Annotated in this window: 96 protein-coding genes, 2 tRNA genes and 11 pseudogenes (2 of these 109 running past the window's edge); 53 read left to right on the top strand and 56 right to left on the bottom strand. The window is 63.7% G+C overall.

Features of this window, described 5'->3' with window-relative positions:
- Positions 1–324 carry the 3' end of an adenylosuccinate synthase gene (locus QIY50_08010; GenBank protein ID WGV22121.1) on the top strand. It extends 969 nt beyond the left edge of the window, so 324 of the gene's 1,293 nt are visible here — the last part of the coding sequence; the start codon falls outside the window, past its left edge; it ends in the stop codon at positions 322–324.
- 293 nt (positions 325–617) lie between these two features.
- The gene (locus tag QIY50_08005; protein ID WGV22120.1) at positions 618–2,552 is read left to right on the top strand and encodes a methyl-accepting chemotaxis protein; all 1,935 of its coding nucleotides are present in this window, start codon (positions 618–620) and stop codon (positions 2,550–2,552) included.
- A 187-nt stretch (positions 2,553–2,739) separates the two neighbouring features.
- Here the strand turns inward: QIY50_08005 and QIY50_08000 are convergent, their stop codons facing one another.
- From QIY50_08000 to QIY50_07985, 4 genes are all read right to left on the bottom strand, one after another.
- On the bottom strand, positions 2,740–4,305 hold the full coding sequence (locus QIY50_08000) for an iron ABC transporter permease (GenBank protein WGV22119.1): 1,566 nt from the start codon (positions 4,303–4,305) through the stop codon (positions 2,740–2,742).
- Positions 4,305–5,318 carry an extracellular solute-binding protein gene (locus QIY50_07995; protein WGV22118.1) on the bottom strand — a complete coding sequence of 338 codons (1,014 nt, stop codon included), beginning with the start codon at positions 5,316–5,318 and terminating at the stop codon, positions 4,305–4,307. Before QIY50_07995 ends, QIY50_08000 begins: the two co-directional genes overlap by 1 nt.
- A 287-nt stretch (positions 5,319–5,605) precedes the next feature.
- Positions 5,606–5,692 (bottom strand) — tRNA-Leu (locus tag QIY50_07990).
- 88 nt (positions 5,693–5,780) lie between these two features.
- Positions 5,781–5,867, bottom strand: a tRNA-Leu gene (locus QIY50_07985).
- A 272-nt stretch (positions 5,868–6,139) separates the two neighbouring features.
- Here QIY50_07985 and rnr point away from each other — a divergent pair.
- From rnr to dnaB, 7 genes are all read left to right on the top strand, one after another.
- Complete coding sequence (rnr, locus tag QIY50_07980; GenBank protein WGV22117.1) at positions 6,140–8,716, top strand: ribonuclease R; 2,577 nt, start codon at positions 6,140–6,142, stop codon at positions 8,714–8,716.
- On the top strand, positions 8,713–9,459 hold the full coding sequence (rlmB, locus tag QIY50_07975) for a 23S rRNA (guanosine(2251)-2'-O)-methyltransferase RlmB (protein WGV22116.1): 747 nt from the start codon (positions 8,713–8,715) through the stop codon (positions 9,457–9,459). The genes rnr and rlmB overlap by 4 nt, the downstream gene beginning before the upstream one ends.
- Positions 9,460–9,765: 306 nt before the next feature.
- The gene (gene rpsF / locus QIY50_07970) at positions 9,766–10,191 is read left to right on the top strand and encodes a 30S ribosomal protein S6 (protein WGV22115.1); all 426 of its coding nucleotides are present in this window, start codon (positions 9,766–9,768) and stop codon (positions 10,189–10,191) included.
- Between the two features lie 28 nt (positions 10,192–10,219).
- The gene (gene rpsR / locus QIY50_07965; protein ID WGV22114.1) at positions 10,220–10,450 is read left to right on the top strand and encodes a 30S ribosomal protein S18; all 231 of its coding nucleotides are present in this window, start codon (positions 10,220–10,222) and stop codon (positions 10,448–10,450) included.
- 33 nt (positions 10,451–10,483) lie between these two features.
- On the top strand, positions 10,484–11,347 hold the full coding sequence (locus tag QIY50_07960) for a hypothetical protein (protein ID WGV22113.1): 864 nt from the start codon (positions 10,484–10,486) through the stop codon (positions 11,345–11,347).
- Positions 11,348–11,367: 20 nt separating this feature from the next.
- A complete protein-coding gene (rplI, locus tag QIY50_07955) occupies positions 11,368–11,814 on the top strand; it encodes a 50S ribosomal protein L9 (GenBank protein WGV22112.1) in 447 nt (148 codons plus the stop codon).
- Between the two features lie 113 nt (positions 11,815–11,927).
- A complete protein-coding gene (gene dnaB / locus QIY50_07950) occupies positions 11,928–13,325 on the top strand; it encodes a replicative DNA helicase (protein WGV22111.1) in 1,398 nt (465 codons plus the stop codon).
- Between the two features lie 162 nt (positions 13,326–13,487).
- Here the strand turns inward: dnaB and QIY50_07945 are convergent, their stop codons facing one another.
- Positions 13,488–14,369, bottom strand: coding sequence for an ATP-binding cassette domain-containing protein (locus QIY50_07945; protein ID WGV22110.1), 882 nt, complete (start codon positions 14,367–14,369; stop codon positions 13,488–13,490).
- A gap of 736 nt (positions 14,370–15,105) precedes the next feature.
- On the opposite strand from QIY50_07945, the gene QIY50_07940 reads away from it, so the two are divergent.
- The gene (locus QIY50_07940; protein ID WGV22109.1) at positions 15,106–17,409 is read left to right on the top strand and encodes a YgiQ family radical SAM protein; all 2,304 of its coding nucleotides are present in this window, start codon (positions 15,106–15,108) and stop codon (positions 17,407–17,409) included.
- Between the two features lie 122 nt (positions 17,410–17,531).
- Here the strand turns inward: QIY50_07940 and QIY50_07935 are convergent.
- A pseudogene (locus QIY50_07935) lies at positions 17,532–18,120 on the bottom strand (TIGR00730 family Rossman fold protein).
- 349 nt (positions 18,121–18,469) lie between these two features.
- On the opposite strand from QIY50_07935, the gene azu reads away from it, so the two are divergent.
- Positions 18,470–18,916 carry an azurin gene (azu, locus tag QIY50_07930; protein ID WGV22108.1) on the top strand — a complete coding sequence of 149 codons (447 nt, stop codon included), beginning with the start codon at positions 18,470–18,472 and terminating at the stop codon, positions 18,914–18,916.
- A 115-nt stretch (positions 18,917–19,031) separates the two neighbouring features.
- On the opposite strand, the gene nadE is transcribed toward azu, so the two are convergent.
- Entirely contained in the window at positions 19,032–19,859 is an 828-nt protein-coding gene (nadE, locus tag QIY50_07925; protein WGV22107.1) for an ammonia-dependent NAD(+) synthetase, read from the bottom strand.
- Between the two features lie 3 nt (positions 19,860–19,862).
- Positions 19,863–21,070, bottom strand: a pseudogene (gene pncB / locus QIY50_07920) (nicotinate phosphoribosyltransferase).
- Between the two features lie 526 nt (positions 21,071–21,596).
- Here pncB and QIY50_07915 point away from each other — a divergent pair.
- The 5 genes and pseudogenes from QIY50_07915 (at position 21,597) to QIY50_07895 (ending at position 26,694) form a co-directional block, all read left to right on the top strand.
- Entirely contained in the window at positions 21,597–22,733 is a 1,137-nt protein-coding gene (locus QIY50_07915; GenBank protein ID WGV22106.1) for a branched-chain amino acid ABC transporter substrate-binding protein, read from the top strand.
- Positions 22,734–22,886: 153 nt separating this feature from the next.
- Complete coding sequence (locus tag QIY50_07910) at positions 22,887–23,801, top strand: branched-chain amino acid ABC transporter permease (GenBank protein WGV22105.1); 915 nt, start codon at positions 22,887–22,889, stop codon at positions 23,799–23,801.
- 2 nt (positions 23,802–23,803) lie between these two features.
- Positions 23,804–25,109: pseudogene (livM, locus tag QIY50_07905) on the top strand (high-affinity branched-chain amino acid ABC transporter permease LivM).
- A complete protein-coding gene (locus tag QIY50_07900; protein WGV22104.1) occupies positions 25,106–25,981 on the top strand; it encodes an ATP-binding cassette domain-containing protein in 876 nt (291 codons plus the stop codon). The pseudogene livM and the gene QIY50_07900 overlap by 4 nt, the downstream one beginning before the upstream one ends.
- Positions 25,978–26,694 (top strand): ABC transporter ATP-binding protein, encoded by a 717-nt coding sequence (locus QIY50_07895; GenBank protein WGV22103.1) that lies wholly within the window; start codon positions 25,978–25,980, stop codon positions 26,692–26,694. The genes QIY50_07900 and QIY50_07895 overlap by 4 nt, the downstream gene beginning before the upstream one ends.
- Before the next feature lie 301 nt (positions 26,695–26,995).
- Here the strand turns inward: QIY50_07895 and QIY50_07890 are convergent, their stop codons facing one another.
- Positions 26,996–27,409 (bottom strand): hypothetical protein, encoded by a 414-nt coding sequence (locus QIY50_07890; protein WGV22102.1) that lies wholly within the window; start codon positions 27,407–27,409, stop codon positions 26,996–26,998.
- Between QIY50_07890 and QIY50_07885 the strand changes: the two genes are divergently transcribed.
- Positions 27,390–28,157 (top strand): SDR family oxidoreductase, encoded by a 768-nt coding sequence (locus QIY50_07885; GenBank protein WGV22101.1) that lies wholly within the window; start codon positions 27,390–27,392, stop codon positions 28,155–28,157. The two genes, QIY50_07890 and QIY50_07885, sit on opposite strands and share 20 nt — an antisense overlap.
- A gap of 98 nt (positions 28,158–28,255) precedes the next feature.
- Here the strand turns inward: QIY50_07885 and QIY50_07880 are convergent, their stop codons facing one another.
- Complete coding sequence (locus QIY50_07880) at positions 28,256–29,353, bottom strand: AGE family epimerase/isomerase (GenBank protein WGV22100.1); 1,098 nt, start codon at positions 29,351–29,353, stop codon at positions 28,256–28,258.
- A gap of 146 nt (positions 29,354–29,499) precedes the next feature.
- Positions 29,500–30,132, bottom strand: coding sequence for a TetR family transcriptional regulator (locus QIY50_07875; protein WGV22099.1), 633 nt, complete (start codon positions 30,130–30,132; stop codon positions 29,500–29,502).
- Positions 30,133–31,138: 1,006 nt separating this feature from the next.
- Between QIY50_07875 and QIY50_07870 the strand changes: the two are divergent.
- Positions 31,139–33,206, top strand: a pseudogene (locus QIY50_07870) (AsmA family protein).
- Between the two features lie 119 nt (positions 33,207–33,325).
- Here QIY50_07870 and QIY50_07865 read toward each other — a convergent pair.
- Together QIY50_07865 and osmE are read right to left on the bottom strand one after the other, a co-directional pair.
- The gene (locus tag QIY50_07865) at positions 33,326–33,856 is read right to left on the bottom strand and encodes a ferritin-like domain-containing protein (protein WGV22098.1); all 531 of its coding nucleotides are present in this window, start codon (positions 33,854–33,856) and stop codon (positions 33,326–33,328) included.
- Positions 33,857–33,904: 48 nt separating this feature from the next.
- Positions 33,905–34,246 carry an osmotically-inducible lipoprotein OsmE gene (osmE, locus tag QIY50_07860; protein WGV22097.1) on the bottom strand — a complete coding sequence of 114 codons (342 nt, stop codon included), beginning with the start codon at positions 34,244–34,246 and terminating at the stop codon, positions 33,905–33,907.
- A gap of 123 nt (positions 34,247–34,369) precedes the next feature.
- On the opposite strand from osmE, the gene QIY50_07855 reads away from it, so the two are divergent.
- Positions 34,370–35,260 carry a triacylglycerol lipase gene (locus tag QIY50_07855; protein WGV22096.1) on the top strand — a complete coding sequence of 297 codons (891 nt, stop codon included), beginning with the start codon at positions 34,370–34,372 and terminating at the stop codon, positions 35,258–35,260.
- Here QIY50_07855 and QIY50_07850 read toward each other — a convergent pair.
- Positions 35,257–36,129 (bottom strand): DMT family transporter, encoded by an 873-nt coding sequence (locus tag QIY50_07850; GenBank protein ID WGV22095.1) that lies wholly within the window; start codon positions 36,127–36,129, stop codon positions 35,257–35,259. The genes QIY50_07855 and QIY50_07850 overlap by 4 nt on opposite strands.
- Positions 36,130–36,355: 226 nt before the next feature.
- Here QIY50_07850 and QIY50_07845 point away from each other — a divergent pair, with 226 nt between their 5' ends.
- The 3 genes from QIY50_07845 to QIY50_07835 all read left to right on the top strand — a co-directional run bounded on the left by QIY50_07845 (position 36,356) and on the right by QIY50_07835 (position 38,574).
- Positions 36,356–37,144, top strand: a complete 789-nt coding sequence (locus QIY50_07845; protein WGV22094.1) for a helix-turn-helix transcriptional regulator — start codon at positions 36,356–36,358, stop codon at positions 37,142–37,144.
- A gap of 63 nt (positions 37,145–37,207) precedes the next feature.
- The gene (locus tag QIY50_07840) at positions 37,208–37,495 is read left to right on the top strand and encodes a PsiF family protein (protein ID WGV22093.1); all 288 of its coding nucleotides are present in this window, start codon (positions 37,208–37,210) and stop codon (positions 37,493–37,495) included.
- 71 nt (positions 37,496–37,566) lie between these two features.
- A complete protein-coding gene (locus QIY50_07835; protein ID WGV22092.1) occupies positions 37,567–38,574 on the top strand; it encodes a hypothetical protein in 1,008 nt (335 codons plus the stop codon).
- 117 nt (positions 38,575–38,691) lie between these two features.
- On the opposite strand, the gene QIY50_07830 is transcribed toward QIY50_07835, so the two are convergent.
- Entirely contained in the window at positions 38,692–39,963 is a 1,272-nt protein-coding gene (locus QIY50_07830) for an Hsp70 family protein (GenBank protein WGV22091.1), read from the bottom strand.
- 164 nt (positions 39,964–40,127) lie between these two features.
- Here QIY50_07830 and cbpA point away from each other — a divergent pair, with 164 nt between their 5' ends.
- Positions 40,128–41,081 (top strand): curved DNA-binding protein, encoded by a 954-nt coding sequence (gene cbpA / locus QIY50_07825; GenBank protein ID WGV22090.1) that lies wholly within the window; start codon positions 40,128–40,130, stop codon positions 41,079–41,081.
- Between the two features lie 2 nt (positions 41,082–41,083).
- Positions 41,084–41,389, top strand: coding sequence for a chaperone modulator CbpM (locus tag QIY50_07820; protein WGV22089.1), 306 nt, complete (start codon positions 41,084–41,086; stop codon positions 41,387–41,389).
- A 117-nt stretch (positions 41,390–41,506) separates the two neighbouring features.
- Here the strand turns inward: QIY50_07820 and QIY50_07815 are convergent, their stop codons facing one another.
- The 17 genes and pseudogenes from QIY50_07815 to cbiE all read right to left on the bottom strand — a co-directional run bounded on the left by QIY50_07815 (position 41,507) and on the right by cbiE (position 59,230).
- Positions 41,507–42,022, bottom strand: coding sequence for an N-acetyltransferase family protein (locus QIY50_07815; GenBank protein WGV22088.1), 516 nt, complete (start codon positions 42,020–42,022; stop codon positions 41,507–41,509).
- A gap of 31 nt (positions 42,023–42,053) precedes the next feature.
- Entirely contained in the window at positions 42,054–42,752 is a 699-nt protein-coding gene (gene urtE, locus QIY50_07810; GenBank protein WGV22087.1) for an urea ABC transporter ATP-binding subunit UrtE, read from the bottom strand.
- A gap of 158 nt (positions 42,753–42,910) precedes the next feature.
- Positions 42,911–43,768: an urea ABC transporter ATP-binding protein UrtD gene (gene urtD / locus QIY50_07805; GenBank protein WGV22086.1), complete on the bottom strand. Its 858-nt coding sequence runs from the start codon at positions 43,766–43,768 to the stop codon at positions 42,911–42,913.
- On the bottom strand, positions 43,765–44,844 hold the full coding sequence (gene urtC / locus QIY50_07800) for an urea ABC transporter permease subunit UrtC (protein ID WGV22085.1): 1,080 nt from the start codon (positions 44,842–44,844) through the stop codon (positions 43,765–43,767). Before urtC ends, urtD begins: the two co-directional genes overlap by 4 nt.
- A complete protein-coding gene (urtB, locus tag QIY50_07795; GenBank protein ID WGV22084.1) occupies positions 44,844–46,331 on the bottom strand; it encodes an urea ABC transporter permease subunit UrtB in 1,488 nt (495 codons plus the stop codon). The genes urtC and urtB overlap by 1 nt, the downstream gene beginning before the upstream one ends.
- Positions 46,332–46,452: 121 nt before the next feature.
- Complete coding sequence (urtA, locus tag QIY50_07790) at positions 46,453–47,718, bottom strand: urea ABC transporter substrate-binding protein (protein WGV22083.1); 1,266 nt, start codon at positions 47,716–47,718, stop codon at positions 46,453–46,455.
- Between the two features lie 186 nt (positions 47,719–47,904).
- The gene (gene cycA, locus QIY50_07785; protein WGV22082.1) at positions 47,905–49,311 is read right to left on the bottom strand and encodes a D-serine/D-alanine/glycine transporter; all 1,407 of its coding nucleotides are present in this window, start codon (positions 49,309–49,311) and stop codon (positions 47,905–47,907) included.
- Positions 49,312–49,543: 232 nt separating this feature from the next.
- Positions 49,544–50,911: a PepSY domain-containing protein gene (locus tag QIY50_07780; protein ID WGV22081.1), complete on the bottom strand. Its 1,368-nt coding sequence runs from the start codon at positions 50,909–50,911 to the stop codon at positions 49,544–49,546.
- 58 nt (positions 50,912–50,969) lie between these two features.
- Positions 50,970–53,021 (bottom strand): TonB-dependent copper receptor, encoded by a 2,052-nt coding sequence (locus QIY50_07775; GenBank protein WGV22080.1) that lies wholly within the window; start codon positions 53,019–53,021, stop codon positions 50,970–50,972.
- A 66-nt stretch (positions 53,022–53,087) separates the two neighbouring features.
- On the bottom strand, positions 53,088–53,519 hold the full coding sequence (locus QIY50_07770) for a DUF2946 domain-containing protein (protein WGV22079.1): 432 nt from the start codon (positions 53,517–53,519) through the stop codon (positions 53,088–53,090).
- Between the two features lie 23 nt (positions 53,520–53,542).
- Positions 53,543–54,028 (bottom strand): copper chaperone PCu(A)C, encoded by a 486-nt coding sequence (locus QIY50_07765; protein ID WGV22078.1) that lies wholly within the window; start codon positions 54,026–54,028, stop codon positions 53,543–53,545.
- 47 nt (positions 54,029–54,075) lie between these two features.
- Positions 54,076–54,465, bottom strand: a complete 390-nt coding sequence (locus QIY50_07760; GenBank protein ID WGV22077.1) for a DUF2946 domain-containing protein — start codon at positions 54,463–54,465, stop codon at positions 54,076–54,078.
- A 207-nt stretch (positions 54,466–54,672) separates the two neighbouring features.
- Positions 54,673–55,527: an SPFH domain-containing protein gene (locus QIY50_07755; protein WGV22076.1), complete on the bottom strand. Its 855-nt coding sequence runs from the start codon at positions 55,525–55,527 to the stop codon at positions 54,673–54,675.
- A 26-nt stretch (positions 55,528–55,553) separates the two neighbouring features.
- Positions 55,554–55,991, bottom strand: coding sequence for an NfeD family protein (locus QIY50_07750; GenBank protein ID WGV22075.1), 438 nt, complete (start codon positions 55,989–55,991; stop codon positions 55,554–55,556).
- 219 nt (positions 55,992–56,210) lie between these two features.
- Positions 56,211–56,933, bottom strand: coding sequence for a cobalt-precorrin-6A reductase (locus QIY50_07745; protein WGV22074.1), 723 nt, complete (start codon positions 56,931–56,933; stop codon positions 56,211–56,213).
- Positions 56,930–58,026, bottom strand: a pseudogene (locus QIY50_07740) (cobalt-precorrin-5B (C(1))-methyltransferase). The gene QIY50_07745 and the pseudogene QIY50_07740 overlap by 4 nt, the downstream one beginning before the upstream one ends.
- Positions 58,019–59,230 carry a precorrin-6y C5,15-methyltransferase (decarboxylating) subunit CbiE gene (gene cbiE / locus QIY50_07735; GenBank protein ID WGV22073.1) on the bottom strand — a complete coding sequence of 404 codons (1,212 nt, stop codon included), beginning with the start codon at positions 59,228–59,230 and terminating at the stop codon, positions 58,019–58,021. The pseudogene QIY50_07740 and the gene cbiE overlap by 8 nt, the downstream one beginning before the upstream one ends.
- A 242-nt stretch (positions 59,231–59,472) precedes the next feature.
- Between cbiE and cobG the strand changes: the two genes are divergently transcribed.
- The 7 genes from cobG (at position 59,473) to QIY50_07700 (ending at position 65,984) form a co-directional block, all read left to right on the top strand.
- Positions 59,473–60,804 carry a precorrin-3B synthase gene (gene cobG, locus QIY50_07730; GenBank protein WGV22072.1) on the top strand — a complete coding sequence of 444 codons (1,332 nt, stop codon included), beginning with the start codon at positions 59,473–59,475 and terminating at the stop codon, positions 60,802–60,804.
- On the top strand, positions 60,797–61,423 hold the full coding sequence (locus tag QIY50_07725; protein WGV22071.1) for a precorrin-8X methylmutase: 627 nt from the start codon (positions 60,797–60,799) through the stop codon (positions 61,421–61,423). Before cobG ends, QIY50_07725 begins: the two co-directional genes overlap by 8 nt.
- Entirely contained in the window at positions 61,420–62,154 is a 735-nt protein-coding gene (locus tag QIY50_07720; GenBank protein ID WGV22070.1) for a precorrin-2 C(20)-methyltransferase, read from the top strand. Before QIY50_07725 ends, QIY50_07720 begins: the two co-directional genes overlap by 4 nt.
- Complete coding sequence (cobJ, locus tag QIY50_07715) at positions 62,142–63,839, top strand: precorrin-3B C(17)-methyltransferase (GenBank protein WGV22069.1); 1,698 nt, start codon at positions 62,142–62,144, stop codon at positions 63,837–63,839. The genes QIY50_07720 and cobJ overlap by 13 nt, the downstream gene beginning before the upstream one ends.
- Positions 63,840–63,932: 93 nt before the next feature.
- On the top strand, positions 63,933–64,616 hold the full coding sequence (locus tag QIY50_07710) for a hypothetical protein (GenBank protein WGV22068.1): 684 nt from the start codon (positions 63,933–63,935) through the stop codon (positions 64,614–64,616).
- A gap of 59 nt (positions 64,617–64,675) precedes the next feature.
- Positions 64,676–65,368: a hypothetical protein gene (locus QIY50_07705; GenBank protein WGV22067.1), complete on the top strand. Its 693-nt coding sequence runs from the start codon at positions 64,676–64,678 to the stop codon at positions 65,366–65,368.
- Complete coding sequence (locus QIY50_07700; protein WGV22066.1) at positions 65,361–65,984, top strand: hypothetical protein; 624 nt, start codon at positions 65,361–65,363, stop codon at positions 65,982–65,984. The genes QIY50_07705 and QIY50_07700 overlap by 8 nt, the downstream gene beginning before the upstream one ends.
- Here QIY50_07700 and QIY50_07695 read toward each other — a convergent pair.
- From QIY50_07695 to QIY50_07655, 9 genes and pseudogenes are all read right to left on the bottom strand, one after another.
- Entirely contained in the window at positions 65,981–66,577 is a 597-nt protein-coding gene (locus tag QIY50_07695; GenBank protein WGV22065.1) for a MarC family protein, read from the bottom strand. The two genes, QIY50_07700 and QIY50_07695, sit on opposite strands and share 4 nt — an antisense overlap.
- A 174-nt stretch (positions 66,578–66,751) precedes the next feature.
- Positions 66,752–69,523, bottom strand: coding sequence for a response regulator (locus tag QIY50_07690; protein WGV22064.1), 2,772 nt, complete (start codon positions 69,521–69,523; stop codon positions 66,752–66,754).
- A 144-nt stretch (positions 69,524–69,667) separates the two neighbouring features.
- Positions 69,668–70,963: a phosphoribosylamine--glycine ligase gene (gene purD, locus QIY50_07685; GenBank protein WGV22063.1), complete on the bottom strand. Its 1,296-nt coding sequence runs from the start codon at positions 70,961–70,963 to the stop codon at positions 69,668–69,670.
- A gap of 182 nt (positions 70,964–71,145) precedes the next feature.
- On the bottom strand, positions 71,146–72,753 hold the full coding sequence (gene purH, locus QIY50_07680) for a bifunctional phosphoribosylaminoimidazolecarboxamide formyltransferase/IMP cyclohydrolase (GenBank protein WGV22062.1): 1,608 nt from the start codon (positions 72,751–72,753) through the stop codon (positions 71,146–71,148).
- 81 nt (positions 72,754–72,834) lie between these two features.
- Positions 72,835–73,155: a DNA-binding transcriptional regulator Fis gene (fis, locus tag QIY50_07675; GenBank protein WGV22061.1), complete on the bottom strand. Its 321-nt coding sequence runs from the start codon at positions 73,153–73,155 to the stop codon at positions 72,835–72,837.
- A pseudogene (gene dusB / locus QIY50_07670) lies at positions 73,152–74,166 on the bottom strand (tRNA dihydrouridine synthase DusB). The gene fis and the pseudogene dusB overlap by 4 nt, the downstream one beginning before the upstream one ends.
- Positions 74,167–74,426: 260 nt before the next feature.
- A pseudogene (locus tag QIY50_07665) lies at positions 74,427–75,795 on the bottom strand (DUF3426 domain-containing protein).
- 42 nt (positions 75,796–75,837) lie between these two features.
- Positions 75,838–76,716, bottom strand: coding sequence for a 50S ribosomal protein L11 methyltransferase (gene prmA / locus QIY50_07660; GenBank protein WGV22060.1), 879 nt, complete (start codon positions 76,714–76,716; stop codon positions 75,838–75,840).
- 182 nt (positions 76,717–76,898) lie between these two features.
- Entirely contained in the window at positions 76,899–77,354 is a 456-nt protein-coding gene (locus tag QIY50_07655; protein ID WGV22059.1) for a MaoC family dehydratase, read from the bottom strand.
- Positions 77,355–77,497: 143 nt separating this feature from the next.
- Between QIY50_07655 and QIY50_07650 the strand changes: the two genes are divergently transcribed.
- Genes QIY50_07650 through QIY50_07640 form a run of 3 tightly spaced genes read left to right on the top strand, consistent with a single transcriptional unit; the run spans position 77,498 to position 79,173 of the window.
- Positions 77,498–77,860 (top strand): CidA/LrgA family protein, encoded by a 363-nt coding sequence (locus QIY50_07650; protein ID WGV22058.1) that lies wholly within the window; start codon positions 77,498–77,500, stop codon positions 77,858–77,860.
- Positions 77,857–78,573: an LrgB family protein gene (locus QIY50_07645; protein ID WGV22057.1), complete on the top strand. Its 717-nt coding sequence runs from the start codon at positions 77,857–77,859 to the stop codon at positions 78,571–78,573. The genes QIY50_07650 and QIY50_07645 overlap by 4 nt, the downstream gene beginning before the upstream one ends.
- Positions 78,574–78,582: 9 nt before the next feature.
- A complete protein-coding gene (locus QIY50_07640) occupies positions 78,583–79,173 on the top strand; it encodes an LON peptidase substrate-binding domain-containing protein (GenBank protein ID WGV22056.1) in 591 nt (196 codons plus the stop codon).
- A 128-nt stretch (positions 79,174–79,301) separates the two neighbouring features.
- On the opposite strand, the gene QIY50_07635 is transcribed toward QIY50_07640, so the two are convergent.
- Together QIY50_07635 and QIY50_07630 are read right to left on the bottom strand one after the other, a co-directional pair.
- Positions 79,302–80,618, bottom strand: a complete 1,317-nt coding sequence (locus tag QIY50_07635) for a bifunctional DedA family/phosphatase PAP2 family protein (protein WGV22055.1) — start codon at positions 80,616–80,618, stop codon at positions 79,302–79,304.
- A 3-nt stretch (positions 80,619–80,621) separates the two neighbouring features.
- Positions 80,622–81,290, bottom strand: coding sequence for a DNA-3-methyladenine glycosylase (locus tag QIY50_07630; protein ID WGV22054.1), 669 nt, complete (start codon positions 81,288–81,290; stop codon positions 80,622–80,624).
- A gap of 330 nt (positions 81,291–81,620) precedes the next feature.
- On the opposite strand from QIY50_07630, the gene QIY50_07625 reads away from it, so the two are divergent.
- The 13 genes from QIY50_07625 (at position 81,621) to QIY50_07565 (ending at position 94,042) form a co-directional block, all read left to right on the top strand.
- Positions 81,621–82,892, top strand: a complete 1,272-nt coding sequence (locus QIY50_07625; protein WGV22053.1) for a glutamate-5-semialdehyde dehydrogenase — start codon at positions 81,621–81,623, stop codon at positions 82,890–82,892.
- Position 82,893: 1 nt separating this feature from the next.
- Entirely contained in the window at positions 82,894–83,553 is a 660-nt protein-coding gene (gene nadD / locus QIY50_07620; GenBank protein WGV22052.1) for a nicotinate-nucleotide adenylyltransferase, read from the top strand.
- A gap of 43 nt (positions 83,554–83,596) precedes the next feature.
- Positions 83,597–84,016 (top strand): ribosome silencing factor, encoded by a 420-nt coding sequence (rsfS, locus tag QIY50_07615; protein ID WGV22051.1) that lies wholly within the window; start codon positions 83,597–83,599, stop codon positions 84,014–84,016.
- A 10-nt stretch (positions 84,017–84,026) separates the two neighbouring features.
- Positions 84,027–84,494 carry a 23S rRNA (pseudouridine(1915)-N(3))-methyltransferase RlmH gene (gene rlmH / locus QIY50_07610; protein ID WGV22050.1) on the top strand — a complete coding sequence of 156 codons (468 nt, stop codon included), beginning with the start codon at positions 84,027–84,029 and terminating at the stop codon, positions 84,492–84,494.
- A gap of 16 nt (positions 84,495–84,510) precedes the next feature.
- Positions 84,511–86,400, top strand: a complete 1,890-nt coding sequence (gene mrdA / locus QIY50_07605; protein WGV22049.1) for a penicillin-binding protein 2 — start codon at positions 84,511–84,513, stop codon at positions 86,398–86,400.
- Positions 86,401–86,438: 38 nt separating this feature from the next.
- The gene (gene rodA, locus QIY50_07600; GenBank protein ID WGV23016.1) at positions 86,439–87,542 is read left to right on the top strand and encodes a rod shape-determining protein RodA; all 1,104 of its coding nucleotides are present in this window, start codon (positions 86,439–86,441) and stop codon (positions 87,540–87,542) included.
- A gap of 17 nt (positions 87,543–87,559) precedes the next feature.
- On the top strand, positions 87,560–88,570 hold the full coding sequence (gene mltB / locus QIY50_07595) for a lytic murein transglycosylase B (GenBank protein ID WGV22048.1): 1,011 nt from the start codon (positions 87,560–87,562) through the stop codon (positions 88,568–88,570).
- On the top strand, positions 88,570–89,571 hold the full coding sequence (locus QIY50_07590) for a septal ring lytic transglycosylase RlpA family protein (protein ID WGV22047.1): 1,002 nt from the start codon (positions 88,570–88,572) through the stop codon (positions 89,569–89,571). Before mltB ends, QIY50_07590 begins: the two co-directional genes overlap by 1 nt.
- A gap of 269 nt (positions 89,572–89,840) precedes the next feature.
- The gene (locus tag QIY50_07585; protein ID WGV22046.1) at positions 89,841–91,001 is read left to right on the top strand and encodes a D-alanyl-D-alanine carboxypeptidase family protein; all 1,161 of its coding nucleotides are present in this window, start codon (positions 89,841–89,843) and stop codon (positions 90,999–91,001) included.
- Between the two features lie 73 nt (positions 91,002–91,074).
- Complete coding sequence (locus QIY50_07580) at positions 91,075–91,350, top strand: DUF493 domain-containing protein (GenBank protein ID WGV22045.1); 276 nt, start codon at positions 91,075–91,077, stop codon at positions 91,348–91,350.
- Positions 91,350–91,997, top strand: coding sequence for a lipoyl(octanoyl) transferase LipB (gene lipB, locus QIY50_07575; GenBank protein WGV22044.1), 648 nt, complete (start codon positions 91,350–91,352; stop codon positions 91,995–91,997). The genes QIY50_07580 and lipB overlap by 1 nt, the downstream gene beginning before the upstream one ends.
- Positions 91,998–91,999: 2 nt before the next feature.
- Entirely contained in the window at positions 92,000–93,016 is a 1,017-nt protein-coding gene (gene lipA / locus QIY50_07570; protein ID WGV22043.1) for a lipoyl synthase, read from the top strand.
- An 87-nt stretch (positions 93,017–93,103) separates the two neighbouring features.
- Complete coding sequence (locus QIY50_07565; GenBank protein WGV22042.1) at positions 93,104–94,042, top strand: LD-carboxypeptidase; 939 nt, start codon at positions 93,104–93,106, stop codon at positions 94,040–94,042.
- Between the two features lie 114 nt (positions 94,043–94,156).
- Here the strand turns inward: QIY50_07565 and QIY50_07560 are convergent, their stop codons facing one another.
- From QIY50_07560 to leuS, 5 genes and pseudogenes are all read right to left on the bottom strand, one after another.
- Complete coding sequence (locus QIY50_07560; GenBank protein WGV22041.1) at positions 94,157–95,473, bottom strand: lytic murein transglycosylase; 1,317 nt, start codon at positions 95,471–95,473, stop codon at positions 94,157–94,159.
- 60 nt (positions 95,474–95,533) lie between these two features.
- Complete coding sequence (gene arfA / locus QIY50_07555; protein ID WGV22040.1) at positions 95,534–95,698, bottom strand: alternative ribosome rescue factor ArfA; 165 nt, start codon at positions 95,696–95,698, stop codon at positions 95,534–95,536.
- 217 nt (positions 95,699–95,915) lie between these two features.
- Positions 95,916–96,953 (bottom strand): DNA polymerase III subunit delta, encoded by a 1,038-nt coding sequence (gene holA / locus QIY50_07550; GenBank protein ID WGV22039.1) that lies wholly within the window; start codon positions 96,951–96,953, stop codon positions 95,916–95,918.
- A 39-nt stretch (positions 96,954–96,992) separates the two neighbouring features.
- On the bottom strand, positions 96,993–97,598 hold the full coding sequence (locus QIY50_07545; protein ID WGV22038.1) for a hypothetical protein: 606 nt from the start codon (positions 97,596–97,598) through the stop codon (positions 96,993–96,995).
- A gap of 61 nt (positions 97,599–97,659) precedes the next feature.
- Positions 97,660–100,267: pseudogene (gene leuS / locus QIY50_07540) on the bottom strand (leucine--tRNA ligase).
- A 227-nt stretch (positions 100,268–100,494) separates the two neighbouring features.
- Here leuS and QIY50_07535 point away from each other — a divergent pair.
- Together QIY50_07535 and QIY50_07530 are read left to right on the top strand one after the other, a co-directional pair.
- A complete protein-coding gene (locus tag QIY50_07535; GenBank protein WGV22037.1) occupies positions 100,495–100,809 on the top strand; it encodes a hypothetical protein in 315 nt (104 codons plus the stop codon).
- A gap of 135 nt (positions 100,810–100,944) precedes the next feature.
- Positions 100,945–101,706 (top strand): YdcF family protein, encoded by a 762-nt coding sequence (locus tag QIY50_07530; GenBank protein ID WGV22036.1) that lies wholly within the window; start codon positions 100,945–100,947, stop codon positions 101,704–101,706.
- A gap of 125 nt (positions 101,707–101,831) precedes the next feature.
- Here QIY50_07530 and lnt read toward each other — a convergent pair.
- From lnt to QIY50_07510, 4 genes and pseudogenes are all read right to left on the bottom strand, one after another.
- A pseudogene (lnt, locus tag QIY50_07525) lies at positions 101,832–103,350 on the bottom strand (apolipoprotein N-acyltransferase).
- Positions 103,351–103,358: 8 nt separating this feature from the next.
- Positions 103,359–104,198 (bottom strand): HlyC/CorC family transporter, encoded by an 840-nt coding sequence (locus QIY50_07520; GenBank protein WGV22035.1) that lies wholly within the window; start codon positions 104,196–104,198, stop codon positions 103,359–103,361.
- A gap of 25 nt (positions 104,199–104,223) precedes the next feature.
- Positions 104,224–104,697, bottom strand: coding sequence for an rRNA maturation RNase YbeY (gene ybeY / locus QIY50_07515; protein ID WGV22034.1), 474 nt, complete (start codon positions 104,695–104,697; stop codon positions 104,224–104,226).
- A pseudogene (locus QIY50_07510) lies at positions 104,690–105,689 on the bottom strand (PhoH family protein). The gene ybeY and the pseudogene QIY50_07510 overlap by 8 nt, the downstream one beginning before the upstream one ends.
- A 250-nt stretch (positions 105,690–105,939) precedes the next feature.
- On the opposite strand from QIY50_07510, the gene QIY50_07505 reads away from it, so the two are divergent.
- Entirely contained in the window at positions 105,940–106,266 is a 327-nt protein-coding gene (locus QIY50_07505) for a DUF1820 family protein (protein WGV22033.1), read from the top strand.
- A gap of 3 nt (positions 106,267–106,269) precedes the next feature.
- On the opposite strand, the gene QIY50_07500 is transcribed toward QIY50_07505, so the two are convergent.
- From QIY50_07500 to QIY50_07485, 4 genes are all read right to left on the bottom strand, one after another.
- Positions 106,270–106,815 carry a tetratricopeptide repeat protein gene (locus QIY50_07500; GenBank protein WGV22032.1) on the bottom strand — a complete coding sequence of 182 codons (546 nt, stop codon included), beginning with the start codon at positions 106,813–106,815 and terminating at the stop codon, positions 106,270–106,272.
- A 257-nt stretch (positions 106,816–107,072) separates the two neighbouring features.
- Complete coding sequence (hemL, locus tag QIY50_07495; GenBank protein WGV22031.1) at positions 107,073–108,356, bottom strand: glutamate-1-semialdehyde 2,1-aminomutase; 1,284 nt, start codon at positions 108,354–108,356, stop codon at positions 107,073–107,075.
- 15 nt (positions 108,357–108,371) lie between these two features.
- Entirely contained in the window at positions 108,372–108,995 is a 624-nt protein-coding gene (gene thiE / locus QIY50_07490; protein WGV22030.1) for a thiamine phosphate synthase, read from the bottom strand.
- Between the two features lie 14 nt (positions 108,996–109,009).
- Positions 109,010–109,807 carry a hydroxymethylpyrimidine/phosphomethylpyrimidine kinase gene (locus QIY50_07485; GenBank protein ID WGV22029.1) on the bottom strand — a complete coding sequence of 266 codons (798 nt, stop codon included), beginning with the start codon at positions 109,805–109,807 and terminating at the stop codon, positions 109,010–109,012.
- Between the two features lie 265 nt (positions 109,808–110,072).
- On the opposite strand from QIY50_07485, the pseudogene QIY50_07480 reads away from it, so the two are divergent.
- The 3 genes and pseudogenes from QIY50_07480 to amn all read left to right on the top strand — a co-directional run.
- A pseudogene (locus QIY50_07480) lies at positions 110,073–112,062 on the top strand (7TM diverse intracellular signaling domain-containing protein).
- Between the two features lie 205 nt (positions 112,063–112,267).
- The gene (locus QIY50_07475) at positions 112,268–113,920 is read left to right on the top strand and encodes an acyl-CoA dehydrogenase family protein (protein WGV22028.1); all 1,653 of its coding nucleotides are present in this window, start codon (positions 112,268–112,270) and stop codon (positions 113,918–113,920) included.
- A gap of 215 nt (positions 113,921–114,135) precedes the next feature.
- Positions 114,136–115,343, top strand: the 5' portion of a protein-coding gene (gene amn, locus QIY50_07470; protein WGV22027.1) for an AMP nucleosidase. Its footprint extends 256 nt past the window's final position; only the first 1,208 of its 1,464 coding nucleotides appear in the window; the start codon lies at positions 114,136–114,138; the stop codon falls past the right edge of the window.

The following is a 115,343-nucleotide window of genomic DNA, read 5'->3' as shown; positions in this document are numbered from 1 at the left end:
AGCATCTCCGGCATCTGCCTGACCAAGCTGGACGTACTGGACGGTCTGGAAACCATCAACATCTGCGTTGGCTACAAGAACGAGAATGGTGCCGTCATCGACGCGCCTTCCGACGCCGACAGCTACATCGGCCTGGAGCCGGTGTACGAAGAGATGCCAGGCTGGAGCGAGTCGACCCTGGGCGTGAAAACCCTGGAAGAACTGCCAGCCAACGCTCGTGCCTACATCAAGCGCATCGAAGCGCTGATCGGCGCGCCGATCGACATCATCTCTACCGGCCCGGACCGCAACGAAACCATCGTGCTGCGCCATCCGTTCGCCTGATCTGCCTTCCAGGCTGGTCTGACGCCGTGGCCCTGAAAGGGGCTGCGGCGTTTTCATTTGTGCTCTCCTGCACCGGCCTCTTCGCGGGCTTGCCCGCTCCCACAGAGTCTCCACACATTTCAGAATGGGCGCGGTCCCTGTGGGAGCGGGCAAGCCCGCGAAGAGGCCAGTACAGGAAAACCCATTGCTGAACCTTGGCGTTTATACCTGCTGCTCCCGGCACAACCCTTGCTGTAAGAAGTTTCTGACGATGCCATCAAAGTAGTGGCGCCAGAAAACACGAGGGCTACACCGTGTCTGCCATCCTTTCACTGTTACGAAGCCGCCTTTTGCGGCCTGTGTTTGTTGCCCTTGGTATCGCGCTTTTGGTGCAGGTAGTGGTTGCCGTTGCGCTCACCCGCAGCACGGTTACCGCCCTGGAAGCCGACCTGGGCGAGCGTCTGGGCAATGACAGCCGTCAACTTGCCGGCGAACTGGAGCAGGCTGGGCAGGATGTACGCTCGGGCCTCGACAGCCTCTCCAGCAGCACCCGCCAGCGCCTGAGCGCAGGGCTGTCGGCACGCCTGCAAAGCGAGCAGCAGCAATTGCGCAGTACGCTGGAAAAGAACCTCAAGGACTCCGCCAACGACATGGCCGAGCTGTTGGCTTCGGTCGCCCCTCGGGCGATCTGGGACAACGACGTGCCGGTGCTCTCCGACTTCGCCCGGCGTGCCCAGCGTAACCCCAACGTGCTGTTCGTGGTTTACGACGACGCCCAGGGGCAGCACCTGACGCGCTACCTGAACCGGCAGAACCCGATCAACCAGGCGCTGATGGACAAGGGCCAGGGCGAACGTGCGCTGGACAAGGTGATCGATGCCGCCCGGCGTGACTCGGCGGTGTACTTCGTCGAAGCCTCGATCAACCCCAATGGGGCAGAAATCGGCAAGGTGGTGATGGGGGTTTCCACGGCCGGCATCGACCAGGAACTCAAGGCCCTCGACCAGCGCTTCGCTGCCCTGATCGCCAGCGGCGAACAATTGGTTGGCGACAGCCTGGTGGCTGCCGCTGCCGACAGTGGCAAGACCTTGCGCGAACGCCTGGAGAAGGCGCAAGGCAGTGCTGCCGCGATGCAAGCCAATACCGCGCAGACCGTGCGCGATGCGGCTGGCGAGCTGCGCTGGCGCATCGGCCTGGGTCTGGTGCTGGTCGGCCTCGGCGTGCTGCTGGTGGTGGCGGTGGTGCTGGGTCGCCGGGTATTGAGCAAGCTGCGCCTGCTGATTGCCGCCCTGGATGACCTGGCGGCCGGCGAGGGCGACCTGACCAAGCGCGTGCCGCTGGACAGCCGCGACGAAATTGGCGATATGGCGTCGGCGGTGAACCGCTTCGTCGACAAGCTGCAACCCATTGTGCGCGAGGCGGGCGAGGTGGCGCAGCGTACCGGGGTGGAGATTGGTGCGATGGCCCAGCGCAACGCCGGCGCCGATGCCGCCGCTGCGCTGCAACGCGATGAAGTGGCGGCCAGCTTGCGTGACCTGTCGAGCATGGCCGATGAGGCGCAGGCCGAAAGCCACGCGATGCAGGCGGCGTTGCAGCAAGTAGTGGATATCCGCCAGGCCACCGATGAAAACAGCCGCACCTCGACCCAGTTGGCCGGTTTGATCGAGAACCTGGCTGGGCAGGTAGACGCTGGCTCTCAGGTGATTGAGCGCCTGGCCAAGCAGAGCGAGCAGATCGAAGTGGTGCTGACAGTGATTCACGGTATTGCCGAGCAGACCAACCTGTTGGCCTTGAACGCGGCCATTGAAGCCGCCCGCGCTGGCGAAACCGGGCGCGGGTTTGCCGTGGTGGCCGACGAGGTTCGGGCGCTGGCGAGCAAGACGCAAAGCTCCACGGGTGATATCCAGGCGCATATTGCCGCGTTGCAGAAGGGCGCCAAAGAGGCCGTGGCCACCATCAGCCAGGCAGGGCTAAAGGCCAGCGAGGGGCTTCTGGTGCTGCGTGACAACGAGCGCCGCCAGCAATCGGTGCAGGCAGCGGTGGAGCAGGTGCACGCAGCCATCGGCCTGGCCACCCGGGCGGCCGAGCAGCAGGCGAGCGGTGCGCAGGCGGTGCGTGGGCGGGTGGAAACCATACACGCCCAGGCCGAACGCTCGGCCGAGGTGGTGATGCAGACCACGGCCAGCAGCAAGGTGCTGGATGACCTGGCCGCACAGTTGCGTGCCAGCCTGGGGCAATTCAGAGCCTGACGCGGTCCCTGTAGGAGCGGCCTTGTGTCGCGATGGGCTGCGCAGCAGCCCCGACAATTTCGGCGTTGGTGTCGATATCCTGGGGCTGCTGCGCAGCCCATCGCGACACAAGGCCGCTCCTACAGATGCTGCGCAGGTCTTCAGAGGAGCACGGTACCTGTGGGAGCGGGCAAGCCCGCGAAGAAGGTCATGCCTTGTTCAGATACATCCGCGTAGTCAGCAGATATACGGGCAACCCCGACACCACGATCAACAATGCCGCATAAGGCGCCGCAGCCGCGAACTCGACGTTTGCCGTATGTGCCCACACTTCTGTAGCCAAGGTGGTCATGCCGGTAGGGCTGAGCAGCAAGGTCGCCGTCAGTTCCTTCATCGCATCCAGAAACACCAGCGCAAAAGCCGCCGCCATGGCCGGGAAGATGATCGGCAGGGTCACCCGGCAGAACGCGGCAAAGCTGCTCGCGCCCAGGGTCCGCGCTGCTTCTTCCAGCGTTGGTGACGCCTTGTTCAGCGCAGTGCGCACCGGCGACTGCGCCAGCGGCAGGAACAGCAGCGCATAGGCCAGCAGCAACAGTGCCGTGGTCTGGTAAAGCGCGGGCACGTAATGCAGGGCGAAGAACACCAGGGTCAGGGCAATCACCAGGCCGGGCAGGGCGTGCAGCAGGTACGGCAGGCGTTCGGCCCAGATCGCCAGGCGGCCCTTGTAGCGCACCACCAGGAAGCTGATCGGCAAGGCCAGCAGCACGCAGAAGCCGGCGCCGCCAAGCGAGACCGACAACGAAGTGAACAGCGCTTTGGAGATGGCCGCCACCGGGAACGCCGCTGACGAGCCCACGCTCAGCCAGTAGCCCAACATGGCCAGCGGAATACCGCTGCCCAGCACCGCCAACAGCAGGCAGAAAAGCTGCGCCAATACTGCCCAGCCACGCAGCCGTACCGGTTGCGCGCGCCGTGCCACACCTTGACCGATGCGTACATGGCGAGCCTTGCCGCGTACCCGCAGCTCCAGCCACAGCATCACCAGGCAAAGTGCGAGCAGCACGGCAGACAGCATGGCCGCATTGGCATTGCTGAACTCCAGTTCGAACTGCTGGTAGATCGCTGTGGTGAAGGTCTGCAGGCCGAGAATCGACAGTGCGCCGAACTCCACCAGCATGTGCAGGGCGATCAGCAGCGCGCCGCCGAGCATCGACGGCCACAGCAGCGGCAGAGTGACTTTGCTGAACACGCCCCAGCGGCTGCAACCCAAGGTGCGCGCCGACTCCTCCAGCGAGGTGTCGAGGTTGCGCAGGGTGGCGGCCACAGGCAGGAACACCAGCGGGTACTTGGACAGGGCCATGACCAGGATCGCCCCGCCCAGGCCCTCGAAGTCCGAGCTCAGCGATACCCAGGTGAAACTGCTGACGAAAGACGGTACGGCGAACGGCAGGCACAGCACCACGCCCCACAGCCGACGACCGGCCAGGTTGCTGCGCTCAAGCAGCCAGGCCAGGGCCAGGCCGACTACCATGCAGGTCAGCGTCACCCCGACCATCAGCATCAGGGTGTTGCGCATCAGCCCCCAGACAAAGGGCCGCCACAGCAGGTGCAGAGCCTCCCGCCAGCCGGCTTCCCAGGCTTTGATGGCGACATACAGCAGCGGCAACAAGCTCATCGCCACCAGGAACAGCACAGGCAGCACCACCCAGATGGACGGGCGCTTGCGGCGCGGTACGAAGCGTGCCGGCACCGGCTCGGACAGGGCGGCAGTCATCAGAGCAGGCCGACCTCGCGTTCAAGCTCGATGGCTTCCTCGGCATTGCCCAGGTCAGCCGGCGAGATTTTTGGCGGGCGCAGCTCTTCGAACGGCTTCAGGCCACGGTCAGAAACCATGCCCTTGTGCAGCGGGTACTCGGCGGTGGTCTGGGTGATCACACGCTGGCCTTCTTCGCTGGCCATCCAGTTGAGCAGTGCCTGGGCTTCCTTCGGGTGCTTGCTGGCTTTTACCGCCGCGGCGCCAGAGATGGTCACCAGGTTGCCGGCGTCACCGTCGGCCAGGTAATACAGCCTGGAGTCGAGCTTGCCGCGCTCGCGCTCAAGGGCGTACCAGTAGTAGTTGTTCACCAGTACGGCGGCGACTTCGCCTTTTTCCACGGCTTTCAGTGCGACCATGTTGTTGGTGTAGGTCTTGCCGAAAGCTTTCAGGCCGGTCAGCCATTCTTCGGTGGCTTCTCGACCGTGCATTTTCAGGATGGCCACAGCCTGTTCCTGGAAAGCGCCGCTGGTGGGCACGTAACCTACGCGGCCGTCCCATTCAGGGCCGGCGAAATCCATGACCGTGGTCGGCAGGTCTTTTTCGTCGATCTTCTTCGGGTTGTACACCACCACGCGGGTGCGTGCGGTGACGCCCATCCAGGTGCCGTTTGCGCCTACGTATTCCTTGGGCAGCATGTTCAGCGTGACGTCGTCGATCTTCGCCAGCAGGCCCAGCTCGCCGAGGTTGTTCAGCGGCGGGGACTCTTCGGTGTAGATGATGTCGGCGGGCGAACGCTCGCCTTCCTCGATGATCTGGCTGGCCAGCTGATTGCTGCTGCCCTTGCGGATATTGATGTGGATACCGGTCTTGGCCTCGTAGGCCTTGGCGATGGCTTCGCCGATTTCCTTGTGCTGACCGTTGTACATGGTCAGGGTGACCGGTGCGTCTGCCATGGCGGCCGGTGCGCCGATGACCAGGCTCAGCACGGCGGCGGCCAAGGTACGCATCAGCGGTTGCGGGCGGATCGTCATGCGGGTACTTCCTCGCTTACGGCTACATATTTGGAAACAATGGTAAACGAAATCGTTTCTCAAGTGGCCGGGTGAGGAGAAATTCATGGGGCAGACCAAGGTGTAAGTCTTGAAGGTGGGGTGGCTGCTCCGGCCTCTTCGCGGGCACGCCCGCTCCCTGTGCTGCACTTGTGGGAGCGGGCGCGCCCGCGAAGAGGCCGGTGCAGGTTTGCACCTATGCCCGGAGAGGGGCGATACAAAAATCGCAGGCAAGAAAAAACCCACTAGCAAGCTAGTGGGTTTTTGTATGGTGCCCAGGAGAAGACTCGAACTTCCACGACCGTTAAGTCACTGATACCTGAAACCAGCGCGTCTACCAATTCCGCCACCTGGGCAAAGCTTTGCATCATCTGGAGAAGGCGACTATCGTTCGCTTTCACACAGTAGTAACAGATCCTTGGTCATCTGTTACTTGAAAATATTTGGTGCCCAGGAGAAGACTCGAACTTCCACGGCCGTTAAGCCACTGATACCTGAAACCAGCGCGTCTACCAATTCCGCCACCTGGGCACACATTCGAGATTAAAAGATGCTTTACAGCGTCGTTCATCTCTACTACAACTTCGGGGTTGTCCGTCGTTGTGGTGCGCACTATACGGACGGTCCGGGGGGCTGTAAACCCCCTGAGCAAAAAAAATTTCAAAAAATTCAACTTGTTGATTCCGCAGGCCTATTCCTGCCCGCCGGAGGTGCCGGTGGGGCTGTCCAAGGCCTGACATTTCCGGTTTCAATACGCCTATGCCAGAATTCCTATCTATATACCCCAAGGTGAACCCCTTCTGATGGCCGATTGGCAATCCCTCGATCCCGAGGCCGCTCGCGAAGCGGAAAAATACGACAACCCCATTCCCAGCCGTGAGCTGATCCTGCAGCGCCTCGCCGACCGTGGCGAACCGGCCGCACGCGAGGAGCTGGCGGCCGAGTTCGGTCTGTACGACGAAGACCAGATCGAAGCCCTGCGCCGCCGCCTGCGTGCCATGGAGCGCGACGGCCAGCTTATCTATACCCGGCGCGGCACCTATGCCCCGGTAGACAAGCTGGACCTGATCTGTGGTCGCGTCTCCGGTCACCGCGACGGCTTCGGCTTCCTTATTCCGGACGACGGCAGCGAAGACCTGTTCCTCAGCCCGTCGCAGATGCGCCTGGTGTTCGACGGTGACCGCGGCCTGGCCCGCGTGTCTGGCGTTGACCGGCGTGGCCGCCGCGAAGGCGTGCTGGTCGAAATCATCTCCCGTGCCCACGAAAGCGTGGTCGGCCGTTACTTCGAAGAAGGCGGTATCGGCTACGTGACCCCGGACAACCCGAAGATCCAGCAAGAAGTGCTGGTCACTGCCGGGCGCAACGGCGGCGCCAAGATCGGCCAGTTCGTCGAGATAAAGATCACCCACTGGCCAACCCCGCGCTTCCAGCCGCAAGGCGACGTTGTCGAAGTCATCGGCAACTACATGGCGCCGGGCATGGAGATCGACGTTGCCCTGCGCAGCTACGATATCCCGCACGTCTGGCCCAAGGACGTGATCAAGGAAGCGCGCAAGTTCCGCTCCGAAGTCGAAGAGAAGGACAAGGAGAAGCGCGTCGACCTGCGCCACCTGCCGTTCGTTACCATCGACGGCGAGGACGCCCGCGACTTCGACGATGCCGTTTATTGCGAGCCGCTGGGCAAGCTGCGCCTGTTCTCCGGTGGCTGGCGCCTTTATGTGGCTATCGCCGACGTGTCCAGCTACGTGCGCCTGGGCTCGGCCCTGGACGTCGAGGCCCAGCAGCGCGGCAACTCGGTGTACTTCCCCGAGCGCGTGGTGCCGATGCTCCCCGAAGAGCTGTCCAACGGCCTGTGCTCGCTGAACCCGCATGTCGATCGCCTGGCCATGGTCTGCGAAATGACCATGAACAAAGCCGGCCAGATGGTCGATTACCAGTTCTACGAAGGCGTCATCCACTCCCACGCCCGCCTGACCTACAACAAAGTCAGCAGCATGCTCGAGCACTCGCGTACCCGTGAGGGCAAGGCGCTGCGCGAGGAGTACAAGGCCGTCGTCCCGGACCTGAAGAACCTGTACAACCTGTACAAGGTGCTGGTGGATGCCCGTCACACCCGTGGCGCCATCGACTTCGAGACCCAGGAAACCCGCATCATCTTCGGTGACGAGCGCAAGATCGCTGAAATTCGCCCGACTGTGCGCAACGATGCTCACAAGCTGATCGAGGAATGCATGCTGGCGGCCAACGTTGCCACCGCCGAGTTCCTGCAGAAGCACGGCGTGCCGGCGCTGTACCGCGTGCACGATGGCCCGCCGCCGGAGCGTCTGGAAAAGCTGCGCGCCTTCCTGGGTGAACTGGGCCTGAGCCTGCACAAGGGCAAGGACCCGTCGCCGAAGGACTACCAGGCCCTGCTGGCAAGCATCGCCGGGCGCCCGGACTTCCACCTGATCCAGACGGTGATGCTGCGCTCGCTGAGCCAGGCCGTGTACAGCACCGAAAACAACGGGCACTTCGGCCTGAACTACGAAGCGTACACCCACTTCACCTCGCCGATCCGCCGTTACCCGGACCTGCTGGTGCACCGCGCCATCCGCAGCATCATCCGCTCCAGGGTGGATACCCCGCACGTCAAGCGTGCCGGCGCCATGAGCATTCCCAAGGCGCGCATCTACCCGTACGACGAGAACACCCTCGAGCAGCTCGGCGAGCAGTGCTCGATGACCGAGCGCCGGGCCGATGAAGCCACCCGTGACGTGGTCAACTGGCTCAAGTGCGAGTTCATGAAGGACCGCGTGGGCGAGACCTTCCCGGGTGTGATCACCGCGGTGACCGGCTTCGGCCTGTTCGTCGAGCTGACCGACATCTATGTAGAAGGCCTGGTGCACGTCAGTGCGCTGCCGGGTGACTACTATCACTTCGACCCGGTGCATCACCGCCTCTCCGGTGAGCGTACCGGGCGCAGCTTCCGCCTGGGCGACACCATCGAAGTCAAGGTCATGCGTGTTGACCTCGACGAGCGCAAGATCGACTTCGAAGTGTCGGAGAAAACCCTCGCTGCGCCGATCGGCCGCAAGCAGCGTGGCGCTGCGCCAGCAACCGAGCAGCCCGCGCAGGCACCGGTCGAGGCCAAGGCTACGCCGAAACCACGCAGCCGCAAGAGCGAAACCGCTGAGGCATACTTCCCGAAAGATGCCGTGCAGCGTAACGCCGAAGTGCGCAAGAGCCGCGAAATGAAGAAGGCGCTGATGAGCGAGGCGCGCACTGGCGGCCATGCCAGCAGCAAGTCGGACAAGGGCGGCAAGTCGTCCGGCAAGCCGACCAAGCACCGTAAAGGCCCGCCGAAGTCCGGTGCGCCACGCAAGAGCAAGAGCAAGTCATGAGTCAGCTGGAAAAGATCTACGGTGTGCACGCCGTACAGGCATTGCTGCAGCACCATCCGAAGCGGGTCAAGCAGATCTGGCTGTCGGAAGGGCGCAGCGAGCCACGCCTCGAAACCTTGCTGGCGCTGGCCGCGGAGAACCGCGTGCCGGTCGGCCAGGCCGAGCGTCGTGAGCTGGATGCCTGGGTAGAGGGTGTGCATCAGGGCGTGGTTGCCGAGGTGAGCCCCAGCCAGGTGTGGGGCGAGTTGATGCTCGAGGAGCTGCTTGAGCGCACGGAAACGCCGCCGCTGATCCTGGTGCTGGACGGTGTCACCGACCCGCACAACCTCGGTGCCTGCCTGCGTACCGCCGATGCGGCGGGTGCTACGGCAGTAATCGTACCCAAGGACAAATCGGCAACCCTTACCCCGGTTGTGCGCAAGGTGGCTTGCGGCGCCGCCGAAGTGATTCCGCTGGTGGCCGTGACCAACCTGGCGCGTACGCTGGAGAAATTGCAGCAGCGTGGTCTGTGGGTGGTCGGCACAGCCGGTGAAGCCGAGCAGGAGATCTACCAGCAGGACCTGACCGGGCCGCTGGTAATGATCATGGGCGCGGAAGGCAAGGGCATGCGCCGGCTGACCCGCGAGCATTGCGATTTCCTGGTGAAGTTGCCGATGGGCGGTAGTGTCAGCAGCCTGAACGTGTCGGTGGCGACTGGCGTGTGTCTGTTCGAGGCTGTGCGCCAGCGTCAGGCCAAGCGCTGATCTTCAGCCTGTCCCGGCCCTATCGCCGGCAAGCCAGCTCCCACAGGTGCACCACAAGGTTCAGCACCTGTGGCGATCCTGTGGGAGCTGGCTTGCCGGCGATAGGGCCAGTGCAGGAATAAAGTGTTTCTGGCTGTTCAAATATTCGCCAATCACCTTGCTTGTACGCCCCGCCTTCTCTACAATTGCGCCCCTTGCCGAGCTGGCAGGCGCACATGTGCCTCCCCTCCGTGCAAGACATACAGTGTCATTCACTCCTTGTCTGACCAGATTCACTGGCAGACTACTAACCCGTAAGGAGCATTCATGCGTCATTACGAAATCATCTTCCTGGTTCACCCGGACCAGAGCGAACAAGTCGGCGGCATGGTTGAGCGTTACACCAAGCTGATCGAAGAAGATGGTGGCAAGATCCACCGCCTGGAAGACTGGGGCCGTCGTCAACTGGCCTACGCAATCAACAATGTTCACAAGGCTCACTACGTGATGCTGAACGTTGAGTGCACCGGCAAGGCCCTGGCCGAGCTGGAAGACAACTTCCGCTACAACGATGCCGTTATCCGTAACCTGGTCATCCGTCGTGACGAAGCCGTTACCGGCCAGTCCGAGATGCTGAAGGCTGAAGAGAACCGCAGCGAGCGCCGTGAGCGTCGCGAGCGTCCTGAGCATGCTGACTCCGCCGAAGGCGACGACAGCAATGACAGCGACTCCAGCGATAACGCTGACGAGTAATCCACGGACCTTTAGAGGAGCCTATTAAATGGCACGTTTCTTCCGTCGTCGTAAATTCTGCCGCTTCACTGCTGAAGACGTGAAAGAGATCGACTTCAAAGATCTCAACACCCTGAAAGCTTACGTATCCGAAACCGGCAAGATCGTTCCAAGCCGTATCACCGGTACCAAAGCTCGTTATCAGCGTCAGCTGGCTACCGCTATCAAGCGCGCCCGCTTCCTGGCCCTGCTGCCCTACACCGACAGCCACGGCCGCTGAGACCGGGTCGTCGACAAGCAGTAAGGGATTAGCATGCGAGCGTTAGCAAGTTTCATCATGCGCGGTCGTGTGCAGGCCACCCTCGTGGTGGTCATCAGCGCGGTACTGCCGCTGCTGTTCTGGTTGAGTGCCGCTGCCGGCAGCCTTGTGCTGCTGCGGCGTGGGTTCAAGGATGCTACAACGGTCATCGCCGGCGGCTTGCTGGCCGGGCTGGCCGTGTGGGTCATGGGCGATCCCATCACCTTTCTGGTGATTGCGGGTGCCCTGGCCCTGGCCGCCATGTTGCGTGCCGAGCATCCCTGGAGCCGGGTGTTGCTCGCCAGTGCCGTGTTCGCCGTGGCGTTTAGCCTCGTGCTTGATCTGGCGCTGGCGCAAACCTTCGATGTGCTGGCCAAGGCGTTTGCCGAAGCCATGCCGAAAATCGAAGGGCAGCCGGTGCTCTCCGGTGAGCTGATCCGCCCTGTGCTGGTCGCTTCCACAGCAGTGACGGTGCAATTGTTCAGTGTGCTGGCGTTGATGCTGGCGCGCTATTGGCAGGCAGCGTTGTACAACCCTGGAGGTTTCGGTCGCGAGTTTCGCGGACTGAAGTTGCCGAAACAGACCATGGCGGTCTTGGTGGCAGTGATGGTGGTGGCCCCGTTCATCGGGTCGCAGTTCATCGTCCTGGCATCGGCCTCGAGCCTGGTACTGGTGCTGGCCGGCATCGCCTTGATGCACGGGCTGGTGGCACAGGGTCGACTGGCCGGTTTCTGGCTGGTGGGTATGTACGTGACGCTGCCGCTGATCATGCAGCTGATTTATCCGTTGCTGATGGTTCTGGCCATTGTCGACAGCCTGATTGATTTTCGCGGTCGCAAGTCCCCCAAGGGGAATGACTCCGCGAACGGTGAAGGTTAAAAGTTAAGAGGTTTTACCAAATGGAACTGATCCTGCTGGAAAAAGTCGCTAACCTGGGCAACCTGGGCGACAAAGTAAAAGTTAAGGCTGGTTACGGCCGTAACTTCCTGCTGCCATTCGGCAAGGCCACCGTTGCCAATGCCGCCAACCTGGCCGCATTCGAAGAGCGTCGCGCCGAGCTGGAAAAAGCAGCTGCTGACAAGAAAGCTTCGGCTGAAAGCCGCGCTGCCCAACTGGCCGAGCTGGAAGTGACCATCACTGCCACCGCTGGCGACGAAGGCAAGCTGTTCGGTTCGATCGGCACCCACGACATCGCTGACGCCCTGACCGCCTCCGGCGTTGAAGTGGCCAAGGCTGAAGTTCGTCTGCCGAACGGCACCATCCGTCAGGTTGGCGAATACGACGTAGCCGTGCACCTGCACAGCGACGTTGAAGCCACCGTACGTGTGGTCGTCGTAGCTGCCTAAGCTGCGCTGACTGGCTGGCTCCTTGTGGGTCAGGCGGTTAACATCGGGCACGGTCCTGTTTTCGACAGGCCGTGCCCTTTGTCTTTTTCATCCTCCAGAATTCTTTCGTGGCCATGAACGAGATCACCACCTCCGAACAGCTTGACCTGCAAACCGCAGCCCTGAAGGTGCCGCCGCATTCCATCGAGGCCGAACAGGCCGTGCTCGGTGGCCTGATGCTGGACAACAACGCCTGGGAGCGGGTGCTGGACCAGGTATCGGACGGCGACTTCTACCGGCATGACCACCGCCTGATCTTCCGAGCCGTGCACAAGTTGGCCGACGCCAACCAGCCATTCGACGTGGTGACCCTGCACGAGCAGCTGGACAAGGAAGGCCTTTCTTCGCAAGTCGGTGGGCTGGCATACCTGGCCGAGCTGGCCAAGAACACCCCGTCGGTAGCCAACATCAAGGCCTACGCCGCGATCATTCGCGAACGCGCCACGTTGCGTCAGCTGATCAGCATCAGTACCGATATCGCTGACAACGCGTTCAACCCGCAAGGGCGCAACGCCGAAGAAATCCTCGACGACGCCGAACGGCAGATCTTCCAGATCGCCGAGGCGCGGCCGAAAACCGGTGGCCCGGTGGGGGTCAACGAACTGTTGACCATGGCCATCGACCGCATCGATACGCTGTTCAACTCCGACAGCGACATCACCGGTGTATCCACCGGCTTTACCGACCTCGACGAGAAGACCAGCGGCCTGCAGCCAGCCGACCTGATCATCGTCGCCGGCCGACCCTCGATGGGTAAGACCACCTTCGCCATGAACCTGGTGGAAAATGCCGTACTGCGTACCGACAAAGCGGTACTGGTGTTCTCCCTCGAGATGCCAGGTGAATCGCTGATCATGCGTATGCTGTCGTCCCTGGGCCGTATCGATCAGACCAAGGTGCGTTCCGGCCAGCTGGACGATGATGACTGGCCACGCCTGACCTCTGCAGTGAACCTGCTCAACGACCGCAAGCTGTTCATCGACGATACCGCCGGCATCAGCCCCTCGGAGATGCGTGCGCGCACCCGGCGCCTGGCTCGCGAGCACGGCGAAATCGCCATGATCATGGTCGACTACCTGCAGCTGATGCAGATCCCGGGTTCGGCCGGTGACAACCGGACCAACGAAATTTCCGAGATCTCCCGCTCGCTCAAAGCCCTGGCCAAGGAATTCAACTGCCCGGTTATCGCCCTGTCGCAGCTGAACCGCTCGCTGGAACAGCGCCCTAACAAACGCCCGGTGAACTCCGACTTGCGTGAATCCGGTGCGATCGAGCAGGACGCCGACGTGATCATGTTCGTGTACCGCGACGAGGTGTACCACCCCGAGACCGAGCACAAGGGCGTGGCGGAAATCATCATCGGTAAGCAGCGTAACGGCCCCATCGGCTTCGTGCGCCTGGCGTTTATCGGCAAGTACACCCGCTTCGAGAACCTTGCGCCGGGTATGTACAACTTTGACGATGACGAATAACTCATTGAGCTAGCAGGGCCCCTTGTAAGAGCGGCTAAAGCCCAACAGGTACAGCGTTAACGCGAAGCCGGCGCAGTACCTGTGGGAGCGGGCAAGCCCGCGAAGCAGGCAACGCGATTTATAACATCGGCTGCGCCAGTGATCGCCCGCTAGCTCAATGTCCTAAGCGATCTCCGCTTGCACTTGGCTGATGATCCGCCCCTCGCTCATGGTGATAACCCGGTCAAACCGCGACAGCGCGCTCTGATCATGCGCCACGCAAATCAGCCCTCTCCCTTTAAATGCTTCGAACAACAGATCCCAGGTGCGCTCAGCCGATCCGGCATCGAGCCCGGCTGTGGGTTCGTCAAAGAAATTGAATTCCCCAGGCCGATTAAGAATGCGTAGCAGCGTCAGCCTGCGTGCCTCGCCGCCCGAGATCAATTCTGCACGTGCATCAAGATCTAGTTCGTACCAGTTTTTGCCAAGGCCCAGCCGTTCAAGCCATCGTTCGATTTGAGCGCGATCATGAGTCTGCTCGAATAGCACCGCGCGGGGCAGGGGGCCGGGTATGAAGTGCGCATCCTGAGGGCAGAGTCGTAAACGACTGAACTGTTCACTAGCGTCGAGCGAAGCCAGGCACCTGCCGTGCAAGTGAACGTGCTTGCGCAACTGGAATACCGTTCCTGCCAGCGCATGCAGAAGTGTAGATTTACCACAACCGCTGGGCCCGATCAGCGCGACCCGTTCTGCCTTGTGCAGTACCAAGGGTTCTTCTATTTGCAGTTGCACGGTGTTCCGAGCCTTCATCAGGCACGGGAAGATGCTCAGCACTGCGTCATTGTTGTAGGACTTCGTGTCAGTAGAGCATGACGGGCCGAACGAGGGGAGCTGGAGCCAGTGCTCAAGTTTGCGTTTGTCTAGCCTGAATTGGTCTAACAATCGCCAGGCCTCAGCCAGTTGCGCAACCCCTGCCAGCAATCCACTCACCAATGTGAAGAGGGCAACCAGCTCGCCCACGCTCAACTGCGGTGTTGACTGAACCTGATCATGGATGCCCCACATGAGCAAACCGCCACTGCCCAGGCCTATGAACAGAGTGCGCAGGCCCTGAATCCAACCGCCACTGTGAGCTACCCGCACCGCTGAGTCGGCATAGAGTGATAGTGTCTGGTTGACATAATTAGCCGGTTAGCATTTTCTGAGGGTTGGAGAGGCTAAACATTTAGTAAAGATCTGAAGAGATTGCGATCGCTCAGCAAGGGTGCGGCGCGGTCATCGTCGGCTGAAGCAGGCTCAGGTTTTTCTGTGGGTAACTTCCTAGCTCTTGAAGCCTGCCGGGATCTGATAGGCGCAACAAAAACTGTCGCAGATGCCTGCTATAAGGCATCAGGGATATTTCGCCTGGATGGGCCCTTTCGCGGGCATGCCCGCTCCCACAGGTACGGGGCAAGTCGCGAAGTATGCGGTGACCTTGTGGGAGCGGGCGTGCCCGCGAAGAGGCCGGCCCAGGCAGTCGATAATTTCCCTTGGCACGCGCGCCCAAGGTGCAGGAGTAACTGGCCCGAAACAAATGTGGGAGCGGCCTTGCGTCGCGATGCGCCGCTCGATCTCATAGGCGCTGAACAGGTTGTGTCGAACACCTGCCAACCCCACCACAATCTCAAGCCAGCCACCCGGCACCCCCGCCCCCAACCGTCGCCCACCCCACCAATCCCCACGAATCCAGTCGGATTTGGTCAAATTTTGTGCTATATTCCGCGGCCCGCGATTTCCCTGCACACCAGAACCGGTCACTGACATGCAAGCAGCCAAACCACTCTACGACTATCCCAAGTACTGGGCCGAATGCTTCGGGCCAGCACCTTTCCTGCCGATGAGCAGGGAGGAGATGGATCTGCTCGGCTGGGATTCCTGCGACATCATCATCGTGACCGGTGATGCCTACGTCGATCACCCGTCGTTCGGCATGGCCATCATCGGCCGCCTGCTGGAAGCCCAGGGCTTCCGCGTGGGCATCATCGCCCAGCCGAACTGGCAGTCGAAAGACGACTTCATGAAGCTCGGCGAACCGAACCTGTTCTTCGGCGTGGCCGCGGGCAACATGGACTCGATGATCAACCGCTACACCGCGGACAAGAAGATCCGTTCCGACGACGCCTATACCCCGGGCGGCCTGGCCGGCAAGCGTCCGGACCGCGCCAGCCTGGTGTACAGCCAGCGCTGCAAGGAAGCCTACAAGCATGTACCGATCGTATTGGGCGGCATCGAGGCGTCGTTGCGCCGTATCGCTCACTACGACTACTGGCAGGACAAGGTCCGCCACTCGATCCTGATCGACGCCAGCGCCGACATCCTGCTGTTCGGCAACGCCGAACGCGCGGTGGTCGAGGTGGCCCAGCGCCTGTCCAACGGCGAGAAGATCGAAACCATCACCGATGTGCGCGGTACCGCTTTCGTTCGTCGCGATACCCCCGAGGGCTGGTACGAGATCGACTCTACCCGCATCGACCGCCCAGGCCGTGTGGACAAGATCATCAACCCGTACGTGAATACCCAGGACACCCAGGCCTGTGCTATCGAGCAGGCCAAGGGCGAGGTGGAAGACCCGAACGAAGCCAAGGTCGTACAGATTCTCGACAGCCCGCGCATGACCCGCGACAAGTCGGTGATCCGCCTTCCATCGTTCGAAAAGGTGCGTAACGACCCGGTGCTGTACGCCCATGCCAACCGCGTGCTGCACCTGGAGACCAACCCGGGCAATGCCCGCGCCCTGGTGCAGAAGCATGGCGAGGTGGATGTGTGGTTCAACCCGCCACCCATCCCCATGACCACCGAGGAAATGGACTACGTGTTCGGCATGCCCTACGCCCGTGTGCCGCACCCGGCCTATGGCAAGGAGCGCATCCCGGCCTACGAGATGATCCGTTTTTCGGTGAACATCATGCGTGGCTGCTTCGGTGGCTGCACCTTCTGCTCGATCACCGAGCACGAAGGCCGCATCATCCAGAACCGCTCGCACGAGTCGATCCTGCACGAAATCGAAGAGATGCGTGACAAGGTGCCGGGCTTCACCGGCGTGGTCTCCGACCTTGGCGGGCCAACCGCCAACATGTACCGCATCGCCTGCAAGAGCCACGAGATCGAGAAGCACTGCCGCAAGCCGTCGTGCGTGTTCCCGGGCATCTGCGAAAACCTCAACACCGACCACAGCTCGCTGATCGAACTGTACCGCAAGGCCCGTGCCTTGCCGGGTGTGAAGAAGATCCTGATCGCCTCGGGCCTGCGTTACGACCTGGCGGTGGAATCGCCGGAGTACGTCAAGGAACTGGTCACCCACCATGTTGGCGGCTACCTGAAGATTGCCCCGGAGCACACCGAGCGTGGCCCGCTGGACAAGATGATGAAGCCGGGCATTGGCACCTACGACCGCTTCAAGCGCATGTTCGAGAAGTTCTCGAAAGAGGCGGGCAAGGAACAGTACCTGATCCCGTACTTCATCGCCGCGCACCCGGGCACTACCGACGAAGACATGATGAACCTGGCCCTGTGGCTGAAAGGCAACGGCTTCCGAGCCGACCAGGTGCAGGCGTTCTACCCGTCGCCGATGGCCTCGGCCACGGCCATGTACCACTCGGGCAAGAACCCGCTGCGCAAGGTGACCTACAAGAGCGAAGGGGTGGAGATCGTCAAGAGCGAGGAGCAGCGCCGCCTGCACAAGGCGTTCTTGCGTTACCACGACCCGAAGGGCTGGCCGATGCTGCGTGAAGCGCTGCAGCGTATGGGCCGCGCCGACCTGATCGGGCCGGGCAAGCACCAGTTGATCCCGCTGCACCAGCCGCAGACCGACACCTACCAGAGTGCGCGCCGCAAGAACTCTACCCCGGCCGGTAGCCACAAGGTGGGCAAGGAGCAGAAGGTCCTTACCCAGCACACCGGCCTGCCGCCGCGTGGCAGTGATGGCAGCAAGCCGTGGGACAAGCGTGAAAAAGCCAAGGCCGAAGCGTTTGCGCGCAACCAGCAGGCGGCCAAGGAGCGCAAGGAAGCGGGCAAGGGTGGTGGCGGCAAGGGCAAGAAGCCGCGTCAGCCGGTCATCCCGCGCTGATCTTGAAAGCTACATAGAACCCTGTGGGAGCGGGCGTGCCCGCGAATGCGATGGTGGATTCACTGCCGCATTCGCGGGCACGCCCGCTCCCACAGGTTAGGTGTTCGGCCTGCTGATCGAGATCAGTCAGGCTTCTTGTCGACCCACTTCGGCGCCACCAGGCGCGACAAAGCTGTCCATCCCGTCCAGCAGCTCATCCGGCTGTTGCCCCAGCAGCAACATCGCCCGATGCTGCGGCCGCACGAAACCTTCTTCGACGATATGGTCGAGGAACCCGCCGAGCTTTTCATAGAAGCCATTCACGTCGAGCAGCCCCAGCGGCTTGGCGTGATAGCCCAGTTGCCCCCAGGTCCATACCTCGAACAACTCCTCCAGCGTACCCAGCCCACCGGGCAGGGCGATGAAGGCATCGCTCAGTTCGGCCATGCGTGCCTTGCGCGCGTGCATGCCGTCGACCACTTCCAGGCGGCTGAGGCCCTTGTGGCCGATTTCGGCATTCATCAGGCTCTCTGGGATGATCCCGATTACTTCGCCACCGGCCGCCATGGCCGCGTCGGCGACGGTGCCCATCAGGCCGACAGCGCCACCGCCATAGACCAGGGTCAGACCGCGACGGGCAATCGCCTGGCCCAGCGCGATGGCCGCTTCACGATAGGCGGGGTTGGCACCAATGCTGGCGCCGCAGAACACACAAACGGAACGTACGGGCATTGCTCATCTCCAGTCACTCAGGCTGACAGGGTAAGGCCCATGTCCTACAGTTCCAAGGCTGCTTTCACTCCGGCCGGGAGAATTCGCAGATGGCACCGGTCGCTCCATGGGCGTAGGCCGCCAGCAGGCTGTTCATCAGGCTACCAAGGGTCATTTCGTATTGCTCCTAAATGAGAGGTTGTCCCATCCTCTAATAAAAGGGCATGATGTGCTCTTGAATTGGTTGTATACAATCGATTGAACAATTCTACTGGCTGACCGCTTGACACCCCCTTGACCCATATCAGCAAGGGGCTGAACGGTTTCAGGCAGTCTCGCAATTGATAAAACCCTGCCAAGGAGATTCATGATGTTTGCGAAAGCTGTAGCGGTATCCCTGCTGACCCTCGCCAGCGCCTCTGTCTTCGCAGCCGACTGCAAAGTCACTGTCGATTCGACTGACCAGATGTCGTTCAACACCAAAGAGTTCACCGTCGACAAGAGCTGCAAGACCGTTGAAATCGAACTGACCCACGGTGGCAAGCTGCCGAAGAACGTCATGGGCCACAACCTGGTGATCAGCAAGACTGCCGACATGCAGGCCATCGCCACCGAAGGCATGACGCAAGGTCTCGAAAAGGACTACATCAAGGCTGACAACGCAGCGATCATCGGCCACACCAAAATGATTGGTGCCGGTGAAAAATCCAGCATCACCCTGGACACTTCCAAGCTGGAAGCCGGTGGCGACTACAGCTTCTTCTGCACCTTCCCGGGCCACATCTCGATGATGAAGGGCAAAGTCGTCGTCAAGTAATGACAGCTGTGTAGGCCTTTCGTGCCTATTCGCGGGCATGCCCGCTCCCACAGGTTCACCACAAAATTCAGCATCTGTGGTGTCTCTGTGGGAGCGGGCGTGCCCGCGAAGCTTTTCAAGGGGCGAACGGCAGTTCGCGCTTGTGCTGGGTCTTGCGGTAGGTGGCGACGATGATGTCGAACGCTTCCTGGTCAACCGGCTGCCCGTGCAGGAAGGCATCGATCTGCTGGTAGGTCACGCCATGCGACGCTTCGTCCGGCTTGCCCGGCGCCAGGTCTTCCAGGTCGGCAGTCGGCACCTTCTCCACCAGTGATTCCGGCGCACCGAAGCTGCGCGCAATCGCCCGCACCTGGTTCTTCACCAGCCCGCTCAGCGGCGCCAGGTCGCAGGCACCATCACCGAACTTGGTAAAGAAGCCCATCACCGCCTCGGCGGCGTGGTCGGTACCGATCACCAGGCCTGCACGGGCGCCGGCGATGGTGTACTGGGCGACCATGCGGGTACGTGCCTTGACGTTGCCCACGACAAAGTCCACCAGCGTCGGCGAGCCGTTCTTCAGCTCTACGACTTCAGCTGCCAGTGCCTTCACCGCCGGGGCGATATCGACGGTGTGCACTTCATCAGCCTTGATCACGTCCAGGCATGCCTGGGCATCATGTTCATCGTGCTGTACATGATACGGCAGGCGCACGGCGATGAAGGTGTAGGCCTTGTCACCGGTCTCTGCTCGCAGCTCGTTGATGGCGCGCTGGGCGAGCAGGGCGGCGGTCAGCGAGTCGACGCCGCCGCTGATGCCCAGCACCAGGGTCTTGAGCCGGGCGTTGGCCAGGCAATCCTTGATGAATGCCACGCGCCGGGCGACTTCGGCCTCGAGCGCGGCGGCGTCGGCGAACGGCGGCTGTACCTTCAGCGCCTTGGCAATTTCTTGCTGAACCGCTTGCATGGGTTACTCCTTGCTGGGGACTTTGAATACATGGCGCATGTAGGCGACGAAGTTCTCGTCGCGGCACTGGGTCTTGGCAGCTTCGTCCGAGATCTTCGCTACCGGCGCGCCGTTGCAGTCGGTCATTTTAAGCACGATGCTCATCGGGGCCACACCCGGAATGTCACAGGTCAGGTTGGTGCCGATGCCAAAGCTGACATTGATGCGACCCGCGCAGGGCGCGGAAGATTTCCAGCGAGCGGGTCAGGTTGAGACCGTCGGAGAACACCAGGGTCTTGGTCATCGGGTCGATACCCAGTTTCTGGTAATGGGCGATGGCCTTTTCCGCCCAGGCCACCGGTTCGCCCGAGTCGTGGCGCAGGCCGTCGAACAGCTTGGCGAAGTACAGGTCGAAATCGCCGAGGAAGGCATCCATGGTGATGCAATCGGTCAGGGCGATGCCGAGCAGGCCACGGTACTCGCGCACCCAGCAGTCCAGCGCGGCGATCTGGCTGTCGATCAGCCGCGGGCCGAGTTGCTGGTGGGCCATGATCCATTCATGAGCCATGGTGCCCAGCGGCTTGATATCCAGTTTCCATGCCAGGTCGACGTTGCTGGTGCCGACGAAGCGGCCCGGGAAATCGTCGCGCAGCACGCGCACCACTTCTTCCTGCACGCGGCTGGAAAAGCGCCGGCGGGTGCCGAAGTCGGCCACCTGCAGTTCAGCCAGTTGCGTCGTCGCTGGCATGTGCGCGCAGCCAGTCGAACTTGCGGTAAAGCTGGTCGCGGGCCTCGGCCAGGCGCATGCGCGGATGCAGCTGGCGGTTGCGCACTTCGCTGATGATCGCCAGCAGTGGCACCTCGAACAGGATCACATGCAGCCATGGGCCTTTCAGGCGCAGAAACAGCTGGTCGTTTTCTATCCCGAGGCGCACGTAGCGCAGGTTGAAGCGGAACAGGCGCAGAAAGCGCAGGAAGTCGGGCTTGAGGAAGCTGATGCGTTCGAGGAAGGCCAGTTGGCCGTCATCCAGGGTCAGGTCGCTGAGCAGTTCGAGCTGGTTGCGGATCTCGCCGAGGTAAGGGCGCAGGTCCTCGCCGTTGCGGCAGCGGAATTCCCATTCGACGTCGGCGTCCGGGTAGTTGTGCAGCACACCCTGCATCATGGTGAGTTTGTAGAAGTCGGTGTCGAGCAGGTTGTGCACGATGCGCTCGGCGAATGCGCTCTCGCTCATCAATGGGGCTCCGGAAGCGGCGAATGGCGGACATTGTGCCAGCCTTTTGGGGGTTGTTGTGGCTGTGCTGGCCTCTTCGCGGGCTTGCCCGCTCCCACAGGAGCTGCACTGAGCCCGAGAACGGTGCAATACCTGTGGGAGCGGGCGAGCCCGCGAAGAGGCCGGATCTGCCAAAACCGCGTGTTTTTCCGTGCACCCGCTAGCCTTGAAACGGTGCCGCCTGTAGCAGTCGCGCACCAGCGGTGTGCAGTTCGGTGACGTCCGCTGTTACAGGGCGGTTGCACGTAAACACTTGCCGGGGTTGCAATGATGGCACTCGACGGTTGCTCCTTGTCTGTACGTGTGGTGGCGCCTGCCGCGCGGCAGACGGTTGCACGCTCAATAAAGAAAAGGCCGTCGGTCGCCTGCAGGCGCCCTGCACAGTGTGTTTTCCCGGAATACAAAACCTATGGCACGGCCCTTGCTCTGAGCACAGGGCTGAGAAGTTGTAGTGCCAACCAAAAAAAAACTCTAGGAGCACCACCTCATGTCGCAGACGTTTTACAAGAAAGGTTTCCTGGCTCTGGCCGTAGCTACGGCACTGGGTGTTTCTTCGTATGTTCAGGCCGATGTCAAGATCGGTGTAGCGGGCCCCATGACCGGGGCAAACGCAGCGTTTGGCGAGCAGTACATGAAAGGTGCGCAGGCAGCGGCCGACAAGATCAACGCCGCCGGTGGCGTAAACGGCGAGAAAATCGTCCTGGTCAAGGGCGATGACGCCTGCGAACCAAAGCAGGCCGTGGCTGTGGCCAACCGCCTGGTCGACCAGGACAAGGTGATCGGCGTGGTCGGCCACTTCTGTTCTTCCAATACCATCCCGGCTTCGGAGGTGTATGACGAGGCGGGCGTCATCGCCATTACCCCGGGCTCTACCAACCCACAGGTGACCGAGCGCGGCCTGTCCGCCATGTTCCGCATGTGCGGCCGTGACGACCAGCAGGGTATCGTCGCCGGCGACTACATCGTCGACGTGCTCAAGGGCAAGAAGGTCGCGGTGCTGCACGACAAGGACACCTACGGCCAGGGCCTGGCCGACGCGACCAAGGCGCAGCTGGAAAAACGCGGTGTCAAACCAGTGCTGTACGAAGGCCTGACCCGTGGCGAGAAGGACTTCAGCGCTGTGGTCACCAAGATCCGTTCCACCGGAGCCGATGTGGTCTACTTCGGCGGCCTGCACCCGGAGGCCGGCCCGCTGGTCCGCCAGCTGCGCGAGCAGGGCCTGAAGGACGTCAAGTTCATGTCCGATGATGGCATCGTTACCGACGAACTGGTGTCCACCGCCGGCGGCGCGCAGTACGTCGATGGCGTGTACATGACCTTCGGCGCCGACCCGCGCCTGCTGCCAGACAGCAAGGCGGTGGTGGAGGAGTTCCGCAAGGCCGGTACCGAACCTGAAGGCTACACCCTGTACGCCTACGCCTCGCTGCAGGCGTTGGCTGCCGCGTTCAACGGCGCCAAGTCGAACAAGGGCGAAGCTGCTGCCGAGTGGCTCAAGGCCAACCCGGTGCAGACCGTCATGGGCGAGAAGAAGTGGGACAAGAAGGGTGACCTGACCGTGTCCGACTACGTGGTCTACCAGTGGGACGCCCAAGGCAAGTACCACCAGCTGGAAAAACAAAAATAACAACGGCCCACGGCCCGGGTTCCCGCCCGGGCCCAAGCCCCGCGGTACCTGTCTTTATCCGTAGATCTGCACAGTACTGCGCTGCGAGGGCCGCCTTGTCCCAGGCCCGCCGTGGTCGGCGCTCGTGCAATCTCAATCAGGTGAGATTGCGTTATGGATGGTATTTTCCTGCAGCAACTGGTCAACGGCCTGACCCTCGGGTCGGTCTATGGCCTGATCGCCATCGGCTACACAATGGTCTATGGCATCATCGGCATGATCAACTTCGCGCACGGCGAGGTGTACATGATCTCCGCGTACCTCGCGGCGATCAGCCTGGCATTGCTGGCTTACTTCGGCATCGAGTCGTTCCCCCTGTTGATGCTGGGCACCCTGTTGTTCACCATCGTCGTCACCGGCGTGTACGGCTTCACCATCGAGCGCATCGCCTACAAACCCCTGCGTAACTCCACCCGCCTGGCACCGCTGATCAGTGCCATCGGCATCTCGCTGATCCTGCAGAACTACGCACAAATCAGCCAGGGCGCCCGCCAGCAAGGCGTGCCAACCTTGCTGGAAGGTGCCTGGCGTGTCGAAGTGGGTACCGGCTTCGTGCAACTGACCTACACCAAGATCTTCATCCTGGTGGCGGCCTTTGTCGGTATGGGCCTGCTCACCTACGTGATCAAGTACACCAAGCTCGGCCGCATGTGCCGCGCTACCCAGCAAGACCGCAAGATGGCCTCGATCCTGGGCATCAACACCGACCGGGTGATCTCCTACGTGTTCGTAATCGGTGCGGTAATGGCCGCGCTGGCTGGCGTGCTGATCACCATGAACTACGGCACCTTCGACTTCTACGCTGGCTTCATCATCGGCATCAAGGCGTTCACTGCCGCGGTGCTCGGCGGTATCGGCTCGCTGCCTGGCGCCATGCTTGGCGGGATCATCCTGGGCATTTCCGAGTCGCTGTTCTCCGGCCTGATCAACTCCGACTACAAGGACGTGTTCAGCTTCTCGCTGCTGGTGATGATCCTTATCTTCCGCCCACAAGGCCTGCTGGGTCGCCCGCTCGTGGCTAAGGTGTGAACATGTCGATTGCCAAAACTGCCGCTGTAAGCGAAACCAACAAGGGTTTCGACCTTAAACGCAGCCTGCTGGAGACCATTGTCGCCGGCCTGCTGGCCCTCATCGTGTTTGGCCCGGTCGTCGGCGTGGTGCTCGACGGCTACACCTTCAATGCCGAGCCGCAGCGTGTGGCGTGGCTGGTCGGCGGGGTGATGCTCGGGCGCTTCCTGCTCAGCCTGTACCTGCAGACCGCCGCCGGGCGGCGCATGCTCGAAGGCTTCGACAGCGGCTGGCTCGGGCGTGCATGTGCGTGCGCCGAACTACGTGTCGCGCCTGCGCTACATCATCCCGGCGCTGGTGGTGATTGCCATCGTGTTCCCGATCTTCGCCAACAAGTACCTGCTGACCGTGGTCATCCTCGGGCTGATCTACGTGTTGCTGGGCCTGGGCCTGAATATCGTGGTCGGCCTGGCTGGCCTGCTCGACCTGGGTTACGTGGCGTTCTACGCCATCGGTGCCTATGGCCTGGCGCTGGGTTACCAGTATCTCGGCCTGGGCTTCTGGAGCGTGCTGCCACTGGCGGCCATCGCCGCGGCGCTGGCAGGGTGCATCCTCGGTTTCCCGGTGCTACGGATGCACGGTGACTACCTGGCGATCGTGACCCTGGGCTTTGGTGAAATCATCCGTCTGGTGTTGAACAACTGGTTGTCGTTCACCGGCGGCCCCAACGGTATGCCGGCACCATCGCCCACCTTCTTCGGCCTGGAGTTTGGCCGCCGGGCCAAGGATGGCGGGGTACCTATCCACGAGTTCTTCGGCTTCGAGTACAACGCCAACCTCAAGTTCGTGTTCATCTACGCAGTGCTGTTCATCGTCGTGCTGGCCGTGCTGTACATCAAGCACCGCCTGACCCGCATGCCGGTCGGTCGCGCCTGGGAAGCGCTGCGCGAAGACGAGATCGCCTGCCGTTCGATGGGCCTGAATCACGTGCTGGTCAAGCTTTCGGCGTTTACCCTGGGTGCCTCCACCGCCGGCCTGGCCGGGGTGTTCTTTGCCACCTATCAGGGTTTCGTCAACCCGTCATCGTTCACCTTCTTCGAGTCGGCGCTGATCCTCGCCATCGTCGTGCTCGGTGGCATGGGCTCGACCGTGGGTGTGGTGATCGCGGCTTTCGTGCTGACCGTGGCGCCGGAGCTGCTGCGCAGCTTCTCCGAATACCGCGTGCTGCTGTTCGGTGTGCTGATGGTGCTGATGATGATCTGGCGACCGCGTGGGCTGATCCGCATCAGCCGTACCGGTGTAACCCCGCGTAAAGGAGTGGCGCCATGAGCGACGATATCATTCTCTCGGTCGACAACCTGATGATGCAGTTCGGCGGCATCAAGGCGCTCAGCGACGTCAGCCTTAAGGTTCGGCGCAACCAGATCTTCGCCCTGATCGGCCCCAACGGCGCCGGCAAGACCACCGTGTTCAACTGCCTGACCGGCTTCTACAAGGCCAGTGGCGGGCGCATCGAGCTGAACGTGCGCGGCAGCCACACCAATGTCATCCAGCTGCTCGGCGAGCGCTTCCAGGCGGCGGACTTCGTGTCGCCGGCGCGCTTTGCCAACCGCATGTACTACAAGATGTTCGGCGGTACCCACCTGGTCAACCGCGCCGGCCTGGCACGCACCTTCCAGAACATTCGCCTGTTCAAGGAAATGTCGGTGGTGGAAAACCTGCTGGTGGCCCAGCACATGTGGGTCAACCGCAACCTGCTGGCCGGGGTGCTCAACACCAAGGCCTACCGCAAGGCCGAGAGTGACGCGCTGGACCACGCGTTCTACTGGCTGGAAGTGGTCGACCTGGTTGATTGCGCCAACCGCCTGGCTGGCGAGTTGTCGTACGGCCAGCAGCGCCGTCTGGAAATCGCCCGGGCCATGTGCACGCGGCCGAAGATCATCTGCCTGGACGAACCGGCGGCTGGCCTGAACCCGCAGGAAACCGAGGCCCTTAGCCGCATGATCCGCGTGCTGCGCGACGAGCACGACATCACCGTGGTGCTGATCGAGCACGACATGGGCATGGTCATGAGCATTTCCGACCATATCGTGGTGCTCGACCACGGCAACGTGATTGCCGAAGGCGCGCCGCAGGATATCCGCCACAACCCGACGGTGATCGCCGCCTACCTGGGTGCCGATGAAGAGGAACTGGTATGAGTGCACCCATTCTCGAACTCAAGGACCTGGACGTGTTCTACGGCCCGATCCAGGCGCTGAAAAAGGTCTCGATGCACATCAACGAGGGCGAGACGGTCAGCCTGATCGGCGCCAACGGTGCCGGCAAGTCGACCTTGCTGATGTCGATCTTCGGCCAGCCACGGGCGGCCTCCGGGCATATCGTGTATCGCGGCACCGACATCACACGCAAGTCGTCGCACTACATCGCCTCCAACGGGATCGCCCAGTCGCCGGAAGGGCGCCGGGTGTTCCCCGACATGACCGTCGAGGAGAACCTGATGATGGGTACCATCCCCATCGGCGACAAGCATGCCGACGAAGACATGCAGCGCATGTACGAGCTGTTCCCGCGCCTGAAAGAGCGGCGTAACCAGCGGGCCATGACCATGTCTGGTGGCGAGCAGCAGATGCTGGCCATTGCCCGGGCGCTGATGAGCCGGCCAAAGTTGTTGCTGCTGGATGAGCCATCGCTGGGGCTGGCGCCGATCGTGGTCAAGCAGATCTTCTCGACCTTGCGTGAACTGGCCAAGACCGGGATGACCATCTTCCTGGTGGAGCAGAACGCCAACCATGCGCTAAAGCTCTCGGACCGGGCTTATGTGATGGTCAACGGGCAGATTCGCATGACCGGGACGGGGCAGGAGCTGTTGGTCAACGAAGAAGTGCGTAACGCTTATCTGGGCGGGCATTGAGTGATCCCGGGGCCGCTTTGCGGCCCATCGCGACACAAGGCCGCTCCTACAGGCGACCTGCGATTCCATATGGCATCGCGGTCCCTTGTAGGAGCGGCCTTGTGTCGCGATGGGCTGCAAAGCAGCCCCATTCTCGATGTGGACAACTTCCTGGATACCTGTCCCTGTACACATCATCACCCCATCCCAAGCTCTTGTTTCCACAGGCCAAGTCTTTTCCACGGATAATGTGGAACCGCCTGTGGAAAACATGGTGGCATATCCATCAAGCCCTTTGATACCAAGCCCTGCAGAGCTATGATCATTTTTTGATCACATCGCCCTCATGGGTGATTTTCCCAAGCTTTTCAAAGCTCTGCATGCATGCGCAGAGCAGCGAAGATCCTGTGGATAACTCTGTGAAAAAACCTTGGACAGACCGCTGCAGGCGGCATACCTGAAAGCCTTGCGCCAGCACCGAAAAGATATCCACCGACCATGACACGCTGAAAGGGTTCCGCGCCGTGGACAAATTGCCCCCAATCTGTGGGGAAAGTCTTGTGGATAACGTGCGCATAGCTGGCGGCGAGGCCTCTGCTGCAAGGCTTTGCCGCATATGATCAAAAAATGAACAGGGCCCTCGACGGGTTGCTGCCAGCGCCCAGCGCGGGCATGCTGCAAAACTGCCGATGACAACCCACCGTGAGGAACAGAGCATGACGTCCACCGTATTCATCACTGGCGCGACTTCCGGTTTCGGTGAGGCCACTGCCCGCCGCTTCGCCGAAGCGGGCTGGAAGCTGGTGCTCACTGGCCGCCGCAAGGAGCGCCTGGACGCTCTGTGCGCCGAACTGTCGGCCAAGACCGAAGTACACGGCCTGGTGCTCGACGTGCGTGACCGCAAGGCCATGGAGCAGGCCATCGCCAATCTGCCGGCCGGCTTCGACAAGCTGCGTGGCCTGGTCAACAACGCCGGCCTGGCGCTGGGTGTGGACGCGGCGCAGAACTGCAGCCTGGACGACTGGGAAACCATGGTCGACACCAACATCAAGGGCCTGATGTACACCACCCGCCTGCTGCTGCCACGGCTGATCGCCCATGGCCGTGGGGCGTCGATCCTAAACGTAGGGTCCGTGGCGGGCAACTACCCGTACCCGGGCAGCAACGTGTACGGCGGCACCAAGGCCTTCGTCGGGCAGTTCTCGCTGAGCCTGCGCTGCGACCTGCGTGGAACCGGCGTGCGGGTGAGCAACATCGAGCCGGGCCTGTGCGAAAGCGAGTTCTCGCTGGTGCGCTTCGGCGGTGACCAGGCGAAATACGATGCTACCTATGCGGGTGCGGAGCCGATCCAGCCTCAGGATATTGCCGAGACCATCTTCTGGATCCTCAACCAGCCGGCACATATCAACATCAACAGCCTCGAGCTGATGCCGGTGAGCCAGGACTGGGCCGGGTTCTCGATCGACCGGTCGGTCAAGGGCTGATCCGAGGGCCTCTTCGCGGGCATGCCCGCTCCCACAGGGATAGCGCTGCCCTTGAGGGCGGCAAAGTACCTGTGGGAGCGGGCGTGCCCGCGAATGCGTCAGCTCAGGCGCTGCAAACCTTCCAGGCAAGTCGCCAGGTGGTAGGGCGTAGTCGATGGCATGTCATGCCGGCTGACACTGCCTTCGCCATCGCGGCACTCATACCAGCCCGCCTCACGCAGGAACCGCGCCTGCAGCGCCTGCAACTGGCCAGCGAGCTTCGCTTCTCCACCTGCACGCAGTACCAGTGCCCGCAAGTATTCCGCCTGCGCCCAGATGCGCTGGGTGGCATCCAGCACCTGGCCATCCACATCCAGCATCGACAGCACGGCGCCATCCTTCACCCCGTACTGTTCGGCGTAGCCGAACGCGCGGTCGATGGACGCATGCAGCGGCGTGTCACGCAGCAATGGCGAGGTATGCAGCAGGTAGAACCACTCGAACTGGTGCCCCGGCTCGAACCAGTTATCCACAGCGCCGCGTGGCTTTTCCAGCATCAGGCCGTATTCCGGTTCGATGAAGTGCGCCTGCAGCGCCTCGCACAGTTGCAGCAGCGATTGCCGGGCGTGCTCATCGTCACGTACTGCCAATACTTGCAGGAAGGCTTCGGCCAGGTGCATCTGCGGGTTTTGCAGTGGGCCGCTACCCAGGTCGGCCCAGTCCTCTGCGAGGCTGGCTTCGTACAGGCCATCGTCGCGGGCGAACTGCTGGTCGATGATGTCCAGCGCAGCGTTCAGCGTGGACTCCACCAGGCTTTCACGCACCTTGCCCCAGTAGTGGGCACAGGCGAAAACGATGAAGGCGTGGGTGTACAGGTCCTTGCGTCGGTCCAGCGGCTTGCCCTGGGCGTCGATGCTGTAGAACCAGCCGCCGTGCTCGGCGTCATGGAAGTGTTTCTGCAGCGAGCGGAACAAGGCGGCCGCACGCTCGGCTGCGCCGGGTTGGCCGATGCGGCTGCTGAACAGATACAGCTGACGCGCGCAGGCCATGGCCCGGTAGCGCTGCACCGGCAATGGCTGGTGCTGGGCGTCCAGGGCCTCGTAGGGCAGGGCCATGTCGGCGTTCCAGCCCGGGCCTTGCCACAACGGCACGATGCGTTCGGCGAAGTGCTGGTTGAAGCGGGCCAGTTCGGGCAGGGTGGGGCGGGGGTCGGACATTTCGGCGCTCGTCGCTGTCGGGCAGGGCGCCATGGTAGCAGAACTGGGGTTGTGGGTAGCCTGTGCCGGCCTCTTCGCGGGCTTGAGCAATGTGGGGTACCTGTGGGAGCGGGCGTGCCCGCGAAGAGGCCAGTACAGGCGATCGATCAGCCCGGATTGCCGAGCCCTTGCCAATGCCGCGCCCCCACGAAGATGAAGCGCAACTGCTGGGTGATCTTTTCCTGCGGCGTCAGCGCCTGTGGATAACCCGCCTCGGGGCTGTCGATAAGCTCGGGCAGGGTGGCGAATACGGTCTTCACCACCAGGTCGGCCATCACCGCCAGCGCGGCGCTGTCCAGGTGCTGCCAGCGCTTCATCCGCGCCAGGTCGGTGGCCAGGTCGTCGCTGATGTCCTGGCGCAGGCGGGCAATAGCCTGGCGTACGGCCTGCGAACCGCCGTATTGCTCACGGGCGAGAAACAGGAACTGCGCGCGGTGGGCGGCGACCACGTCGAGGAAGATGCGCACCGAGGCGTCGGTGATACCGCCCAGTTCGAATTCGTTGTGGCGCACCAGGCGGATCGTCTGGCGGAAGGTAGCGTCGACCTCGGCAACCAAGGCCAGGCCCAGGGCGTCCATGTCGGAAAAATGCCGGTAAAAGCCGGTGGGCACGATGCCGGCCGTTTTTGCCACTTCGCGCAGGCTGATACTGCCGAAACCACGGCCACTCTCCATGAGCTGGCAGGCTGCATCGAGCAGGGCCTGGCGGGTCTGTAGCTTCTGTTCGGCGCGCGGCAGCATGGTGCGGGCTTCTATGGCGGTAAGGCTGGGCACTCTAGTTAAAAAAACAAAGCCCGGTCAATGGACCGGGCTCGGAGGGGAGCAAGTGTTGCGACAGAGGTTGTTGTTTTCGGCCATGGTGATCAGCTCACACGGCTGAGTTCAACCAGGCGATCGGAGCCACCTTCGGCGACCCGGCCAGTGCGTTCGATCAGGCGATCGGAACCACCTTCGGCAACGCGGCCAGTGCGTTCGATCAGGCGATCGGAGCCACCTTCGGCGACGCGGCCAGTACGTTCGATCAGGCGATCGGAGCCACCTTCGGCGACGCGGCCAGTACGTTCGATCAGGCGATCGGAGCCACCTTCGGCGACGCGGCCAGTACGTTCGATCAGGCGATCGGAGCCACCTTCGGCAACGCGGCCAGTACGTTCGATCAGGCGATCGGAGCCACCTTCGGACGACGCGGCCAGTACGTTCGATCAGGCGATCGGAGCCACCTTCGGCAACGCGGCCACTACGTTCGATCAGGCGATCGGAACCGCCTTCGGCAACGGTTTTCAGCGGCTGGGCGATTTCCGCAGCGCTGGAACGCGATTCGGCGGTCAGGTGTTGCTCGTCAGCTGGGAGGGCAAAAGCGTTGGCAGCCAGGATGGACAGGGTCAGGGTCAGCAGATGGCGTTTCATGATTTCGGTGCTCCTCTCGGGGGCTGGAAAGTGGGTACGGAGCCAATGCTACGCCGCGTAACGCCAGAGAGAAGTTCATACGGGTAATGGTAACAATCGACCGTATTGATAGAGGCTTTAGGCGCTCTGGAAAGCACCTTCCATGCTCAATGATGGCATTTTGTCAGTCCTGCTTCCCGGGTAACAGCCGCAACCTGGCGCGACGCATTGCTGAGCAAAAGGCCAGGAAAACTTCGCTATCATGGCGCCGTCGATAAAACCCCCCGGGTTTTCATTAGTCCGAGATAGTGAGTGCCACCGCTGCGCCTGTTCTGTGCCATACCGCAAGGAGAATCACGCAATGACGCGTCCCGCCAGAATCCTCGTCTGGACCTTCACCAGCCTGCTGACCCTGCTGGCGATCCTGGCGGTGGTGATCGCCACCTTCGACTGGAACCGCGTCAAGCCCCTGCTCAACGAGAAAGTCTCCGAGGCCCTGCAGCGGCCCTTCGCGATCAATGGGAACCTCGCCGTGAACTGGCGCACCGAACCTGAAGAAGGGGGCTGGCGTGGCTGGGTGCCCTGGCCGCACTTCATTGCCGAGGACCTGACCCTGGGCAACCCCGATTGGCTCAAGGAACCGAAAATGGTCGGCCTGGAACGCGTGGCGTTCCGCCTGGCGCCGTTGCCGTTGCTGTTCCAGCAGATCAGCATCCCGCGCATCGACCTGACCAAGCCCACGGCCAGCCTCACTCGCCTGGCCGATGGCCGCGCCAACTGGGCCTTCGACTTCGGCCCCAAGGACGAAAATGCAGAGCCTTCCAGATGGCAGCTGGATATTGGCGCCATCGGCTTCGACCAGGGCAATGTCAGCTTCGATGACCAGACCCTGAAAACCAGCATGAAGGTGCAGATCGACCCGCTGGGCAAGCCGATACCCTTCAGTGACATAGTCGGCAAGGCCAGCGCCGAGAAGGCTGGTGCCGCGCAGGATTATGCCTTCGGGCTCAAGGCCCAGGGCCGCTACAAAGGCCAGCCGGTGTCCGGCACCGGCAAGATCGGCGGCCTGCTGGCCCTGCAGGACGCCAGCCAGCCATTCCCGCTGCAGGCTGACGTGCGCATCGGCGACACCCATGTGGTGCTCGCCGGCACCCTGACCGACCCTCGCAACCTCGGCGCCCTCGACCTGCGCCTGCGCCTGTCCGGCGCCAGCCTGGGCAACCTCTACCCGTTGACCGGCGTAACCTTGCCCGACACCCCGGCCTATTCCACCGACGGTCACCTCAGCGCCAACCCTGCACGCGGCGCAAGGGGCGACCTTCAACTACCAGGGTTTCAACGGCAAGATCGGTGACAGCGATATCCACGGCGACCTGGCCTTCGTGGCTAGCCAGCCACGGCCCAGGCTGTCCGGCAACCTGGTGTCCAACCAGTTGCTGTTCAAGGACCTCGCGCCGCTGATCGGCGCCGACTCGAACGCCGAGCAGAAGGCCCGCGGTGGTGCCAGCAAACAGCCGGCGGGCAAGGTGTTGCCGGTGGAAGAGTTCCGCACCGAGCGCTGGCGCGCGATGGACGCCGACGTCACTTTCGCCGGCAAGCGCATCGTGCATAGCGCGCAACTGCCGTTCAACGACCTTTCGGCCCACGTGATTCTGGAAGACGGCCTGTTGCGCCTGGAGCCCCTGCGTTTTGGCGTGGCTGGCGGCAACCTGGCGTCCAGGATCCGCCTGGACGGCCGCAACGTACCGTTGCAGGGGCGTGCCCGGCTGACGGCGAGGGGCTTCAAGCTCAAGCAGTTGTTCCCCTCCTTCGCGCCGATGCAGACCAGCTTCGGTGAGTTGAACGGCGATGCCGATATCACCGGCCGGGGCAACTCGGTGGCCGCCTTGCTGGGCACGGCCAATGGCGACCTGCGCATGCTGATCAACGATGGCGCCATCAGCCGTAGCCTGATGGAGATTGCCGGGCTGAACGTGGGCAACTATGTGGTCGGCAAGCTGTTTGGCGATGAGGATGTGAAGATCAATTGCGCGGCGGCTGACGTGGGCATCAAGGATGGTCTGGCGACCACGCGGCTGTTCATCTTCGATACCGAGAACGCGATCATCTACATCAACGGCACGGCCAATTTCGCCACTGAGCAGCTGGACCTGAAAATTACCCCGGAATCGAAAGGCTTGCGGCTGTTCTCGCTGCGCTCGCCGTTGTATGTGCGCGGGCCGTTCGCCAAGCCTAGCGCCGGGGTGCAGGCGGTGCCGCTGGCGTTGCGCGGAGCCGGGATGGTGGCGTTGGGCGTGGTGGCCGGGCCGGCGGCGGGGTTGCTGGCGCTGATTGCGCCTAGCAGCGGAGATGATCCGAACCAGTGCACGCCGCTGCTGCAGCAGATGAAGGCGGGCAAGGCGCCGGCTGCGGTGAAAGGGCGGAAATAGCAGGGGGCTGCTTTGCAGCCCATCGCGACACAAGGCCGCTCCTACAGGGAATCGCGCAAATCTGCCGAGACGCGATGCCTCTGTAGGAGCGGCCTTGTGTCGCGAAGCGCCCCCAGCAATTACAAGCCTTGCAACAGGTCGGACATATCGTCCGCGTGCTCTTCTTCCTGCGCGAGGATGTCTTCAAAAATCCGCCGCGTAGTCGGATCTTTATCCCCAATGTACCGAATGATCTCGCGATAGCTATCGATAGCGATCCGCTCCGCCACCAGGTCCTCCAGCACCATTTCCTTCAATGAAGTGCCGGCCACATATTGGGCATGAGACCTCTGGCTCAGGTTATCCGGGTTGAAATCCGGTTCGCCACCTAACTGCACGATCCGTTCGGCAAGCTTGTCGGCGTGTTCGGCTTCCTGGTTGGCATGCTCGAGGAACTCATCGGCAGCCACGCTGGCCTTGATGCCACTGGCCATGAAGTAGTGGCGTTTGTAGCGCAATGTGCAAACCAGTTCAGTGGCCAGGGCTTCGTTGAGCAAGCTGATGATTTGCTCGCGATCAGCCTGGTAACCCTCGGTCACGGCCCCGTTCTCGACATGCTGGCGGGCACGTTCGCGCAGGGTTTGCACATCGGTCAGTTCAGTCGCATTCATGTTCATCTCCTGGAACATCAGGGTGGTCATGGATATGGCCTGGAAGGCTTAGGCGCCGTTGACGGCGTCGCTGTCTTCTTCGCGTTGTTTGCACGTCTTGAAGCCCTTCGCGTCCACATGGCCGGTGGCGTCGAAGCGCACGTAGTAAGGCTGCTGGTGGCCGTCGTGGTTGAGGATGTAGTCGTTGCAGGTGCCGCCATGAGGGAGATCGATGACGTTGGACGGGCTGCCACCAATGGCGATGACCTTCTGCATGGTCATGCCTTTTTCCACCTGCTTGACCAGCGGCTCGTCGCGGTAGGTGACGTAGTCCACCGGGTTTTCCGGGCGGCTGCCGCAGGCGGCGAGGGTAGCGCTTGCCAGAAGGATTGCCAGGGTCTGCTTGTACATGGTCCCGCTCCTTGCAAAGGGTCTGTGTGGTTTGGAACCGCAGCGCGTGCCGGGAGTTCGATTGCGATGGTCATCAAGGCCGCTGTAGTGTTGGCCGGTCGTCCACGGAAAGGGGCTGGGGCAATGCAGCAGGATTTGGCCACGCGATACCCGTTGGTGCTGGTACCGGGCATGCTCGGTTTTGTCCGCCTGGTGCTCTACCCCTATTGGTTCGGCATCGTGCCGGCCCTGCGCAAGGGCGGGGCGCAGGTGTTCCCGGTGCAGGTTTCGCCACTGCATTCCAGCGAGGTGCGCGGCGAGCAGTTGCTGGCGATTATCGAAGACATCTGCCAGCGCACCGGTGCGGAAAAGGTCAACCTCATCGGCCACAGCCAGGGCGCCCTGAGCGCGCGCTACGCAGCCGCCAGGCGGCCCGGGCGGGTGGCCTCGGTCACGTCGGTGGCGGGGCCCAACCAGGGTTCGGAACTGGCCGACTACCTGGCGCGCACGGCACCGGGCGATTCCCCGCAGGGGCGCATCCTGAAGGCTGTGCTGCATGGCTTGGCCGTGCTGCTGGTGTGGCTGGAAACCGGCTGGCGCCGCGACCCGCTGCCAGTGGATGTACACGCCTCGCACCAGTCGTTGACCAGCGCCGGGGTGGCGCTGTTCAACCAGGCTTATCCACAGGGGCTGCCGGGCACTTGGGGCGGGGAAGGGGCCTATGAGGTCGATGGCGTGCGCTATTACTCCTGGTCCGGCATCTTGCAGCCCGGTCTGACCGACCAGGGGCGCAACCGGTTCGACGGCAGCAGCTATTTCTGCCGCCTGTTCGCGCGCAGTTTCGTCAAGGAAAAGGGCCATTGCGACGGTATGGTCGGGCGCTTCAGTTCGCACCTGGGGCAGGTGATCGGCGACGATTACCCGCTCGACCACCTGGATATCGTCAACCAGTCGCTTGGTGCGCTGGGCAAGGGGGCCGAACCGGTGCGGCTGTTCACCGAACATGCCGCGCGGCTGAAGGCGGCAGGGCTCTAGCGACGGATCGGTGTGGTCCAGCGCTCGGCCAGCACCACGCCCGCCAGGGTCAGCAGGCCACCGACCAGGTGATAGCGGGCAAGCTGCTCGTCGAGCACCACGGCGGCGATCAGCGCCGTGACCAGCGGCAGCAGGTTGAAAAACAGCGTGGTGCGGCTGGGCCCCAGGCGTTGCACAGCCTGCATCCACACCAGGGGCGCGATCATCGAGGCCAGCACGCAGGCGTACAGCACCAGGCCGATGTTGCGGCTGTTCAGCCCGGTCTTGTCCGACAGCAGGAACAGCGGCAACAGCACGACGATGGCTACCAGCACCTGCAGGTACAGCAGCTGCATCGGCGGCAGGCGCAGCTGCCATTTCTTCAGCAGGAAGCTGTACAGCGCGTAGGCCAGTGTGGCCACGAGCATCAGCAGGTCCCCGCTGTTCAGGCCTTGTTGCAGCAGGCTGGCGGGGTGGCCGGCACTGACCACTTCAAGCACGCCGAGAAATGACACCAGTGCGCCCAGCAGAGCGCCGTAGCTCAGGCGCTGACCCAGCCAGGCGATGGACAGCGCCAGGGACATCAGTGGCATCAGCGAGAGGATGATGCCCATGTTGGTGGCGCTGGTGATGCCGGCGGCGAAGTAGGCCAGGCTCTGGTACAGCGCCATGCCCAGCACGCCCAGCACGCAAACCTTGCCCAGGTGCGGGCGAATGGCCGCCCGATTGCGCCACACGGCGGGCAGCAGGAACGGGGTGAACAGCAGCGCGGCCAGCAGCCAGCGGTAGAAGCCGATCTCGGCAGGGTGGATGGCACCGGCGGACATCTTGGTGACCACGGTGTTGCCGGCCCATATCAGGATGGCGGTCAGGGGGAACAGGTAGTTCATGAAGCAGGTTACTCGTTGGGGCTTGGATTGGGGCTGCTTTGCAGCCCTTCGCGGGCTTGCCCGCTCCCACAGGGATATCACAGGCCTGAAAGCTGGCGTGGATCCTGTGGGAGCGGGCAAGCCCGCGAAGGCCTGCGGAGCAGGCCCTCGATAGGCCTGTATTATCGATTGTCTGTTCACAAGCCTATACTTCTATCCAGACAACCCGCCCCGCAAAGCAGACAGCATGCCGCGCAATTACCTCGACATTCCCCGGTTCACCCAACTCCCGGCTCCGGTGTACTTCCGCCACGACGAGTTCGGTGCCGATACACGCAGCGCCCTGCATCGCCACACCTGGGGCCAGCTCAACTACACCGCCCACGGCGTGATGCACCTGGAGGTCGCCGGCCAGCACTTCCTGTCACCACCGCAATACGCCGTGTGGGTGCCGCCCGACACCGAGCATGGCTGCTACAACCCACAGGCCATCGTCTACCGTTCGGTCTACCTGGACCGCAGCCTGTGTGCCGCACTGCCTCAGCAACCATGCAGCCTGATGATCAGCGACATCCTCAAGGCCATCCTCGCCGACTTCGCCCGGCGCGACCTGCGGGTGGCCGAGGGCGAGCGCGACCAGCGCCTGGTGCAGGTACTGCTTGACCAACTGCTACTGGCGCCCAGCCAGGCCTGTTACCTGCCGTTTGCCCACAGCGAAGGCTTGCGCCAGGTGCTCGATGCCCTCGGTGCCGAGCCGGGCGACAACCGCCCGCTAGCCGACTGGGCCGCCCGCGTGCACGTCAGCGAGCGCACCCTGGCCCGCCAGTTCCTGCGCGAACTGGGCATCAGTTTTGGCGAATGGCGCCTGCGCCTGCGTTTTCTGCGCGCCATCGAAGCACTGGAAGCCGGCCAGCCGATCCAGGCCATCGCCTTCGACCTGGGCTACAGCAGCGCCTCGGCGTTCATCGCCATGTTCCAGCGCCAGGCCCGATGCACGCCCGAGCAATACCGTCGCCAGGCACGGGCAGGGCGTTGAGAATTCTTGGCTACACTCAGCTCGACCCCCGTGCATCGGGCGCGGAGCCAAGGAGACTACTCCATGAAAGTGCTGCAAATCCCCTTCCTGGTACTGGCGGTGTTGTTCAGCGCCCAAGGCTTCGCCGCCAATACCGCGCAGCAGGAAAAGATGAAAACCTGCAACGCCGACGCCACCGCCAAGGCCCTCAAGGGCGATGAGCGCAAAGCCTTCATGAGCACCTGCCTGAAGAAGGACGTGCCGCAAACCCAGCAAGAAAAGATGAAAACCTGCAACGCCGACGCCACCACCAAGGCCCTGAAGGGGGACGAGCGCAAAGCGTTCATGAGCGACTGCCTGAAGAAGAAATGACCTGCGCCTATGCCTGCAGACGTAAGGCTGGCAGACTGCGGGTCTTTCCCGTTGTCTGCCGTTGAGGCTGTATGACCTTCACCCCCCGCCAGGTCACCCTGGCCAGCTGGATCATCGTGTTTGCCGGCCTGTTGCTGGCGCTGCCCCTGAAATTGCTGCCGAGCCTGCTGGCCGGCTTGCTGGTGTTCGAGCTGGTCAACATGCTCACGCCGCGGCTGCAGCCGCTGCTCGCCGGGCAGCGCGCCCGCTGGCTGGCGGTGGCGCTGCTTGGCACGCTGGTGGTCAGCACCCTGACCCTGCTGTTTGCCGGTGCCTTCAGCTTCCTGCTGCACGAGGCGGAAAACCCCGGGGCCTCGCTGGACAAGTTCATGGCCCTGGTGGAGCGTGCCCGTGGCCAGCTGCCGCCGTTCATCGAAGGCTACCTGCCGGCCAGTGCGGCGGAGTTCAAGGTGGCCATTGGTGACTGGATCAAGAGCCACCTGAGCGACCTGCAGCTGGTGGGCAAGGGCATGGCACACATGTTCGTCACCCTGCTGATCGGCATGATCCTCGGCGCCATCGTCGCCTTGCAGCGCATCCCCGACATCTCCCGGCGCAAGCCACTGGCGGCGGCGCTGTTCGAGCGCCTGAGCCTGTTGGTGCAGGCGTTTCGCAACATCGTCTTCGCGCAGATCAAGATCTCGCTGCTCAACACTACGTTCACCGGCATCTTCCTGGCCGTGGTGCTGCCGATGTTCGACGTGCACCTGCCGCTGACCAAGACGCTGATCGTGCTGACCTTCCTTTTGGGCCTGCTGCCGGTGATCGGCAACCTGATGTCGAATACCCTGATCACCATCGTCGGCCTGTCGCTGTCGATCTGGGTGGCGGCGGCGGCGCTGGGTTACCTGATCGTCATCCACAAGGTCGAGTATTTCCTCAACGCGCGGATCGTGGGTGGGCAGATCAGTGCCAAGTCGTGGGAACTGCTGCTGGCAATGCTGGTGTTCGAGGCGGCGTTCGGGCTGCCTGGGGTGGTGGCGGGGCCGATCTACTATGCCTACCTGAAGAGTGAGCTGAAGCGGGCCGAACTGGTCTGATTCTTCAATAGCCTGTGCCGGCCCCTTCGCGGGCTTGCCCGCTCCCACAGGTACGGTGCGGTCCCTGTGGGAGCGGGCAAGCCCGCGAAGGGGCCGGCACAGGCTGAAGAGCCTGGCTCAGGCTACGCCATAGCGCTTGCGCGCCTCGATGGCCAGCCCGCTGCCAATGCTGCCAAAGATGTTGCCTTCCACATGCCGCGCATTCGGCAGCATCGCCGCCACGCTGTTGCGCAGTGCCGGAATACCGCTGGAGCCGCCGGTGAAGAACACCGTGTCGACTTGCGTTTCGCTGACGCCAGCCTTGGCCAGCAGTTCGCTCACGCTACCGCGCACGCGCTCCAGCAGGCCTTCGATCGCCTCTTCGAACAGTACGCGGGTCAGTTCTGCAGTCAACTCAGGCTCGATGCGGCTGAGGTCCACATGGCGGCTCTGCTGCTCGGTCAGCTCGATCTTGCTGGCCTCCACTTCCATCGCCAGCCAGTGCCCGGCACGCTCTTCGATCAGCTTGAACAGGCGGTCGATGCCCAGCGTGTCCTCGATGTCATAGCGCATGCTGCCCAGCGCCAGCTGCGACTTCTGCGAGTACAGGGCGTTGATGGTGTGCCAGGTGGCGAGGTTCAGGTGATAGCTGGTCGGCATCAGCGCGCCGCTCTTCATGCGGCTGCCGTAGCCGAACAGTGGCATCACGCCCTGCAGGCTCAGTTGCTTGTCGAAGTCGGTACCGCCAATGTGCACGCCGCCGGTGGCGAGGATGTCGCTCTGGCGCTCGGCGACCAGATGGCGCTCGGGCGACAGACGGATCAGGGTGAAGTCCGAGGTACCACCGCCGATGTCGACGATCAGCACCAGTTCTTCGCCGCTGATGCTCGACTCGTAGTCGAAGGCTGCGGCAATCGGCTCGTACTGGAACGACACATCCTTGAAGCCGATCTTGCGCGCCACTTCGGCCAGAGTGTCCTCGGCCTCCTGGTCGGCGGCCGGGTCTTCGTCGACGAAGAACACCGGGCGGCCCAGCACCACTTGCTCGAACTCACGTCCGGCAGCTGCTTCGGCACGCTTTTTCAGCTCGCCGATGAACATGCCCAACAGGTCCTTGAACGGCAGGGCGCTGCCCAGCACGCTGGTGTCGTGCTTGATCAGCTTTGAACCCAGCAGACTTTTCAGCGAGCGCATCAGGCGGCCTTCGTAGCCTTCCAGGTACTCGTGCAGCGCCAGGCGGCCATATACCGGGCGACGCTCCTCGATGTTGAAGAACACCACCGAGGGCAAGGTGATCTTGCCGTCTTCCAGGGCAATCAGCGACTCCACGCCGGGGCGGTGCCAGCCGACCGTGGAGTTTGAGGTGCCAAAGTCGATGCCCAGGGCGCGGGCCGGGGATACGTCAGACATGGGAAATGAGCTTCCGGAGGCAAAACGGCCGCGCAGTGTATGCCAGTTGGCTACAGAATCAAGACCGGTCGTCTGCCATGGCGCAAACCCAAGGCGGTCTTGAAAGGCTATGCTTGAACCCTATCTTCTATTGCAACACGCACATTCACATTGGTGATCCATAGATGGACTTCAAAGACTATTACAAGATACTCGGCGTAGAGCCCACGGCGGACGACAAGGCAATCAAGGCCGCGTACCGCAAGCTGGCGCGCAAGTATCACCCCGACGTCAGCAAGGAGCGCGACGCCGAGGAAAAATTCAAGGAGGCCAACGAGGCCTACGAAGTGCTGGGTGACGCGCAGAAACGTGCCGAGTTCGACGAAATCCGCAAGTACGGCGGCCAACATGGCCGGCCGTTCCAGGCACCTCCGGGTTGGGAAAGCCGCGGCGGTGGCGGTGGCTTCGAAGGCGGTGATTTTTCCGACTTCTTCAGCTCGATCTTTGGTAGCCGCGGTGGCAACCCGTTCGGTGGTGCCCGGCAGCAGCAACGCAGTGCCGGCAGGCGGGGGCAGGACGTGGAGCTAGAACTGGCGGTCTTCCTTGAAGAGACCCTGAGCAAGGAGTCCAAGCAGATCAGTTTCCAGGTGCCACAGACCAATGCCATGGGCCAGCGCACCGGCTTCACTACAAAGACCTTGAACGTGAAGATCCCGGCCGGGGTGACCGACGGCGAGCGCATCCGCCTCAAGGGCCAGGGCGCGCCGGGCAGTGGTGGCGGGGCCAATGGCGACCTGTTCCTGACCATTCGCATGGCACCGCACCCGCTGTTCGATGTCGAAGGTCATGACCTGATCATCACCGTGCCGCTGGCACCGTGGGAGGCCGCACTGGGCGCCAAGGTGGCCGTGCCGACCCTGGACGGCAAGATCAACCTCACCATCCGTCCCGACAGCCAGAGTGGCCAGCGCCTGCGCGTACCGGGCAAGGGCCTGGCCAACAAGCGTGGCGAGCGCGGCAACCTTTACGCGCAACTGAAAGTGGTCATGCCACCCGCATCCGACGAGTCTGCCCGCGAACTGTGGACCCAGCTTTCCGAGAAGGCTGCGTTCAACCCGAGGACACAATGGAGTAAGTGATCATGAGCAGCACCCTGATCGTTCAACTGGACATGCGTACCCTGTGTCAGGAGGCCGATATCACGGCTGACTGCGTGATCGAAATCGTCGAGCACGGCATTGTCGAACCTTCCGGGCGAACGCCGGAGGACTGGTTGTTCGACGATCAGGCGCCGTTGCTGGCCAAACGCGCGGCGAAGCTGCATCAGGAGCTGGAACTGGAGTGGGAAGGGGTGGCGCTGGCGCTGGAGCTGTTGCAGGAAGTGCAGCAGTTGCGCAGTGAGAACAGCATGCTGAGACAGCGGTTGGGCAGGTTTATCCAGATGTGAGGTTTGCAGGCCCGGCCTATTCGCGGGCTTGCCCGCTCCCACAGGTACTGCACAGGTCTGGGGAAATGTGCGATCCCTGTGGGAGCGGGCAAGCCCGCGAAGAATTTCACACAAAACCTAGCTTGGCTCCGCTCTCGGATCCAACACCAGCTGCATGAAGGTCAGATCCAGCCACCGGCCAAACTTCACCCCCACCTGCGGCATCTGCCCGGTCACCACGAAGCCCAGCCGCTCATGCAGGCGCACCGACGCTGCATTGCCGCTCTCGATGGCCGCCACCATCACATGCTTGCCACACGCGCGCGCCCGCTCGACCAGTGCCGCCATCAGCACCGGGCCCAACCCCCTGCCGCGCTGATCGCCACGGATATACACCGAATGTTCCACGGTGTTGCGAAAGCCCTCGAACGGCCGCCAGTCGCCAAACGATGCATAGCCCAGCACACCGCTCCCATCCACCGCCACCAGGATCGGGTAGCCCTGCTGTGCCCTTGCATCGAACCAGGCCAGGCGGTTAGCCAGGTCCACCGGGGTTTCGTTCCAGATCGCCGTGGTGTTGCGCACCGCGTCGTTGTAGATGTCGAGAATGCCCGGCACATCGTCAGGCAGGGCGTCGCGGATTTCATGGCTCATGACAGCGTCTCGCAGGGTCGTTGCACGCAGATTAAATGGTTACCAGCCCGCGCACACCCTCGGCTTGCATGTTTTCGCCACGGCCCCGCTGGATGATCTCGCCACGGGCCATCACCAGGTACTGGTCGGCCAGCTCCTCGGCGAAGTCGTAGAACTGTTCCACCAGCAGGATTGCCATGTCGCCGCGCTCGGCCAGGCGACGGATGACTGCGCCGATCTCCTTGATCACCGAAGGCTGGATACCCTCGGTGGGCTCGTCGAGGATCAGCAGGCGCGGGCGGCTGGCCAGTGCGCGGCCGATGGCCAGCTGTTGCTGCTGGCCGCCGGACAAGTCACCGCCACGGCGTTGTTTCATCTGTTCCAGCACGGGGAACAGTTCGTAGATGGAGGCCGGCACCTCCCGAGCTTCACGGGCGGGGAAGCGTGAAAGCCCCATCAGCAGGTTTTCCTCGACAGTGAGGCGCGGGAAAATCTCGCGACCCTGGGGTACGTAGGCGATGCCGGCGTGGACCCGTTGCTGGGGCTTGAGGCTTGTGATCGGCTTGCCTTCCCATTCGATGTTGCCGTCGCGCGCCGGGACCAGACCCATCAGGCAGCGCAGCAGGGTGGTCTTGCCCACGCCGTTGCGGCCCAGCAGGCAGGTGACTTCGCCGACTTTGGCTTCGAAGGACAGGCCCCGGAGGATGTGGCTGCCGCCGTAGTACTGGTGCAGGGTGTCGATCTTGAGCATGTGTGTGTTCCTGAAATTGTTGCTGTGCCTGTGCCGGCCCTTTCGCGGGCTCGCCCGCTCCCACAGGTACTACACAAGGCTCGACAACCGTGGGTTTCCTGTGGGAGCGGGCAAGCCCGCGAAGAGGCCGGTACAGGCTTCAAACATTCAAATGTCGGTCACCGGCCCAGATAGACCTCGACCACCCGCTCATCCGCCTGCACCTGCTCCAGCGAGCCTTCCGCCAGCACGCTGCCCTGGTGAAGCACGGTCACATGGTCGGCAATGCTGCCGACAAAACCCATGTCATGCTCCACCACCATCAGTGAATGCTTGCCAGCCAGCCCCTTGAACAGCTCGGCGGTGAACTCGGTCTCGGCATCGGTCATGCCCGCCACCGGCTCGTCCAGCAACAGCAATTGCGGCTCCTGCACCAGCAGCATGCCGATCTCCAGAAACTGCTTCTGCCCATGCGACAGCAAACCCGCCTGGCGTTGGGCCAGCGGCAACAGGCGCAAGGTGCCCAGCACTTCCTCGATACGCTGGCGCTGCTCACCGCCAAGGCGCGCTGCCAGGCTGGCCCACACCGACTTGTCGGTCTTCAGCGCCAGCTCAAGGTTTTCGAACACCGTCAGCGCCTCGAACACCGTGGGCTTCTGGAACTTGCGGCCTATGCCGGCCTGGGCGATCTGGTATTCGTTCATGCGGGTCAGGTCGAGAGTGTCACCGAACCAGGCCGTACCGCTGTCGGGCCGGGTCTTGCCGGTGATCACATCCATCATCGTGGTCTTGCCGGCACCGTTGGGACCGATGATGCAACGCAACTCGCCCACGCCGATGTAAAGGTTCAGCGCGTTCAGCGCCTTGAAGCCATCGAAGCTGACACTGATGTCTTCCAGGCTCAGTACCGTGCCGTGGCGGGTATCGAGGCCGGCCTTGCGGCTTTGGCCCAGGCCGATGGCGTCGCGGCCGGCGCCGAGGTTGTCGAACACCGGTTCGAGCATGAATTCCGGGTGTACCGGGGGCACGCCTCTCATGGTTGGCTCCTTTTCTTCAACAGGCCGACCACGCCCTTGGGCAGGTACAGGGTGACGAGAATGAACAGCGCGCCTAGGAAGAACAGCCAGAACTCCGGGAAGGCCACGGTGAACCAGCTTTTCATGCCATTGACCAGGCCGGCGCCGAGCAGCGGGCCGATCAGCGTGCCGCGCCCGCCCAGGGCCACCCACACGGCGGCTTCGATGGAGTTGGTCGGCGACATCTCGCCGGGGTTGATGATGCCCACCTGCGGCACGTACAGCGCACCTGCCAGGCCGCACAGTACAGCGCTGAGCACCCATACCAGCAACTTGAAGCCGCGCGGGTCGTAACCACAGAACATCAGGCGGTTCTCGGCGTCGCGCACGGCGGTGAGCAAACGGCCGAACTTGCTGCGGGTAAGGCATCTGCACAGGTACAGGCTGGCCAGCAGCAGGCCGACGGTGAGCAGGAACAGCACCGCGCGGGTGCCTTGGGCGGCAATGTCGAAGCCAAGGATGGTGCGGAAGCTGGTGAAGCCGTTGTTGCCGCCAAAACCGGTTTCGTTGCGGAAGAACAGCAGCATGCCAGCGAAGGTCAGCGCCTGGGTCATGATCGAGAAGTACACGCCCTTGATCCGCGAGCGGAAGGCGAACCAGCCGAACACCAGCGCCAGCAGCCCGGGCGCCAGCACCACCAGGCACAGGGCCCAGGCGAAATGCTGGGTGCCGGCCCAGTACCAGGGCAGTTCGCTCCACGACAGGAAGGTCATGAACCCCGGCAGGCCGTCACCGGCAGCCTGGCGCATCAAGTACATGCCCATGGCGTAGCCACCTAGGGCGAAGAACAGCCCGTGGCCCAGCGACAGCAGCCCGGCGTATCCCCAGACCAGGTCCAGGGCCAGGGCGACGATGGCGTAGCAGAGAATCTTGCCGACCAGGGTCAGGGTGTAGGCCGATACCTGCAGGGCGTGGTCCGCCGGCAGCAGCGACAGCAGCGGCAGGGCCACCAGCAGCAGGACGGCGATGGCGCCGATAGCCAGGGTCAGGTGTGGCCCGGCCTTTTGCGTAGCGGTGACAAGCAGTGGCTGGTTCATCAGTCGATTACCCGTCCCTTGAGGGCAAACAGGCCTTGCGGGCGTTTCTGGATGAACAGAATGATCAACGCAAGGATGAGGATCTTGCCGAGCACGGCGCCGATCTGCGGCTCCAGCAGCTTGTTGGCGATGCCAAGGCCGAACGCGGCCCACAGGCTGCCGGCCAGCTGGCCGACGCCGCCGAGCACCACCACCAGGAACGAGTCGATGATGTAGCTCTGGCCGAGGTCCGGGCCGACGTTGCCGACCTGGCTCAGGGCCACGCCGCCGAGCCCGGCGATGCCCGAGCCGAGGCCGAAGGCGAGCATGTCGACGCGCCCGGTGGACACGCCGCAGCAGGCGGCCATGTTGCGGTTCTGGGTGACCGCGCGCACGTTCAGGCCCAGCCGTGTGCGGTTGAGCAGCAGCCAGGTGAGCAGTACCACGGCCAGGGCGAAGCCGATGATCACCAGGCGGTTGTAAGGCAGCACCATGTTGGGCAGCAGCTGGATGCCCCCCGACAGCCAGGCGGGGTTGCTGACTTCGACGTTCTGCGCGCCGAACAGCAAGCGGATGGCCTGGATCAGGATCAGGCTGATGCCCCAGGTCGCCAGCAAGGTTTCCAGCGGACGGCCGTACAGGTGGCGGATCACCGTGCGCTCCAGTGCCATGCCGACCCCGGCACTGACGGTGAAGGCCACGGGCAGGGCGATCAACGGGTAGAACTCTATGGCGCCGGGGGCGTAACGCTGCAGCAGTACCTGGACCATGTAGGTGCTGTAGGCGCCGAGCATCAGCATTTCACCGTGGGCCATGTTGATCACCCCGAGCAGGCCGAAGGTGATGGCCAGGCCAAGGGCCGCCAGCAGCAGGATCGACCCCAGCGACAAGCCGCTGAAGGCCTGGCCGAGCAGTTCGCCGACCAGCAGTTTGCGCTGCACCTGGGCCAGGCTGGTTTCGGCGGCGGTGCGCACGCCCGGGTCGGTTTCCGCATTGGGTTGCAGCAAGGCTTCGAGGCGGGTGCGGGCCAGCGGGTCACCGGTTTCGCCGAGCAGGCGCACGGCGGCCAGGCGTACTGCCGGTTCGCTGGCGCCCAGTTGCAGGTTGGCCAGGGCCAGGCCGAGGGCTGCGTGTACGTCAGGGGCCACTTCGAGGGCAAAGCGTCGGTCGAGGAAGGCCATCTGTGCCGGTTGCGCGCTCTTTTGCAATTGTTGCGCGGCGGCCAGGCGGGTGGCGCTGTTGTCGCTGAGCAACTGGTGGCTGGCCAGGGCGTTGTCGATCAGGCCGCGCAGGCGGTTGTTCAGGCGCACCTTGCGCGTGTCATCGGCGGCGATGCGGCCTTGGCGCAGGTTGTCCAGCAGCGGCAGGCGTGCCGCATCGGGTTGCGCGGCCCAGCTTTCGAGCAGTTGCGCCTGCTCGGCGGGCTTGGCGGTGAGGAAAAATTCGCCCTCGCTGGCCTGGGTTGCCAGGGGCAAGAGCAGGAGCAGGGTCAGCAGCAGTCTGAGCATGCGAGCAATCCTGGAAATCGGCGGTGGATTCTTCGCGGGCATGCCCGCTCCCACAGGTACGGTGCGGACCCCGTGGGAGCGGGCGTGCCCGCGAATGGGCTGCAAGGCAGCCCCAGTGCACTCAGTTACCTTTCACTGCATAGTCCGGGCGTTTGTCATTACCCGGAATGAACGGGCTCCAAGGCTGTGCCCGCAGCGGTTGCTCGGTTTCCCAAACCACGCTGAACTGCCCGTCATCCTGGATCTCGCCGATCATTACCGGCTTGTGCAGGTGGTGGTTGGTCTTGTCCATGGTCAGGGTAAAGCCCGACGGCGCTTCGAAGCTCTGCCCGGCCAGTGCCTCGCGGACCTTGTCGACGTCGGTAGACTTCGCCTTCTCGGCGGCCTGCGCCCACATGTGGATGCCCACGTAGGTGGCCTCCATCGGGTCGTTGGTTACGGCCTTGTCGGCGCCTGGCAGGCCCTTGGCCTTGGCGTACGCCTTCCAGTCGGCGACGAATTTCTGGTTGACCGGGTTATCCACCGACTCGAAGTAGTTCCACGCCGCCAGGTGTCCAACCAGCGGCTTGGTGTCGATGCCGCGCAGCTCTTCTTCGCCCACCGAGAACGCCACCACCGGCACATCGGTGGCCTTCAGGCCCTGGTTGGCCAGCTCCTTGTAGAACGGCACGTTGGAGTCGCCATTGACTGTGGAGATGACCGCGGTCTTGCCACCGGCAGAGAACTTCTTGATGTTGGCGACGATGGTCTGGTAGTCGCTGTGGCCGAACGGTGTGTATACCTCTTCGATGTCCTTGTCGGCCACGCCCTTGCTGTGCAGGAAGGCGCGCAGGATCTTGTTGGTGGTGCGCGGGTAGACATAGTCGGTGCCCAGCAGGAAGAAGCGCTTGGCGCTGCCGCCGTCCTCGCTCATCAGGTACTCCACGGCCGGGATGGCCTGCTGGTTGGGGGCGGCGCCGGTGTAGAACACGTTCGGCGACATCTCTTCACCCTCGTACTGAACCGGGTAGAACAGCAGGCCGTTGAGCTCTTCGAACACCGGCAGCACCGACTTGCGCGACACCGAAGTCCAGCAGCCGAATACCACCGCGACCTTGTCCTGGGTCAGCAGCTGGCGGCTCTTTTCGGCGAAGAGCGGCCAGTTGGAGGCCGGATCGACCACCACCGGTTCGAGCAGCTTGCCGTTCACACCGCCCTTGGCGTTGATCTCATCGATAGTCATCAGTGCCATGTCCTTGAGCGAAGTCTCGGAAATGGCCATGGTCCCCGACAGCGAATGCAGGATGCCGACCTTGATGGTCTCGGCGGCCTGGATGCTCCAGCTCAGGCCCATTGCGGCAATCGATGCGCTGAGGGTAAGGGCCTTGATCAGACTGCGACGCTTCATGTGCTCTCTCCGCTGAGTTTTTATGTGTTGGGCAAGCGGGGAGGGGTGTTGCAAGGGGTGTGCCTAACGGCGAAAGGTGCGCAATAGAGGGGTTGTGCGAGGTGTTGGGGCGTTGGCTGGATCCAGGTTGGTGCCTGATGGATTTGTGTGCACAGGATTGGGGCTGCAAAGCAGCCCCCGAGGCCATCAGCCGTTGCGCACAGCCGTGCGCGGATGACGCTTGCTGCGCACCCCCTGGTAGGTCACCGCCAGCAGCACAAACCAGATCGGCGTCACCAGCAACGCTGCGCGGGTATCGTCCTCCAGGCTCAGCAACACCAGGATGAAGGCAAAGAACACCAGGCACACGTAGCACATGAAGCGCCCGCCCGGCATCTTGTACTTCGAGGCCTGGTGCAGCGCCGCGCGGTGTTTGCGGTACTTCAGGTACGACAGCAGTATCAGCGTCCAGACGAACATGAACAGCACCGCCGAAACGGTGGTGACCAGGGTGAATGCCTCGACCACGTTCGGCACCAGGTAGATCAGCACTGCGCCCAGCAGCAGGCAGGTGCAGGAGAAGTACAGGCCGTTGGCCGGCACCGAGCGGCTCGACAGCTTCTCGAACGCCTTGGGTGCGTCACCCTCCTGGCTCAGGCCGTAGAGCATGCGGCTGGTGGAGAACACGCCGCTGTTGGCCGACGAGGCCGCCGAGGTCAGCACCACGAAGTTGATGATGCTCGCTGCCGCCGGCAGGCCGGCCAGCACGAACAGCTCCACGAACGGGCTCTTGCCCGGCACCACGTCGCGCCATGGGGTCACGGCCATGATCGCGATCAGCGCCAGTACGTAGAACACGATGATCCGCACCGGGATCGAGTTGATCGCCCGTGGCAGGGTGCGTTCCGGGTTCTTCGCTTCGGCGGCGGTGGTGCCCACCAGTTCGATGCCGACGAAGGCGAACACGGCGATCTGGAAGCCGGCGAAGAAGCCCATCAGGCCGTTGGGGAACATGCCGCCGTCATTCCACAGGTTGGCCAGTTGCGCGGTGCGCCCGCTGGGCGAGGTGAAGCCGCTGATGACCATGTACAGACCGGTCGCGACCAGGCCCAGGATGGCGACGATCTTGATCAGGGCGAACCAGAACTCCATTTCACCGAACATCTTCACCGTCACCAGGTTCAGTGACAGCAGCAACCCTACGCAGGTCAGCGCCGGTATCCACTGTGGCAGTTCGGGGAACCAGAACTGCGTGTATGCCGCGATGGCGACCACGTCGGCGATGCCGGTGACCACCCAGCAGAACCAGTAGGTCCAGCCGGTGAAGTAACCCGCCCAGGGGCCGAGCAGGTCGGCGGAAAAATCGATGAACGACTTGTAGTTGAGGTTCGACAGCAGCAGTTCGCCCATGGCGCGCATGACGAAGAACAGCATGAAGCCGATGATCATGTAGACGAAGATGATCGACGGCCCGGCCAGGCTGATGGTCTTGCCCGAGCCCATGAACAGGCCGGTACCGATTGCGCCGCCGATGGCGATCAGCTGGATGTGGCGGTTGGTCAGGTTGCGTTGCAGATGCTGTTCATCTGGGGCTGTGGGTGAGGTTTGCGTCATAGGCTGCATTCCCTTGGAAGGTCGGTCGTCTTGTCAGAGGTAGCCGGGTAGGCTAACACGCGTGTTCCAGGTTGGGGCGCGACAGATCGACTCGACTTTTGGGTAGCAGTGTTTGCCTGTGCCGGCCTCTTCGCGGGCTTGCCCGCTCCCACAGGATCATCACAGATTGCGAGGCCTGTGGCGTACCTGTGGGAGCGGGCAAGCCCGCGAAGAGGCCGTTACAGGCCAGAACTCAAGCGCTGGCCAGCACCCGGCCGCGCCTGACCACCAGGCTATCCACCAGCCACATCACCACCATCGACACCCCCACCAGCGGGAACATCAACCCCAGCACCAGCATCACCCCCACCGCCGTCTTCCAGCGCGGCAGGTCATGGCGCAGCGGCGGCACACCCAGCCCGCCGGCCGGCCTGCGCTTCCACCACATCACCAGCCCGCTCACCGAACCCAGCAAGATCATCAGGCACACCAGCAGGATGATGACCTGGTTGAACACCCCGAACATCTTGCCTTCATGCAGCATCACGCCCAACTCGGTGGCGCGGGCGACCGGGCTGTAATCCTGCCAGCGCACATCGGCGAGAACCTTGCCGGTGTACTGGTCGACATGCAGGGTGGCATCGTTGCGTGGGTCGTCGGCGAACACGGCAATGGTGAACACGCCATCGGCCGTGGTCGGCAAGGTGATGCTGTAGCCTGGTTCCACCTGGCGCGCGGTAGCGATGTCTTCGACCTGCTGCAGGCTTATCTGTGGCGCTGCCGGCGCGCTCGACATCATATGATGCCCGGCATGTTCGGCATGTGCCCCGGACTGCGGCATCGGCGTGTTCTCCAACGCCCAGGGCACGGTCTGGCGGTGCGCGCTGTTCAGTTCACCCGCCTGCTGGTCGGACTTGGGCACGTCGTTCCACATGGCCGCCGGAAAGCGGTTCCACAAGTCGGCGTACTGCTTGCCCCACAGGCCGGTCCAGGTCATGCCGCTGACCAGCATCAGCAGCAACAAGGCCGAACCCCAGAAACCGGTCACCGCATGCAGGTCGCGCCAGAACAGTCGGCCGCGTGCCGACAGCCGTGGCCACAGCACGCCAGCGCCATTGCGCCCGCGTGGCCACCACAAGTACAGGCCCGACACCACCAGCACGATGCCCCAGCCTGCGGCAAGCTCCACCAGGCGGTCGCCGACCGTGCCAACCATCAGTTCGCCATGCAGGGCGCGAGCGATGGCCTGCAGGTTCTGCTTGCCGTCCTGTTCGCCAAGGACCTTGCCGCTGTAGGGATCGACGAACACGTTCAGTTCGCGCCCTGCGTCATGCACCACGAATTGCGCGCTGCGTTCGGCGTTCAGCGGCGGCAGGTACTGGCCAACGTGGCCCTTGGGGTACGCCTTGCGCACCTCTGCCAGCAGCGTGTCTGCGCCCTGCCGGTGGTGGCCGGCTTCGACCACCATCAGCTCGCGGTACAGCAGCGGGTCGAGTTGCGGCTTGAACAGGTAGATGATCCCGGTGATCGCCAGCAGGATCATGAACGGGGCCACGAACAGCCCCGCATAGAAGTGCCAACGCCAGGCCAGGTTGTAGAAGTTGATGCGTGTTCCTCTCATGGGAACCTCCTGTTTGACCAGCAGATGGGCGCGACCTGCGCCGCGCCCGTTGTTGTTGTCAGAAGCTGAAGTCGACCTTGGTCCAGAAGGTCCTGCCTGGCTCGTTGACCGGCTGTGGATCGTTGGCCGGGTAGCCGAACCCGGCGTTCCCGGCCAGGTTCAAGTGCTCGGCGTAGGTCTTGTCGAACAGGTTGTCGACCCCCGCGCTGAGCTTGAGGTGGTTGCTCACCTTGTAGGCGCCATTGAGCGAGAACACGCCGAAGCCGGCGCTGTTGTCGTAGTCCTTGCCGACCACATTGCCCTGGTTCTCGGCTATGCGGTTCTGCGCCGCCACCAGCCGCCACAGTGCGCCGACGCTCCATGCATCGCGGCTGTAGGTCAGCCCCAGGCGGCTTTCCAGGGGCGGCATTTGCGGTAGTGCTGTGCCGTCACTGCTGTTCTTGCCCCAGGCGTAGGCCAGCGTGGCGTCGGCCTTCCAGTTTTGCGTCAGCTGGTAGGCCGCGCCCAGTTCGCCGCCCATGATGCGGGCGTCGATGTTGCGAGCCCGGGAGCTCATCCCCAGGTAGTCGAACAGGATGTAGTCGCGGATCTGCCCCACGTAGCCGGAAGCCCAGGCTTCCATGCGCTCGTCGCGGTACTGGACACCAAAGTCGAGCTGGGTGGTCTTCTCTGGCTTGATACCGTCGAAAGCATTGGCCGCACCGGGTGGTGCCAGCTTGGGCGAGAACAGCTCCCAGTAGTCGGGGAAACGCTGGGCATGACCAAGGCCGATGTACGTGGTGGCCGGGATGGCTGCCAGGTCGTGCTCGTAGCGGACAAAACCGCTGGGCAGGGTGTCGGCGCGGGTATCGCCGTTGGTGGCGCTGGTCGCACGGAAGTCGCGGGCCGAGGCGCGGTCCAGGCGGGCACCGGTAATCATGCGGTCCTCACCGCTGACGTACCAGGTCAGCTCGCCGAAGGCACCGTAATTGTGAAAGTCGGCGTCCTTGGTCCAGGCCTGGCCCTTGTGCGCGTCCACGCCCATGCCGCCGCGCTTGCGATGTTCGTTGGTCTGCGCGTCGATGCCGCCGATCAGTTGCACGTCGGCCCAGCGCCAGGTGGCCTTGATGCGTGCCCCCATGGTGCGGCGGTCAACGTTGCTGACCATCGGCATGCCCATCATGCCGCTGCCCGAAGGCGTGCGCAGGCTGTAGTTGTCCATCACGTGGTCGGCGTAGTTGTAGTAGACCTGCGCCTCGACCTTGTCGAGCACCTCGCCGAGGTTGGACTTTTCGAAACGCAGGCCCAGGCTTTCGCGCTTGAACTGCGAGCCGTCCATGCCGCGCCCGGCATAGCGGGCCTCGCCATCGCCCTTGCCGGCGGTGAGTTCCAGCAGGGTGTCCTGGTCGGGCGTCCAGCCGAGGGCGACATCGCCGTTCCATTTGTCCCAGCGTGACGGCACGGTGTTGTCATCGCCGTCGTGGTAGTCATCCGAGCGCGACTGGTTGCCGACGAAGCGGGCGTAGGCCTTGTCGTTGCCGGCGGCGGTGTCCAGCACCTTGTCGAAGCGGCCGTTGGAGCCGGCCAACAGGCTGGCATTGACGCGGCTGCCGAGGGTGCCGAACTTTTCCGGTTCACGCTCGAAGAGGATGGTGCCTGCCGAGCCGCCCGGGCCCCAGATCACGCTTTGCGGGCCTTTGATCACGGTCAGGCGGTCGTAGGTTTCCGGTGAAATGTACGAGGTGGGGGCGTCCATGCGGTTAGGGCAGGCGCCCAGCATCAGGCCACCATTGGTGAGGATGTTCAGGCGCGAGCCGAACATGCCGCGCAGTACCGGGTCGCCGTTGGTGCCGCCGGCGCGAATGGCCGAGAAGCCGGGGATGGTCTTCAGGTAGTCGGCGCCGTCGCTGGCCGGCACCGGCTGGCGTGGGTCTTTCGGGTTGGTGACCACGGTCAGCGGCGAGCTCGGGGCCACGGCGGTGATCACCGTCGGGCTCAGCTCGGGAGCGTCGTGTGCATGGCCTTCATGGCCAGGGTCGGCGGCCAGGGCCACAGGCGCTAGCAGCGAGCCGCACACGGCGGCAATGGTCCCACGCAGGGACAAGGCAAAAACAGGGGTGCAGCCGGACATAATGATTCCAGTCGATCAGTCATGAGTCAGCGCGAAGCCTCCTGGCTCCGTGCGCAAAATGTGGGTTCAGACGTTGATCGAGGAAGGCGGGGCGCGGCTGCGCGCGCCGGGGAATACAGCCTGCCGGGCATGGCCCTGGCGCGTGGGGGCGAACAGGTGGGTGGTGGGGACGACGCTGCCGGCGCTGAGTGGGCTGAGGGCCTGGGGCAGGGCCGGGCAGTTGAACAACAGGCTGCAGTAACCGCACTTTTCCCACATCACATGCAGTTGACCATCGCCAGCCTGGCCGTGATGGGTGTCGCCGCCATGCTGATGGGCAGTTGCCATCGGCATGTCCATCGGCATGCTCATGCCGGCGTGGTGGTCCATCGGCATCGACTGGGAAATCAGCGGGCCGATGAAGATCATCCACATGGCGAACAGGCTCAGCCATCCGCCACCGGCGCGCCTGCGGTCAGGGCGGGTGGTACGGCTGATGCTGTTGCGCGGCAGGCTCATGACGAGTGCCTTTCAGCGGGGGATCAGTGCGCGTGTTGGTGGGCTTGCGCCTGGTCCGTCGGTGCCTGCTTCTGCACGGCCACCTCGACGGTGATATTGCCGGCCTTTTCGAAGTGCAGGGTCAACGGGAAGCGCTTGCCATCGCTGAGCAGGCTGCGGTCCTTGGGCTGCATCAGCATCACATGGTAGGCGCTGGGGGCGAAGATCAGGTCCTTGCCGGCCGGTACCACCACGCTGGGCACCTGCTGCATCTTCATGGCACCGCTGGCGCTCATGGCATGCTCGTGCAGTTGCGCGTCATCGCTGATGGGGCTGTCGACGCTGAGCAGGCGGTCGTCGGCCTGGCCGTTGTTGTGCACCACGAAATACGCCGCGACGTTGGGTGCGTTGGGGGGCAGCTGCAGTGACCAGGGGTGGGCGATGTGCAGGTCACCCACGCTGTATTCGTGGGCATTGGCAAAGGCGCCGGGCAGCAGCAGGGCGGCCATGACGAGGGCGTGCTTGAGCATGGTGAATCTCCGTTTCTGTTCAGGTTCAGGCAGACAGCGTGATGAACTCAGGCCAGCGGAGAGGCACGGGGGTTGAGCGCCGGCCAGAGTTGGCGCGGCGTGGCGTGGTAGTCGGCGGGTGGCGGCAGCAGCCCGGCCAGCAGTATTGGCGGGTTGTGCAGCTGCGGCGGGTAGCCGGGCAAGGCCAGCAGTGGCGCGGCACCGGAACAGCACCAGCAATTCATCATGCTGGCGCTGTCGTCGCTTTGCGGGCCGAGGTCGATCTTGGCCAGGGCCTGGACGTCAGCCTTGGCCTTGTTGGCCATGCTGGAACAGAAGGCCCCCCACAGCAGCTGCTCGGCCGGGCCCTTGGGCGTGGCAGAGGACAGCGGCATGGCCAGCAGGTTGAACAGCACTGCAAGGCAGGCTATCCAGGCGATGTGCCGACGTGGGGGCATGGAGAGATCCGGTCAGGAATCGTGGTGGGTATTGTAAGGCCGAGTATAGGTAAAAATGGCGGGGTGCGGTGAAGTGACGCAGGTGGGCAGTTGAAGCGGTGTCGCCTGCTTCGCGGGCTCGCCCGCTCCCACAGGATTACCTACAGCCTTGAGAGCGGTGGTGTACCTGTGGGAGCGGGCAAGCCCGCGAAGAAGGCCAAACCAATCTCAAGCCTTGCCACGCCCCATCAGCCCACGCACGGTCTCCTGCAGGTCTGCCGGCAACACCACAACCTTGGCGTTGCTGCTGCCCGCCAGGTTCTCCATCGCCCCTACATAGCGCTCGCCCAGCAGGTACATTGCCGGCACGGTCTCGTTGCCGACCGCGTCCTTGACCAGCGAAATCGCCCGCGCCGAGGCTTCGGCCAGGCTGATCTGCGCTTCGGCATCCAGCCTGGCAGCCTGCAAGCGGGCTTCTGCTTCCAGGATCGCCGCCTGCTTGGCCCCTTCGGCACGGGTCACGTCGGCCTTGCGCTCGCGCTCGGCAGCCGCCTGGCGCTCCATGGCCAGTTGCATGTTCTCCGAAGGCTTGATGTCCTGGATTTCCACCGAGCGCACGGTCACGCCCCAGTCTTCGGTCTGCTCGGACATCGCCTCGCGCAGGCGCGCCTTGATCTGCTCGCGGCTGGACAGCGCTTCGTCCAGGTCCATGGCACCGACGATGGCGCGCAGCGAGGTCATGGTCAGGCTGGTGACGGCGAACGAGAAGTCCTGCACGCCATAGGAGGCCTTCTGCGGGTCGACCACCTTGGCGAAGCACAGGGCGTTGGCAACGATCACCGCGTTGTCCCGGGTGATGATTTCCTGCTGCTGGACATCGAGGATGATGTCCTTGGTCGGCAGGCGGTAGGCGACCACGTCCATGTACGGGATGACGATGTTCAGGCCGGGCTTGAGGGTGCTCTGGTAGCGGCCCAGGCGCTCGACGACCCATTCCTCGCCCTGGGGCACGATGCGTACCCCTTTGAACACGGTGATCAGGACGAACAGGGCGATGGCGATGACGACGATGAGGCTGGTCATGATGCGAAATTCCTTTTAGTGCGGATTCAGGCCCGAATGACCCGGGCGGTGTTCCCTTCGATGGCGGTCAGGCGTACCCGCTCGCCGGCCGCGATCTCGCTGTTGGCGATGCAGGTCCATTCCTCGTTGCCGAGGATCGGCTTCTGGAAGCGCACGCGGCCTTTCTGGAACTCCGAAACGCCAGCGGTCAGCAGCCCCACTTCACCGATCACGCTTTCGGCGGTCCAGCGCACGTCGGGCTGCTTGCGCCGGAACAGCTTGAACCACAGTGCAGTGGTGACTGACGACATCAGCACCCATAGCAGTACCTGCGTATCCAGTTGCAGGCTGGGGGCGGCCAGCGAAATGAGTGACACCAGCACGGCGCCGATGCCGAACCAGAGGATGAAGAACGTCGGCAGGACCAGTTCGAGCAGCATCAGCGCGATGCCGAACACCAGCCAGATCCACCATTGCATTTCCATATGGGTAGCGCCTTCCGGGGGGGAGTGCCGAGTTTAAGGTAGCAGGGCGGCACAGGGCCACTTCATGGTTTGAAAGAAAAGTCCGAAATCACTGTAGGCGACCCCTGTGGGAGCGGGCGTGCCCGCGAAAAATACGACTCGGTGCATGGCACCGGCTTCGCCGGTGTTCGCGGGCGTGCCCGCTCCCACAGGGGGGGCGGCGGCGTGCTTGCGACATTGCTATTGCAGGTCGAGTGCCGCAGCCAGGTCGGCTGGCGAGTCGAATGCCCGGTCCACATCCGGCAAAGCCGGCCGCTTCAGAACCAGCACAGGTATCCCCAGCTCCCGCGCCACCTCCAGCTTTGGCTCGGTCGCCACGCTGCCGCTGTTCTTGCTGATCAGCACATCGATCTTGCGGCGCAGGAACAACGCCCGCTCATCCTCGATCTGGAACGGCCCCCGCGCACCAATCACTTCGCAGCGATCATTGCCAGGGCATGCCTCCAGCGCGCGCAAGGTCCAGAATTGCTCCGGTGGTATCTCGTCCAGATGTTGCAGCGGCTCACGCCCCAGCGTGAACAAAGGCCTGCGGAACGGTTTGAGTGCCTCGATCAACCCGGCCCAGTCCTTGACCTCGCGCCAGTCGTCCCCGGCTTGGGCCTGCCAGGCCGGGCGGCGCAAGGCCCAGCACGGGATACCGGCAATGCGTGCGGCGTTGGCAGCATTGCTACTGATTTGCGCGGCATAGGGATGGGTGGCATCGATCAGCAACGTGATGCCTGCCTCGTGAAGGTAGTTGGCCAACCCCTCGGCGCCGCCAAAGCCGCCGACCCGAACCTGGCATTGCAGGTCCTGCGGCACTCGGCCGACGCCCGCCAGGCTGTAGACGTGCTGCGGGCCCAAACGGCGAGCGAGGGCCAGGGCTTCAGTGACGCCGCCCAGCAGCAGGATACGCCCGTTCATTGCACACCCGCCCGGCCGACGATGCCACCCTGGCGGTCGATGGCGAACACCTCAACCTGCACCTGCGCCGGCACCACACTGCAGGCGAAGGCCAGGGCGTGGGCGCACACCGCGTCACCCAACGGGATGCCGGCGCTGCATGGGCCAGTGCCAGGGCCTGCTGGCTGGTGTTGGCAGCAATGATCGATGCCTGCAGCGCCTCGTCGGCGCCGATGTCCGCTGCCCAGCCGGCCAGTTGCGGCAGGTCGATGCTGGAATGACGGCTGTGCAGGTCCATGTGCCCGGCGGCCAGCTTGCTGATCTTGCCAAAGCCGCCGCACAGGGTCAGGCGTGGCACCGGCACCTTGCGCAGGTGCTTGAGCACCGCACCGACGAAATCGCCCATTTCGATCAGGGCGATTTCCGGCAGGCCGTAGACCCGGCGCATGGTGTCCTCGCTGGCGTTGCCGGTACACGCGGCGATGTGCGTGTAGCCATTGGTGTGGGCGACGTCGATGCCCTGGTGGATCGAGGCGATGTAGGCCGCGCAGGAAAACGGCCGGACGATGCCGCTGGTGCCGAGGATCGACAGCCCGCCGAGGATGCCCAGGCGCGGGTTCATGGTCTTCAGGGCCAGCTGCTCGCCGCCCTGCACATTGACCGTGACCTCGAAACCGCCTGAGTAGCCGTTTTCGTCCGCCAGGCGTTGCAGATGTTCACTGATCATGCGCCTTGGCACCGGGTTGATAGCCGGCTCACCCACCGCCAGCACCAGCCCCGGTCGGGTCACGGTGCCGACGCCAGTGCCGGCGACAAAACGGATGCCCGGTTCGGCCAACAGGCGCACCTGGCTGTAGAGCAGGGCACCGTGGGTCACGTCCGGGTCGTCGCCGGCGTCCTTGAGCGTGCCCGCTTCGGCGCCTTGGTCGATGAGGCGGCAGAACTCCAGGCGCATCTGCACCACCTTGCCCTTGGGCAAGGTGATGCTGACGGCGTCGCTGCTCTCGCCGCCCAGTAGCAGGCGTGCTGCCGCCAGGCTGGTGGCGGTCGCGCAACTGCCGGTGGTCAGGCCGCTGCGCAGGGGAGCGGGTTGTTCGCGGGTTTCTTCACGCATCGGCGGGTTTCACCACATCCAGCAAGGTGATCGGCAGCGCCTGGCGCCAAGTGTCGAACGCCCCTAATGGCTGCGCATGGGCGATGTGGATGCGGGTCAGCTCGCCACCGTGGCGTTCACGGAAATGCGCCAGGGCCAGTTCGCTTTGCAGGGTAACGGCGTTGGCTACCAGGCGGCCGCCGGGGCGCAGGCTTGCCCAGCACAGATCGAGCACACCTTCGCGGGTTACACCGCCACCTATGAAGATCGCATCGGGTTGCTCCAGGCCCTGCAGTGCCGCAGGCGCCTTGCCGCGGACCAGTTGCAGGCCGGGTACACCCAACGCATCGCGGTTGTGTTCGATGAAGCCCTGGCGGCCTTCGTCGGCCTCGATGGCCAAGGCGCGGCAGGCCGGGTGGGCACGCATCCATTCGATGCCGATCGAGCCGCAGCCGGCGCCCACGTCCCACAGCAGCTCGCCGGGCTGTGGTGCCAGGCGCGCCAGGGTAATGGCGCGGACATCGCGTTTGGTCAGCTGGCCGTCATGCCGGAATGCGCTGTCCGGTAGCCCGGCCAGCCGGTGCAGGCGCGGGGCGTCCGCTGCGGCCTGGCACTGGATGGCTACCAGGTTGAGGGCGGCGACTTCTCGGTGTGGCCAATCCTGGGCGGTGCCGGCCAACTCGCGCTCCTGTTCGCCACCCAGGTGCTCGAATACCCGCAGGCGGCTTGGCCCGAAGCCACGCTCGCGCAGCAGCGCGGCAATCGCCGCCGGACTGTCGCCATCGTTGCTCAGCACCAGCAGGTGCATGCCGCTGTACAGGTGGGCATTGAGCGCTGCCAGGGGGCGAGCGACCAGAGACACCACCTGCAGGTCCTGCAGCGGCCAGCCCAGGCGGGCAGCGGCCAGGGCGCAGGAGGAGGGCATCGACAACACGCGCATTTCAGCGGCGGGCAGCTGGCGCGCCAGACTGGCACCGACGCCATAGAACATCGGGTCGCCGCTGGCCAGCACGCACACCGGCTCGCCGCGCAGGGCCAGCACCGGGGCCAGGGAGAACGGGCTTGGCCAATCCAGCCGTTCGCCAGCCACGCAGCGTGGCAGCAAAGCCAGCTGGCGCGGGCTGCCGAAGATCCGCGCAGCGCCCAGCAGCGCGCGCCGGGCCTGCTTGCCCAGGCCGCTGAAGCCGTCTTCGCCGATACCTACTATTGTCAGCCAGGGTGCCATACATTCGTTCCGTCTTTTTTGGGGCCGCTGCACGCCCCTTCGCGGGCTCGCCCGCTCCCACAGGTACAGCGCAGCCGTTGAGTGGCGCGGTGATTCTGTGGGAGCGGGCGAGCCCGCGAAGAAGGCGGCGCGGTCCTGAATTTCTACTCGATCACCGAGGATGCTCGACCACCGGCTTTTCATGCCGCCGGACAAAGCAGGCATAATACCGCGCCTTCTACACTCAAGCGCATTTTCACAGATTGCCGGACACTCCTTTGACCCAGGCCCATGCCTCCCATGTATCGCCCCGTCCCTCGGCTTGCCCGGGGTTGTGGCGTATCGTCAGTGCCCGTGATGGCGGTATATGCCGCATCAAGCTGCCGGGCGGCCTGCTGCTGGCCGAGCAGGCCGACGCGGTGGCGGCGGCTGCCGAGCGTTTTGCCGGTGGCGTAATCGAGGCCACCAACCGCAGTAACCTGCAGATTCGCGGCATTGGTGGCGAGCACCGCAGCCTGGTCGAGACACTGCTCGCTGCCGGCCTGGGTCCACGCGATGCCGCCGGTGACGATGTGCGCAACCTGATGCTCAGCCCGCTGGCCGGGCATGACCCGGCGATGCTGCTGGACGCTCGGCCACTGGCCGGGCAGATCCTCGGTCTGCTGGAAGGCAACCCGCGTTTTCATCAGCTGTCGGCCAAGTTCGCCGTGCAGCTGGATGCCGGCGAAAACCTGGCCATGCTCGAGCACCCCCATGACCTGTGGCTGTCTGCCATGGGCCTGGAGCAGCGGACCTGGCTGGCGTTTGGCCTGGCGGGTTGCCCGGCAGATGGGCAGGTGCTCGGCGCGGTGCCGGCGGACCAAGGCCTGGCCCTGGTGCGTGCTGTGCTGGAGCGCTTCCTCGACCTGGCGACCCCGGCACAGTCGCGCATGCGCCAGTTGCTCGAGGTGTGTTCGGCAACCGATTTCATCGACGGGCTCGGCCTGGCCATCCGCCGCGATGCCGCCGTGCTCGCGTGGCGGCGTGAACCGCGCAGCGTCTCGTGGCTGGGCGTTCTGCCCCAGGCCCAGGGCGTTGCCTTGGGCGTTGCCCCGCCGCAGGGGCGCCTGACCCCGGCCATGTTGCGTGGCGCCGCGCGTATTGCCCGTGAACTAGGTGATGGCAGCCTGCGCCTGAGCCCTTGGCAAAGCCTGGTGCTGACCAACCTGCAAGCGCAACACATCGACCACGCCCAGGCCGAGTTGTCCGCCTTGGGCCTGCTGTGCCACGACCGTGAACCGCTGGCGCGCATCAGTGCCTGCACCGGTGCCAGCGGCTGTGCCAAGGCCCTGGGCGAGACCAAGGCCGATGCCGTCATTCTGGCCGCACTGCTCGGGCCTGGCATACCCGGCAGCGTGCACTTGTCTGGTTGCCCCCGATCCTGCGCGGTGGCCCATGTTGCCCCGGCCACCCTGCTGGCCCGCGCGCCGGGCCGTTACGACCTGTACCTGCGTGATGCGCGCCTGCCGGGCTTTGGTGCCCTGCGCGCCACCGACCTTACCTTGAATGAAGCAGGCGCCATGCTCGACCTGCCGACGGAGCACCTTGATGATTGACTACATCCGCGATGGTCAGGAGATCTATCGCAACTCCTTCCGGATCATCCGCGAGGAAGCCCGACTCGAGCGGATCCCCGCAGACCTCGAGAAGCTCGCCGTGCGCGTGATCCACGCCTGTGGCATGGTCGACGCCATCGATGGCCTGCAGTTCTCCGAAGGCGCCGGCCGGGCCGGGCGCGAGGCCCTGCTGAATGGCGCGCCTATCCTGTGCGATGCGCACATGGTCGCCGAAGGCATCACCCGCGCCCGCCTGCCCGCCGACAACAAGGTCATCTGCACCCTGCGCGACCCGAGCGTGCCGGGCCTGGCGAAAGACGCCGGCAACACCCGCTCCGCCGTAGCCCTGGAGCTTTGGCGGCCGTATCTGGAAGGCAGTGTGGTGGTGATCGGCAACGCCCCTACCGCGCTGTTCTACCTGCTGGAAATGCTCGAGGCCGGCGCGCCAAAGCCGGCGCTGATCCTCGGTTTCCCGGTCGGTTTCGTCGGTGCCGCCGAGTCCAAGGCCATGCTCGCCGCCGACAGCCGTGGCGTGCCGTTCGTGATCATGCAGGGCCGCCTGGGCGGCAGCGCGATGGCCGCCGCCGCGGTCAACGCCCTGGCCACGGAGGTGGAATGATGACGCCGCGTGGACGACTGCTAGGCCTGGGCGTGGGCCCTGGCGACCCTGAACTGATTACCCTCAAGGCCCTGCGCCTGCTGCGTGAAGCGCCGGTGGTCGGCTATTTCGTGGCCAAGGGCAAGCGCGGCAATGCCTTCGGCATCATCGAGGCGCACCTGCAGCCCGAGCAGACCTTGCTGCCGCTGGTCTACCCGGTTACCACCGAAGCGCTGCCAGCGCCGTTGTCCTACGAACAGGTGATCAGCGACTTCTACGACGAGGCCAGCGTGCAGGTAGCCGAGCACCTGGATGCCGGCCGCGACGTGGCGGTGATCTGTGAAGGCGACCCGTTCTTTTACGGTTCCTACATGTATCTGCACGACCGCCTGGCGCAGCGCTACGAGGCCGAAGTGATCCCCGGCGTCTGCTCGATGCTCGGTGGCGCCTCGGTCCTGGGCGCGCCGCTGGTGTACCGCAACCAGAGCCTGTCGGTGCTGTCTGGCGTGTTGCCGGCCGAGGAGCTCAAGCGTCGCCTGGCCGACGCCGACGCGGCGGTGATCATGAAACTTGGCCGCAACTTCCCCAAGGTGCGTGAAGTGCTGGCCGAACTGGGCCTGGACGGGCGCGCGCTGTATGTGGAGCGGGCAACCATGGCCAACCAGAAGATCGTGCCGCTGGACCAGGTCGACCCACAGTCGTCACCGTACTTTTCACTGATCATCGTGCCGGGTGAAAAATGGCAGGGCTGAACATGCACCAGGCACCGGCGATCGTCATCCTTGGCCAGGGCAGCCTGGCCACGGCGCAGCGTATCCAGCAGTGTTATCCACAAGCATCGATCCATGGCCTGGAAGGCCGGGTCGAGGGGGCCGACCTTCGCTACTCCGCGTTCGGCGATACCCTGCGTGGGCTGTACCTGCAGAACACGCCGATCATCGCCCTGTGCGCGGCGGGTATCGTCATCCGCAGCCTGGCCAGCCTGCTCAGCGAGAAGGGTGTCGAGCCACCGGTACTGGCCGTGGCCGAAGACGGCAGTGCCGTAGTGCCGTTGCTGGGTGGCCTTGGCGGTGTGAACGTGATGGCGCGCGAAATCGCCGAGGCATTGGGCGTTGCCGCTGCCATCACCACCAGTGGCGAGCTGCGTTTCGGCACCTGCCTGCTGAACCCGCCGCAAGGCTATGCGCTGGCGGATATCGAGCAAGGCAAGCGCTTTGTCTCCGACCTGCTGGCTGGCGAGACGGTGCGCATCGAAGGGGACGCGCCGTGGCTGCAGCAGGCACAGTTGCCTGCCAGTGAGGCGGCCCGGCGTATCATCCATGTGGGGCACCAGGCGCGCCCGGCCAGCCGCGATGAGTTGCTGATCCACCCGCGTTCGGTGGTAGTGGGTGTTGCCGGCGGCAGCCTGGCCAGTATCCGTGCGGCATTGCAGCAGGCCGGCATCGCCGAGCCGGCAGTGGCCTGCCTGCTGGCCGACGAGCAAGCCATGGGCGATAGTGCACTGCACGAGGCGGCACAGGCTTTGGGTGTTGCCTTGCGCTTTGCTGCGCGACCGCGTGATCTGGCCGGCATGGTTGCTGCGGCATTGCCCGCAGCGCAACTGATCGAGGTGGCTGAGGTGGTCATCGCAGTGGCGCCTGCCCCGGTCGAGGTGGCGCAGGTTGGCCGTCGTCGCGGTCGCCTGGCAGTCATCGGCCTGGGGCCGGGGGCAGCGGAGCTGATGGTGCCGGCGGTCAAGGCCGAACTCGCACGGGCCGAGGATGTGCTCGGTTACGAAACCTACGTGCGCATGGCTGGCCCGTTCCGTGACGACCAGGTGCTGCACTGCACCGACAACCGTGAAGAAATGCAGCGTGCCCGGCATGCCTTCGAACTGGCGGCCCAGGGGCGCTCGGTGGTGGTGGTCTCGTCGGGCGACCCGGGTGTGTTCGCCATGGCGGCTGCGGTACTTGAAGCGCTGCACGCGTCCGATGACCCGGTCTGGCACCGGGTGGATCTCGAGATTCTGCCGGGGGTGTCGGCCTCGTTGGCAACGGCCGCCCAGGCGGGCGCGCCGCTGGGGCATGACTTCTGCGTAATGTCGCTGTCGGACAACCTCAAACCGTGGTCGATCATTGAAAAGCGCCTGGACCTGGCGGCCCAGGCCGACCTGGTGCTGGCGTTCTACAACCCGATTTCCAAGGCCAGGCCGCACCAGCTTGGGGCAGCACTGGAGGTCGTGCGTCGGCATCGCGAGGGGAACACGCCTGTAGTCCTTGGCCGTGATATCGGTAGGCCGGGGCAGACGCTAAAGGTAGTCACCTTGGCCGAACTGCTGCCGGAAATGGTCGACATGCGCACCATGGTGTTGGTGGGCTCCTCGACAACCTGCGTATTTCCTCGCCTGGCTGGCGGGGTGTGGGCCTACACCCCACGTTGGTATCCCTCGGCTTCCTGAATACTCCGGAAACGCTTCAGCGCGTTGCGTATCGGTCGCGCTGGCTAAGGTGGCTGCCCCTGAATCACGGGGCAACCATCGAGGAGTTTCCAGATGTCCGAAATAGCACAAGGCACCACCACCAACGATTCCGCCATCCTGGTCGAAGGCAACCTGCTGGCCTGCGGCGCTGGCATGTCTGCGCAAAGCCGTCACGATGTGAAAAATGCCTTCCACTTCGCCACGTTGGTGGCCGACAAAGCCTTCGATGCCGAAAAGCAGAGCAGGGAGTGGTACGACAAATTCGTCGATGTCATGCGTGATCTCGGCTTTACCATCCCCCGTCGCAGCTTCGAGCTGGAAACTTCGGCCGAGCTGTCTGTCACCGTAGGCGCTGTCGCTATCCGCGCGATAGGGGCTGCTGGCAATGCTATGCTGGGCGGCACGGTGCTGGGTGACCTGGCGAAGACCGCTTTCGACAAACTGACCACCGTCGAGAATGACGCCAAGGTGCTTGACCACAAACGCAAGAACAAGGCCAGGGGCATGGTCGGCCTGGCCGCCTGTATCGAAACCGAAAACAACGATGTGGTGATGGTGGTGAGCTGCATCCAGGCCAGTGCGCCGCAACTGGACGACGACGTGCTGGGCATCCAGTGGAAGCTGGACAAGACCCACTACTACGCCGGCACCGCAGTGCTCACGCTCAATACCTTCGTCTACGACAAAATCCGCGAAACCGTGGAAAACAAACTCGGCGTGCGCAGTGTCGAGAACGTTCTCCAGTACGACATCTGATTGCAGGGCGGCGTTGTTGCAACGCCGCCTTGTTCGTTTCTTCGTGACGAGGCAACGCAATGGATAGAACAGTTGAACAACTGATGTTGATTGGCGGAACGGCATTACTGTATCCCGCGGGTACCGGCCAGATTCAACGTCAGGCCGCCTTTGACTCGATACTTTACGCACAGTTGTTGGCCAACAAGAACGCTGGGTCTCGCTTTGAAAACTACGAAGGCTGGTACGCAGCCTACCGAGATGCATACCGCCAACTGGGCTGGATCAAGCTGGCCAGTACGCATGACCTCAAACAGCTGGGGCAACCCGTGCGCAGCGCGCAGATTCAGCCACTTGAGGCATGGCTGAAAATACGCTCGATTCACCACGAGGCCGTACTGGGGGCTGTAAAGGCGGGCCTGAACCGGTCAGTTGCAGGTTTTCACCACTTGCTGAAGTTCAGCGCGCAGGACCAGGCGCAGCGTTCGCAATTGGTGGTCGAGCTTGGCCTGCTCAAGCCGGGGCCGGCGCTCGACCTTTGCAGCATCACGCTGCAGACAGACAAGCCGATCTCGGGCATCTCGCTGGACATATTGCTGCGCGAACAGCTGCTTCAGGGTGAAGCCGAGTTCAATGGGCTTTCTCTGGTGCTGGATAACGGGCGCTTCCAGCACCAGCGTGAGGAACTGCAGGCGTTGATGAAAACCAAGGATGCCCAAGGGGAATACCGGTTCGACCCCTACGCACTGTCAACAGGAGCAGATCATGAGTGAAGCCACATCTGCCGTGATCGGCGCGGGAATCGTTTCGTTCCTGCCGGGTATTTCTGCGGGGCACAGGGACAAGGTGAAACTGGCCCTGGCGATGGCCGAGCGTTCCACCGAGGCGGCGTACAGGGAAGGGCTGATCAAGGACTGGTTTGCCTACTACCGCAACCAGCTCAGGTACATGGGCTGGGACGCTGTTTCTGCCGAACAGGTGCATTGGCCAGACGAGCAGCGTGCCAGGCAAGCCGACCAGGTGCTGGAGACCATTGCCGCAACCGCTGGCGAGCACTTCGCTTCGGTAATCAGTATTTCAATGCACAAACTGCTAGCCAACCCGGCGCCTTTGCGAGAGCTGGAGCGGCGTGCCTACGAACGCCAGCACTTCCAGTTACTGCCCTGTGCGCCGGCCGGCGCCAACCGGGTTGATATGGTGCTTTATCATGAAATGGACGCGCGCTCGGCATTCAGTGCGGGCTTTATCAGCCACAAGCGCAGCCACCGGAACGTGCGTGCGGAGTTGGTACGCTTCAACCTCCTGGCATTCGAACACAGCTTTTTGCCCAAGGTGCAGGACCGCGTCGTGCAGGTTTCCTTGCAGCGCATTCTGGACTACGGCCTCTAGGGTGCCAGGTAGCCTTTGATACCGGTAAAGATGATTTGCGCAGCCAGGGCGCAGACGAACAGCCCCATCAGCCGGCTGACGATTTGCAGGCCCTGGTCGCCGAGAATGCGCTCGATACGGTGCGAGAGGTACAGCACCAGGCCCACGCTGAAGCTGGCCAGGGCGATGCTGATGATGGCCAGCAGCTTGTCATCCCAGTGTGGATGGCCCACGCCCATCACCAGCAGAGCGCCGATGGTACCCGGGCCGACGGTAAGCGGGATGGTCAGTGGCACGATGGTGACGTCTTGTTGCACGTTGTCGGCCTGTACCGCGGACTTGCCCTGGGCCATGCCCAATGCCGAGATGAACAGCACGCTACCTGCGCCGATGCGGAAGGCGTCGGCGGTGATGCCGAAGATGCCGAAGATCGCCCGCCCGAACAGGTACAGCAGGACACTGGCGACGAGCGCGGCGATGGCCACCTTCCAGGCCAGCTGCTTGCGCTCTTTGCTGGAGTGGCCGCGGGTCAGGCTGATGAAGCACGACAGCACGAAGAACGGGCTGTAGAGCACGAGCATTTTCAGGTAGACGCTGAACAACTCATGGAGCATGGGGTAGCCCCTGGCAGGAACGGTGAGGGGAAGTGTATCAGTAGCAGGGTGGTTGTCTTCACTGGCCTCATCGCCGGCAAGCCAGCTCCCACAACGACCGCACTGATCTCACGATTTGCACGGTACCTGTGGGAGCTGGCTTGCCGGCGATGAGGCCAGTACAGGTAATACAGATCAGGAAGTATGCGCCGGATCCACCTTGGCTTCCCGATGATTGGCCCAATACTGGATCAGCTCTCGCAGCTGCGACAATTCCACCGGCTTGGCCATGTGCCCGTCCATGCCCGCCAGGCGGGCGCGTTCCTTGTGTTCGGCAAGAATGTGCGCGGTCAGCGCCACCACCGGGGTGCGCTGGCACTGATTGGCGGCTTCCCAGGCGCGCAGCTGCTGGGTGGCCGAGAAACCGTCCAGGATCGGCATCTCGCAGTCCATCAGCACCAGGTCATAGTGCTGCGCCTTCATCGCCTGCAAGGCTTCTTCGCCGTTGCTGGCGGTGTCGGGCTCAAGGTTGAGCTTGCCGAGCATACCGCGGATCACCTTGGTCGAGATGCTGTTGTCCTCGGCGACCAGCACGCGGAAGTCGCCGGGCAGGTCCAGCGCCTGAGGAACGCCGGCCAAGCTGGCCGGTACGGCTTGCTCGCGGCCGCGCTGGGCCAGTTCTTCGGCGAGGGTGGTTTTCAGCGTGTAGCCGGCCACCGGCTTGGCGAGGATCCGTTTGACCCCGGCGTTGCGGGCAATGACCTTGCTCGGCGCGTTGCTGATGCCGGTGAGCATCACCACCAGGATGTCGTGGTTCAGGCTCGGGTCTTCCTTGATCTTGGCGGCCAGCTGCATACCGGTCATGCCGGGCATGTTCTGGTCCAGCAGCACGGCATCGAAGTAGTCGCGCAGGTGGGCCTTGGTGCGCAGCAGGGCCAGGGCTTCCTTGCCCGACGGTACCGCACTGACGTTCATGCCCCAGGCACTGCACTGCTGTACCAGCACCTTGCGGCAGGTGTCGTTGTCGTCCACCACCAGTACGCGGGCATCGCGCAGCGGGCTGTCGAGGTCGGCCGGCGGCTGCTCCAGGCGCGAAGGGTCCAGCGGCAGGGTAAGCCACAGGGTGTTGCCCATGCCGGTGCTGCTCTTGATGCCGAATTCGCCCTGCATCAGGCCGATCAGTTGCTTGGCGATGACCAGCCCCAGGTGGCCGCCCAGCTTGTTGCTGGACAGGAAGTGGTGGCTGTGCAGCTCGGCCTGCAGCAAGGCTTCGCGCTCGGCGGCAGGCAACGGTTCGCCGCTGTCCTGCACGGCGATGCGCAGGCGCGGTGCCTCGCCGCGCTGGTCCAGCGCCACCACCAGCAGGATTTCGCCCTGGTCGGTGTTTTTCAGGGCATTTTCCAGCAGGCTCGACAAGGCCTGGCGCAGGCGTGTCGGATCGCCGCTGATCACACGTGGCACTTGCGGCTGAGTGAAACTGATCAGTTCGATGTTCTGCTGTTCGGCCTTGGCGCGGAAGATGTTCAGGCAATCCTCGATCAGCGCGTTGAGGTCGAACTGCACGTCATCCAGTTCGATTTGCCGGGATTCCAGTTTGGAAATGTCGAGAATTTCGTTGATCAGCGTGAGCAGTTCATTGCCGGCGCTGTGAATGGTCTGCACGTAGTCGCGCTGTTTGACCGAAAGCGGCGTGCCCAGCAACAGCTCGGTCATGCCCAGCACACCGTTCATTGGGGTGCGTATTTCGTGGCTGATCTTGGCCAGGAACTCGGCCTTGGCGTTGATCTCGGCATCGCTGGCGGCCAGGGCGCGGCTGGCGCTGAAGCGCTCCTCGCTCATGCGCCGCAGGCGTTCGCTGACCGCCAGGTTGAGCAGCAGGCCGCTGGCCACGGTCAGGCCCAGCAGGATGCATAGCAGCCAGGGTGTCGGGGTGCGGGTCAGGCCCAGTAGCGCTGGCAGCAGCACCAGGCCACCGAGGTTGAACACCGCCATGGCCAGGCTGAACAGGCGTGCGGGTGCATAGCCCTTGTACCAGTGGTAACTGCTGACCAGCAGCATGCTCACGCTGCCCAGGGCCATCAAGGCGTAGGTCATCAGGTTGAGGGGCAGGGTATCGACGAACAGCAGCACCAGCCCGCTTACTCCGACCACCAGCATTTCGCCCTGCAGCAGGCGATTAAGCCGTGGCGAATTGCATGGCGAGAAGAAATGCTGGGTGAAGTACAGCCCGGCCAGGCCGGCCAGGACCAGTGTCAGGTAAGCGGCGGGTGTTTGCGCGCTGTGCCACACGTGCCACCAGGGGCCGCTGAGGTTGAGCAGGATCAGGCCGCTGAGCAGCATCAGGCCGTGGTACAGCGCCAGGATAAGGGCGGTGCTGGAGCGGCTGTAGAGGAAGCGGATCAGGTTGTGCAGGATGAGCATCACCAGGCCACCGAACAGCATGCCGAACAGCAGCGGCTGGCGTTGGTCGGAGGCGGCCACGGCCGCAGGCTCCAGGCTGATGGCCGGGCGCAGCTGGTGCTCGGAAACCAGGCGCAGGTAGATATCCAGGGGTTGCCTGCTGTTGGGCAGGGCCAGTACGTGGTCGCTGCCACGCAGGGTCGGGCTGGCATTGCCGGCCTGGCGCCCGTGGTGCAGCTGGCGCAGAAGTCGGTCGCCCTCGAGGGCGTAAAGGTCCAGGCCAGACAGGTCTGGGGCGAAGACCCGCAGCAGTTGCTCTTGGTCGCCGGGTTCCAGGCGGTAGTGCAGCCACAGGGCCTGTTCCGCAGGGGCGGCATCCAGGTCGGCGAGAACCAGCGGGCTGAACTGGTTGCGGTAACGCTCGGAGCGCACGTCGCTCAGTTGCAGATTGGCCTGTTCGTCAAGCAGAACTGCCCAGCCTCCGTCAGTTTCGGCCGCAGCCGGAAACATGCAGAGCAAGGTCAGCAAGGTGACGATCAGAGCTGAGGCGATCCGAAGCCGACGCACTACGAAATCCCTTCTTAGCCAAAGTGCCGGGTATTAACTATGCGCGGCGCGCCAAGTCGAAGGCAAGGCCCCTTGGGGCCCTGTCGACGAGCCGGATGCCGCAGGCGCAAAGTGCCGGGGCGCGCTGCGGCAAGCCGGTACAACTTACTGCTGGTGCTCACCGCGCTCGCGGGCAATGGCCCGGTAGCCGATGTCGGTGCGGTAGAAGCTGCCGTTCCAGCTTACTTCCTTGGCCAGGCGGTAAGCCTGCTGCTGTGCGTCGGCAACAGTGCTGCCCATGGCGGTGGCACACAGGACGCGACCGCCGTTGGTGACCACTTGGCCATCCTTGAGCGCGGTACCGGCATGGAATACCTTGCCTTCGATCTTCGCGGCAGCGTCCAGGCCCTTGATCGCATCGCCCTTGGCGTAGTCGCCCGGGTAACCGCCGGCAGCCAGCACCACGCCCAGGCTCGGGCGCGGGTCCCACTGCGCTTCGACTTTGTCCAGCGCCTTGGCGAACGCGGCCTCGACCAGCAGGACCAGGCTCGACTCCAGGCGCAGCATGACCGGCTGGGTCTCTGGGTCGCCGAAGCGGCAGTTGAACTCGATGACTTTGGGGTTGCCCGCCTTGTCGATCATCAGGCCGGCGTAAAGGAAGCCGGTGTAGACGTTGCCTTCCTCGGCCATGCCGCGCACGGTCGGCCAGATCACCTGGTCCATCACGCGCTGGTGCACTTCGGCGGTGACCACCGGGGCAGGCGAGTAGGCACCCATGCCGCCGGTGTTCGGGCCGGTGTCCTGGTCGCCGACGCGCTTGTGGTCCTGGCTTGTGGCCATGGGCAGCACGTTCTGGCCGTCGACCATGACGATGAAGCTGGCTTCCTCGCCGTCGAGGAACTCTTCGATGACCACGCGGGAACCCGCATCGCCGAAGGCGTTGCCGGCCAGCATGTCACGCACGGCGGCTTCGGCTTCTTCCAGGGTCATGGCGACGATCACGCCCTTGCCCGCGGCCAGGCCGTCGGCCTTGATCACGATCGGCGCACCTTTTTCCTGCAGGTAGGCCAGCGCCGGCTCGATTTCGGTGAAATTCTGGTAGTCGGCGGTGGGGATCTTGTGACGCGCCAGGAAGTCTTTGGTGAAGGCCTTGGAGCCTTCCAGCTGCGCCGCGCCCTTGGTTGGGCCGAAGCAGTCCAGGCCGCGGCTGCGGAACAGGTCGACCACGCCGATGACCAGCGGCGCTTCCGGGCCGACGATGGTCAGGTCGACGTGCTTCTCGGCGAAGTCAGCCAGTTGCTCCAGGGCGCACACGTCGATGGCAACGTTCTCGCACTTGGGCTCGATGGCGGTGCCGGCGTTGCCCGGGGCAACGAAGACTTTCTCGACGCGTGGGTCCTGGGCGACTTTCCAGGCCAGGGCGTGCTCACGGCCGCCGCTGCCGATGATCAAAACTTTCATGTCAATACCTCGAAATCTGTCGAGCGAGAGGCCTTGCCTCACGCTGTACGAGGTCGCAATGAAGCAGGTAGATGCAAGACGGGGCCGGTTCCGATGAGCGGAGTTGCCTTCTGGCAATGAGCATCAGCGGAACCGGCCCCAACGCAGCAGATGCCTGCTTCAGTGCGGCCGATTGCCGTAAATCAGTGGCGGAAGTGGCGCATACCGGTGAACACCATTGCGATGCCGGCTTCGTCAGCGGCAGCAATCACCTCGGCATCACGCATCGAACCACCCGGCTGGATCACGGCGCTGATACCCACTTTAGCCGCGTTGTCGATGCCATCACGGAACGGGAAGAAGGCATCCGACGCCATGACGGCGCCCTGCACTTGCAGGCCGGCATGCTCGGCCTTGATTGCTGCAATGCGCGCGGAGTTGACGCGGCTCATCTGGCCGGCGCCGACGCCGATGGTCTGGCGCTGCTTGGCGTAGACAATGGCGTTGGACTTGACGAACTTGGCCACTTTCCAGGCAAACACCAGGTCGTGGATCTCTTGCTCGGTCGGCGCACGCTTGGTGACGATCTTCAGGTCATCGGCAGTGATCATGCCGATATCGCGGCTCTGCACCAGCAGGCCACCGTTGACGCGCTTGAAGTCCCAACCGGCAGCGCGCTCGGCTGGCCACTCGCCGCATTCCAGCAGGCGTACGTTCTGCTTGGCGGCAACCACGTCGCGGGCGGCCTGGGAGATTTTCGGGGCGATGATCACTTCGACGAACTGGCGGTCGACGATGGCCTTGGCGGTTTCGCCATCCAGTTCGCGGTTGAAGGCGATGATGCCGCCGAACGCCGACTCGGTGTCGGTGGCGTAGGCCAGATCGTAGGCCTTGCGGATGCCGCCTTCGTCTTCTGGCACCACGGCCACGCCGCACGGGTTGGCGTGCTTGACGATCACGCAGGCCGGCTTGACGAAGCTCTTCACGCACTCCAGTGCGGCGTCGGTGTCGGCCACGTTGTTGAACGACAGTTCCTTGCCCTGCAGCTGGATGGCAGTGGAAACGCTCGCTTCGCCTTTCTTCGCTTCTACGTAGAACGCCGCGCTCTGGTGCGGGTTCTCGCCATAGCGCATTTCCTGGGCCTTGACGAACTGGCTGTTGAAGGTGCGCGGGAACTCGCTGCGGCCTTCAGTGCTCAAGGTCTCTTTGGCCTGGTCGATGGTGCCCATGTAGTTGGCGATCATGCCGTCGTAGGCAGCGGTGTGTTCGAACGCCTTGAGCATCAGGTCGAAGCGCTGGGCATAGGTCAGGCCGCCGGCCTTGAGGCCTTCGACGATGCCGGCGTAGTCGCTGGCATTAACCACGATGGCCACGTCCTTGTGGTTCTTGGCAGCCGAACGGACCATGGTCGGGCCGCCGATGTCGATGTTCTCGATGGCGGTCGGCAGGTCACAGCCAGGCTTGGCAATGGTCGCTTCGAACGGGTACAGGTTTACCGCTACCAGGTCGATCGGCTTGATGCCGTGCTCGTTCATGATGGCGTCGTCGGTGCCGCGACGGCCGAGGATGCCGCCGTGGATTTTCGGGTGCAGGGTCTTGACCCGGCCATCCATCATTTCGGCAAAGCCGGTGTAGTCGGCCACTTCCACCGCGTTGACGCCGTTGTCCTTGAGCAGCTTGTAGGTGCCGCCGGTGGACAGGATCTCGACACCGAGCTGCTGCAGCTCACGGGCGAATTCGAGGATACCGGTCTTGTCGGAGACGCTGATCAGGGCGCGGCGGACTGGCAGGCGGGTAGTCTGGTCGGTCATTTCGGGTTCCAATAACGCGGTGGAGTCAGCAAAAAAGGCGCCTCTGTTCAGGGAGCCGCCTTTTCTGGTTGGGATTCTGGCTTACAACAAGTCGTACTGTTTGAGCTTCTTGCGCAGGGTGCCTCGGTTCAGCCCGAGCATCTCGCTGGCCTTGGTCTGGTTGCCCTTCACGTAGTTCATCACGCTTTCGAGCAGGGGCGCCTCGACTTCGGAGAGCACCAGGTTGTACACGTCCGTCACGGTCGCGCCTTCCAGGTGGGCGAAGTAGTTGTGCAGCGCCTTCTCGACGCTGTCGCGAAGGGTCTGGCCCTCTTCGCTCGGCGTGTTGAGGTGCTGTTTCAGGTTGGCGTTGTCGCTCACGGGCGTTGTTCCACTCACAAATGTCTCGGTCATCATCGTCATGCGGCCACCCCTTGTCCGTCCTCTGTCTCAAGGCTCTGTCGACGTTCGCTGAAAAACGCGCGAACGTTGGCGCACTGCGCTTGTGTGTCTTCCAAAGCGTTGAACCGGGAGCGAAACTCCTTGCCGCCGGGTCGTGTTGCCAGGTACCAGCCAACGTGCTTGCGGGCGATACGTACGCCCATCACATCGCCATAGAAGGCATGCAGCGCGGCCAGGTGCTCCAGCAGGATGCGTTCCACTTCGTCCAGCTGCGGCGCTGGCAGGTGTTCGCCAGTGCGCAGGTAATGCTCGATCTCGCGAAAGATCCATGGCCGCCCTTGGGCGGCCCTGCCGATCAACAAGCCATCGACCCCGGTGGCATCCAGCACCGCCCGGGCCTTTTCTGGCGAGGTGATATCGCCGTTGGCAAAGAACCGGGATCGACACCGCCTGCTTGATGGCAGCGATGGTGTCGTATTCGGCTTCGCCGGTGTAAAGGTCGGCGCGTGTGCGGCCATGTACCGCCAGCGCCTGGATGCCGGACTGCTCGGCGATCCTCGCCACGTTCAGACCGTTCTTGTTCGCCCGGTCCCAACCGGTGCGGATCTTCAGGGTCACCGGAACGTCCACGGCGCCTACCACGGCGTGGAGGATCTCGCTGACCAAGGCTTCATCTCTCAATAAAGCAGAGCCTGCGGCTTTGTTGCAGACTTTTTTTGCCGGGCAGCCCATGTTGATATCAATGATCTGGGCGCCCGCTTCGACGTTGGCCTTTGCCGCCGCTGCCATCATCTGCGCATCACCACCGGCGATCTGTACCGAGCGTGGCTCGGGATCACCTTCATGGATGCGGCGCAGGCTCGACTTGCGGCTGTTCCACAGGCTCATGTCGCTGGAAACCATTTCCGACACCACCATGCCGGCGCCCAGGCGCTGGCAAAGCGTACGGAAAGGCTGGTCCGTGACCCCGGCCATGGGCGCGAGGATCAGGTTGTTACGTAGTGTGTATGGGCCGATGCGTACCGCCGACATAGGTGATCCCTGTTGTGGGGCCGAATCTTGGAGTTCGAAAAAGGGTTGGCATGATACCCGCTCTCGATGACCGGATAAAGATGGATTTGGATAAAATCTGAACAGCTGTCGGCTTATGACATTTGGTATGGGAAGGCTTGGGGGTTGCTCGGCACCCTGTGGGAGCGGGCGAGCCCGCGAACACGGGCGGAGCCCGTGCCATCCACCGCGGCGCCTGGTTCGCGGGCTTGCCCGCTCCCACAAAGGGGCGAGACTGGTATTTATTCCGGCGAGCGGAAGCTCAAGCTGTAGTTCACGGCCTTCGGCCCCGGGTCGAGGATGTCCAGGGCGATATGGATCGGGGTCTGGCTGGGCATTTCGCCACGTCCGGCCAGTTCGCCCGACAGGTACTCGCTGGGCTTGAAGCGCCGGCTGGCGATCAGCTGGCCATTGAGGTCGGCAAAGCGCAGCTCCAGCAGCGGGAACGGCTGGGCGAATGGTGCGCGGTTGTAGATGATCGCGTCGACGATCAGCGCGCCCTTGAAGTCCGGGTGGCTGCGTACCACCAGGTTGCTGCTCTTGATTCGGCCGATATCGACGCGGGTCGGTACCTCGCAGCCGACCAACGGGCAGATTTGCTGGAACAGCGGCCGGTACTGGTCCTGGCGGGCCATTTCGTCGAAGTGGAACCACACATACTGGAACGCCAGCAGGCCAGCGGCCAGCAGGGTCAGAAAGCCCCACAGCAGGCGTTTGCCCCAGTTGGGCGCGGGCTTTTCCCAGTCCAGTTGCAGCGGGTCGTCGACCACATCGACCAGCGGCTCCTTGCGCGCCGGGCGCTCGGCTTTGCCGGCCAGGCCAGGTTCCAGGCGTTCGCCGGGTAGCGGCTCGGCAGGGTCGTCATCGCGCGCCGACAGGTGCAGTGCCAGCGGCTCGTCATCGCGGGCGCTCAGACCCGGCTCCGGGTCGTCGTCATCACTGGCGCGCAGCGGTTCGTCGAATTCAGGGTGGTCGGCGATTTCGGCGGCGCGGCGTACCGGCGGCTCGTCATCGATGTCCAGGTCCAGGTTGCCGCCCAGGGTCGGCTCGGTGCGCTCGCCGGGGGCGGGCTCCAGGTCCAGCTCAAGGTTCGGCTCCCGCAGCAGTACGGGGGCGGGTTCGGCTGCCTTCGGCGTCTCGAAAGGCTCGTCGGTCGCCGTGCCGAACAAGTCATCGCCATGCTCGTCCGGCTGCAGCTCGTCGCGCCGCGCCTGCAGCCCGTCATCCTGGTTGGCCTGGCTTGCCGGTGCTGGTTGGCTGCGACGCTCCAGGCGCTCCAGCTCCTTGTCGAGGTCAAGGGCGTCCAGCGCCTGGGCCGTGAGCGCCCAGTCCTCGGCAGAGGTATTGCGCTCGCTGCTGGCAGGCTCAGTGGCGGCGGCGGGGCTCTACCGTCGGCTCGGCAGGCGCCGCAGGTGCCGCAGGTGCCGGGGCTGGCGCGACCGCTGTGTCGGCCGCCCCGGGAGGGCTCTGTTCCAGCAATTGCCTGGCGGCGTTGAACACCTGCAGGCAGTGGCCACAGCGCACTACGCCGCGGGCCACGCTCAACTGGTGGTGGGTGACGCGAAAGCTGGTCTGGCAATGCGGGCACTGGGTGACGAAACTGTCGGTCATGCGGCGATCCGGGAGCTGTGCAGAAAAGTATTCTAGGCCTGCTTAACGGCGGCGACCACTGATGCGTACCCAGCCGTCGCGCACGACGATCGGGTCCAGCTCGAAGTCGGCGGCATACGCGGCGGCCACTTCCTCACCTTGTTCGGCGAGGATACCCGACAGCGCCAGCAGGCCACCTGGGCGGACCAGGCCGGACAGTTGCGGTGCCAGCGACACCAGCGGGCCGGCGAGGATGTTGGCGACCAGTACATCGGCCTGCATGGCCGGCATGTGCTCGGGCAGGTACAGCGCCAGCTTGTCGTCGGCGATGCCGTTGCGCTGGGCGTTGTCGCGCGAAGCCTCGATGGCCTGCACATCGATGTCGGTACCGACCGCCTCGCGGGCGCCCAGCAGCAGCGCGGCAATCGCCAGGATGCCCGAGCCGCAGCCGAAGTCCAGCACCTGGGTGCCTTCGAGCTGCTGGCCGTCGAGCCATTCCAGGCACAAGGCTGTGGTCGGGTGGGTGCCGGTGCCGAACGCCAGGCCCGGGTCAAGCAGCAGGTTTACCGCGTCCTGTTCCGGGGCCTCGTGCCAGCTGGGCACGATCCACAGGCGGCGGCCGAAGCGCATTGGCTGGAAGTTGTCCATCCAGCTGCGTTCCCAGTCCTGATCCTCGATCACCTCGGCCTGGTGCTCGGGCAGTTCGGCACCGGTCAGCAGGCGCAGGTGGGAGAACACCTGCTCGGGCTCGGCATCGGCCTCGAACAGGGCTAGCAGGTGGGTATGCGACCACAGCGGAGTGGTGTTGAGGTCTGGCTCGAAGATCGGTTGATCCTCGGCATCCATGAACGTGACCGAGACAGCACCCACTTCGAGCAGGGCGTCTTCGTAGGTTTCGGCTTGTTCCGGGCTGATGGCCAGGCGTACTTGCAGCCAGGGCATGGCGGGCACCTTTGGTAAATCGACAGGGGCAGCCCTAGGCTGCACGAAGGCTGGCAGTTTACGCGAGTGCGGTGGGTTTGTAGAGGAGGCCGGAACACCGTGCCGGCTTCTTCGCGGGCACGCCCGCTCCCACAGGCATTGCGCGAACTCAGTGGGAGCGGGCGTGCCCGCGAATGGCTCAATCAGACAAAGCAGAGGGAAAGCGACTCAGCTATATAAGCAGGCTTCTCTTCACCGTCGATCTCCAGCGTGGCAATCGCCTTGAGCAACCACTGCCCCGGTCTCTTCTCTGTCGCCTCGGCCAGGTCTACCTTGAGCCGTACCTGGCTGTCGACCTTGACCGGCTGGATGAACCGCACGCTGTCCAGGCCGTAGTTCACTACCATCTTCAGCCCTTGCGGCAGTATCAGGATGTCCTCGATCAGCTTGGGAATCAGCGACAACGTCAGGAAACCGTGGGCTATCGTGCTGCCAAACGGGGTTTTCGCCGCCTTTTCCGGGTCGACATGGATGAACTGGAAATCACCCGTCGCCTCGGCGAACAGGTTGATGCGCTGCTGGTCGATCTTCAGCCAGGCCGAGCGGCCCAGTTCCTTACCAACGTACTGCGAAAGCTCTGTAACCGGTACATAGGGCATCGCGGACTCTCCGGGTTGTCAGTTGGTACGAAAGTGCAAGATCAGCACGGCGAACCGTTTCAGTCAAGTTGCGCGCTTTTCGACGAATATCGGTATATGGCGGCACGTGCTTATAATGGCGGCCATGCCCGAGGGAGATGCTTATGCTGTTGCGTGGTTTGACCTGGCTGGTGCTGTTCCAACTGGTGGGTACGGCAATCAACCACCTGTTGGTGCCGTTTCTGCCGGGGCCGATCATCGGCCTGTTGCTGCTGTTATGCTTCCTCATGGCCCGTGGTGAGGTGGGCAAACCGCTGAACGAAGCCGCCAGCAGCCTGCTGCGTTACCTGCCGCTGTTGCTGGTACCGCCGGCTGTGGGGGTGATGGTGTATGCCAGGGACATCGCCGCCGACTTCTGGGCCATAGCCGGTGCCTTGCTGATTTCCTGCCTGGTGACCCTGGTGTTCGTCGGCGTGTTGATGCAAAAGCTTATCCACCGCCAGGGCCGGCGTGAGGAGCAGCCATGATGCTCGACTGGCAAGGCGCGCTGGATGCGGTCGTTCATCATCCCTTGTTCGGTATCGGCATCACGCTTGGGGCCTATCAGCTGGTGCTGGCGGCCTACGAAAAGACCCGCTGGATTTTCCTGCAGCCGGTACTGGTGTCGATGTTGCTGGTGATCGGCGTGCTGCTAGTGTGTGGCATCGACTACAGCGAATACCGCAAAAGCACCGAAATCCTGAACATCCTGCTGGGGCCGGCCACCGTGGCCCTGGCCGTGCCGCTTTACCTCAACCTGCGGCGTATCCGGCAGCTGTTCTGGCCCACATTTACTACGCTGGTAGTCGGAGGCCTGTTCGCCACGCTGTGCTGCCTGTTGCTGGGCTGGTGGTTCGGTGCCGAGCACATGATCCTGATGACCATGGCGCCGAAGTCGGTGACCTCGCCGATTGCCATGCTGGTGGCCGAACAGATTGGCGGCGTGGCGGCCCTGGCGGCGGTATTCGTGCTGATTACCGGCGTGATCGGAGCCATCTTCGGCCCGGCGCTGCTGAGCCGTTTTGGTGTGCACAGCCCCGAGGCGCGCGGCATGTCGCTGGGCGTGACCGCGCACGCGGTGGGCACTTCGGTGGCCCTGCAGGAAAGTGACGAATGCGGCGCCTTTGCCGCGCTGGCGATGAGCCTGATGGGGGTGGCCACGGCGGTGTTCCTGCCGCTGGCGGTCAGCCTGGTGGCTTGAGGACTTGTAATGACGCTACCGCTGTTTCCCCTCAATACCGTGCTGTTTCCCGGTTGTTTCCTGGATTTGCAGATTTTCGAGGCGCGCTACCTGGACATGATCGGGCGCTGCATGAAGCGGGGCGAAGGTTTTGGTGTGGTGTGCATCCTGGAAGGTGAGCAGGTCGGCAAGGCGCCGCCGGTGGTCGCCTCGATTGGCTGTGAGGCGCTGATCCGCGATTTCGTGCAGCAGGATAACGGCTTGCTGGGTATCCGGGTGGAAGGTGTGCGGCGCTTTAACCTGGAAAGCACCGAGGTGCAGAGGGACCAGTTGCTGGTGGGGCAGGTGCAATGGTTGCCGGAGCAGGCGGACAGCCCGTTGCTCGAAGCGGACGAAGACCTTCTGGCGTTGCTGGTGGCCCTGGGCGAGCACCCGATGGTCGAAGCTCTGGACATGCCGCGCCCGGTGGACGGGCGCCAGGCGTTGTCCAACCAGCTGGCGTACCTGCTGCCGTTCATGGAAGAGGACAAGCTGGATTTGCTCAGCCTCGACTCGCCACAGGAGCGGTTGGGCGAGATCCAGAAGCTGCTGGAGCGGATTCAGGGAGAGCTGTTTGCCTGATCAGCCTTCACTGCCTGCGCCGGCCTCTTCGCGGGCTTGCCCGCTCCCACAGGTACTGCATAAGGCTTGAGAGCGACGCTATCTCTGTGGGAGCGGGCAGGCCCGCGAAGAGGCCAGTACAGGCAATATCAATACTGATACCGCAGCAAAGCCTGCGGCAGCGCATGCATTGCAAAGAACGCCAGCAGCGCGACACAGGCCGGCAACACCAGCCACCACACCCGCAGCGGCAAGGCAGGCAGCGTCTGGTGACGCTGCACCAGTGTCAGGCTGAGCGCACACACGCAGCACGCCAGCAGGGCCCCGGCGAGAATGTCGGTTGGCCAGTGCGCCCCCAGATACACCCGTGACAGGGCAATCGCCAGTGCCGGAATGCAACCCAGCATCACCCAGGTGAGGCGCATCCGCGGCGGTTGCCCGCGCCCGGCCAGCACCGCCATCACCAGGAAGAACGCAAATGACGCCGAGCTGTGCCCGCTGGGCATGCTGTAGCTGGTCAACGGATCGCTCAGCACTTCCGGCCGGGCACGGGCGAACAGCCATTTCAGCGTACCGTTTGCAAGCGCCGTCCCCATCAGTGCCCCCGCAGCGAACATGGCATGTCGCCACTGTCGGGCAAGCAGCAGCAGGCCGGTCAGCAGGCCGCCGAGGAACAGCTGGGTGCGGAAATCGCCCAGGCGGGTCACCAGCACCACGGCGCCATCGATGGCCTGGCTGCGGTGCTCCTGAACCAGTGTCATCACACCCTGATCGAATTCATGCAGGTAGGGCCAGCCGAGGAACACCGCGGCCAAGGCAAGGAAGCTCATGCCAGCGATCAGCCGGGTGCCGTGGCGTTGATCGCGAAGGCTGGTGTTCAGGCTCAGCCCGATGATGACGGCCAGGGTGCCGGCGATGATCCCGGCATCCAGCCAGAAGCCTTCCGGCAAGGGCAGACGCATGGCTGCACCGGTAGCCCAGCCGGGCAGCAGGTAGGCCACCGCCCAGCCGGCCCCGGCCACCAGGCTGACGGCGATAAAGCGCGGCAGCGGCATGTCGAACATGCCGGCAACCATCGGCAGCATCGGCCGCAGCGGCCCGATGAAGCGCCCTACCAGCAGACTGGCGATGCCATAGCGCTGGAAATAGGCCTCGGCGCTGCCGATCCATTCCGGATGGTGGCGCAGCAGGGGCAAGCGGCGAATGTTCTGGTGGAAATACTTGCCCACCGTGTACGACACGGCATCGCCCACCAGGCCACCGAGAAAGCCCAGCAGTAACGTTTCGCCCAGGCTGAAGGCGCCATTACCGGCCAGTACCGCGACGGCGAACAGCAGCACGGTGCCTGGCACGATGATGCCGGCAATGGCCAGGCACTCGATGCAGGCCACCAGGAAAATCGCCAGGCCAAGCCACTGCGGGTTGGCGCTGAGCCAGCCGGTCAGGCTGTCGAGCCATTGGCCCATGGTTCAGCTTCCTTGTTCGAGAATGAAGAAATCGTGGCCTTCGACCTGGCCGCGACGTAACGGGTTTCGTGTGCAGAAACGGGCATATTCGGCATCGACGAACCGGTAGGGCAGGTGCTCGTCGCGTCCCTGCGGGATGCCCAGGCGGGCGGCCTGGATAATCCGTGGCACGGCATTGCCGCAATCCTCCACGTACAGGCGCTCGGCGTCGAAACGCTGGGCGTCCCAGTGCGGCACCTTCAGGCCCAGGGCCCGGCACAGCAAGGTCTGGCCGGCGCACAGGCGCTCGGCCGGGCGGAGGTTGCCGCTGGCATCGGGGTTGTTCAGTTGCATCTGTGCCAGGCTGTTCGGCCCCGAGCGGGCGTCCAGCCAAGGATAGGCGGACTTGATCAGCACCGCGTTACCCGGCCCGTGGGCGCTGAAGTTCAATGAGTCGCCGCCGCGCGCGTAGTACATATAGATGTGCCCGCCATCGAGGAACAGCGCCTTGCGTTTTTCGGTGTAGCCGAGCGAGGCGTGGCTGCCTTTGTCGGTGAGGTAGTAGGCCTCGGTCTCGATGATGCGCGCAGCCAGCCACAGATTGCCTTGGCGATGGCGGATGACTTTGCCCAGCAGGGCCTTGGCCAGGGTCTGGGCGTCGCGGTCGAAAAAACTGTCGGGCAAGGCTGGCATGCGGGCGGTTCGCGGTTGAGGAGGCGGGGATGATAACAATGAATGGCTTAATCGAGGCTGAATCGAGTGGAATGTTGGTTGTGCAGGTCCTTTCGCGGGCATGCCCGCTCCCACAGGTACTCCACAGGGCTCGGGGCCTTGTGCAATCACTGTGGGAGCGGGCGCGCCCGCGAAAGGGCCGCAACAGGAGAAAGAATTTTCGATAACCCCGGTTACATCTTTCCTACACAATGCCCCAGCCATTTTCTACCATCCGCCACCCGCCGCTGGGCGTACACCTGCGCGGCAGTTATAATCAGCCGATTTCCCCTTCGCCAAGACACCGAACCCATGACTGAGTCCGTTCTTGACTATATGACCCGCCTGGGTCGCGCTGCCCGTGAAGCTTCCCGGGTGATCGGCCGTGCCAGCACCGCGCAGAAGAACCGCGCCCTGCAGGCTGCCGCCGACGCACTGGACGGCGCGCGTGCCGAGCTGACCGCTGCCAACGAGCTGGACTTGGCCGCCGGCCGTGCCAACGGCCTGGAGCCGGCGCTGCTTGACCGTCTGGCGCTGACTCCGGCGCGTATCGACGGCATGATCACCGGCCTGCGCCAGGTGGCCAGCCTGCCGGACCCTGTCGGTGCCATCCGCGACATGAGCTACCGCCCATCGGGCATTCAGGTCGGCAAGATGCGCACGCCGCTGGGGGTGATCGGGATCATCTACGAATCACGCCCGAACGTGACCATCGATGCCGCCAGCCTGTGCCTGAAGTCGGGTAACGCGACCATCCTGCGTGGCGGCTCCGAAGCCATCCACTCCAACCGCGCCATCGCCACCTGCATCCAGCGTGGGCTGGCCGCCGCCGGCCTGCCGGCAGCCGTGGTGCAGGTGGTCGAGACCACCGACCGCGAAGCCGTGGGCGCGCTGATCAGCATGCCGGAGTTCGTCGACGTCATCGTGCCGCGTGGTGGCCGTGGCCTGATCGAACGCATCAGTCGCGATGCCCGCGTGCCGGTGATCAAGCACCTGGACGGTATCTGCCACGTCTACGTCAGCCGGCATGCCGACCTGGACAAGGCCTGGCGCGTGGCGTTCAACGCCAAGACGTACCGCTACGGCATCTGTGGCGCCATGGAAACCCTGCTGGTCGACCAGCAGGTGGCCGAGCGCTTCCTGCCGGAAATGGCCCGCCGCTTCCTGGAGAAGGGCGTCGAGCTGCGTGGCTGCGAGCGCACCCGCGCGATCATCGACGCCAAGCCGGCCACCGAGGCCGACTGGCACACCGAGTACCTGGACGCGATCCTGGCGATCCGCGTGGTTGAAGGCCTGGACCAGGCCATCGAGCACATCAACCACTACGGCTCGCATCACACCGATTCGATTATCAGCGAACACCAGGGTGAAGCCCGCCAGTTCATGGCCGAAGTCGACTCGGCGTCGGTCATGCTCAATACCCCGACTTGCTTCGCCGACGGCTTCGAGTACGGCCTGGGCGCGGAAATCGGCATTTCCACCGACAAGCTGCATGCCCGTGGCCCGGTCGGCCTGGAAGGCCTGACCTGCGAGAAGTACGTCGTGATCGGCGACGGCCAGCTGCGCGGCCAGGAGTCCTGCTGAGTTGAGCAAGACACAGGCAGTCCGGCGCATCGGCATTCTGGGCGGCACCTTTGACCCCGTGCATATCGGCCACCTGCGCAGCGCGCTGGAAGTTGCCGAATTCATGGGGCTGGACGAGCTGCGCCTGCTGCCCAATGCCCGGCCGCCGCACCGCGATACCCCGCAGGTGGCCGCACAGGACCGCTTGGCGATGGTGCAACATGCCGTGCAGGGCGTGCCGTGCCTGAGTGTGGATGCCCGCGAACTGGCGCGCGACAAGCCGTCGTACACCCTCGATACGCTGGAATCGATCCGCGCCGAACTGGCCGCCAACGACCAGCTGTTCCTGGTGCTGGGCTGGGATGCCTTCTGTGGCCTGCCCAGCTGGCACCGCTGGGAAGAATTGCTGCAACACTGTCACATCCTGGTGCTGCAACGCCCGGATGCCGACGTAGAACCCCCTGACGAGCTGCGCAACCTGCTGGCTGCGCGCTCGGAGAGCGATCCCACCGCCATGTCCGGCCCGGCGGGAAACATTTCGTTCGTCTGGCAGACACCGCTTGCGGTGTCGGCTACACAGATCCGACAGCTGCTGGCCAGCGGCAAATCGGTGAGGTTCCTGGTGCCGGACGCCGTACTGGCCTACATCGAGGCGCACGAATTGTATCGTGCGCCTAACTGACGGTGCCCCTGGCGCCTCATCCAACGAGTTGAACGAGTTTTATATGAACAAGCAGAAAATCCACGGCGAAGAACTGGTCGCCCTGACCAAGGCAGCGCTGGAAGACGTCAAGGCCCAGGACATCCAGGTCATCGACGTGCGCGAAAAGCACAGCCTGACCGACTACATGATCATTGCCACTGGTACCTCCAACCGCCAGATCAACGCGATGCTGGAAAAGGTGCGCGAGGCGGTCAAGGCCAAGGGTGCCCAGCCACTGGGTGAAGAAGGCAAGGGTGACAGCGACTGGGTGTTGCTGGACCTGAACGACGTCATCGTGCACATGATGACCGCCGCTGCCCGTCAGTTCTACGACCTGGAGCGCCTGTGGCAGGGTGCCGAGCAAAGCCGTGCTGCCGATGGCAAGCACCACAGCCCGGACCATGCCCACGAGTACTCCGACAAGCTCAAGGACCGGGAATAAGGAAAGCGCTGTGCGTCTGCGCCTGATCGCGGTCGGCTCGCGCATGCCGAAGTGGGTCGAGGAAGGCTGGCATGAATATGCCAAGCGCCTGCCTGCCGAGCTGTCGCTGGAGCTGGTGGAAGTTCCGCTGAATACCCGTGGCAAGAATGCCGACGTCGCCCGCCTGATTCGTCAGGAGGGCGAGGCCATGCTGAGCAAGGTTCAGCCAGGGGAACGCATCGTTACCCTCGAGGTCCATGGCAAGCCCTGGAGTACCGAGCAGCTGGCGACCGAACTGGACCGCTGGCGCCTGGATGCGCGCACGGTGAATTTGATGGTGGGTGGCCCGGAAGGCCTGGCTCCCGAGGTCTGTGCACGCGCCGAGCAACGCTGGTCGCTGTCGCCGCTGACCCTGCCGCACCCATTGGTAAGGATACTCATCGGCGAGCAGATCTACCGCGCCTGGACCGTGTTGTCCGGGCATCCTTACCATAAATGAGCCTGTAAGCAGTCCGATGTCGCAGCCGATCCGTCTCAAGGACCACGAGAAAGACGCCCGCCTGGTGCGCAACCGCGTCGTGGTCGGCGCAGCGGCGGTCATGCTGCTTGTTTGCGTGCTGATCGCGCGGTTGTACTACCTGCAGGTCATCCAGCACGACTATCACTCGACGCTGTCGGAGAACAACCGGGTGCATGTGCAGCCGATCCCGCCGACCCGCGGGCTGATCTTCGACCGCAACGGGGTGATCGTCGCCGATAACCGGCCCAGCTTCAGCCTGTCGATGACCCGCGAACGTGCGGGTAACTGGCAGGAAGTGCTGGATACCATCGTCGAAGTGCTGGAGCTGACAGCCGACGACCGCGCCCTGTTCGAGAAGCGCATGCGCCAGGGCCGTCGGCCGTTCGAGCCGGTGCCGATCCTGTTCGAGCTCAACGAAGAGCAGATCGCTCGCGTGGCAGTGAACCAGTTCCGCCTGCCTGGCGTGGAAGTGGTGGCACAGTTGGTGCGCCATTACCCGCAGGGCGCGCACTTCGCCCATTCGGTGGGGTATGTAGGGCGGATCAACGAGAAAGAGCTGAAAACCCTCGACCCGGTGAACTACAGCGGCACCCACCACATCGGCAAGACCGGCATCGAACGCTTCTACGAAGCCGACCTGCATGGCCAGGTGGGCTACGAGGAAGTCGAAACCAACGCCCGCGGCCGCGTACTGCGGGTGCTCAAGCGCACCGACCCGAAACCGGGCAAAGACATCGTGCTGAGCCTGGACATCAAGCTGCAGGAGGCCGCCGAGGCAGCCCTGGGTGGCCGGCGTGGTGCGGTGGTGGCGCTCGACCCGCGTACCGGCGAGGTGTTGGCGATGGTCAGCCAGCCCAGCTTCGACCCCAACCTGTTCGTCACCGGCATTGGCTTCAAGGCCTATGCCGAGCTGCGCGACTCGATCGACCGACCGCTGTTCAACCGCGTGCTGCGTGGCCTGTACCCGCCAGGCTCGACCATCAAGCCGGCGGTGGCCATCGCCGGCCTTGACAGTGGCGTGGTCAATGCCGGCAGCCGGGTATTCGACCCGGGCTACTATCAGCTGCCCAACTACGACCACAAATACCGTAACTGGAACCGCTCGGGCGATGGCTGGGTCGACCTGGACACCGCGATCATGCGCTCCAACGACACCTACTTCTACGACCTTGCGCACAAGATGGGCATCGATCGGTTGTCCAGCTACATGAACAAGTTCGGTATCGGCCAGCGGGTTGCCCTCGACATGTTCGAGGAATCCGCCGGGCTGATGCCGTCCCGCGAATGGAAGCGCGCTACCCGCCGCCAGGCCTGGTTCCCCGGCGAGACCCTGATCCTCGGCATCGGCCAGGGCTACATGCAGGCGACGCCGCTGCAACTGGCCCAAGCCACTGCGCTGATCGCCAACAAGGGTGTGTGGAACCGGCCGCACCTGGCCAAGACTATCGAAGGCCAGCCGCCGGTGGACGACAACCCGATGGAAAACATCGTGCTGCGTGACAAGTCCGACTGGGCCAAGGTCACCCATGGCATGGAGCAGGTGATGCACAACGCCCGCGGTACCGCACGCAAGGCGGCCATCGGCTCGCAGTACCGCATTGCCGGCAAGAGCGGTACCGCCCAGGTGGTGGCGATCAAGCAGGGCGAGAAGTACGACCGTAACAAGCTCCAGGAGCGCCATCGCGACCACGCCCTGTTCGTCGCCTTCGCCCCTGCCGAGAACCCGAAGATCGTGGTTTCGGTGATGGTCGAGAACGGCGAGTCCGGCTCGGGCGTCGCCGCCCCGGTGGTGCGCCAGGTGATGGACGCCTGGCTGCTCGACGAAAACGGCCGGCTCAAGCCCGAGTTCGCGCCTGCCACCGTTACCCAGGAATCAGCCCTGTGATGAACAATTTCGATCGCATGCTCTCCAGCGAGGATGTGATGCGCCGGCGCGCCAGCTTTCTGCAGCGCATCCACGTCGACGGCCCTTTGCTGATCATTCTGCTGACCCTCGCGGCCGGCAGCCTGTTCGTGCTGTATTCGGCCAGTGGCAAGAACTGGGACCTGCTGCTCAAGCAGGCCACCTCGTTCGGTATCGGCCTGGTATCGATGTTCATCATCGCCCAGCTGGAACCACGCTTCATGGCCCGCTGGGTGCCGCTGGCCTACCTGGCCGGGGTGCTATTGCTGGTGGTGGTGGACGTGATGGGCCACAACGCCATGGGCGCCACGCGCTGGATCAACATCCCCGGGGTGATCCGCTTCCAGCCCTCGGAGTTCATGAAGATCATCATGCCGGCGACCATCGCCTGGTACCTGTCCAAGCGCACCTTGCCACCGCATCTGAAGCATGTGGCGATCAGCCTGGTGCTGATCGGCGTGCCGTTCATCCTGATCGTGCGCCAGCCCGACCTGGGCACGGCGCTGCTGATCCTCGCTTCCGGGGCTTTCGTACTGTTCATGGGCGGCCTGCGCTGGCGCTGGATCCTCAGCGTGCTGGCGGCTGCGGTGCCAGTGGCGGTGGCGATGTGGTTCTTCGTCATGCACGACTACCAGAAGCAGCGGGTACTGACCTTCCTCGACCCGGAAAGCGACCCGTTGGGCACTGGCTGGAACATCATCCAGTCGAAGGCGGCGATCGGCTCGGGCGGGGTGTTCGGCAAGGGCTGGCTGCTCGGCACCCAGTCGCACCTGGACTTCCTGCCGGAAAGCCACACCGACTTCATCATTGCCGTGCTCGGCGAGGAATTCGGCCTGGTCGGCATCTGCCTGCTGCTGATCGTCTACCTGCTGCTGATTGGCCGTGGCCTGATGATCACCGCCCAGGCGCAGACCCTGTTTGGCAAGCTGCTGGCGGGCAGCCTGACCATGACCTTCTTTGTATACGTGTTCGTCAATATCGGTATGGTCAGCGGCCTTCTGCCCGTAGTGGGCGTGCCGCTGCCCTTCATCAGCTATGGCGGAACTTCGTTGGTGACGCTGCTGTCAGCGTTTGGCGTTCTGATGTCGATCCATACGCATCGCAAATGGATCGCTCAGGTTTGAATAAGGTGAAGAATTTCATGCAAGCAGTGCGTAACTGGGCTGCCCGTTGTGCGCCGTGGATCGGTGCGGTGGGCCTGTTCGGCGCTGTACAGCTGGCCCATGCCGGCGATTACCAAGGCTCGCCCCAGGTGGACCAGTTCGTTGGCGAGATGAGCCGCGACTATGGCTTTGCCCCTGAGCAGCTGATGGGGGTGTTCCGTGAAGTGCAGCGCAAACAGTCGATCCTCGACGCCATTTCGCGCCCGGCTGAACGGGTAAAGCCGTGGAAGGACTACCGGCCAATGTTCATCACCGACGCGCGCATCGCCCGCGGTGTGGACTTCTGGCGCCAGCACGAGGCGGTGCTGGCCCGCGCCGAGCAGGAATACGGCGTGCCGGCGCAGTACATCGTCGCCATCATCGGCGTGGAAACCTTCTTTGGTCGCAACACCGGTAACTACCGGGTGATCGATGCGTTGTCGACCCTGGGCTTCGACTACCCGCCACGCGCCGAATTCTTCCGCAAGGAGCTGCGCGAGTTCCTGCTGCTGGCCCGCGACGAGCAGCTTGACCCCTTGACGCTCAAGGGCTCCTACGCCGGTGCCATGGGCTTGCCGCAGTTCATGCCGAGCAGCTTCCGCAACTTTGCGGTGGACTTCGACGGTGACGGCCACATCAATATCTGGAACAACCCGGACGATGCCATCGGCAGCGTGGCCAGCTACTTCAAGCGCCACGGCTGGGTGGCCGGCGAAGGTGTGGTCAGCCGCGCCTGGGTGGACGGTGACCGCGCCGACGAAGGCCTGACTACCGGCATCGAACCGGTAAAAACCGTTGGGGAGTTGCGCACGCTTGGCTGGTCGGTCCATGATTCGCTGCGCGATGATCTGCCGGTTACCGCCTTCCGTCTCGAGGGTGACAATGGCCCTGAATACTGGATGGGCCTGAAGAACTTCTACGCGATCACTCGCTACAACCGCAGCGTGATGTATGCCATGGCGGTGCATCAGCTTTCGGAACAGCTGGTTCAAGCACGGGGCGTCAAGTAATGCGCGCAATCATCTCTGGCAACACCTTCAAGCTGCTCACCTGTCTCGCCGTCGGCGTGGTGCTGGCCAGCTGTTCGTCCAGCCGCCCGCCCCAGCAGAGCGGTGGCAATGTGGTGCGCGCCCAGCCGGGCCTGGACATCAACCGGGCACACAAGGACGGCGCGCCGTGGTGGGACGTGGATGTGAGCAAGATCCCTGACGCCACGCCAACCGTGCACACCGGCAACTACAAGGCCAACCCGTACACGGTGCTGGGCAAGACCTACTACCCGATGCAGGACTCGCGCAACTACCGCGCCGAGGGCACCGCGTCGTGGTACGGCACCAAGTTCCACGGCCAGAACACCGCCAATGGCGAGCTTTACGACCTGTACGGCATGAGTGCGGCGCACAAGACCCTGCCGCTACCGGCCTACGTGCGGGTGACCAACCTGGCCAACGGCCGCAGTGTGATCCTGCGGGTCAACGACCGTGGGCCGTTCTATTCGGACCGCATAATCGACCTTTCCTATGCCGCGGCGAAAAAGCTTGGTTATGCCGAGATCGGTACCGCGCACGTGCGTGTCGAAGGCATCGACCCGCAGCAATGGTGGGCTCAGCGTGGCCAGACGCCACCGATGGTGCTGAAAGAGCCGCAGGTAGCCCAGACCCAGGCGATTCCGGCCAGTACCGGGCGCGTCGAGCAGTGGACCCCGCCGCCCCAACAGCACGCAGCGCCAGTGGTGCCGGTGCAGGTGGCTGGCAACAACGTGCCGGCCGGCAGTGGCGGCAGCTTCCTGCAGGTGGGCGCCTTCGCCAACCCGGACGCCGCCGAACTGCTGCGCTCCAAGCTCAGCAGCATGGTCAGCGCGCCTGTGTTCATCAGTTCGATCGTGCGTAACCAGCAGACCCTGCACCGCGTGCGCCTGGGGCCGATCAGCAGCCAGGGCGAGATCCAGCAGGCGCAGGACAGCATTCGCCTGGCGAACCTTGGGCAGGCCAAGCTGGTCACAGCTGACTGACCGCGTTGCCTTCTTCGCGGGCACGCCCGCTCCCACAGGGGTATGCGAAACCCTGTGGTAGCGGGCGCGCCCGCGAAGAAGGCAACGCCAAACTGTCGGTTTTGTCATGAATTGCCGGGCACGGCCATGTACAATGTCGGCTTTTGCCCGCAGCGACACTACGCCGCACTTTGCGGGCCAGGCCTACGGCCACAAAACTAGACTGACTGGCGCTGGGCACATGATCTTGCCCAGGGAACATCAGACCATTAGCGATTTTCGAGAGACGGATGAACATCACCAACCTTGCCAAACGACTTTGCCTGCCCGTACTGCTGATGATCACGCCTGCCGCCTTCGCGGCTGAGCAGATGACGCCGGCGCCACCGCAACTGGCAGCCAAGTCCTACGTACTCATGGACGCGTCCAGCGGCAACGTGCTGGTCGAGAACAACGGTGACGAGCGCCTGCCGCCGGCCAGCCTGACCAAGCTGATGACCGCCTACATCGCTACCCTGGACATCCGCCGCGGCCAGATCGGTGAAAACGACCCGGTCACCGTCAGCGAAAACGCCTGGCGTACCGGTGGTTCGCGCATGTTCATCAAGGTGGGCAGCCAGGTGACCGTCAGCGACCTGCTGCACGGCATCATCATCCAGTCCGGCAACGACGCTTCGGTCGCCCTGGCCGAGCACATCGCCGGCAGCGAAGACGCCTTCGCCGACATGATGAACAAGACCGCTGCCGACCTGGGCATGGCCAACAGCCACTTCATGAACCCGACCGGTCTGCCGCACCCGGACCATTACTCGTCAGCCCACGACATGGCCACCCTGGCCCGTGCGATCATCAACGTCGACCCGGCCCACTACGCCATCTATTCGCAGAAGGAATTCTTCTGGAACAACATCAAGCAGCCCAACCGCAACCTGCTGCTGTGGCGTGACAAGACCGTCGACGGCCTGAAGACCGGCCACACCGACGAAGCCGGCTACTGCATGGTGGCTTCGGCCGTTCGCGATGGCCAGCGCCTGATCGCCGTGGTGTTCGGCACCAACAGCGAGCAGTCGCGTGCTGCCGAGACCCAGAAGCTGCTGACCTATGGCTTCCGCTTCTTCGAAACCCAGACCTTCTACCAGAAGGGTACCGAGCTGACCAAGTCGCCGGTCTGGAAGGGCGTCACCGGCGAAGTGAAAGCGGGCCTGGCCAACGACCTGACCCTGACTATGCCTAAAGGCCAATTGAAGCGCCTGCAAGCTTCGATGACCATGAACCCGCAGCTCACCGCGCCAATCGCCAAAGGTGACGTGATCGGCAAAGTGGAAGTCAAACTGGACGAGAAAGTGGTTCACAGCGCCGACCTGATCGCCCTTGATGGCGTCGAGGAAGGTGGTTTCTTCCGCCGTATGTGGGATAGCATCCGTCTATTCTTCTACGGGTTGTTCAACTGATACGTGACCTGCATGCCCCCGCGTAGCCTGCGGGGGCGTTGTTGTTGCCACGGCTTACGAGGCCGTTTCCGCCATGAGCGAACCAGACGTCAAGTCGCACAAGATCGAGTTCCCCTGCGACGATTACCCGATCAAGGTCATCGGTGACACCGTTGTCGGCTTCAGGGACACGGTGATCGAGATCCTGAGCAAGCACGCCAAGGTCGACCTTTCCACCCTGGCCGAGCGCCAGAGCAAGGAAGGCAAGTACACTACCGTGCAGCTGCACATCGTTGCCGAAAGCGAGAACCAGCTGCACGATATCAACAGCGCCCTGCGCGCTACCGGCATCGTGAAAATGGTGCTCTGATGTCCGCCTGCCTCGGTTTTCGCGCGCTTGGCCTGCAGCCCTACGAACCGGTGCTGGAGGCCATGCGTCGCTTCACCGAGCAGCGCAGCCCGGACAGCCAGGATGAAGTCTGGCTGGTCGAGCACCCCGCGGTCTTCACCCAGGGCCAGGCCGGCAAGGCCGAGCACCTGCTGGTACCGGGTGACATCCCGGTGGTGCAGACCGATCGCGGTGGCCAGGTAACCTACCATGGCCCCGGGCAGCTGGTGGCCTACCTGCTGCTGGATGTGCGTCGGCTGGGCTTTGGCGTGCGTGAGCTGGTCAGCCGTATCGAGCTAGCGCTCATCGACCTGCTCGCCAGTTACGATGTCCAGGCCGCGGCCAAGCCCGATGCCCCGGGCGTCTATGTCGACGGAGCGAAAATCGCCTCCCTCGGCCTGCGAATCCGCAACGGCCGTTCGTTCCACGGCCTTGCCCTGAACGTGGACATGGACCTTGCGCCATTCCGCCGAATCAACCCCTGCGGCTATGCGGGGCTGGCGATGACCCAGCTGCGCGACCTGGCAGGTCCGATCGAACTCGACGAGGTCAGGACAAGGCTGCGCGGACAGCTGGTCAAGCACCTCGACTACGCTGAGCAGACGACCCTCACGGGCGGAATCGACTGAATATGACAACTGTGCAAGAAGCCGTGCCGAACCTGATACCTACCCAGGATGCCACCCCGCGCCCAGCGCCGAAAAAGGTGGAAGCCGGGGTCAAGCTGCGTGGTGCCGAAAAGGTGGCGCGCATCCCGGTAAAGATCATCCCTACCGACGAGCTGCCGAAAAAGCCCGACTGGATTCGCGTGCGTATCCCGGTGTCGCCCGAGGTAGACCGCATCAAGCAGCTGCTGCGCAAGCACAAGCTGCACAGCGTGTGCGAAGAGGCATCCTGCCCGAACCTGGGCGAGTGCTTCTCCGGTGGTACTGCCACCTTCATGATCATGGGTGATATCTGTACCCGTCGTTGCCCGTTCTGCGACGTTGGCCATGGCCGGCCGAAACCGCTGGACCTCGATGAGCCGAAGAACCTGGCCATCGCCATTGCCGACCTGCGCCTGAAGTACGTGGTGATCACCTCGGTGGACCGTGACGACCTGCGTGACGGTGGTGCCCAGCATTTTGCCGACTGCATTCGCGAAATCCGCGCGCTGTCGCCGGGCGTGCAGCTGGAAACCCTGGTGCCTGACTACCGTGGGCGCATGGACATTGCCCTTGAGATCACCGCGCAAGAGCCGCCGGATGTGTTCAACCACAACCTCGAGACCGTACCGCGCCTGTACAAGGCCGCGCGCCCGGGTTCGGACTACGACTGGTCGCTGGACCTGCTGCAGAAGTTCAAGCAGCTGGTGCCGCACGTACCGACCAAATCGGGCCTGATGCTCGGCCTGGGCGAGACCGATGAGGAAGTGATCGAAGTGATGCACCGCATGCGCGAGCATGACATCGACATGCTCACCCTCGGGCAGTACCTGCAACCTTCGCGCAGCCACCTGCCGGTGCAGCGTTTCGTCCATCCGGACACCTTCGCCTGGTTCGCCGAGGAAGGTTACAAGATGGGCTTCAAGAACGTCGCGTCCGGGCCGCTGGTGCGTTCTTCGTACCACGCAGACCAGCAGGCTCACGAAGCCAAGATCAAGCTCTGAGCCAAGCACAGAGCCACGCATGCCGATGCGCGCCGAAGGGCGGCATCGGCATTTTTGTTTGTGCCGTACACGCTGCAAGGAGCCGCGATGAATTGCGCCGAAACCTTCCAATCCAGCCTGCCCGCCGCGCTGCCGCGTGATGCGTGTTTTGCCATCGTCGCGCCGGCGGGTGCGGCGCGGCTGGATACGCACAAGGTCAACCAGTGGTTCGTTGATCGAGGCTACAGTTGCCGCATCTACCCAGGTGCTCTTCAGGCCCAGGGCTACCTGGCGGGGCCGGACCGGCAGCGCTTGCAGGACCTGCATGATGCTTTCGCCGACCCGGCCATCGACGCCATTTTGTGCATGCGTGGGGGGTACGGCAGCATGCGCCTGCTCGACCAGCTCGATTTCGAACTGATCCGGCGCAACCCCAAGCCGCTGATCGGCTACAGCGACATTACCGCGCTGCACACGGCGATCTACCGGCATACCGGGCAGGTCACCTTCCATGGCGGGATGCTGAATGCCGACCTGTTGGGGGCCAAGTTGGCGCCCACCGAGGCTTCGTTGCTGGCGCAGCTGGGTGGGCATGTGCGGGCAGGTGAGCAGATCGTGCATCCCGCTGCGTTCGCCTTGAGCAGCGTGCTGCATGGGGTGGCCAGCGGGCCGCTGCTGGGCGGCAACCTGTCGATGCTGGGTGCAACCCTGGGGACGCTTGCCGAGTTGGATACCCAGGGTTGCATTCTGTTCATCGAGGACGTCAACGAGCCGCTGTACCGGGTGGACCGCTTGCTGACCCAGCTGCGCCTGGCGGGCAAGCTGGAGGGGGTGAGGGGTGTGCTGGTGGGGGACTTTGCCGGGATTACCACTGCGGCGTTGACGCCGTTGCTGGAGGACATTTTCGCGCCGCTGGGTGTGCCGGTGCTGGCCGGGTGGCGCAGTGGGCATTGTGACCCGAATGTGTGCTTGCCGTTGGGGGCCAGGGTCAGGCTGGACAGTGGTCGGCAGAGTTTGGTGTTGGAGCAGGATCTGTTCAAGGCTTGAGATTTTTGGGGCTGCTTTGCAGCCCTTCGCGGGCACGCCCGCTCCCACTGGGTTTGGCGCGATACCTGTGGGAGCGGGCGTGCCCGCGAAGGGGCGCAACGCGCCCCCGCAATCTCACTGGCTACGCAGGCTCTCAAGCAGCTTATGGGTCGGATACCCGTCCGCCGGCCACCCCAGCCCCTGCTGCGCATTACGAATAGCCTTGCGGGTATTGGCACCGATAATGCCATCAGCATTGCCCGCCTCATGCCCACGGCTGTTCAACAGGTTCTGCAACTCCATGCGCTCGCTGCGGCTGAGCGGCAAATCTTCTTTCGGCCAGCTGCCGGCAATGAAGCCCCAGCCCGTGAAGCGATCACCCAGCAGGCTGACCGCCAGCGCATAGGACGACGAATTGTTGTACTTGAGGATGGCGCGGAAGTTGTCCAGCACCAGGAACGCCGGGCCACGCGCGCCGGCTGGCAGCAGCAGGGCGGCAGACAGCTGGTTGCTACCTGCGGGCAGCTGGGTACCGGCAGGCAGTTTCACGCCCATTGCCAGCCACTCGCTCACCGGCTTGCGCAGCGCGCCATCGGCCTGCCAGTAATCGAAGCCAGGTGGCACCTGCACCTCGAAGCCCCACGGCTGGCCACGTTTCCAGCCCGAGCTCTGCAGGTAGTGCGCGGTCGAGGCCAGGGCGTCTGCCGTGCTGTTCCAGATGTCGCGGCGGCCATCGCCGTCGAAATCCACGGCATGGGTGTTGTAGGTGGTCGGGATGAACTGGGTCTGGCCCATGGCGCCGGCCCACGAGCCACGCATGGCTTCAGGCTGGATATCGCCATGCTGGATGATCTGCAGCGCGGCGATCAGCTGGTCCTGGGCAAACTGCGGACGACGGCCTTCATAGGCCAGGGTGGCCAGCGAGCGGATCACCGACTTGTTGCCCTGGTACTGGCCGAAGTTGCTTTCCATGCCCCATACCGCGACCAGCACCTGACGATCGACACCATAGCGCTGCTCGATACGGGTCAGCAGTTCGGCGTTCTGCTCCAGCAGTTTCTTGCCGTTGCGCACACGCAGGGGCGACAGGGCGCCTTCGAGGTATTCCCATACCGGACGGGCGAACTCCGGCTGGCTGCGATCGGCCTTGATCACGTCCATGTCAGGGGTGACGCCGATGAAGGCGCGGTCGAAGGTGTCCGGCGAAATGCCGGCTTGCACGGCTTGCTGGCGGAAGCCCGCCTGCCATTGCGCGAAGGTTTGCAGAGGCTGGATTTCAGTGCTGGTGTCGGGCGTCGTGCCGGGCAGGTTCACTACCGGGGCGGGCTGGGCGGGGGCCAGCGGCAGGGCATCGGCGGCGGTGGGCTTTTCTGCGCAAGCCACGAGCAGGATGAAACTGGAGGCCGCGATCAACTGACGGGTTTTCCAGCGGGGGAGAAGACTGAGGAGCATGCACAGATCCAGAATTGCAGGTCAGGTGACGACCATACCATGCCTGCGCTTTCGATGCTTTCATGCTGCCAAAAAGTAGGAAGCCTCCCAATCTCTCGATTGGAAGGCTTCGCGGCGGTAGCTGCCTTTGCCCTTGTCCGGTCGTTCCTGTCGGCAGCGGAACAGCGGTTGGGCGATGATTGACTTGGCCTTGTTGGGGCCGTGCTTTTTCGGCTTTTTGCTCATGGCGGGGTTCCCCGGTTGGGTGGGTTTCGCAGCGCACTGTAGGGCTTGGGGCAGGGTGGGGCCAATTGATTGTGTATATGGTCGAGATGTTGGGGGCATTGCAGCCCTGTGGGAGCGGGCGTGTCGAGGCGTCGAACCGCCGCGAACACCGGCGAAGCCGGTGCCATCCACCGCGTCGCCTGATTCGCGGGCATGCCCGCTCCCACAACGGCCCCAGTTACTCGGGAGGGAGTGTGAGGCGCTGGCCGGCCATCAGCAGCGACAAGCGCGCCAGGCCCGTCCAGGGTGAACCCTCGGCCTGGCCCTTGATTTGCGCATCGATACGCTGGGCATCTTGCAGCAACTGCGCCCAGCGCTGCGCCGACAGGCGCTGCAGGGCCTTGCTGACCAAAGGGCGGCGCTTGTCCCAGACCGGCGGGCGGGCCTGGCTGAAGGCCTTGTCCAGCGGTACACCCTGGCTGAACTGCTGGGCCAGCCCGGCCAGCTGACGCAGCTCCCGGGCCAGGGCCCAGAGAATCACCGGTGGCTCCACGCCTTCCCCACGCAAGCCATCGAGCATGCGCAGGGCATGCGCGGCTTCGCCGTTGAGAATGGCATCGACCAGGCCGAAGACATCGAAGCGGGCGCTGTCGGCGACGGCAGCCTGCACGGTCTCCACGGTGATCTGGTTGCCCTCGGCGAGCAGTTTGAGCTTTTCGATTTCCTGCGCGGCAGCCAGCAGGTTGCCTTCCACACGTGTGGCGATCAGGTCGACGGCGTCTCGCTGTGCCGACAGGCCGGCCTGCTGCAGGCGCTGGTTGATCCACTGTGGCAACTGGTGCACATCCACCGGCCAGATCTGGATGAACTGGCAATGGGCACCTTCGATCAGGGCCTTGCCCCACTTGGTCTTTTGCGCGCTGCCATCGAGCTTGGGCAGGCTGACCAGCAGCAGGGTGTCTTCGGCGGGATTGGCGCAGTATTCCATCAGTGCAGCGGCGCCCTTGTCACCGGGCTTGCCCGAGGGCAGGCGTAGTTCCAGCAGGCGGCGCTGGGCGAACAGGGACAGGCTGGCGCCGGCCTGGAGCAGCGTGCCCCAGTCGAAGTTGGCGTCGGCGCTGAATACCTGGCGTTCGTCGAAACCCTGCTGGCGAGCGGCGTTGCGGATGGCGTCGGCGGCTTCCTGGCACAGCAGCGGGTCGTCGCCGCTGACCACGTAGACCGGTGCCAGGGCGCCTTGCAGGTGCTTGTTGAGTTGGGCGGGGGCGAGCTTCATGGGGAACAGGCGGGGTACCCGAAGGTACCCCGCTCGGGCTTAGTTGCCCGGTACTTCCAGTGGCGATTGCTGAGGCGTTTCGGCCTGCTGGCGGCGTGCGGCCTCCAGCGCAGCGGCTTCGGCCTTGGCACGCTCGTCGGCTTGACGTTGCAGCTCGTCCAGCTGGGACGGGGTCAGCATCTGCAGGCGAACGACCATGGCGTTGACCAGGTCGCGACGCATTTCTTCACGGGCGCGGTTGGCCTCCTGCTCGGAGCCGGTGATGTTCGAACCGTCACGCAGGTAGATCTTGCGCACTTCCAGCTTGTCGCTCATCAGCTCCAGGTTGTTCAGGCCCTGGATGCTGTAGTTCAGCACGGTGGTCAGCTCGTACTCGGCGGTACGGTTACCACTGTTGTAGGTCGCCGAGCGCTCGCGCTCCTGCTCGTTGGTCAGTACCAGACGGTACGGTGCGCCGGCGTGCACGTTGACGCCGCTACGCTTCAGTACTTCACGCAGCTGAAGCACGGTCGGGCCGTAGGCGTTGCGTGCACTGACGTCCATTTCCTTCACGCTCAGCTCGGTGGAGCCGGTGCCGCGCAGCTGGAAACCGCAGGCGCTGAGCATGACCGCCAGGCCGATTACCAGCAAATTGCGTTTGATCATGTTGTTGCTCCCTTGTGGGCCTGTTCCGCCCGCCCGCAGTGGCTGCGGGCGGGCGTTGCCATCAGTTGGCGACGATGTTGACCAGCTTGCCCGGTACCACGATGACCTTGCGGATGGTCAGGCCATCGATGAAGCGCAGGACGTTCTCGTTGCTGCGCGCTGCGGCTTCGATTTCTTCGCGGCTGGCGGCGGCCGGCATTTCGACCTGGCCACGCAGCTTGCCGTTGACCTGCACCACCAGGGTGACGGTGTCCTGTACCAGGGCTGCCTCGTCGACGGCTGGCCAGCTGGCGTCGATGACGGCCTGCTGGTGGCCCAGCTGTTGCCACAGCTCGTGAGAAATGTGGGGGGTGATCGGTGCCAGCAGCAGGGTGACGGCCTCGAGGCCTTCCTGCAGCAGGGCGCGGTCCTGTTCAGTGGCCTGCGGGGCCTTTTCCAGCACGTTCATCACGGTCATCACCTGGGCGATGGCGGTGTTGAACTTGTGGAACTGGCCGACGTCGGTGCTGGCCTGTTTGATGGCGGCGTGGATGGCGCGGCGGATGACCTTCTGCGCGTCGTCCAGGGCGGCAACATCCAGCTTGCCCGGCAGGCCTTGGGCCACGTGGGCCTGGGCCAGGCGCCAGACGCGGCGCAGGAAGCGGCTGGCGCCTTCGACGCCGGAGTCGGACCATTCCAGGCTCATGTCGGGCGGCGAGGCGAACATCATGAACAGGCGGCAGGTGTCGGCGCCGTACTGATCGATCATCGATTGCGGGTCGACGCCGTTGTTTTTCGACTTCGACATCTTCTCGGTGCCACCGATTTCCACCGGCAGGCCGTCGGTTTTCAGGCGGGCACCGATGATCTTGGCCTTGGCATCGCGCTCGACCTCGACATCGGCCGGGTTGAACCAGTCCTTGCCGCCGTTGCTGGCCACGCGGTAGTAGGTCTCGGCGACCACCATGCCCTGGGTCAGCAGGTTCTTGAACGGCTCGTTCGAGGTAACCAGGCCTTCGTCACGCATCAGCTTGTGGAAGAAGCGCGCGTACAGCAGGTGCAGGATGGCATGTTCGATACCACCGATGTACTGGTCGACCGGCAGCCAGTGGTTGGCCGCTTTAGGGTCGACCATGCCACCTTCGTAGTTCGGCGAGGCGTAGCGGGCGAAGTACCAGGACGACTCGACGAAGGTGTCCATGGTGTCGGTTTCGCGCTTGGCTGCGGCGCCACATTTCGGGCAGCTGCATTCGTAGAATTCCGGCATGCGCGCCAGTGGCGAACCGGCGCCGTCCGGCACCACGTTCTCCGGCAGGGTGACCGGCAGCTGGTCTTCCGGCACCGGTACGTCGCCACAGGACGGGCAGTGGATGATCGGGATCGGGCAGCCCCAGTAGCGCTGGCGGCTGATGCCCCAGTCGCGCAGGCGGAACTGGGTACGCGACTTGCCCAGCTCTTTGCGGATCAGGGCGGCTTCGATGGCGTCGAAGGCACCGGCGAAGTCCAGGCCGTCGAACTCACCGGAGTTGATCAGCTGGCCATGCTCGCCATAGGCGGCCAGCCACTCGCTGCCGACTTCATCGCCAGCGCTGGTGCGCACCACGGCCTTGACCGGCAGGTTGTACTTGTGGGCGAACTCGAAGTCGCGCTCGTCGTGGGCTGGCACGGCCATGACAGCGCCATCGCCGTAGTGCATCAGCACGTAGTTGGCGACCCATACCGGCAGTTTCTCGCCGGTCAGCGGGTGCTCGACCAGCAGGGAAGTGGCCATGCCCTTCTTCTCCTGGGTGGCCATGTCGGCTTCGGCAACGCTGCCGCTCTTGCACTCGTCGATGAACGCCTGCAGTGCCGGATTGCCCTGGGCGGCCTGGGTGGCCAGCGGGTGTTCGGCGGCGACCGCGACGTAAGTGGCGCCCATCAGCGTGTCGGGACGGGTGGTGAAGACCTTGAGGGTACCTTCGTGGCCGATGCTGGCCAGGTCGTAGGGGAACTGCACTTCCATGCCGCGCGACTTGCCGATCCAGTTGCGCTGCATGGTCTTGACCTGCTCAGGCCAGCCCGGCAGCTCGTCGAGGCTTTCCAGCAGCTCGTCGGCGTAGTCGGTGATGCGGAAGTAGTACATCGGGATTTCGCGCTTCTCGATCAGCGCGCCCGAACGCCAGCCGCGGCCGTCGATGACCTGCTCGTTGGCCAGTACGGTCTGGTCGGCCGGGTCCCAGTTCACGGTCCCGTTCTTGCGGTAGATGATGCCTTTCTCGAACAGGCGGGTGAACAGCCACTGCTCCCAGCGGTAGTAGTCGGGCTTGCAGGTGGTGACTTCACGTGCCCAGTCGATGGCCAGGCCCAGGCTCTTGAGCTGGGTCTTCATGTAGTCGATGTTTTCGTATGTCCACTTGGCCGGGGCGACGTTGTTCTTCATCGCCGCGTTTTCCGCGGGCATGCCGAAAGCGTCCCAGCCCATCGGCTGCAGCACGTTCTTGCCCATGCATGCGCTGGTAGCGGGCAATCACGTCACCGATGGTGTAGTTGCGCACGTGGCCCATGTGTAGCTTGCCGCTCGGGTACGGGAACATCGACAGGCAGTAGTAGGTGTCCTTGCCTGGCTGTTCGGTAACAGCGAACGATTGTTGCTCGTCCCAGAAGTTCTGGGCGGCGGCTTCGATATCACGGGGCGTGTATTGTTCGTGCATGGCTACTTTTTGCTGAGAGGGAAGAGACCTTGTTCCAGGCAGCGGAACCTCGCTGCGTCCGGCACTCCGGTGTCATTTAGAGTGAACGCCGTAGCATACAGCAGCGCCGCGCATCGTGGGAAACCTTCGTTGCGAATGCCCGCTGGTCGCGGCGCACGGCTGCTTTTTGCAGCGACGCTAAGCTCAGGTGTGGGGGGAGATATTCTTATCTTCAATGAGGTGAACGGATGGGAGAGACGCAGCTACCCGCAATCAGACCGGAGCTATACGAACGCCTGATCGACCGGCTTGGCCTGGCACTGGAAGTGGCCAGGACTTCGGTGCGATTGCGCGACGAAATGCCAGCCGAGCTGGAATTGCGTGGCCTGAGCCACGCAGAGTTCGAACTGATCAAGGCCTACCTGGATTCCCTCCCGGAACGCCACAACGCCTGTGTTGGCAGTTACCCGCAAGCGGAGCCGACATCGGCCAAGATCATCTGGCTCAAGGACAAGAAACGCCCCGCCAGCACGGCGAGATCCAGGACGCTGCCACATCGCTAGCCGTTCAGGGCGCCAGGCACAGGCTATAGCGCGCCGGTTCTTCAAATTTATACAGCTCATGATCGGCGCCGGTCGCAGCCTTGTCGACCGGCGTCGATCCTTCTAGGCTGCACGCCTGCCAAGGAGGTGTGGCCAATGCCGATCCGATTCTTCATCAAACAATGGCTGATGCCGCCGGGCGTCCTGTTCCTGCTGCTGCTCGTGGCGTGGTGGCTGCGTCGCCGGCGGCCCAGGCTGGCAGCGCTGTGCTTTGCCGTGGGCCTTGGTGGTCTGTGGTTGATGAGCCTGCCGCTGGTGGTGCAGGAAACCGCTCGTGTGCTCGAGACGGAAGCGCCGCTGGCAGTCGGCGATTGGGCTGGCCTGGCAAGCCGGGCGGACGCGATTGTGGTGCTGGGCGCGGGGCGTGAGCGGGGTGACCCGGCCTGGGGCGGTAGCGACCAGCCCACAGCCACAGCGCTGGAGCGCATGCGCTTTGCCGCGCGCCTGGCCAAGGCTTCGGGCTTGCCGGTGTTGACCAGTGGCGGGTTGCACTATGGCTCGCCGCCGAGCGAGGCGCAGTTGATGGCTGATCGCCTGCGTGAAGATTTCGGTGTCGAGGTGAAATGGCGGGAGGAGGGCAGCCGCACCACCTGGGAGAATGCCCGGCTCACCGCCAAGGTGCTGCAGCCGTTGGGGATTCGCCGGGTGGTCGTGGTGACCCAGGCCTGGCACATGCGGCGCTCGCGCTGGAGCTTCGAGCAGGCGGGGTTCGAGGTGGTGCCGGCGCCGGTCGGGTTCCTCGGGCACGATCATGCGCGGCCGTTCGGCGGATTGCTACCGGAGAGCCGGGCGATGTGGCAGAGCGGGCAGTTGCTCAACGAAGTGGCGGGGTTGGTGGGGTATAGGCTGTTCTATTGAAACCTGTATTGCCTGTACCGGCCTCTTCGCGGGCTTGCCCGCTCCCACAGGCTCTCACAGCCCTTGAGGCGTGCGCAGTACCTGTGGGAGCGGGCAAGCCCGCGAAGAGGCCGGTACAGGAAAACTCAAACAGTCTTGGCAATGCGCCCGGCCAGCAATGCCCAACCCAGGAGCAATCCACAGACAATCGCCAGCGGCCACGACCGCCATTGCAGGTAAGGCGTCAGCTGCTGCATCGGCACCACTTCGCCATACAGCACCGCCTGCTGGAACTGCGGCACCTGCGTGGTAATGCGGCCAAACGGGTCGATCAATGCGGTCACACCGTTGTTGGTGGCACGGATCATCCAGCGCCCGGCTTCCAGCGCGCGCATCTGCGCCATCTGCAGGTGCTGCAAAGGGCCGATCGAGGTGCCGAACCAGGTGTCGTTGCTGATGGTCAGCAACAGGTCGCTGCGGGCCGCCAGGCCGGCGGCGAACTCGGGGTAGACCACTTCGTAGCAGATGTACGGCGCAATCTGGAAGCCCTTGGCCTGCAGCAACGGCTGGTCTTCCGGCCCACGGGCGAAGTCCGACATGGGCAGGTTGAAGAACTCGATAGCGCCACGCAGCATGTCCTGCAGCGGCACGTACTCGCCAAACGGCACCAGCTTCTGCTTGAGGTAGGTGCCATCGCCTTCACCGGTAACGGTGATGCCGTTGTAGTAGCGGCGCTGGTGATGCACCACTTCACGCACCGGCACCCCGGTGATCAGTGCCGAATGCCGCTCGGCGGCGAAGCGGCCCATCACGTCGATGTAACCCTGGGCCTGATCCTTGAGCACCGGCACCGCGGTTTCCGGCCACACCAGCAGGTCCACCGGTTTGGAGCTGAAACTCAGGTCACGGTACAGCGCCAGTTGCGCGTCGATGTGTGCCGGGTCCCATTTCAGGTCCTGCGCGACGTTGCCTTGAATGGCTGCCACTTTCAACGGGTCACCCGCCGGCTTGGTCCAGGCATGGCCCTTGAGCGCCAGGCCCAGCACCCAAGGGGCCAGCAATAGCAGGCAGCCCACCGCCAGGAACGAGGGGCGGGCGCGCAGGCGGTGCAGGTTGCACAGCAGCGCAGCGGTCAGGGCCAGGGCGAAGGAAATCAGCCACACGCCACCCAGCGGTGCCAGGCCGGCCAGTGGGCCGTCCAGCTGGCTGTAGCCGGCGTAGAGCCAGGGAAAACCGGTCAGGAACCAGCCGCGGAAGGCCTCTTGCAGCAGCCACAGGGCGGCGAAGCACAGGGCGTCGGCCAGCGGTGCTTCGGTGCGCCGCAACCAGCGGGCCCACAGCCAGGTGGGCAGGGCGAAGAACCAGGCCAGGGCGGCGTAAGAACGCCAGCAGCAGCACGATCGCCAGCAGCGGCGAGGCGCCACCGTAGGTGTTCATGCTGACGTAGATCCACCAGGTGCCGGCGCCGTACAGGCCGAAGCCGAACCACCAGCCACGCCACATGGCCTGGCGCGGGCTGAGCTCGCGCAGGCCAAGGTAGAGCAGGGCGATGGACAACACGGCCAATGGCCAGATGTCGAATGGCGCCAGGGCCAGGAGAGTGGAGGCGCCGGCCGCCAGGGCCAGCAGGTTACCGGGCCAGCCGGGGCGGGTGATCCAACGCATGTTCGTCCTTAACGGGTGATCGGTGTCAGGCGCAGCAAGTGTATCCGCCGGCTGTCGGCATTGAGAATACGGAACTTGTAAGGGCCGATCTCGGTGGTTTCGTTGCGCTTGGGCAGGTGACCGAACGCGCTCATCACCAGGCCGCCGACCGTGTCGAACTCGTCATCGGAGAATTCGCTGTCGAAGAACTCGTTGAAGTTTTCGATCGGGGTAAGTGCCTTGACCAGGAAGTCACCGCTGGGCAGCGGCTTGATGTAGCTGTCTTCCTCGACGTCATGCTCGTCCTCGATGTCGCCGACAATCTGCTCCAGCACGTCCTCGATGGTGACCAGGCCGGCCACCCCGCCGTATTCGTCGATGACGATGGCCATGTGGTTATGGTTGGCGCGGAACTCGCGCAGCAGCACGTTCAGGCGCTTGGACTCGGGCACGAAAGTGGCCGGGCGCAGCAGGTCCTTGATGTTGAAGCTGTCGCCGTTCTCCTTGAGGATCAGCGGCAGCAGGTCTTTGGCGAGCAGGATCCCGAGCACATCGTCGTGGCTTTCGCCGATCACCGGGTAGCGCGAGTGCGCGGCGTCGATCACCGCCGGCAGGAACTCGCGGGGCGACTGGCTGGCCTTGATGCTGATCATCTGCGAACGCGGCACCATGATGTCGCGAACCTGCAGGTCGGCCACCTGGATGGCGCCTTCGACGATGGTCAGCGCTTCGCTGTCCAGCAGTTTGTTCTGATGGGCTTCGCGCAGCAGCTCAAGGAGTTGCTGGCGGTTTTTCGGCTCATGGGCAAAAGCCTGGGTCAGTTTACCCAGCCAGGACTTCTGCCCGTTGCTCGATCGATCTTCGCTCATGGCGGTTCTCGTGATCCTTCGTGTATCAGTGTGTGAGGGTGTCGGTTTCATCGTCGGCGTACGGGTCGGGATGACCCAGTTCTGCCAGCAATTCCCGTTCCAGGCCTTCCATTTCCTCGGCTTCCTCATCCTCGATGTGGTCGTAACCGAGCAAGTGCAGGCAACCGTGGATGACCAGGTGCGCCCAGTGTGCTTCCAGCGACTTGCCCTGCTCGGCGGCTTCGCGCTCGACCACTGGCACGCAGATCACCAGGTCGCCCAGCAGCGGGATATCGAGCAGGTCGTCGGGGACGTCGGCCGGGAACGACAGCACATTGGTCGCGTAGTCCTTGTGCCGGTAGGTGTGGTTCAGCTCGCGGCCTTCGGCTTCGTCGACCAGGCGAATGGTCATTTCCGAATCGGCGCTGCGCTGGCGCAGGGCCAGTTCGCACCAACGGCGAAAGGCGGTGTCATCCGGGGCGGCGTCATCCGTGGCCCGTTGAATATCGAGTTCAAGCATCTTTGCCGGGCGCCTCGGGCTTGGCCTGGCGGGCATCGAAGCGGTCGTAGGCCTCGACAATGCGCTGTACCAGTGGGTGACGAACCACATCTTTGGGTTGGAAGTGGGTGAAACTGATCCCCGGAACGTCCTTCAGCACCTCGATGACGTGCGCCAGACCCGACTTGGTGCCGCGGGGCAGGTCAACCTGGGTGATGTCACCAGTGATCACCGCTGTGGAGCCGAAGCCGATACGGGTAAGGAACATCTTCATCTGTTCCAGCGTGGTGTTCTGGCTTTCGTCGAGGATGATGAAGCTGTTGTTCAGGGTGCGGCCACGCATGTAGGCCAGCGGGGCGATCTCGATCACCTGGCGCTCGATCAGCTTGGCCACGTGTTCGAAGCCGAGCATTTCGTACAGGGCGTCGTACAGCGGGCGCAGGTACGGGTCGATCTTCTGGGCCAGGTCGCCGGGCAGGAAGCCGAGCTTTTCGCCAGCCTCGACCGCCGGGCGCACCAGCAGGATGCGGCGCACCTGTTCCCGCTCCAGCGCGTCCACGGCGCAGGCCACGGCCAGGTACGTCTTGCCGGTACCGGCCGGGCCGATACCGAAATTGATGTCGTTGGCCAGGATTTCCTTGACGTAGCGTTGCTGGTTGACCCCGCGTGGACGAATGTTGCCCTTGCGCGTGCGCAGCGACACGCTGACCTCGTTGACGGCCGGGTTGTCGATGTTCTCGACGGTCGATTCCTGCAGGTACAGGTGCACGGTTTCCGGGGACAGATCGCTGGCCTTGGTCTCTCGGTAGAGACGGCGCAGCAGCTGTTCGGCAGCGGAGGTGGTCTTGGGTTCGCCGATCAGCTCGAACTGATTGCCGCGGTTGCGCAATCTCGATGGCCAGGCGCTGTTCGATCAGGCGCAGGTGCTCGTCGAACTGGCCGCACAAGTTGGCGAAACGATGGGCCTCGAAAGGTTCGAGGATGAAACGATGGGGTTGTATGGGTGCGTTCAAGGTCGTTTTTAGCCGCTCGACGGCAATGAAGGTGAACTCAAGAATAACCCTTGAATGGCAGTGGCGAAAGCACTGAAACGTTCAACGGTATGTACTGCCTGTTCCGGCCTCTTCGCGGGCACGCCCGCGCCCACAGGTACCGCACCGCTTGGAAGGTGGGTGCAATACCTGTGGGAGCGGGCTTGCCCGCGAAGGGGCCGGTACAGGTATGATGCCCGCCTTTTCTTACGCATGTGTTATCCCGACGAACATGAGCAAACGCGAACCTGCCATCTATAAAGTGATCTTCCTCAACCAGGGGCAGGTCTTCGAGATGTATGCCAAGCAGATTTACCAGAGCGACCTGTGGGGTTTCCTGGAAATCGAGGAATTCGTGTTCGGCGAGCGCTCGCAGCTGGTAGTGGACCCGGGCGAGGAGAAGCTCAAGAGCCAGTTCGAGGGGGTGATCCGCAGTTTCGTGCCGATGCACTCGATCGTACGCATCGACGAGGTGGAGCGCCTGGGCACGGCCAAGATCAGCGAAGCCAAGGGCGGCGGCAACGTGATGCCGTTCCCCATGCCGATGCCGGAAAAGTAACCCTCAGGGGAGTGGCGAGAACGGCGTACGCCCTTCGGCGTTCTGCAGCTCCAGCAGGTACTTGCGGAAGATCTGGCCGAGCACCTGGGTGGCATGCTCCAGCTCGTCGCGGGGCATTTGCTCGGTCACTTCGTCGGCCATGTCCAGCGCATCCTCGGCGCCGTTGACCGCGGCCATTTTCAGCAGGATGTAGGCCTGCACATTGTTGGCCTTGACCCCTTCGCCACGGAAGAACATGGCGCCCAGGCGGTACTGCGCCTCGGCATGCCCTTGCAGCGAAGCCTTTTCAAACCAGTTCAGGGCTTTGCCCAGGTTTTTCGGCGTTTGCGTGTAGTAGTACTCGCCCAGTTCGAATTGCGCCTGGGCATCCCCCGTCGTTGCCGTCTGCTCACAAGCCTTGAGGGCGTTTGCCAGGTCTTCGGGCTGAACATTCAAGGTGCAGCGGCCCGTCGCCGGAATCAGCAACGAGTTACCGCCCTCTGCCAGGGCCAGCAGGGGCTGAAGAAGCAACAGGCAGCCCAGGGTCAGGGCGCGGCCGGTGCGGTTCATGGGGATCGACTTACCTCTGCAAAGCTGCGGCCAATGTCTCTGGTGGCACATTATGGGATAAGCAGCGCCAACCTTACAAAGTTTTACTCGAATTTCTGCTTGGTTGGGGAAGTCAGCTGATTGTGCATGGGTATTTGTTGCCTGTACCGGACTCTTCGCGGGCACGCCCGCTCCCACAGGGATCGCACCATTTTCAAGGTTGGTGCAGAACCTGTGGGAGCGGGCGAGCCCGCGAAAGGGCCGGTACGGGCTGACAATTACTTCAGGGCTGCAAAGGCCTTCTCAGCCGCATCCAGGGTGATCTGCAGCTCCTTGTCGCCATGGGCGATGGAGGTGAAGCCTGCCTCGAACGCACTTGGTGCCAGGTACACGCCACCGTCGAGCATCAGGTGGAAGAAGCGCTTGAAGCGCTCGGCATCGCTGGCCATCACGTCGTCAAAGGTGACGATGTCGTCGGCGCCGCTGAAGTACAGGCCGAACATGGCACCGGCCTGGGTGGTGACGAACGGCACGCCAGCGGCATCGGCGCGCTGTTGCAGGCCGTCAAGCATGCGGCTGGTATAGTCGGTCAACTCGGCGTGGAAGCCCGGGCGGCTGATCAGCTTCAGGGTGGTCAGGCCGGCGGCCATGGCCAGTGGGTTACCCGACAGGGTACCGGCTTGGTAGACCGGGCCGAGCGGGGCGATGCAGCCCATGATTTCACGCTTGCCGCCGAAGCAGCCGACCGGCATGCCGCCACCGACGATCTTGCCGAAGGTCGACAGGTCCGGCTTGATGCCGTAGTGGCCCTGGGCGCCGCCGAGCGAAACGCGGAAACCGGTCATCACTTCGTCGAAGATCAACACCACGCCGTGCTTGTCGCACTGCTCGCGCAGGCCTTCGAGAAAACCTGGCGCCGGCGGTACGCAGTTCATGTTGCCGGCCACCGGCTCGACGATGATGCAGGCCACGGTCTGGCCGACTTCGGCGAGGGTTTTCTCGACCGCGGCGATGTCATTGAACGGCAGGGTCAGGGTGTGCTTGGCGAAGTCCGCCGGCACGCCAGCCGAACTCGGTACGCCCTGGGTCAGCAGGCCGGAGCCGGCTTTTACCAGCAGGCTGTCGGAGTGGCCGTGGTAGCAGCCTTCGAACTTGATGATGGCGTCACGGCCGGTATAGCCACGGGCCAGGCGGATGGCGCTCATGGTGGCTTCGGTGCCCGAGCTGACCATGCGCACCATCTCCATCGACGGCACGATCGAGCAGACCAGGTCGGCCATTTCGGTTTCCATGGCGGTCGGTGCGCCATAGGACAGGCCGTGTTCCAGCTGCTTGCGCACCGAGTCCAGAACGTCCGGGTGGCCGTGGCCGAGGATCATCGGGCCCCAGGAGCCGACGTAGTCGACGTAGCGCTTGTCGTCCTCGTCAACGACGTAGGCGCCTTCGGCATGCTTGAAGAACAGCGGCGTGCCGCCAACGCTCTTGAAAGCGCGGACCGGCGAGTTGACGCCACCGGGGATGTGCTTCTGGGCTTGGGCGAACAGGGCTTCGGAACGGGACATGGGGGTTCTCTCGAATCAGGATGCGAACAAGGCGTTGAAGGCGCGGGCGCGGCGGGTGACTTCCTGCGCGCTGTCGGCACCGAACAGGCCGTGGATCACCGCCAGCAGATCGGCGCCGTGGGCGACCAGCGGGGCGGCGTTGTCGAGGGTAATGCCACCGATCACCGCGATCGGCAGTTTCACCTGGGCGCGCGCCTGCTCCAGCAGTTCGATGTTGGCAGCGGGGGCGCCGGGCTTGGTGACGGAGTTGAAGAAGCGGCCGAAGGCCACGTAGCTGGCGCCTTCGCTGGCGGCCTGGGTGGCCAGCTCGAGGCTGGCGTGGCAGGTCGAGCCGATGATCGCCTGGCGGCCGAGCAGGGCGCGGGCCGGGGTCAGCGGGCCGTCGGTCTGGCCCAGGTGCACGCCGACGCCCAGGCGCGCGGCCAGTTCGGCATCGTCGTTGATGAGCAACTGGGTGCCGTAGCGCTCGCAGAGCTTCATCAGCCCTTCGGCCTCACGCAGGCGGCGCGCCGCGTCGTCACTTTTGTCGCGGTACTGCAGCAGGCACACGCCGCCTTCCAGTGCCGCCTCGACATGGGACAGGAAACGGCCAGCGAGCAGCTGGCTGTCGGTGATGGCGTACAGACCGCGTAGCTTCATGGCAAGGCCTCGTGTCAGGAGCAGAAATCCAGCGGCAGGCGGCGCGGCACGAACTGGCCCTTGCCCAGCTGTTCGGCGTCACGCAGGGTGCGCCAGGTGTAGTCCAGGGCGCTGCGTACGGCGCTGTCCAGTTGCTCGCCGAGGGCCAGGCGGCCGGCCAGGGCGCTGGCCAGGGTGCAGCCCGAGCCATGGTAGCTGCCCGGCAGGCGCTGGCAGGTCCAGGTGTGGCGCTGGCCGTCGCGGCTGTACAGGCGGTTGTGAATTTCGTCTTCGTCGCCGTGACCGCCGGTAATCAGCAGGTGTCTACAGAACGGCAACAGTTTCTCGGCACACTCGTCGGCGCTGCCGTCGGGCAGTTCGGCCAGGATACGGGCTTCGGGCAGGTTCGGTGTGGCGATGGTCGCCAGCGGCAGCAGTCGTTCGCGCAGGGCGTAGCCCACTTCGTCCTTGCCCAGGCGGCCACCACCACCGGCACGCAGCACCGGGTCGCAGACCAGCGGAAGGTGCGGGTGGGCGGCCAGCAGTTCGGCGACGGTGTCGACCATCTCGATCGAGCCGAGCATGCCCAGCTTGACGGCGGCCACCGTGGAGTCGGCCAGCACGGCATTGGCCTGGGCCAGTACCCACTCGCGGTCGAGCACGCGGAAGTCGGAAACGTTGACGGTATCCTGCACGGTCAGGGCGGTCACCGCAGGTGCGGCGTGACAGCCTTGGGCGAGCAGGGCTTCGATGTCTGCCTGCAGGCCGGCGCCGCCACTGGGGTCGTGGCCGGAGAGACAGAGGACAACGGGGCGGGAGCTGTAAGTATTCATGGTCGGCGAGCTTACCACCAATCCTGTTTGGACGGATCGTGCGACAAACGAGTTTTGCTGATCGATCGGTCAAAATCACTTGCAATTGTCACCTGAAAGTATTGATTTAGAGCCTTTTCTTTGTGGTTTGATATGGTCGATTACCAGGTTGCAACGCTATGCTAGAGTGCTCGGATAACTCTACAAACGGGTTCTGCCGGATCGTGTCGTCTCAAACGGATAGGAGGCAACCGCGGCTCGACTGGACAGGCCATGCTGGGGCTGTATGCGCTATTTGCTGATTGTGCTTCTGGGCTTGCTGCCCGTGCTGGCCGGGGCAGTCGATTTCGACGACGCTACCCGGCATCTTCCGCTGGGCAAGGCCATGCAGGTTTATGAAGACCATGATGGCAGTGCCAGCATCGCCCAAGTCAGTGCCCCTGGTTTCGCCAGGCATTTTCGCCGCCACCACGAAGACGTGCTGAACGCCGGCTATTCCACCTCGGTGTTCTGGCTCAAGCTCGAACTGCGCCCTGTCGCCGCGCCCGACGCTGCCCCCCGGCAATGGCTGCTGGAGCTGGCCTATCCGCCGCTGGATCACCTCGAGCTGTACCTGCCCGACCGCAGTGGCAGCTACCGCCTGGTCCAGCGCACCGGCGACGCCTTGCCCTACGACAGCCGGCAGATCCGGCAGAACAACTACCTGTTCGAGCTGCAGCTGCCGCCTGGCCAGGTAACCACCGCCTACCTGCGCCTGCACAGCCAGGGCTCGGTGCAGGCGCCGCTGGCGCTGTGGTCCGCCGAGGCCTACATGGAGCAGCAGCCCACACGCCTGTATGTGCTGGGGATGATCTATGGCGTGCTGCTGGTGATGCTGGTGTACAACCTGTTCATCTACCTCAGCGTACGCGACGTCAGCTACCTCTACTACATCCTTTATATCGCTTCGTTCGGCTTTTACCAGGTGTCGGTGAATGGTGCCGGGGTGGCTTACTTCTGGCCGGACAGCCCGTGGTGGGCGAATGCTTCGACGCCGCTGTTCATCGGTGCAGCCGGCCTGTTCGGCTGCCAGTTCGCCCGGCATTTCCTGCAGCTGGGCAGCATCAACCGTGGTTTTGACCGGCTGCTGCAGCTGCTGATGCTGGGTGGCGCGCTGGTCATGGTGTTGGCGGTGAGCATGCCCTACGGCGTCGCCCTGCGCATGGCCACGGTGCTGGCATTGCTGTTTACCGTGAGCATCTTCGCTGCCGGGCTGTACGCCTGGTGGCGTGGCCTGCGCGTGGCACGCTGGTTCATCATCGCCTGGACGGCGTTTCTGCTCGGTGGCCTGGTCAACACCTTGATGGTGCTGGGTTATCTGCCGAATGTGTTCATCACCATGTATGCCAGCCAGCTGGGGTCGGCGCTTGAGGTGGCGTTGCTATCGCTGGCGCTGGCCGACCGTATCAACAGCCTGCGCGAGCAGCAGGCGCAGACCTTGCGTGATACCGGGCGCACGCTGGAGCAACTGAACCTGCAACTGGCCAGGAGCAACCGGCTGAAAGATGAATTCCTGGCCTGCGTGACCCATGAGCTGCGCACGCCGATGAATGGCGTGATCGGCTCGCTGGAGCTGATGCATACCCTGCCGATGGAGGCCGAAATGGCCCAGTACCACCGCACGGCGGTGGGCTCGGCCCAGGGCATGATGGACATGGTCGATGCCATCCTGACCCTGTCCGAACTGCAGGCCGGCCGCCTGCGCGCGCAGCCGGTGCCGTTCAGCCTGCGTGACCATGCTGCAGGGCGTGCGTGCCGGTTATGCCGGGCAGGCTTTGGGCAAAGGCTTGTATCTGAGCCTGGACATCCCGTCCGATGTGCCGGACGGGTTGCTGGGCGATGCTCAGAAGCTGGCCCGCTGCCTGGGGTGCCTGGTGGACAACGGTTTGAAGTTCACCCACCAGGGCGGGGTGATGATCCAGGTGCGCGGGCGCAGGGTGGGCCCAGACGACCTGGCGCTGACCTTCATGGTCAGCGACAGCGGTATCGGCTTCGATGACCTCGACCAGGCGACCCTGTACCAGCGCTTCTTCCAGGTCGATGGCTCGATGACCCGGCGTTATGGCGGGCTGGGGATTGGTTTGTCGATCTGCCGGCAGATGGGGGAATTGCTGGGGGCGAAGTTGTCGCATGAATCGACGCGGGGGTTGGGGAGCCGGTTCGAGTTGAGTTTGAACATGGCTATTGCGCAGGTGCAGATGGCATCGAATGTTCTGCAGACGCGACGGTCGCTTTAGAGATTTTCGCAGGCTTTGTCGGGGCTGCTTTGCAGCCCTTCGCGGGCACGCCCGCTCCCACAGGTGTGGCGCCAGTCCAGGCGATGCGCGATCCCTGTGAGATTGAGCGCCCTCCACCACATGTTTAGTCATTAATGTCACTTTGACTGACTCGTACAGAGTGCTTCACTGGGTCTCTCAAGCTACCCGGATCCAGGAGCCCCCGATGAACCTGCACCAGTACGCTGAAACCCACGAAGTCACCAACCAGCCACCGCCCCTCGACGGTGCCAACCTGTACCGCCTCGACCTGCCGTTACAGGAATGGTCGCGGCGTTTCGGTGCGGGTTGGGCCGAATCGCGGATCGATGCCTACGGGGCCCTGGCCGGTGGCCCGCTGATGCAGGCGGGCTTCCTGGCCAACGCGCACAAGCCGGAGTTCAGCAGTCACGACCGCTACGGCCATCGCATCGACCTGGTCGAATTCCACCCTGCCTACCACGAACTGATGCGCACCGCCGTCGAGCACGGCCTGCCTTCGCTGCCTTGGGCCGAACCCCGCCCCGGCGCCCATGTGGCACGGGCTGCGATGACCTACCTGCACAGCCAGGCCGAGGCCGGTACCGGCTGCCCGCTGACCATGACCTTTGCCGCAGTCCCGGCTCTGCGGCTGCAACCCGAACTGGCCGAATACTGGTTACCGAAAATCCTCGCCTGCGAATACGACCCGCGTAACGTCGGCGACCGCCACAAGGCCGGCGTCACCCTGGGCATGGCCATGACCGAGAAACAGGGCGGCACCGATGTACGCGCCAATACCACCCGGGCTTATCCGGTCGGCGCAGCGGGCCCGGGCCAGGCCTACGAGCTGGTCGGCCACAAGTGGTTCTGCTCGGCCCCCATGTGCGATGCCTTCCTTACCCTGGCCCAGACCGAGAAGGGCCTGAGCTGCTTCCTGCTGCCGCGCCACCGCCCGGACGACAGCCGCAACCAGTTCTATATCCAGCGCCTGAAGAACAAGCTGGGCAACAGTTCCAACGCCTCCAGCGAGGTGGAATTCCGCGGCGCCCTGGCGTGGATGGTCGGGGAAGAAGGGCGGGGCGTGCCGACCATCATCGAAATGGTGGCCATGACCCGCTTCGACTGCATGGTCGGCTCCAGCGCCCTGATGCGCCAGGCGCTGACCCAGGCGACACACCACTGCGCGCACCGCAAGGTCGGTGGGCGGCTGCTGAACGAACAGCCGTTGATGCAGAACGTACTGGCCGACCTGGCACTGGAAAGCGAGGCAGCGCTGGCCCTGAGCCTGCGCATGGGGCAGGCGCTGGAACAGCTGGAAGACCCGCAACAGGCGCATTTCGCCCGGCTGATCACTGCGGTGGGCAAGTACTGGATCTGCAAGCGTGCGCCGGCCATGATCAACGAGGCCGCCGAGTGCCTGGGCGGGGCGGGTTACGTGGAAGACAGCATCCTGCCAAGGCTTTATCGCGAAGCGCCGGTGAACTCGACCTGGGAAGGTTCGGGCAATGTGCAGTGCCTGGATGTGCTGCGCGCCCTGTCCAAGGAGCCGGGGGTGCTCGATGCGCTGTTCGCCGAGCTGGGCGATGGCCACGGCGACCCGCGCCTGGCGGCGCACATCGGTAATCTCAAAGGCGCGTTCGCCGACACCGGCGACATGCAGTACCGCGCGCGGCAGCTGACCGAGGATATTGCCTTGGCGCTGCAGGCCAAACTATTGCTGGAGGCGGGCAATGCGGTGGTCAGTGATGCGTTTATCGACAGCCGCTTGACGGGCGGCGGGCGCGTGTATGGGGCGTTGCCGCGGGGTGTGGATGTGGAGGCATTGGTTGCCAGGGCTACACCGGCACAAGACCTGTAGGAGCGGCCTTGTGTCGCGATAGGGCTGCGAAGCAGCCCCAGGGGATCAGCGCAGACGCACAAATTGCTGGGGCTGCTTTGCAGCCCTATCGCGACACAAGGCCGCTCCTACAGGGACCAGCGCTGGCCTGCTGATTAACACCGATCAATGGGGATGTATTTAGCCAAGAAGGCAGGCAAGATGGTTCACATGCATGTCCAGACAGGAAGCACAGTGTGAGCCAAGCTTTTGTAGTCGTTGATACCCCCGAACAGGCCGTCGACCGTCTGGCGGCCCTGCATGAACAGGCCACCGGGGCCCTTAGCCAGGCCCTCAAGCGTTACCTGAAGGACCGTACCGAGCCGGGCGTCGAAGAGCGCGACCTGTTCCGCTACCCGGCGTTGCGCCTGACTTACTATAGCCACGGTGAAGTCGCCGCCACCACGCGGGCCTACGCCAAGGTCCAGGTGGCCGGTACCTACAGCGTCACCATCACCCAGCCGGCTGCTTTTCGTGGCTACCTGCTGGAGCAACTGCGCCCGCTGATGCATGACTACACCGTCACGGTAGAGGTTGGCGTCAGCGAACAGAACATCCCTTACCCCTACGTGGTTGACCAGGGTGACGAACTGGCCGGCAGCGGCATCACCGCCGCGCAACTGGCTCGGGTATTCCCAAGCACCGACCTGTCGGCTGCCACCGACAACATTGCCGACGGCCTGTACGACTGGGGTGGCGCCGAAACCTTGCCGCTGGCGCTGTTCGATGCCGCGCGGGTCGACTTCTCGCTGCGCCGCCTGGTGCACTACACCGGTAGCGACTGGCGCCATGTGCAGCCGTGGATCCTGCTGACCAACTACCACCGCTATGTCGACCAGTTCATAAGCCACGGCCTCGACCAGTTGCGGGACGACCCGCGCTTCGTGCGCATGGTGCTGCCTGGTAACGTGGTGATCGAAAAGGGCATGGACCACGGCGAAACCCAGGCCCTGGTGGCCAGCGTGGTCTGGCACCGCTACCAGATGCCGGCGTACCACCTGATCGCCGCCGACGGCGATGGCGTCACGCTGGTCAACATCGGCGTCGGCCCGTCCAATGCCAAGAACATCACCGACCACCTGGCCGTGCTGCGCCCTCACTGCTGGCTGATGATCGGCCACTGCGGTGGCCTGCGCCAGTCGCAGACCATTGGCGACTATGTGCTGGCACACGCTTACATGCGGCGTGACGGTATTCTCGACCGGGTGGTGCCGCCGAACATCCCGATTCCGGCCCTGGCCGAAGTGCAGCTGGCCTTGCAGGAAGCCGCCGCGCAGGTCACCGGCGAGCGTGGCGAGCAGCTGAAGAAGCGCTTGCGCACCGGTACCGTGCTGACCTACGACGACCGCAACTGGGAGCTGCGCTGGGCCCAGGAACGGCCGCTGATCAACCTGTCGCGTGCCGT

This window comes from Pseudomonas putida (assembly GCA_029953615.1).
In the GTDB taxonomy this organism is placed as follows: domain Bacteria; phylum Pseudomonadota; class Gammaproteobacteria; order Pseudomonadales; family Pseudomonadaceae; genus Aquipseudomonas.
Note: the sequence above shows the minus strand (reverse complement) of the source record. Positions and strands in the feature narration are given on the sequence as shown.

Bases quoted from the DNA above. Each gene is read 5' to 3' on its own strand.
- QIY50_08000 (WGV22119.1), bottom strand. From the start codon at position 4,305: ATGACTGCCGCCCTGTCCGAGCCGGTGCCGGCACGCTTCGTACCGCGC.
- QIY50_07995 (WGV22118.1), bottom strand. From the start codon at position 5,318: ATGACGATCCGCCCGCAACCGCTGATGCGTACCTTGGCCGCCGCCGTG.
- rnr (WGV22117.1), top strand. From the start codon at position 6,140: ATGGCCGATTGGCAATCCCTCGATCCCGAGGCCGCTCGCGAAGCGGAA.
- rlmB (WGV22116.1), top strand. From the start codon at position 8,713: ATGAGTCAGCTGGAAAAGATCTACGGTGTGCACGCCGTACAGGCATTG.
- rpsF (WGV22115.1), top strand. From the start codon at position 9,766: ATGCGTCATTACGAAATCATCTTCCTGGTTCACCCGGACCAGAGCGAA.
- rpsR (WGV22114.1), top strand. From the start codon at position 10,220: ATGGCACGTTTCTTCCGTCGTCGTAAATTCTGCCGCTTCACTGCTGAA.
- QIY50_07960 (WGV22113.1), top strand. From the start codon at position 10,484: ATGCGAGCGTTAGCAAGTTTCATCATGCGCGGTCGTGTGCAGGCCACC.
- rplI (WGV22112.1), top strand. From the start codon at position 11,368: ATGGAACTGATCCTGCTGGAAAAAGTCGCTAACCTGGGCAACCTGGGC.
- dnaB (WGV22111.1), top strand. From the start codon at position 11,928: ATGAACGAGATCACCACCTCCGAACAGCTTGACCTGCAAACCGCAGCC.
- QIY50_07945 (WGV22110.1), bottom strand. From the start codon at position 14,369: ATGTGGGGCATCCATGATCAGGTTCAGTCAACACCGCAGTTGAGCGTG.
- QIY50_07940 (WGV22109.1), top strand. From the start codon at position 15,106: ATGCAAGCAGCCAAACCACTCTACGACTATCCCAAGTACTGGGCCGAA.
- azu (WGV22108.1), top strand. From the start codon at position 18,470: ATGTTTGCGAAAGCTGTAGCGGTATCCCTGCTGACCCTCGCCAGCGCC.
- nadE (WGV22107.1), bottom strand. From the start codon at position 19,859: ATGCAAGCGGTTCAGCAAGAAATTGCCAAGGCGCTGAAGGTACAGCCG.
- QIY50_07915 (WGV22106.1), top strand. From the start codon at position 21,597: ATGTCGCAGACGTTTTACAAGAAAGGTTTCCTGGCTCTGGCCGTAGCT.
- QIY50_07910 (WGV22105.1), top strand. From the start codon at position 22,887: ATGGATGGTATTTTCCTGCAGCAACTGGTCAACGGCCTGACCCTCGGG.
- QIY50_07900 (WGV22104.1), top strand. From the start codon at position 25,106: ATGAGCGACGATATCATTCTCTCGGTCGACAACCTGATGATGCAGTTC.
- QIY50_07895 (WGV22103.1), top strand. From the start codon at position 25,978: ATGAGTGCACCCATTCTCGAACTCAAGGACCTGGACGTGTTCTACGGC.
- QIY50_07885 (WGV22101.1), top strand. From the start codon at position 27,390: ATGACGTCCACCGTATTCATCACTGGCGCGACTTCCGGTTTCGGTGAG.
- QIY50_07890 (WGV22102.1), bottom strand. From the start codon at position 27,409: ATGAATACGGTGGACGTCATGCTCTGTTCCTCACGGTGGGTTGTCATC.
- QIY50_07880 (WGV22100.1), bottom strand. From the start codon at position 29,353: ATGTCCGACCCCCGCCCCACCCTGCCCGAACTGGCCCGCTTCAACCAG.
- QIY50_07875 (WGV22099.1), bottom strand. From the start codon at position 30,132: ATGCTGCCGCGCGCCGAACAGAAGCTACAGACCCGCCAGGCCCTGCTC.
- QIY50_07865 (WGV22098.1), bottom strand. From the start codon at position 33,856: ATGAATGCGACTGAACTGACCGATGTGCAAACCCTGCGCGAACGTGCC.
- osmE (WGV22097.1), bottom strand. From the start codon at position 34,246: ATGTACAAGCAGACCCTGGCAATCCTTCTGGCAAGCGCTACCCTCGCC.
- QIY50_07855 (WGV22096.1), top strand. From the start codon at position 34,370: ATGCAGCAGGATTTGGCCACGCGATACCCGTTGGTGCTGGTACCGGGC.
- QIY50_07850 (WGV22095.1), bottom strand. From the start codon at position 36,129: ATGAACTACCTGTTCCCCCTGACCGCCATCCTGATATGGGCCGGCAAC.
- QIY50_07845 (WGV22094.1), top strand. From the start codon at position 36,356: ATGCCGCGCAATTACCTCGACATTCCCCGGTTCACCCAACTCCCGGCT.
- QIY50_07840 (WGV22093.1), top strand. From the start codon at position 37,208: ATGAAAGTGCTGCAAATCCCCTTCCTGGTACTGGCGGTGTTGTTCAGC.
- QIY50_07835 (WGV22092.1), top strand. From the start codon at position 37,567: ATGACCTTCACCCCCCGCCAGGTCACCCTGGCCAGCTGGATCATCGTG.
- QIY50_07830 (WGV22091.1), bottom strand. From the start codon at position 39,963: ATGTCTGACGTATCCCCGGCCCGCGCCCTGGGCATCGACTTTGGCACC.
- cbpA (WGV22090.1), top strand. From the start codon at position 40,128: ATGGACTTCAAAGACTATTACAAGATACTCGGCGTAGAGCCCACGGCG.
- QIY50_07820 (WGV22089.1), top strand. From the start codon at position 41,084: ATGAGCAGCACCCTGATCGTTCAACTGGACATGCGTACCCTGTGTCAG.
- QIY50_07815 (WGV22088.1), bottom strand. From the start codon at position 42,022: ATGAGCCATGAAATCCGCGACGCCCTGCCTGACGATGTGCCGGGCATT.
- urtE (WGV22087.1), bottom strand. From the start codon at position 42,752: ATGCTCAAGATCGACACCCTGCACCAGTACTACGGCGGCAGCCACATC.
- urtD (WGV22086.1), bottom strand. From the start codon at position 43,768: ATGAGAGGCGTGCCCCCGGTACACCCGGAATTCATGCTCGAACCGGTG.
- urtC (WGV22085.1), bottom strand. From the start codon at position 44,844: ATGAACCAGCCACTGCTTGTCACCGCTACGCAAAAGGCCGGGCCACAC.
- urtB (WGV22084.1), bottom strand. From the start codon at position 46,331: ATGCTCAGACTGCTGCTGACCCTGCTCCTGCTCTTGCCCCTGGCAACC.
- urtA (WGV22083.1), bottom strand. From the start codon at position 47,718: ATGAAGCGTCGCAGTCTGATCAAGGCCCTTACCCTCAGCGCATCGATT.
- cycA (WGV22082.1), bottom strand. From the start codon at position 49,311: ATGACGCAAACCTCACCCACAGCCCCAGATGAACAGCATCTGCAACGC.
- QIY50_07780 (WGV22081.1), bottom strand. From the start codon at position 50,911: ATGAGAGGAACACGCATCAACTTCTACAACCTGGCCTGGCGTTGGCAC.
- QIY50_07775 (WGV22080.1), bottom strand. From the start codon at position 53,021: ATGTCCGGCTGCACCCCTGTTTTTGCCTTGTCCCTGCGTGGGACCATT.
- QIY50_07770 (WGV22079.1), bottom strand. From the start codon at position 53,519: ATGAGCCTGCCGCGCAACAGCATCAGCCGTACCACCCGCCCTGACCGC.
- QIY50_07765 (WGV22078.1), bottom strand. From the start codon at position 54,028: ATGCTCAAGCACGCCCTCGTCATGGCCGCCCTGCTGCTGCCCGGCGCC.
- QIY50_07760 (WGV22077.1), bottom strand. From the start codon at position 54,465: ATGCCCCCACGTCGGCACATCGCCTGGATAGCCTGCCTTGCAGTGCTG.
- QIY50_07755 (WGV22076.1), bottom strand. From the start codon at position 55,527: ATGACCAGCCTCATCGTCGTCATCGCCATCGCCCTGTTCGTCCTGATC.
- QIY50_07750 (WGV22075.1), bottom strand. From the start codon at position 55,991: ATGGAAATGCAATGGTGGATCTGGCTGGTGTTCGGCATCGCGCTGATG.
- QIY50_07745 (WGV22074.1), bottom strand. From the start codon at position 56,933: ATGAACGGGCGTATCCTGCTGCTGGGCGGCGTCACTGAAGCCCTGGCC.
- cbiE (WGV22073.1), bottom strand. From the start codon at position 59,230: ATGGCACCCTGGCTGACAATAGTAGGTATCGGCGAAGACGGCTTCAGC.
- QIY50_07725 (WGV22071.1), top strand. From the start codon at position 60,797: ATGATTGACTACATCCGCGATGGTCAGGAGATCTATCGCAACTCCTTC.
- QIY50_07720 (WGV22070.1), top strand. From the start codon at position 61,420: ATGATGACGCCGCGTGGACGACTGCTAGGCCTGGGCGTGGGCCCTGGC.
- cobJ (WGV22069.1), top strand. From the start codon at position 62,142: ATGGCAGGGCTGAACATGCACCAGGCACCGGCGATCGTCATCCTTGGC.
- QIY50_07710 (WGV22068.1), top strand. From the start codon at position 63,933: ATGTCCGAAATAGCACAAGGCACCACCACCAACGATTCCGCCATCCTG.
- QIY50_07705 (WGV22067.1), top strand. From the start codon at position 64,676: ATGGATAGAACAGTTGAACAACTGATGTTGATTGGCGGAACGGCATTA.
- QIY50_07700 (WGV22066.1), top strand. From the start codon at position 65,361: ATGAGTGAAGCCACATCTGCCGTGATCGGCGCGGGAATCGTTTCGTTC.
- QIY50_07695 (WGV22065.1), bottom strand. From the start codon at position 66,577: ATGCTCCATGAGTTGTTCAGCGTCTACCTGAAAATGCTCGTGCTCTAC.
- purD (WGV22063.1), bottom strand. From the start codon at position 70,963: ATGAAAGTTTTGATCATCGGCAGCGGCGGCCGTGAGCACGCCCTGGCC.
- purH (WGV22062.1), bottom strand. From the start codon at position 72,753: ATGACCGACCAGACTACCCGCCTGCCAGTCCGCCGCGCCCTGATCAGC.
- fis (WGV22061.1), bottom strand. From the start codon at position 73,155: ATGACGATGATGACCGAGACATTTGTGAGTGGAACAACGCCCGTGAGC.
- prmA (WGV22060.1), bottom strand. From the start codon at position 76,716: ATGCCCTGGCTGCAAGTACGCCTGGCCATCAGCCCGGAACAAGCCGAA.
- QIY50_07655 (WGV22059.1), bottom strand. From the start codon at position 77,354: ATGCCCTATGTACCGGTTACAGAGCTTTCGCAGTACGTTGGTAAGGAA.
- QIY50_07650 (WGV22058.1), top strand. From the start codon at position 77,498: ATGCTGTTGCGTGGTTTGACCTGGCTGGTGCTGTTCCAACTGGTGGGT.
- QIY50_07645 (WGV22057.1), top strand. From the start codon at position 77,857: ATGATGCTCGACTGGCAAGGCGCGCTGGATGCGGTCGTTCATCATCCC.
- QIY50_07640 (WGV22056.1), top strand. From the start codon at position 78,583: ATGACGCTACCGCTGTTTCCCCTCAATACCGTGCTGTTTCCCGGTTGT.
- QIY50_07635 (WGV22055.1), bottom strand. From the start codon at position 80,618: ATGGGCCAATGGCTCGACAGCCTGACCGGCTGGCTCAGCGCCAACCCG.
- QIY50_07630 (WGV22054.1), bottom strand. From the start codon at position 81,290: ATGCCAGCCTTGCCCGACAGTTTTTTCGACCGCGACGCCCAGACCCTG.
- QIY50_07625 (WGV22053.1), top strand. From the start codon at position 81,621: ATGACTGAGTCCGTTCTTGACTATATGACCCGCCTGGGTCGCGCTGCC.
- rsfS (WGV22051.1), top strand. From the start codon at position 83,597: ATGAACAAGCAGAAAATCCACGGCGAAGAACTGGTCGCCCTGACCAAG.
- mrdA (WGV22049.1), top strand. From the start codon at position 84,511: ATGTCGCAGCCGATCCGTCTCAAGGACCACGAGAAAGACGCCCGCCTG.
- rodA (WGV23016.1), top strand. From the start codon at position 86,439: ATGCGCCGGCGCGCCAGCTTTCTGCAGCGCATCCACGTCGACGGCCCT.
- mltB (WGV22048.1), top strand. From the start codon at position 87,560: ATGCAAGCAGTGCGTAACTGGGCTGCCCGTTGTGCGCCGTGGATCGGT.
- QIY50_07590 (WGV22047.1), top strand. From the start codon at position 88,570: ATGCGCGCAATCATCTCTGGCAACACCTTCAAGCTGCTCACCTGTCTC.
- QIY50_07585 (WGV22046.1), top strand. From the start codon at position 89,841: ATGAACATCACCAACCTTGCCAAACGACTTTGCCTGCCCGTACTGCTG.
- QIY50_07580 (WGV22045.1), top strand. From the start codon at position 91,075: ATGAGCGAACCAGACGTCAAGTCGCACAAGATCGAGTTCCCCTGCGAC.
- lipB (WGV22044.1), top strand. From the start codon at position 91,350: ATGTCCGCCTGCCTCGGTTTTCGCGCGCTTGGCCTGCAGCCCTACGAA.
- lipA (WGV22043.1), top strand. From the start codon at position 92,000: ATGACAACTGTGCAAGAAGCCGTGCCGAACCTGATACCTACCCAGGAT.
- QIY50_07565 (WGV22042.1), top strand. From the start codon at position 93,104: ATGAATTGCGCCGAAACCTTCCAATCCAGCCTGCCCGCCGCGCTGCCG.
- QIY50_07560 (WGV22041.1), bottom strand. From the start codon at position 95,473: ATGCTCCTCAGTCTTCTCCCCCGCTGGAAAACCCGTCAGTTGATCGCG.
- arfA (WGV22040.1), bottom strand. From the start codon at position 95,698: ATGAGCAAAAAGCCGAAAAAGCACGGCCCCAACAAGGCCAAGTCAATC.
- holA (WGV22039.1), bottom strand. From the start codon at position 96,953: ATGAAGCTCGCCCCCGCCCAACTCAACAAGCACCTGCAAGGCGCCCTG.
- QIY50_07545 (WGV22038.1), bottom strand. From the start codon at position 97,598: ATGATCAAACGCAATTTGCTGGTAATCGGCCTGGCGGTCATGCTCAGC.
- QIY50_07535 (WGV22037.1), top strand. From the start codon at position 100,495: ATGGGAGAGACGCAGCTACCCGCAATCAGACCGGAGCTATACGAACGC.
- QIY50_07530 (WGV22036.1), top strand. From the start codon at position 100,945: ATGCCGATCCGATTCTTCATCAAACAATGGCTGATGCCGCCGGGCGTC.
- QIY50_07520 (WGV22035.1), bottom strand. From the start codon at position 104,198: ATGAGCGAAGATCGATCGAGCAACGGGCAGAAGTCCTGGCTGGGTAAA.
- ybeY (WGV22034.1), bottom strand. From the start codon at position 104,697: ATGCTTGAACTCGATATTCAACGGGCCACGGATGACGCCGCCCCGGAT.
- QIY50_07505 (WGV22033.1), top strand. From the start codon at position 105,940: ATGAGCAAACGCGAACCTGCCATCTATAAAGTGATCTTCCTCAACCAG.
- QIY50_07500 (WGV22032.1), bottom strand. From the start codon at position 106,815: ATGAACCGCACCGGCCGCGCCCTGACCCTGGGCTGCCTGTTGCTTCTT.
- hemL (WGV22031.1), bottom strand. From the start codon at position 108,356: ATGTCCCGTTCCGAAGCCCTGTTCGCCCAAGCCCAGAAGCACATCCCC.
- thiE (WGV22030.1), bottom strand. From the start codon at position 108,995: ATGAAGCTACGCGGTCTGTACGCCATCACCGACAGCCAGCTGCTCGCT.
- QIY50_07485 (WGV22029.1), bottom strand. From the start codon at position 109,807: ATGAATACTTACAGCTCCCGCCCCGTTGTCCTCTGTCTCTCCGGCCAC.
- QIY50_07475 (WGV22028.1), top strand. From the start codon at position 112,268: ATGAACCTGCACCAGTACGCTGAAACCCACGAAGTCACCAACCAGCCA.